Source organism: Bacillus sp. FSL R5-0447, from assembly GCF_038606125.1.
Taxonomy (GTDB): Bacteria; Bacillota; Bacilli; order Bacillales; family Bacillaceae; genus Bacillus; species Bacillus velezensis.
Genome location: NZ_CP152012.1, coordinates 3,210,001 through 3,320,936 on the forward strand (window position 1 = coordinate 3,210,001; position 110,936 = coordinate 3,320,936).

The window sequence follows — 110,936 nt, forward strand, 5'->3', positions numbered from 1 at the left end:
GTCTTGCGACCGTACTCCCCAGGCGGAGTGCTTAATGCGTTAGCTGCAGCACTAAGGGGCGGAAACCCCCTAACACTTAGCACTCATCGTTTACGGCGTGGACTACCAGGGTATCTAATCCTGTTCGCTCCCCACGCTTTCGCTCCTCAGCGTCAGTTACAGACCAGAGAGTCGCCTTCGCCACTGGTGTTCCTCCACATCTCTACGCATTTCACCGCTACACGTGGAATTCCACTCTCCTCTTCTGCACTCAAGTTCCCCAGTTTCCAATGACCCTCCCCGGTTGAGCCGGGGGCTTTCACATCAGACTTAAGAAACCGCCTGCGAGCCCTTTACGCCCAATAATTCCGGACAACGCTTGCCACCTACGTATTACCGCGGCTGCTGGCACGTAGTTAGCCGTGGCTTTCTGGTTAGGTACCGTCAAGGTGCCGCCCTATTTGAACGGCACTTGTTCTTCCCTAACAACAGAGCTTTACGATCCGAAAACCTTCATCACTCACGCGGCGTTGCTCCGTCAGACTTTCGTCCATTGCGGAAGATTCCCTACTGCTGCCTCCCGTAGGAGTCTGGGCCGTGTCTCAGTCCCAGTGTGGCCGATCACCCTCTCAGGTCGGCTACGCATCGTCGCCTTGGTGAGCCGTTACCTCACCAACTAGCTAATGCGCCGCGGGTCCATCTGTAAGTGGTAGCCGAAGCCACCTTTTATGTCTGAACCATGCGGTTCAAACAACCATCCGGTATTAGCCCCGGTTTCCCGGAGTTATCCCAGTCTTACAGGCAGGTTACCCACGTGTTACTCACCCGTCCGCCGCTAACATCAGGGAGCAAGCTCCCATCTGTCCGCTCGACTTGCATGTATTAGGCACGCCGCCAGCGTTCGTCCTGAGCCAGGATCAAACTCTCCGATAAAGTAGTTTGACTGACTACGCACATCGCTGTGCGATTTATTTAAAACTTTGAATTAACAGGTACGTTTTGTCTTGTTTAGTTTTCAAAGATCATTACCGCTTGTTGAAGCAGCTTTATTATCTTACCACTCAGCTTCTTTTATGTCAACAACTTTTTTCAAGTTGTTTCCGAAGCTTTTCGTTGTTGTCTGCTGTTCATCAGCGACGTTTAATAATATAACACCCTTTTGAAAATATGACAATAGTTTTTTTAAAAAAATCATTAATTATTTTCTTTCATACTTATTTCAGTTTCTCTTCTATAGAAAGATAAGCTGTCTTGTGGTTTGGCATATTTTCTTGTATAGTAAGATTGAACTAAATACTTGATGACCACAAGGGGAGCATTAAAGCTGAGAGTGAACGTTTTGTTCTGACCCTTTGAACCTGTTAGTTAACGCTGGCGTAGGGATGTGGCAAAGCCAAATGATTTGCAGTTTATGCAAGCAGCGCGCGGACCTTTTCCCATCCTTCCCCGCGCTGCTTTTTTGTTTATCCTTGTTACGGTTGTCTGACCAGGGGGAAAACTATGAATCATTCAACACAGCTTGTGCGCTTAATTGAAATAGCGATTATGACCGGGGCGGCTGTCATTCTGGACATTGTCTCAGGTATGTTTCTCCGGATGCCCCAAGGCGGTTCGGTCTCTATTATGATGATTCCGATTTTTTTGATTTCATTCCGCTGGGGAGTGAAAGCCGGGCTTACGACAGGCTTTTTGACAGGGATTGTCCAGATCGCCATCGGCAATTTGTTTTTGCAGCACCCGGTGCAGCTATTTCTTGATTACATCGCGGCATTTGCAGTTCTCGGTTTCAGCGGCTTGTTTGCTTCCGGTGTACGAGAATCGGCATTGAATAAAAAAAGAGGCGCTTTAACGATGTATGTTATAGGCGGTGTTTTCATCGGCAGTGTGCTGCGCTATGCGGCACATGTGGTCTCCGGAGCTGTCTTTTTCGGAAGCTATGCTCCGAAAGGCACGCCGGTATGGATTTATTCGTCCGTCTACAACGCGACTTATATGATTCCTTCTTTTATCCTTTCGGCCATTGTCCTTATCTTATTATTCATGACTGCGCCGCGGCTTCTTGAAGCTAAGCGGACAAACTGAAACAGCAGGCGGTTTACGCCTGCTGTTTTTTTATTCCTGGCTGTGCTGTTCGTTTGAATCACTCAGTTCTTTTGTAAGTTCATTTATACTTTGTTTTATGTTTCCTTTGCCTGAAAAATTCTCAATAAGCTCTTTTACATTGATTCCGGAAGATGCTTTTAAGCTTTCCTGAAGACCGGCCATTAAATTGGTTGCGTAGCCTGTGACTTTATTGGCCCCGCCGTTTTCACCGCTTCCTCCCGTATCAACGACGGTTATTTTATCAATGTTGGAAAGAGGCGCTGAGACTTGCTTCGCATATTCAGGCAGCATTTTCACAATCATATCAAGGATTGCAGCCTGCCCGTATTTTTCGAATGCTTCGGCGATTTTTTCTTTAGCTTCCGCTTCTGCGAGACCTTTCAGGCGGATGACTTCCGCTTCGGTTTCTCCTCTCGCCTTTTCAGCCTCCGCTTTAGCAAGACCGTCAATTCTCACGCGTTCCGCTTCCGCCTTGGCCATCGCTTCGATGCTGTACTGCTCGGCATCCGCTTCTGCGAGCTGCTTCGCTTTTGCGGCCGCGGCCGCTTGTTCCACCGAGTAACGGTCAGCATCGGCTTTTTTCTTCACTTCAGAGTCATATTGGCGCTCACGGCGCAGAATTTCTTTTTCTTCCAATTCAATCTGCTTTTGCCTCTCAATAATTTTAATTTGCATTTCCTGCTCTGTCACCTGCTGGCGGGCTTTTGCTGTTTCAAGATCATATGCCTGGTCGGCATTGGCTTTTGCTGTATCCTGCTCTCTTCTGTATTCCGCCATTTTCAGCTGATTGATTTTTTCCGCTTCAGCTATTTCCGTCGCCCGCTCCAGCTCTGATTTTTTTGCGTCTTTATCAGCGGCCGCGCGTTTAATCCTCGTCTCTTTATCCGCTTCTGCCGTGGCAATGTCCGCATCCCGCTTGACTTGGGCGATTCTCGGCTTACCTAATGATTCAAGATAGCCGTTTTTATCGCGGACGTCTTTAATCGTAAAAGAAACGATCACGAGCCCCATTTTAGCAAGATCCTGAGACGCGACCCGCTGGACTTCCTGAGAAAACTTTTCCCTGTTTTTATAAATCTCTTCAACGGTCATGGAGCCGAGGATGGAGCGCAGATGGCCTTCCAGCACCTCCCGCGCCTCCTGCTCACGGTCTTCCTTGGATTTCCCCAAAAATTGTTCAGCTGCTGTGGCGATTTCACCGATGGAGCCTCCGATTTTAATAATGGCGGTTCCGTCGGCCATTACCGGCACGCCTTGCTCTGTATAGACTTCAGGTGTAGAGACATCAAGTTTGCTTGACAGTAAACTGAGAGGTTCTGCCTGCTGGAATACCGGGAGCACGAACGTTCCCCCGCCCCGGACGATTTTCAGACGATTTCCGCCTTCATCAATGTGGACGTTCTTATTTCCCAAATAACTTCCGGTCACGATAAGGGCTTCGTCCGGCCCCGCCGTCCGGTACTTCGTAATAAATACAGCAATAAGTGCGATGAGTAAAAAGAATACGATTCCGATAACGATGATAATCGGCATAGTCATAACAGTTCCCCCTTAGATATCAGATTGGTTCATGCGGCGTCACAAAAAGCACTCCGTCTTTCACGTCAATCACTAATACGGCAGTTCCGTACTTGATCTGTTCTTGATCAAAGCTGACGGCTGATTTAGAAATGGCGCCCCCTATTCCCTCTATGATCACTTCTCCATAGCCGTCTTTCGGGACGGAAGTAATGACCCTGCCGACTCTGCCCTTTAAATCCGTCTCTCGATAAGCGAGCGATTCTTCCGCTGATGAAAGCGGGACAAGGACGAAGAAGTGAAGCAGGCTGACCAAAAGAACCGAAAGAACAAATGAAAGCAACGCAATGACAGAACTTGATAGCGGAGCGGCGATTTCGCCGATATAACCTGAGGCTGAAAAGATTGTTAAAAAAGACAGAATCAATGCAGGGTTTAAAAATGAAACAGGAATGGCTTCCGAGAGGCCGTGAAACACATCTTGAAAAAACAGAATCAAAAGCGTGAGACTTCCCGAAATAATCAATGTGTAAAGATAGACCGTTTCAAGCGGCAGATGAAATATGTCCATCTTCTATCCTCCTTTCAGCCGATGTGTCGGAGTGTTACTTTATATACGGATGTAAAGGTAAATGGTTTCAATTTTCTGATAAGGGAGGCTGATTACATGATTATCCAATCCGGATATGATATGTTTACTCTAAAGGAGGAGATAGGATGAGCATTTTTAATGAAGCCAGACAGCAGATCTGGGAAGAACTGAAAGGACTCTCTGATGAGGAATTCAACCGAAAGCCCGCGGCTGATGAATGGAGCGTGCGGGAAGTCCTTGACCATTTAAAGAAAATTGACGAAACAGCGCAGACCCTTTTATCAAAGCAGGCAAAAGACGCACCGTTAAAAGAAATAGAAGAAAAACCGATGGAGTTTATAGAGGACAGAACAGATAAACGGCCGGCGCCCTCACACCTCGAACCTGAGCAAAACCGATTATCAGTCATTGAAGCAAAACAGGAATTAGATACGGCAAGACAGCAGCTGACCGCAGTTATTTCATCATTAAACGAGGAAGACTTTGAACGTGTGCTTCCCCATCCTGTTTTTCAAGAACTGACGATCCGCCAGTGGATTGATTTTATCGGCCATCATGAAAAGCGTCACATTAATCAAATAAAAGAAATCAAACAAAAAATCGAAAAGGTCTGAGTCAGACCTTCTCGATTTTTTTCTTGGCGCGTTTCGGTTCATAAGAATGGATGGTGACCGCATCGCCCGTGCATATGTCACCCGGGCGTTCAACAATACAGACAATTCCTCTTCTGCCCATCGCGTGCCTCACAAACGCCGCGGCGAGTTTTGGCTGATCCGGATAAAAGGATTGAATGACTTCTCCCGGCTGAATGCACGGATCATTTTCTCCCTCACACAACAGAGACGCACCGCTTGGAAATATCATTCTGCTTCCTTCTTTAAGCGGCGTCAGTGCAGAAAAACCGCTGATTGCGATATTAGCGCCGAGCCATTCGGGAAAGATATGAGAAATCCCCATCTTCTCCGCAATGTCATCACATTCCTCCATAGACACGATTGAAATCTGTCTCCGGTTAAAAATTTCTGTTCCTCTTTCATACATCGGCTCGCGCGCGCCGGCCTTTTTTGTCAGTCCGAAATGCAGGTCACCGGGAAACCCGCCGTATTCCGCACGAAGCTTGTCCATCTTTTTGGTAACAAATTGTTCGGTATCCGCTATATATACGCCTTCCGTCTTTGCTGTTATGCGTTTCCACATTAGCCGCCACCGCCTTTTTCTTGACATTATCCTTAAAAAACCCCGCTCTGTAAAGGAGCGGGGTTCATTTATTATACCGTTTTCGGCGTTAAGTCAAAGCAGCGTTTGTAAATCCAGTTGTATGCTTTCTCATTCAAATCTCTTGGATTTCCGAAAGTTTGCGGATCTTTCATGGCTTCTTTTGATAAACGTTCAATCATGTCCGGAGACACACCTTGTTCTTCTAAACTCGGCACCTCTAAATCTTTTACAAGATCATACATCCAGTTGACGGACACTTTTGCCGCTTCTTCGGTTGTCATGTTGCTTGTATTGATTCCGAATGCTTTGGCGATGCGGGCGAATTTTTCCGGATAGCCTTTCCAGTTGTATTCCATTACCGGCCCCATCATAGCTGCGACGCATTGTCCGTGAGCGACAGGGATGATGCCGCCGAGCGTCTGGCTCATCGCATGCGCCGCGCCTGCTGATTCACTGCCGTATGAAAGGCCGGCAAGCATCGCCGCCTGCGCCATGCCGTATCTTGCTTCCAAATCCTCTCCGTCCGCAAACGCGCGCTTAATATAATGCGCCGCATATTCAATGGCCATTAAAGCAACGGCATCAGTGATCGGCTGCGCGAATTTCATCGTATAGCACTCGATGGCGTGCGCAAGTGCGTCAATACCTGTCATGGCCGTCACATGCGGAGGCATGGACGTGTGCAGCTCAGGGTCAATGACCGTTAAATGCGCGGCGATAAGCGGTCCGCCCGTATTGAATTTAAATTCTCTTTCCTCATCTGTAATGACCGCCCATTGTGTGACCTCTGAACCTGTTCCCGCAGTCGTCGGGATCGTTGTCAGCGGAGGAATACGGTTTTCCAGCGGCTTTTTGCCTTCCGCGGCTTCATAATCAAGCACGCTTCCTTCGTGTGTCGCTTCTACCCCGATCGCTTTCGCTGTATCCATGGAGCTTCCGCCGCCGACAGCCACAAGACCGTTGCAGTTTTCTTTTTTATACAGTTCTGATCCTTCGTTTACAAGACGTACAGGCGGGTTCGGCTCCACTTTGTTAAACAGGACGACTTCGATGCCCGCTTCCTGTAAAGATTCAATGACCGGGTTTGCCACTCCCGCGTTATAAATTCCCGGGTCTGTTACGAGCAGCGCTTTTGTGACGCCAAGCGCTCTGACTTCACTTCCCGCGTGCTGAATCGCACCGATTCCGTGTTTAATGACTGTCGGGATTTCGAATGTATGGAATTTATGCATGCTTTCTACTTTCATATTTAATGTCATATTGTATCTCCTCCTCGTTATGCTTGAAACCAGTTCACTGCCGCAGGTTTCGTGTTGCGGTAAATATGTTTGATTTCCGTGTATTCTTCCAGACCGATTTTGCCGAGTTCGCGGCCGAAGCCCGATTGTTTGTACCCGCCCCATGGCGCTTGCGCGAAATACGGGTGGAAATCATTGATCCATACCGTTCCCATCCGCAGTTTGGCGGCTACGCGTTCGCATTTTTCAATATCCTTTGACCATACCGCTCCGGCCAGCCCGTAAATGGTATCGTTGGCAAGTCTGATCACTTCTTCTTCAGATGAAAATGACTCAACTGTTAAAACGGGGCCGAAAATCTCCTCTTGGACTATCCGCATATCAGACTCGCAGTTTGAGAAAATAGTAGGTTCATAGAAGAAACCGTTTTGAAGGGCGGGATCATCAGGACGTTTGCCGCCTGTTTCCAGTTTTGCCCCTTCTTCGATACCGATTTCTACGTATTTTTCGACTTTGGCCCGATGCTCGGCGGAAATCAGCGGACCGCTTTCCGTATCTTCATGAAAACCATTTCCTAATTTGATGCGTTTCGTGCGCTTGATCAGCTCGGCTAAAAATTCATCATGAATGGCTTCGTCCACCAAAAGACGTGACCCTGCCGAACAAACTTGGCCGGCATGGAAAAACACGGCGTTCAGCGCTTGATCTGCAGCTGTTTCGAGATCTGCATCTCGAAATACGATATTCGGATTTTTGCCGCCAAGCTCCAGGGCAATCTTTTTCACATTGCCGCTTGCCGCCTGCATGATTTTTTTGCCTGTTTCAATTCCGCCCGTAAAAGAGACCAAATCGACGTCGAGGTTTCTCGCCAGCTCGTCGCCGACAGAGGCGCCCGGCCCCAGCACAAGATTGGCGACCCCTTTCGGAATACCGGCTTCTTCTATTAATTGAAAGACTTTAATGGTTGTCAGCGGAGTAATCTCGCTCGGCTTTAAAACGATCGTGTTTCCGGCCGCAAGAGCGGGAGCGATTTTCCAGCTCGCCTGAAGGAGCGGATAGTTCCACGGCGTAATTTGTCCGCATACGCCAATTGGCTCTCTGACGATTTTACTTACGGAATCGGGAATCGGAGATGAAATGACCTCGCCTCCGTCTTTATCCGCCAAACCGGCATAATATTGAAATACATTTGCGATATCATCCATATCGGCTTTACTTTCTTCAATCGTTTTTCCTGTATCGAGCGATTCCAGCTCAGCTAATTCGTTCAGATCGCGTCTGATTAATTCCGCAATTTTCAGAACAAATTGTCCGCGCTCGAGCCCGGAAAGCACCGGCCACTCCCCTTCATCAAATGCTTTTCTGGCTGCGGCGATGGCTTTCACCGCATCGTTCCGGTCTCCTTCGCATACCGTTGCAATTTCTTCTTGATTAAATGGATTAATGATACGGCGGGTCTGTTTTTTTTCTGCACTGATCCATTCGCCGCCGATATAAAGCGTTTTGCTCATAAAAGTCCTCCTTACCGAAAAGTAAGTTTGTTAAATAAAAATTTAATGTTTTTAACAATATTAATTTAACATATGTTTTTTTGCCTGTCAAAACCCGGTCAGTCCGTTTAGATTTTGACATTTTGTCATGATTCGTTAAGATTAAGAACATAAAGAAATGACTTAACAAATTTAAACTTCAAGAGGAAAAGAGGGACAGTATGGATGAGAATCCAGAATTCGCAGCTATAGAACAAGCCAGGGATCTTGTCATTGATTCCATTGCAGAGACGATGGATCTTTACGGAATCACTCGAAGTGTCGGGATTTTATACGGAACAATGTATATGAGGGATGAAATGACGCTTGACGAAATGCGTGAGGAACTGCAGATGAGCAAACCGAGTATGAGCACAGGCGTAAAAAAGCTGCAGGATTTAAATGTGGTCAAAAAAACCTTTCACCGCGGCACACGGAAGCATACGTTTGTAGCGGAAAAAGATTTCTTTACGTTTTTCACGAATTTCTTCCCGCCGAAATGGGATCGTGAAGTTCAGGTGAATTTGTCCGCCATCGAACAGGCCCAGGCGGATTTGCAGTCCGTTTTGCTGGCCGAGGAAGGCAACGCGGAATTACAGGAAGAAGCGCGGCAGTTATATGATCAGCTTGAAAGTTCGAAAGCTTATTATCATTGGCTGAAGCGTCTCGCTGACTCGGTTCAGAGCGGGGAAATTTTTAAATTTATTCCGATAGAAACGGACGAAAAAAACGCCTGAATCAAAATCAGGCGTTTTTTGTCGTGATTTGATTATTTTTGAGAAAATATAGGAACATAAACCCATTTACTTCCATTAAAATTGATGGTAAATTTTTATAGGTATGGTCGTTCTTTTTTAAGAACAATCAGCAAATTTTTTTTAGGGGGATTTATGAAAATGAAACAGAAATTTTTCTCAACTGTCATGGCAAGTTTATTCGGCCTGGTTTTGCTTCTTTCTCTGCCGACAGCGTCATTCGCCGCTGAGTCAGGCTCAACCGTTCACGAGCCGGAAATGTCCACGAAAGCGACTGCTACCTTATTTGCAAAATATACAGGTGCCAGCCAGCAGGAATGGTCATTTTCTGATATCGAATTGACGTACCGTCCGAACACGATCCTGAGCTTAGGCGTTATGGAATTTACCCTTCCTAGCGGATTTGCGGCTACAACAAAAGATACAGTCAACGGACACGCTTTGCGTGAAAGACAGATTCTGAATAACGGCAAAACAGTCAGACTTCCGTTAAACATTGATTTGCTCGGCGCAGCGGAATTTAAACTTTCTCTTAATAATAAAACATTGCCTGCTGCAGGTACATATAAGTTCCGTGCAGAAAATAAATCATTAAGCATCGGCTCTAAATTCTATGCTGAGGACACAATTGTTGTTCAAAAACGCAGCACACCGCCGACACAGCCTTGCAACTGCAAATAATTGCGAAAAACAGACCGGCACAAGCCCATCGCTTGTCAGCCGGTCTTTTTTTGTGCTGTTTTCTTTCTTCCGGCCCTCGCATTGACAAACCCTTTAAACAGGAGTACATTCTTGTTTGTTGTATTTGGAGTGACGAAAACAGTTTCTTAAGGAGTTATGAGGATTGGGAAAAATCAAAAATAAACAATTTGCCGTCATCGGACTCGGCCGTTTCGGCGGAAGCATCTGTAAAGAGCTTTTTAAAATGGGGCATGAGGTGCTTGCGGTCGATATCAGCGAAGAGCGGGTCAACGCATACTCCTCTTATGCCACGCATGCTGTGCGGGCAAATTCAACGGAAGAAAGCGAGCTTCAGTCGCTCGGCATCAGAAATTTTGAATATGTCATCGTAGCAATCGGCGCCAACATTCAGGCTAGCACGCTGACGACGCTGTTATTGAAGGAGCTGAACATTCCCAATATTTGGGTGAAAGCGCAAAACTATTATCATCACAAAGTGCTTGAAAAGATCGGTGCTGATCGTATTATCCATCCCGAAAAGGATATGGGCGTGCGGATTGCGCAAAGCCTTTCGGATGAAAACGTCTTAAATTATATTGATTTGTCAGATGAATACAGCATCGTGGAGCTTTCAGCCACGAAAAAGCTGCATTTAAAATCCATTCTTGATCTCGGCGTCCGGGCCAGATTCGGCTGCACCATTCTCGCCTTGAAACATAACGGCGACATTCAGCTGTCCCCTTCTCCGGAGACTGTCATTCATGAATGTGACTGCCTTGTGCTGATGGGGCATAAACGTGATATTAAAAGGTTTGAAACTGAAGGAATGTAAAAAAGCCGGCGGGCTGCCGGCTTTTTTTGATGCTTATGTTTCTTCACTTAACTGGACGGCGGTTTGGTCAACCCAGCCGATCAGCTCATCTTTCACTTGGATTTGGTACCAGACGGATTCTCCGTTTTGCTTTTCAGATACGACTTTAATATGCTCGCCGGTAAACTTTTGCGCCGATGCCAGTTTAATAGAATGCCGCTCTTTTGACGGCTTGGACCACACGTCTTCAATGGCGTGGTCTTTGATGGCGCCTTTCATATCAACTGCTTTAAGAGAGGCATTGATTTTGTCATATTCATTCAGGTTATAGGTTTCTATGACATCTTTAATTTTTTCAGCATAGCCGGGGTCTGTGGCGTAGCCGGATTTTTGAAGGGCAGCCGCCGCAGTTTTATAATTGTCCGCTTCAATGACAGGCTTGTACTTCTTTTTATTCCAAGACGTTCCGTTGACAAATAATTTGGCATGGTCATCCATTGATTCAAAAAACGTGCTGTATTTACGGAATTTTGCCCGAATCGTTTTTCGTTTTCCTTTTTCAAATTCATCCGTTTTCATCGTGACGTGTTTTCCTTTATAATCACCTTTTACACCGAACAGGTTGCGCGCTTTCCCCGCAAGCTCACTGTTCCCCCAGTCCGATTCGAGAATGGCCTGTGCGAGGGTGATGCTCGGAAGGACATGATATTTCTCATATAAAATTTGAGCATGCCCCGAAAGGCTGTCAATAAAGACCTGCTGCTCGTCCACCTCTTCAGGCGGTTTTTCTTCCGTCACTATGAATTTCGAAAACACCATTGATACCAGAAATAATCCGAATATAAGAGATACAGCAAAAAGGCACCCAAGCACCCTTTTGGTCTTTGCTTTCTTTTTCATATCAACCTTCCTTTAATTCCGGAATCACTAGATTTATAATTTTACTGGTCATTGATGAAAATTTCAATAAAATAGGGAAAAAGACGGAGAAAGAACACATTGCGCAAATAAAAAAGACTCCTCTTTGAGGAGTCTTTTTTGTTATGCCATGCTCAGCTGAGGGCCGAACAATTCATATTGAACGGAATCAGAGTCAAACCCGAGTGCAAGAATCATGTCTTTCATTTGCGTCATAAACTGCGCTGATCCGCACAAGTAAAATTCAGCATCTTGATTCAGATGAAGCTGCTCCAAGAAGGTTTGATCAATCCTGCCGCTGTAAAAAGGCTTGTCTCCTGAGCGGTCTTGTTCTGCCGGTTCACTGTATATATAAATGACGTTAATATTCGGATGATTCTCCGCAGCTTGTTCAGCCTCTTTGCAGAACGCGGCGTACTCTCCGTTTTTCGCGGCATGAATAAAAGTAACGGCACGCTCCGGCTGTTTTTCGGCGGCTGTTTTCAGCATGCTCATCATCGGCGTGATTCCGGAACCGGCACTGATAAGAACAACCGGTTTTTCGGCAGAAGACAGCTTGAAATCCCCGGCGGGTGCGCTGACTTCAAGTTTATCTCCCTCTTGAACTTCATTGTGGAGATGAGAAGAAACCGCTCCGTCCTTTTTCACAGAAATCCGATATGCCCCTTTTTGAGAAGCATCAGACAGGCTGTACTGGCGAATGTGCGTATAAGGAGAATCCGCAATCCGCACTTTAATGCTGATATATTGTCCCGCTTCAAATCCAGGAAGCGATGAGCCGTCACTCGGTTTGATATAAAATGATGTCATATCTTTGCTTTCTTTCGTTTTCTGTATAACCGTAAATTCTTTATACCCCTGCCATCCGGCTTCATTGTACATGTCTTTTTCAATGCCGATGAAAGCCTCCGCAATAACACCGTAAGCTTTTTCCCATGCCTGCATAATCTCAGGAGTTGCGGCATCCTGCAGCACATCCTTAATTGCCAGAAGCAGATACTTTCCGACAATCGGATAATGTTCCGGTTTTACACCGATGCTTGTGTGTTTATGGCCGATCTGTCTGACCGCCGGAATGATTTGTTCTAATTGATCAATATTCGCCGCAGCCGCAATGACTGCATTTGCCAATGCTGCGCGCTGAGTCTGTTTCTTTTGGTTCGTTTGGTTAAACATATTTAACAGTTCGGGATGATCTTGAAACATCAGGTTATAAAAGCGTCCGGTGATGTTTTCTCCATGTGTTTTCAATACGGGTACTGTGCTTTTGATGATGTCTATTGTTCTCTCATCCAGCATGTTAATCCTCAACCCTTCTAAAGATGTATTTTCAATATATCTTTATAGTAAGAGATATTTCGAATAAAAGATATATTAAAAATGAATCTTTAAAAAAGTCGTCACAATATTGTGTTGGATTTGGAATTTATGGATTTCACCTCCTTTTTTTATCACTCGGTGAAACAGGGACACATATATTTGGGAATATACGTTTAAAGATGAAAGCGGGGGAGTGCATGGTTTCCGATATCGATTACACGTCTCCGAATACACAGTTCACTTATGATGTGAATGAGAGCCGTTTTTTTACGAAAGATGCTCGGAACTTTATCAATGTATTGGGGATTAAACAGTTAAACACGCTTGAAAATATTTCATTATTAGATATCTTTCTGAGCAAAACAAATGTGATTGAACCGCATACCCATCAAAACGCCGCTGAATTGGTGTACTGTATTTCGGGTTCCGCGGTGGTGTCGATGCTGAATCCGTTCACCCAGAAAATACGGAATTATCCGATCTCTTCAGGACAAGTGGCGAATGTTCCGCAGGGGTGGTGGCATTATGAAGTCGCCACTTCAGACAAAACCCACCTTTTGGCCATATTTGACGCCCCTTCGCCTGAAGTGATATACGGCTCGGATATTCTCCGTCTGACGCCGCCTGAGATCATGGCGCATACGTACTGTCTGAATGAGCATGAGTGGGAAAAAGCCGTTTCACCGATCCGGCAATCAACTGTGATAGGCCCCGATAAATACTGCGGACAGACTGAAAACACGGGTATTCATGATATGAATAAGCCTTATCAGCCAAATACGCATTATCCGAATGATCCGTATCGGCATTATGATACGCCGTTATATTGGGGATATTAAACGGAGAGCCAGAGCGGCATTGACAGAAAGAGCCCCTCATTGAAGAGGGGCTCTTGATCATCACGGTCCGGTTCCGCAGCTTACTTTGTACTCGCCTTCGGACGATTTTTTTGAATAACATACGTGCGGCGTCTGTCCGGTTTCATCTTTCCAATTGAACCAATTTACATAATAAAGGTTCCCGGCCTCTCCGCCGCCTTCTTCTTTTTGAAGAATCGCAAAGTAGCTTTGATACGGATATCCTTTTTTATAAATGTCATGCCTGATGGCTCCTTTTTCTGAAGCAGACGTGAAGACGACGGGAGAAAGAGCCGGGAGCGCTGTTAAAAGAAGTGCCAGTGCCGCTGACAGAGATAATATAAGATAGATTTTCTTTTTCATTTTCTCTCTTTCCTTTATTTTGAATTGTTAGAAATGAAGCAGAACATAGAGGCTGCCGCAGAAGATGAAAAAAACAAAAAAACCCTTATTTATAGAATAAGGGTTTAAAGGTATGGAGCCAAGGGGGCTCGAACCCCTGACCTCTACGCTGCCAGCTTCACGTAATTGATTTCCGATAAGTCAACCGTTTAGTCACTACGGAAAGTCAAGCGTATCAACGTTTAGTCACCGTTTTGTTCAATCGTCTCTTATTCAATTATACGACGTATGTTCACTACGCCGCAAGTCCGAACTGGGTTACGCTGTTTCAAACGCCTGCCTAAAACGATTCATAAGCGATCCGCCACGATTTAAGCGCGCCTTAACCGTCCAAGCCGCCTTCCTGAACCCTGCGTATAGGTAATCGTCGAAACGTCTAATTTCGTGCGTTTTCGCTTTCAGAATCGTTGCGTGCCACGCTTCAACGAAAGGCGCCGCATGTTCTTCGAGCCTGATCGTTCTGTCTACGCTGGCCTTAGCGCGAAGTAAAATCCCGTAGTATTTATAAATATCCTCTGCGTCAAAGTAGCGAAACATCGCGTTAAATATTTCGTCAGGCAATGCGCCTTTTAACGCTTCAGCCGGTACAGTTGCCGTATCTAATACGTTATTTTGGTTTTTAGAACGCTTAATAGAATCCGATGGTTCGTTTTCCGTTTTCGGTGCCTCAGCCGTTGTCTCCGTTGGCTTTTCGGCTTGTCCGCGATTGGACATTGTCGACTGGTCATCCACCGGCAGGATCACGATTATGTTGGCGCCCTTCCCTCCGTTTATCTTCCGAGTTGTTGCGATTTTCTTAACGATGCCGAGCGCCGCCAATTTATTCAGGGCCCGACGCGCAGTCTTGACGGACTTACCGATGAGTTCCGCCAGCGTTTCCGCCTTCAGGTGCGCCGCCCCGCTGAACTTAACCGCATACCGGGCGATCTTCTTCAGCGCTTGGCGGTCAGTGTCGTTCAGGTCGTATGTATTGCGCTTGATGTGTTCGTAGACTGCCGAGTTTAGAGCAGCCGTTGAGTCAAACGTCTGATGCTCTGCTAAGTAATGCATAACGTTTCCGCCTTTACGTATATTTGTTAATACGTATTTTACGCATATACGTATATAGTCGTCAATATCAAATTACGTTTTTGCGTAAATTTCTTTTTTACGTATTTACGGAAAGCGTTTTGCGCATTATAATAAAATAAAAATGGACGGAGGTTACGTATGAGACGAGTGGTTTTACGTATCGATAAGTTAATGGAGAAGCACGGATTGAATCAGGGTGAGTTTTCGGAAAAGGTCGGAATACGCCCCGCAGCCATCTCTCAATTATCACGTAATCATGTGGTCCGGATTTCAATCGAACACTTGGATCGAATCGTGAATACGTTTGAAATCGACGACATCAGCGAGATCATAGAAATTATTTCCGATTGATAACCGAACACATATTCGCATATAATAAAGCCGGAGGTGTTCGGCATGACTAGCGATAACAAACTGTGGGCTTCGAGTTTTATCTTGCCGGAATTACGCGAAGGCTTTCAGAGACTGGCCGAAGCGAAGCTTAAAGTGGAGAAGCCGCAACTGGACGCGCAGCAGATCGAGGATATGGAAGTGACGGTCGCGCAATCGATGGAGGTTGGCGCAGATTTGTCGTTTGAGCTTTACGACGACGGATACATACGGGAAGTAATCGGCGCAGTTCATTACGTAGATCACATACGGAAGGAATTTCGTGTGAAGGACGCACAAGGCGATACTAATTTCGTGAGGTTTGCGGATATCATAAACGTAAAAAATGCCCCATCCGGTTAAGGACGGGGCTTATCGTTATTGTTTTAGTGTGTAATTTCGCGTGAAGGTAGCTGAGTTTACGGCGTCATCTCCAAGCGTTTTGTAGATATTCCAAGATAGGTTTATGCTTGTCACTTCGTTCGGAGCTGTATTGGACATAGGCCAAGCGTAGAAGAAATCGAGACGATCGCCCTTCTTCTTTAATTTATTCGTGCCGTCATCAACTACTTTTATCACTTCTTCCGGACCTAATTCCTCTCCGGTGTTAAGCTTGATTGTTTCCGCTGCTGGATACGCTTCAAAGGAAGAATGCCCGATGTTTTCTATCGATCCTTTTATCGCAATGTGGGCGCTTGATGGCGATATCAAAATCCGATCGATTTTTATATCTAGCCCATCGTAATTTGCCTTATCATTCATTTCTGCTGAATAAGCCCAAATAGCACTATCTTCACCTAGATTTTCATTTGTGCTCACTTCCTCAGCTTTTGCCGTACTGTCTTTGTTATGAGGCTGCGAATCAGATGAACACCCACCGATTAAAAACGCAGCTATTAACGCAGAAAAAAGTAGCCCAACCCGCTTCAATACGATCACGACCTTTTTCTTCTAATGATAACTTATTTTTCAGTTATGTAAACGGACACCTACGTATTCATACGCAAGCGTCCGCAAAAAGTTCCGTTATTTTATTTCGTAGTTCCCTCTCGTTTTGTTCCGATTTCGAAAAGACCCGTCGCAGCCAGACCCGCAAAGCCGCCGGCCCACAAACGCAGCACCAAATCGAGGTCAGTAAACGGATAAGCAATCGCGCCCAATAAGATACCGATGACGAAACTGAGAGCCGGTACGATATTCGTCGGCAACTTAACCGTTTTCTTAACGAGCTGAACGAGCGCCGTTAAGATAGGCGCGAGGATAGTCGCGAAAATTAATACTTCTTCCATAATTATCGTCTCCCTTATCGTTTATTTTACTGCTGCGCCTGTGGACTTCGCGGCATAGAGGTTTACCTTTCCGAACTGGTCCGTCTTGATCGTGTACACGTCGGTCTGCGGATTACCGAGAACCTCGTATTTCAGGCCGCCGAATTTCTTAGGACGCAATAAGCCGCATTCGTTGCCTTTGACCGGCGCTTTATTCGTAGGGTAGATGCGCCATGAATCGGCAGAAGCAGGAAGGTAAACGTATTTCTTACCGCTGGATGACGGTTTAGAAGAGCCGGCCGCACCCGTCAACTTTAGAACTTGGCCGACCGAAATCTTATTCGCATTCTTAATGCCATTATATGCTTGTAACTTCGCCATACTGACGCCTGTTTTCACCGCAATTTCGGACAAAGTGTCGCCTTTCTTAACGGTGTATGTCGATCCGGATGTTTTGGCCGGCTTACTTGCGGAAGACTTGCCGCCGAGTGCTTTGAGTTCCGCAGCGATTGCCGATTTCACGGATTCCCAACGGCCTTCCGCTAACACGCGATGCGGGCAGTATTTGCCGGACCAGTCTTGGTGTTTGCGCAGACGATCGATTCCCCATCCGCGTTCTTTCAGCAATTGCGCAATAAATTTAATCGCCAGTTTTTCGGCTGCTTCGTACTTAGCGCCGCCCGATTTCGAGTAACAAACCTCGACGCCGATAGACGTGCGGTTTCCGGAATTTGCGCCGCTACCATCTCCGGTATGCCATGCGTTACGATCTGTCGGAATTCCTTGAACGACTTCCTTATCGTCTACTGCGAAATGGTAAGACACTTCGTTGTTGTTTCCGATCATATATCGGATCTCCGCGTCTGCTGAAGCGTCGTTGGCCGTATTATGAAACGTAATATACTGCGCGTCCATTGCATTCGGACACTTAATCGAATACTTACTCGCAGCCACTAAGTTCTTACGTACTGAAATCGCCATTAAATCGTCCCCTTTTCGTTTTTTGAATTAAAAAAGCCCGCCGGGACTCTCACCTGACGGGCGTGTTGCGTTTATTCAGTTATTCTCTTCCGCGGAATTTCTCTTCGAGTCTATCGATCTTGTCGATGATGACGTCATACTTATCGCTAAATTTATCGAGTAAGTCCTGTAGCCGCGATTCGCGCTCCCTATTCGATTTCATTACGTAAATCAGCAGCCACGTAAAAAGGACCGCGAACGGTCCCTGCGTTAAAAAATATTTGAGTACGTCTAATTCGCCGCCGTTCAATAACTACGCCTCCTTTTCGTTATTTACTGAGTTACGATAGGACCGTCAGTCTTATCAGAAGACTCTTCCCCGGGAGTCGGATAGACCTCTCCGGTAATTTCCTTGTATTGTTCCGACGTAATCTTTCCGTACCGAACAGCATCCGCAACCATTTCTTTCGTCCAAAAGCCATCGCCGTTGTTGTACCATCCTTTAATACTCTTGAACCAATCCATATTAAGCTCCTCCTGTCATTACTTCGTAAGCTAATTGAGCATTTTCCTTTTTAAGCTGTTCGCATTTTGCTTGAACAAGCATTAATTCATAAGCTAATCCGGAATCCTGAGATACTAAATCTGACAATTCAATTGTTGTTTCTTCCATATGTCACACTCCTTTATAATACTGGAATTGTTGTATTAACAGATATCTTGCTAATATTAGCCTCACTGTTTACTGTCCCACCAGCTAAATATAGTTCACCATTTGCTCTATAATCCAATCGTAAATAACCGTAAGTCCCAACAGTGGCCACCAGAAACTCAATCGGATTTTTTATCTTCGGCAATCCTGATGCGATGATCGTATTAAACGTAGACTTAAATCCTCCATTAAGCTGAATTTCATCTCCTCCATTTTTAGTTCGGAACCGCAACGGGGATGCAGCGTCAGTGACTGCACCGTTTATTAAAGGAATGACCGTCCACACACCCGTGAGCTGCCCCACTTTTATGTCTGCATAGGCTTTAGCGTCTGTCAGTGCTTTATCTGCCTTTGATTGCGCTCCTTCTACCGATTCGAGCTCGCGCCACGACGTCCAAGAATCCGAACTCGCGACCTTATTGCGCATGAATTTCCGCCGACCCGAAGACGTCGAATCATTGCTACTATAGGAAGTATACTCCTGATACGCGTACGTGCTGTAGTTATGAACGAGAAGATACCCGTTGTTATTTACCGGCGCATTCAATGCCGTCGTTGCGCCGCTCATGTAATAGAAGCCGGTATCTGTCACCGCATTAAAATCGGCGCCAGTCATGTACTGTGCCGCGCCGGTATCCTGCGTCAATTTAAACAACTGCGATCCGTTCCACTTGTCCTTCTCAACTTTTGATGTGTGGCGTTCCCCGTTGTTGTCGTGTTGGCGAAACGCATAATAGTCGGCCTGTCTAACATTTTCAACGTTACTAAGTCCGATCTGATCCTTTGTCACTGAGTGCGGGTTATCAGTCCGACCTGTGTGTTCGTCCGTGTACGCTTTGCTGTCCATCAAGGCCTTGTCAGCTTTTGCCTGCGCACCGTCCGGCGTCTCCTGCTTCACATTCTCAACGTTTCCCAAACCAATTTGCGATTTCGTTACGCTATGCGGATTGTCCGTCCTTTTCGTATGAGTGTCCGTATACGATTTCGCATTCTTTTCCGCAGCATCCGCTTTTGCTTGCGCTCCTTCTTTCGTTTCAATATTTTCGAGGTCTTCGAATTTCTTGCGCAGCTCTTCGACCGTTTCGACCACTTCGTCGTATAAGTCGTTGATTTGTTGGCGCAACGCTTCGAAGTCATCCACGTAGTATTCCGCCAACGGTAAGATATCCGTATCAATCAGCGCCTTGTCGATGGTAAACGAAAACTTATGGATGGAAAGCGCCTGCTTATTCGCGTAATACAAGTAAAGTTCCGCCTGCACATCGCCACTATGTCGGATCTCTTCGGCTGACAGAACGTACTGCGCAATGCCTTCAACTTTATCCGTGATCTCTACGCTTCTTATAAACCGGCTGCCGTCCGCCATGAACATGACAAGCTTCCCGGTAACAGCAGACAACGGCAACGGGACGCCGTCCTTTGTTAACGAGAAGATCAAACGCGCCGTATCGATGTCTTGCGTGCTGAACTGTATTGCGGTTTTTATATTTGTTTTTGTCCGACTCGTCACCTCAAACGCAAGTGATGCGTTATTGTATATCACTACAAAACCTCCTTAGTGCTGCGGCGTAACGATCATTTGAGCTACACCGTATCCTTTTTCCGCATCATACGGGGACTTGATTCTCATAACAGTTCCATAGCCTCCGCTTTCTGCTTTAGTTGCGATGCCGCCGATTGCTGATACGCTATCCCCTACGGTCACTGTTTCGTCAATCCTAACAAAGACTTGACCGATCAGGCCGATGACATGCCATTCGTCACGAGAGTCACGCGGCACATATTCGAGAGAAGGGTCGTAGTCGGGGTTTAATTTTGGAACGCTTAACTCTTCGCCGCCATCGATAACCGTTTCGTAAACCAAGCCGCCGAATTCGTTTCTCTCGTACTGCTCGTTCCAATAGAACGCAGCACCGCCGAGCACCACGCCCGCAGTTTCCGAAACCACTCCGAGAATCTTATCTCCCTCGCCTGCTTTTCGTATCTTTTCGCCTTCTAGCGCGACGAGACAGCTTGAACCAATCTTCTTACCGTCAGCAGATTCGAAATACTCCGCGAAGTCTTTGAAATCTGAGACGCTCTCCACTCGCCCTGTGCCGCGAATATGGCCGCCAGTCGAATCGAGTTCCCATCTCGTATTTCCGACCGAGGCGCTTCCGCTTCCGTAGCCCCCTCTGACGCTGTATCCGTTATCGTTGATAACCCCGTTGGCAGCGAGTACGACCCTCGACGGCCCGTCACCTTTTGTATGTGAATTGTTTGACGCTATAACCGCTTGACGAGAAGCTGTTGTGGATGAGCCACCGCTGGCGCCTAAAACGACGTTTCTAGGTCCTTTCGTTGTACATCCGCCTGTGGTCGCAATGACTGCGCTTGTTTTGTCTACCGGATGTCCTGATGTCGAAGCTGCCCGAAACCCGCCTTTAATGTTATTGGGAACGAATGAATACTTTTGCCCTCCGAGAATTGCCGCATCCTTATAACCATACGACCGGACCATTGAAATATTTGTTTGTGTATTCGGAGACGTAACACCAGCCGTACCTCCCGACGTGTGCAGAATTCCGTTATCCAGATTGACGTTGTACACACCGCCTCCGATCTCGATGCCATTATGAGCCGAATCGTGAATAACGAAGTCCGAGATGAAGACGTCATCCGTCAGTTGATCGCCGCCAGTCACCTTAACATCGCACCCTGCATTTTTAAAGCCCGACACTTGGAGGTTCGTGACGCTGATTTTCCGACTTTTATACTGAAACGCGATTACTGAGTTGCCTCTGTAGTCGTATGTCGGGTCGCCTATAGCCGTAAACCCGATTATCTTAACGCGTTGATAAGCCGATACGACTAGCGCCCTCGGGCCTATTCCTTCGTATAGAGAATTAAATACAGGTTCTCTGGCTGTACAATCGACCAGCGTCACATCACGAGCCGTCTCGCTCCACGGATCTGATACGAGGTGGTGCCCGATGTGACGCAAATCAAATGATCGAACGTCTCGAAAAGATTCGTGACCGCGGATATGGACATTACATGGAGCTGGCCACTTAGCATGCGCTTTGACTTCTACGCCCCGAACATTCCCTTCTGTATAATTATCCACAACCCATACATGCTTGGAGCCATCATCCACTTCAATTCCGTTTGAATTTGAGGCCCCTTTATCGTGGGCTTTTCCGCTTGGATATGTCATTACGTTGTGAGTAATGAAAATATATTCGCTATAATGCGTGGTGATTCCGTCATCCCCATATCCAGACCCGATGCAGCGATCAACCCATACGTATTTACTACCTTTTGCGGTGTAATCATTCGTTGAAATATTGTAGGTAGGTGCCGTTATGTCAAAACAATGAAGACCCGGATTAATCCCCTCTACTTCCCGGACGATACCGAATTTCACTTGCGCAAAAGTTAAGCAGCTCGAATGGATACCTCCCGTCGCGCCTACCCCGCCTTGCCGCTCCGGATTCCAGTCGAGGGACATTCCTTGGACTACGATGTTCCGGTTTCCGGACTCCGGGTCCGCGTTAATAATGACCCACTCACTGGCCGGCGTATCCTCGTGCAGCTTCAGCGTAGTAACGCCCATGCCTTGGCCGATCAAATACGTCCACGACGGCAGCTTGACGCCTTTAACGATATACGTGCCTGCCGACAGATTTAGCCGCACCTTACCGTTCCCGATCGCCTTTTTAAACGCTTCTGTACTATCATTAACGCCTGTCGGATCGGCTCCGTAGTCGTCAACGTTTACATCGCGCTCAATTTTGCGTAAAAGCTTGTTATACTCTTTGTCGAGCCGCTCCTTCAATAAAGGCGCGATGTTCCCTTCCGCATCCACACGAGCATCCACGACCTCTTTTACGTTTGTACCGTCCGCGTTAAGGATCAGATTTCTGATACGGTTATACAGGCCGTCGATATATGTGCGCAAAGAAAAACCGCCATGGTCGATTTGCTCCGACGTGTGGGCGGTTTTCGCGTTCTTATGTGCGGCCAATTCCGTGTATGATCCTTTAATATCGTCCGCAATATCATCGAGGTTTTGGTTGTGGTCGTTACGAAAAACACGGTCCCACGCTGCCCCGGCCTTTCTGTACGGAAATTTCGGCATTGTATTCCTCCTCGTTATTTATTCTCCAGCGCGGTCAGGCGCTTGTTTATAGATTCGAGCTGTTGCGAAAGTGTCGATATATCCACCGTAGCCGTACCGACCTTGATGCGCTTCAGCTTTGCGAAGTCAGATGCGCTCATTAAGCCGTCCGTTGTTTCGGTAGCCAGCGAGACAGAAACTTGACCGTCAGGCCCTAATACGATACTCGCCAGCTTAACGTAGTCCGACGAACTCATAAGACCGTCAGTGGTTGCGTTTGCCCGGCCGTACGTAGGAATCGTCAGCTTTGTCGGATCGTAGCCGTCTTCATAAATCGCGTCTTTTCCGATGGTTATGTTTCCGCTTATGGCGCTGCCTTTCACCTTTCCGGTCGACGTGTCGATAAGTTTGGAGAGCGTGCTCTGCGTACGCCCAAGCTTTGCGACAGTTTTACTGATATTCGGCCGCAATTTTCCGAAAGTAAAAACAGACGGTTTATTCGGATCGGAGTAAGATTCGACACTGACAACGCGAAGTTTGGTGCGTAAATCAAATGGCTCTAATACACACCATACGTAATCACCTTTTCGGATGTCCTGCATTTTCAAAGCTTCGACTTCTACATATGTCAAACTGATAGATATTTCGATCTTATCGGTCAGTTCCTTCTCTAGTCGCTGTTCAAGTTTCCCCTCGTCCTTCGCCGTGTAAGAATCGTCGAATATCGGATTTGCGTGTTTAATTCCGTAGATTGCAGCCAAAGGGCTTTTGTATTCAGCTTCAACCGCATATTTCCCTGTCTTGTCGTCCTTCTTTCCGAAGCCCTTGATAAACGTTTTGATAGAAGAAGTGTCAATCTCTTGCGTTGGATCTTTTACATTTACTCGGTCGCGAATAACATAGTCCGTATCTCTCGCTATCTCCTTCGCGAAATATACTTTCTTTCCAATACACTCATATTCAGCCGTGTATTTTTCCTTTATATCGTTTAACAGACCGAGTGAGTACCCGTTCCCAAAGTCCTCTACTTCAAACGAATCACCGAGCCCATCCGGTACAACCTCGTAGGAATATCCAGAACCTTTTAATGCGATATCCAGCATATCTTCGAGGTAAAGTTTTTTCTTTTTTCCCGAAGTCTCGTACACGTAATTCTCTCCGAGATCTGAAAATGATCGGTGCAAGGCCGTAATGTCGACCTTTAGTCTCTTGCCACCGATCGGTACATAACGCGTCTTTCTGATGATAAATTCCTCGTCTTCATAAAAAAGAGAGCCTTCATTCTGAATCAGCGGAAAGGAGTGCGCGTTCCGATCCGTCTGTATAACTGATACGTCTAAAGATCTACCGTTATCGATTTCATCTTTCTTCGTCACGCTGAAGTCCGTTAGAGCTTCGACCTGATTAGCGAGATTCTTTACAATCAGACTAGACATGGCGCACCTCCCTACGCGTAATAGTGGAATCTGAAATCAAACGCAATTTCAAAATCCCCGCTCGTTCCACTTAATTCGAATTCATTCCATCCAGGCTCTAGCGTAATGAGTCCGAAATTTGTCTGCCCGAAGATACTGACGTTTCCCTTTTTCGCAGTGACACCGGAAATTTGAATCGCTTCCTTCGCTGCGGACGTGCCCGAAAACGTCCACTGGTCGCCCGTCGTTCTATTCTTAATCGCCAGCTTGTTAGACGCACCTTTATACGTAATCTTTAAAGGCATGTATCTCGGGTCTAGCCGGACGGCTCCCGCGTTGAAAATACGAAAAGTCTTCGTCTTGTGTTTGTACGAAGGGATATCGTCCGTCAGCCCTTCGCCTATCTGCCATTTGTTCGCATCAAACGTAAACGCATCAAGTGTGGTGCCGACTGATTCGCAATAAGTCGAGGCGCTTTGGAAAGTCAGCGTAAAGTCGCCAAAGCTACCGATTCTGTCAGGCGTGAATGATGCGCTTAGCTCGACCCGCCACCGTTTTTTCGGCGTCGCTTCCGAAACTAAAAAGAACTCCTCCTCGCGATGAAGCGCGTGAAAGAGTTCCGCTTGTAATAAATGAAAATCAACGTCATCTGCTCCGAGCAAAAGACATTCGGCAGTCAGCGTTCGGGCTCCGAAGGTTTTCCCTACTCGAACTAAGCCGTCCCTTCCCGGAATCGTTTCGTAATCGATATCGGGAGTGGGCGATGCAATTTTGAAGCTCCTTACAAGGACCGATAAATCGCGAGCCATGTCAATTATGCGGCCGTCCTTGTAAAGTATCCGGAAGTTGCTATCCGTAATAGGGACACCGGATGGAGGTGTTGTATAAACGCTTGAAAAAACGTCGATAGATACCTCCGGCTCTTCAACAACAACCGGAGCCGGGTTGTTTGTGTCCGGCGTAGAAGGAGTGGACGGATTCGACGGAGACGGGGCGGTGTCATACTTCGTCAGGTTGTACGTTTCAATAATTCTGTTCAGCTTTGACGCGTAAGACGGGTCCGTTGCATATCCGGCGTCTACCAGCGCAGAAGTCGCTTTCTTGTAGTTTTTCTCGCCTACGACCGCCTTATAGTGATTCGGGTCCCAACTGACGCCGTTTACGTAAAGCTTCGCTAGGTCTTGCATCGACTCATACCACGTCGGATACTTCCGGAACTTGGCGTCCACTTGAACGTTTCTTCCGTTGATTACTTCCCACGTTTTCATGATGACGTATTTTCCGTTGTATTCGCCCTTCACTCCGAAAAGATTCTTTCCGTTTACTGCGAGGCCGCTAGTCCCGTACGCACTTTCGAGACATCCCTGCGCGATTACAAGGCTGGCGAGAATTTTATAATTTACAAATATCTTCTGCGCATCCGGGGCGATTTTCTTAATGAAGTCCGTATTTCCCATTCGAAATCACCTCCCGCTCCTTAGACTTTCTATATCAAGGCCGTCTTGTTGGATCGCGCTGATATGCGGCTCAATTACGTGGCCGAGTTCGTATCCATCCACGATTATAGAAGCGCCACCCTTCGTCTTAATCGCCTGCTCAATCGAACTAAGCGCGCGCAACATATCCGAGGATAAGCCGGAATCTCCTCCGAGTCCCGTCGTGTGCCCCGCGTCTATCATTCGCATAAGATTCGCCTGTTGCGCTTCAGTAAGCACCATTTCGTTTCGTAGGGCCCGGATATCGACTTCGTGGCTCATCGGATTAGCGAATTGAGACGCTAGACCGCCGATGTGAAGTTTATTGATCTGTCCAAGGCCGATGACGCCGCCAGTGTGGTAAGTACCTTCGTTCCCTTTTCCGCGACTTACGGCACGCTCCGTCTTCATAGAAACATCCGAAGTAATTGTCGTGATTCGTTTCGTGATGTCCTTACTTAGAGCAGCGTTCATTCTTTGGGCTTCTGACGTAATATCCGCGACCCGACCTCTTGCGGTACGAAGGTTTGCGATCTCGTCGTCAATCGCTTTAACAGACTTCCGGTACTCATCCGTTTTACGATCGGCCGCTGTCGTGTTGTTTTTCAGATTCGCCTTCGCATCTTGAAGGCGAGCGATCTCCTTATCGATTACTCTCACGCCTTCTCCCTTTTTGGCGTTTAAGCCGACTTGTCGCATCTCTAAATCCACTAGTTTTTGCTTAACAGTATCGAGTTTATTTATCTCTTCATTTACCTTTTGTAGTTCTTCTTTTTTGCTTAGAAGCTTATCACCACTCGCCCCAAGTTGCGCCTGAAGTTCGCTTAGAATCCGCTTTTCTGTACCTAGGATATTCTCCTTTTGTGCAGCGTCTTCTTTGTTTCCGGCCGCTTTCGCTTGTTTTATACTGTCTTCTATCCCCCTTACTTTCTCAAGCTGCTCCTCGGCTTTCACCTGATTTTCGCGATACTCCTCCGCAAGGCTATTTATCTTTTCTTGAAGCCTGCTTCTTTCATTGAGATTCTCAGTCTCTTTAGAGTCAAGTTTGGCTTTTTGAGTATTCAGTTCAATCCTTAATTCTTCGGCTTTTTCCTCAGTCAGCCGCTTTAACGCCTTAGTGTTTTTCGCGAACGCATTACCTTGGTCTGTTATTGCCTTGCTTGTGATAGGAGCCTTTTCTAGTACCTTGTCATTAAGCGAAAGATAGCGATCGAACTCATTATTTGTAAGACCCGACTTTTTGCGTAGCCCCTCCTGCTCCTCCTTCATCAGTTTGATCGCGTGAGAATCAGTTTCCAATTTAATGCGATCGTTCAAGTCGAGGTAGTGCGCCATCTCTTCTGCTGTAAGCTTTGTTTTGTTTTGAAGTTTTTCAAACTCAGTCGCTAAATTATTAATAGAATCTATCTCTTTTTGTTTGGCTTCGGCCGCCTCTAGGCTAACGGTGTTCACCTGATCGTACCCCGCTTTTACCCCGACGAGAGCCCCCGCTAATAAAGAGAGCCCGGTGATCACCCATCCGGCCGGCCCCATCGCAACGAACAAACCGCGTACTGCGATTCCGAGTTTCACCATGGACGATGCTACCAGCGCCACAGCTGCCGCCGCGCCCGCCATTTCAATGCCCGTCGTAATGATCCCCGGATTCAGTTCGCTAAGGAACTCGACTACCTTCGTACCGGTTTCGACAATTTTTCGGAAAGTAGGTAAAAACTCGTTACCGATCGCGATTCCGAGGCCGTCGAGCGCAGACGTAAACTGTTCGAATGACCCTTTGAGGTTATCCATCTGCGTTTTCGCTACTTTGTCCGCGGTCCCGCCGGCTTCCTTCAGCGTCTTCGAATAGTTGCGCAGTCCCTTTTCTCCGACGCCCAAAAGCGTAACGAATCCGGAAGCCGCTTCAACTCCGACGAGCTGTGCCGCCGCGGCCGTTTTCTGCGCCGACGTCATCCCTTCGAATTGTTTCGAAATATGGCCGACGAGCTCTGGAATCGGCTTTAAATTTCCGTGCGCGTCCTTTACTTCGATGCCGTACTTTTTCATCGCCTTTGCCGACTGCCCTACCGGATTCGTAAGGTGCAAGAGTGACGCACGAAGCGCCGTACCCGCCATCGATCCCTGAATACCAGCGTCTGACATTTTCGCAACGGCCGTCGCAGTATCTTCGATGGAGTAACCGAGAGAGTGCGCGACAGGGGCGACGAATTTCATTGCATCCAGTTTGTTATCCTACCGGCTCTTTATCCGGTAGTTCTTACGGTTTCCCGCAAGCTCAGACTATATCTTCACCCGCGCCAAAGACGTTAGGGTGCCACGCGCTCGTGGGTGTTTCATCATAGCTAATACGCCGTAGACTACTTCACCTAGTCGTTACACGTTCCGCAAGTTTCCTATGCGGCTTCGCTCGGTATTCTCATATCACTTAAAAACTCCGAGACTACAACCTCAACCCTATTTAGATCCCAATAGGGAATCCTTAGTAACGGAATGCGCTTCCGTTCACAGTAGTCGTTTTTGATGCCATCTCGAATTTTAGTCAATCTCAGTCCTTCTTTCCCGCCGAAAAAATCAATTGCTTTAAAGTGTTGTCTGCCGTCGAACTCGATTAAGCCTATAACCCTCTCGCCCTCTGTAATTGCGAAATCAAAAAGTAACGGTTTTTTGTATTTACAATCAGAAAATGAATATTGGATTTTAAAAGAGATTTTCCGCTTAACCAGAAAGCGCTCGATTAAATTTTCTCCCCGGGAAATGGAGCACCTCGGACATTCATTCCTTTTTGTTAATAGATTATTAGCCGAGGGCTCAAAGACGTGGCTACAAATGTTGTGCCTAACTCGTACTTTTTCCCTACTTGTTTTGTACGGAGTAAGCAACGCATAGTCATTGCCATACATCTCCTGAAATCGCTTTTCAAATTCGGCAGGACTTAGTCTTTTTGACAGTCCTACACGAGCTTTAGCGCATTCAGGACACTCTGTGTTCTTTCTGATGAAATCTTTAGGGCATAGTAGAAACTCATTGCCGCAAACTGTACACAAGGTCTTAACACGCGTTACATTATTCACGTAAGTTCCAAGAATTCTATATTTTCCTTCCGTGCGTTCATTAACAATTTTCAAAAATTCTTCATGTGTTCTTTTTTTCGGCATAAAAAAATCCCCCTCTTTAACTGCGAAACTTTCTAAAGAAAAGGACTGAGCGTTTACTTATTATTTAAAGTGACTTAGAGTTCACCGAATTCACGTGGTGTTACGCAGCTTGTTCCCAAGCAGCCGGGCAATTTTGTTTACCCAATTGCGGTAGATCTGTGTTGGCCGTCGTCATCGCTTTTACCAGTACGTCAACGGCGTGCCCGGAGTCTTCCGCTTTAATGCCGAAGCCGGTCATGATGTTCGAAACGATATCCGCTGAACGTCCGAGCCCTTCGCCTGAAGCCGCAGCCAAGTTAAGCACGGCCGGCAACGATCCGACTTGCGCTTTTACGCTGAAACCCGCCATCGCGAGGTATTGAAGACCCTCGGCCGCCTCTACCGCTGTATATTTAGTTTCGGCGCCCATCTTAGCCGCAATGTTCTTCAGGTCTTCGAAGTCCTGACCGGTCGCGCCGCTGATCGCTTTAACTCGCGACATGGCCTCCTCGAAGTCAGCCGCCTTTTTGACGGAAACGCCGATGCCGGCCACGACTGCGCCTCCGACCGCAAGCGAAGCCTTTTGGATGAGTCCCATTTGTTTCGAGAGATTCGCAGATGAACGGCCCATTTGATCCATATCGTTTCGAGCCTGCTGAGATCGACGGGACCAGTCCGCCATGTCTAATACGAGCCGCGCCCGGATTTCTCCGACTGTTGTTCCGGCCATCTATTTACCTCCTTTCCGAAAATTCCCCTGTAAAGCCCGTAGTTGTTCGAATTTCTCACGGTCGAATTTCACTTCAGGGCGAAGTCCTGCCGCCCGAATCAACGTATTCATGAGCTGTTTATACTCATCGTCCTCACTCGCCCGGCTATTCGTCGCGAGAAGTACACGAATGTCTTCTATGCGCCTTACCGCGCCTTGTTTCGTCTTAGCGCGTACAAATTTCGGTATGTCCACCATATAAAACTCGTTTTCTATCTGATGCTGCGTGACGCCCAAACTGATAGCCGCTTCGATTAGATAATCGTCAATCGTATACGGATCGCCCTCTTCGTCTACTTTTCGAGTTTCGGAAGAAGGCTCTTCACGTTTTTTGCTTGCGAATCGAGACGATTATTTTTAACAGTGAGCGTGATGTACTCAATAATTTCGTCCGTACCGACTTCTTCACGGATGTACTCGGCATCTACGCCGCTCAATAATGCTGTAATCTCGACGATCTCATCCATACCGACCTCAATAGCGCTTACTAAATACGAGTAGAAATCCGTTTTAGGCGCGCTAAAGACTTCCAGAACGAGAAACGGAATTTTATCGAGTGATGCGAAAAGCTGTTTCCACTTGGCCGGAGTGAGCTTCGCGACCTCGACCGGATACTTACCGAGCTGGATCGAATCTGCCTCCTGTTTCTTTTTGAAAATGTTCATGCGACTCTCCTTTCGTTAATTAAAAAGACACCGCCCCTCGACGATGCCTTTCGTTTGTTATTCGCTACCGGTTCCGGAAGAAGTCCCGGCCGTTTCGTCGCCCATAATAAAAAGATCGCCGTCTCCCATCGTGTCCGGATAACCGGTAAACGTTAGGTTAGCGATCCTCTCATTATCGGAATCATACGTATATTCGATGTCAGTCGACGCACCAGCTAATGGAATCGTGAGCCAATCGTTGGCCGTCGCTTCCGGATCTGTCGGCTTAATTCGTAAAGGCTTCGCATCCTTCAGTAAGTCATATCCGGCTTTGCCGCTGACTACTAGCTTCTTTTTGTCTCCGTCAGACACGTACTTACTGTTCGGCACCGCCTTATGAATCTTTTCTAAATCATAGATCGCAAACGGTACGGTACATTCGCAAGTTCCACCCTTTGTCCGTGAGCCTACGATCGAGTCACCGTATTGGTCGACCGTTGTATCCTGCTTAGACATCTGCGCCTTAAAAACGATGCCGCCCTTCGTGATGTCAAACGTCACCATATCCTTACCCTCGCCGTATTCGACAATTGCGGGGCCGATAGGAACTTGAATCGTTTTAATTCCAGCCATCCGTTTTCCTCCTTTATTTTTACATTAAAAAAGCGCCCGGTCGGGGCGCACTACACAATCGAAATTTAACGAGTATTGGGGACGATCATTGTCGTCGTATCCGATAAATAACGGCACCGAATTGGCCGCGCGGATAACAACGATTGAGCTATTACCGATAAACACTTCACGGAGATTCGTTAACGCTTCCTGAAGCTGATACGCTTTCTCTTCGCAATCCGCGTCGCCCCTTGCCTTTCCTCGTACGATTATTTGAAACGACGGCTGACTCTTTCCGGTCCATTGAGACGGAGGAAATCCGCCTGTAAATCGCACATAAGTACATTCGTCTGCAGCATTCCGCGGGAATCCGTTTGCGTAATAAACGCCGTCAACCCGCGATTGTATGAACGAGATTAATTCGGTTATCTTCAACGATTATCACAACTCCCTTCTCACCGCGTCTGCTACGTGATTAATATATTTCTGCGATTCACCTTTCAGTGGACGTTCCAGATATTTGTTACCGACCGGATAGCCGTTAATGCCTCCTGCACCTGCCGAAACTGGTCCGAGGTTGTAATCCGCTTCGTGCGTCCATAGCGCATAGTTAAAGCCTTTATCAACGGCCCGAAACGATACTTCACCGATTAGACTATCACGCTTTAACGTAACCTTCTTTTTCATGCCGCGACGGAGCGTGGCTTTATCGATCGGGGCGATATTTTGCGCAAGTCTAGCGAGATCATCCGTGTTATCATGCATCGCTGTCTTTGCTGCCTGCTCAACGGCTGCCTCTCGGTTATCCAACAACGATAGAAAATCGCCAGCATCCAACGTAAAACTCATACGATTACCTCGGTCAGAATCGGCTTACCGCTGACATGCCGTTTCACATTTATTTCCTTCGGCTTACGTTCAATAGTTTCGCCCAGCTCGTTCGTGAATGCGAGTGTATCTGTATACCTGATATCGGCTAATTTATCGACCAAGATGCGCGCCGTAGCCACGACTTCCTCGCTCTTCACAACCCCGGAAGAACGTGAATTCGCAATAGTAGATCCTTCGTCGATTCGGCACTTAATTTCGAACGGCTCGACGTTCACGGGGTTTCCCCACACGTCTATATCATCTGAAGCACGAGTAACGGTCACGGTCTGACGCATCGGTATGATCGCCAATTACATCACCGTCGCTTTTACGGTCCGGCCGCTAAGTTTCACGTCGTTCGCTTCTTCGATCAGGTCGATCGTCTTTTTCGGTATGAGAGACTCATCGTCAGCTCGAAGCGTTTCCTTATACGTAAACGACCCGACGCCGGTGATTGAGTAAGACGCGATGCCGTGCTTATTCAGGCGGTTCGTATCGTTATAAGCAGTCGCAAGCACGTTCGTAAACTCGTAAACTGCGTCGTCAGGAATGACGTACTTACGAAATTTTCGAGCCAAGACGTCCTCGGCTACGTTTAGTACCCGCTGCTGCTTTTCGACGTCATAGTCGTTCCAGTCCTCGTTATCGATTGTCATTCGATTAATATATTCGTTTGCAGCTTCTACGCTTAAAGCCATACGCACAGCCCTCCTTATTTTCCGGAGGACTTACGTGCAGGCTTTTTCGGCGCCTTTGCCTCCGCCTTTTCCGTCTCATCGTCTGACACAACACAGCTAATCCATCGCGGACATAATGCATTCAACTGCTTAATTTCGGCCGGAACATCGGTTTCGTAAACGCCTTTGTGGTCGAAAACGATCGTCTGGTCAGTGCCTACGGAATAAAACGGAGAAGCCTTATAGACGGCCATTATTACGAGCCAGCTCCCTCTAACGCTTTAAGCCGCGCGATGATGTCGTCATACTGCGCTTTGGTTCCGAATCCGTCCGCTCCTTTTGGCCCGGGGTCGCCTTTCGGACCGGGATCGCCTTTAGGGCCGGCAGTCCCACCGCTTTCTTGTAATTCCTGAATGATGTCACCGATCTTTAGATCGTTGGCGACTGGCATAGATTCATTTAATCTCCGTTTCTGATCATCTGTAATTGCCATTGTTGGCCTCCTTTCAAATTAAAAGACGGGCCGAAGCCCGTCGATTGTCTTTAAGATACAGTTGTCGAGATATTTTCGAGGATGGCGATTTTTTCGTTCGCGTTTTTGATCTTGATTCCGTATTCGCCACGGATCTGGCGCGCAACAAAGTCAGCTCCCGGAACTGTGGCATCCTCGTCATAGACAGAACGCCCGCTCAATGGATGAAGAGAGAGAATGTTACGGTCGAATAAAGCGATTTTGTTCTTAGGGAAGTTCGGATCTACAACTACAGTCGCAACACCGCCGCCTACCATATCAGAAACGAATGTGCTTACATAGTGCCCTGTAGCCGCGTCCGTTCTCTCTGTGCGGATAGTATCTTTCGCCAATTTTGAAATTTGACGAGCTCCCGCAGTATTGGTGAGAATCGTGTTAGCAGAGCCGCCTCTTAAATACACTTGTTCCATAACATCGTTAATTGCCTTAGCCCCAACCTCTTCTCCTTTTAGGTTAGCTTTAGCAGCGCCTTTTAAGTTCGCAAAGGTCAGTAAGCCGCCAGTCGTACGAGGCTTACCGTCAATTCTGCGGCCATAGATCAACCAGTCGTTAAATTCCCGCGCCATCTCTTTAAGACGTAGCTTTACTTGGTAGTCAAGCTCATTCGTCACATTATGTGTGCGGACCGCTTGTTGGGTTTTTGATACAGCCGCATACCTTTCGATAATTTGCGTGAAGTTGTAATCTACATAACGGTCATGACCCTCATCGATACCGACACCCGCACCTTCATTTTGCGGACGGGAAACAATACGCAGCTCAGAACCGGCTTTGATTTCCTCTTGAACTGTTCCGTCAAATCCGCGAACAACCGTCAGCACATCGCCGGACACGTTTGTGACTTTCAGATACTCTTCGCCAAAAACGACGATGGCATCTTTACGAAACTTCTCTCCGTCATCTTCCGCCACAGTAATTTTTCCGTCTTCCGCTACCGATTTAACAGTCGCGAGGTTTGAGTTCAGTCGGTCAGACATCCACTCGAATTTAGTCTGATAAAGTGCCTCTCCGTTTAAGCCGATCAAACCAAGCAACGTTGGTTCATCCTGAATAATAAGTTCAATCCCCGCGTCAAGCTGGCGTACCTGATCTTTAAAATCGTAACTAGTTAACATTTATTTTCCCCCTACTTCTTCAAAAGTGATTTCAATTTGTTTGAAAGCTCGATTACCTTCGAAAAATTCTTTTCTTTCCTTGCTTCGCTTAGCTGCGCTTCTAACGTCTTGATTTCGCCTCCGTCCGTCTCTCCTCCGCTATTAGAAGGTTGGCCGATCGGCTTCAGCGTTTGCTGTTTCGCAACCAAGTATGGTTTATTGTCAACGAGCCCCTTTACAACGTCCTCCATGCCGATTACTTTTCCGTCCTCAACCTTTACCGCGGATAGGTCAGCCAGACGTAAAGCGTCGTCAATGTAGGCGATGCCGTTGCTCGTAGCAACCTTGATAAATTCGTTCGCCACTTTTTCCTGTTCAGCAGCCGCTTTTAAATCTTCGATCTGCTTTACGAAGGCGGCTTCAGCTTCGGCCTTTTCGTCGAGCTGTTTCGTAAGCTTTTCCAGCTCGGTCATTTCCGCCTCTTCTCGCTCTTTCTGGGCTTTTTCGTAATCGCTTAGTTTCGCCTTCACTTCGTCATAGTCAGCGTACTTGTTCTTAACGCGCCCCTTTTCGCGAGCAATTACAGCGTTAAATTCCTCTTGCGTCATAGTCACCGTCTGCGCTTCAGGTTTATTTTCCGGCACCTCAGCCGTAGTTTGATCGGTAACCTCGTTTGCTTCCGTTGCTTTAATTTCTTCGCTCATACAGTCCCTCCACCGCTTAAAGCCCGTCGGCTATTGAGTGATGCAGCCGTTTCTTTTAACGTCATAACGTTCGGACAAAATAAAAAAGCGCTAAACAGCGCTTGATGGGTTTCTTATTGTAGAAATTACGTGCTTACAACGTGGGTGAAATATCTCCCCGGTCGCTTTGAGTTCGTCATATGTCGGATAATTGCCGGGAGCATCGTCGGTCAGCTTAATGATTTGTCCTTCGTGGAGACGGCATAGATCCTTCGCCCCGTGAGACGAAATTTGCGCATAATATGCGCCGCGACTCACCGCCTCATTCGTATGAGCCTCCCGGTAGGTTTCCATCATCTTTGTACGGACGACCATATCCGCATACACTTCCGGCTTCCATCGATTACCCCGCGCGTCAATAATGCCGGTATTCACCGAAGCCCGAAGAGACTTGCGCACCAGATCCGTTATGCTCCGCCGTCCGTTCGTCCCTTTGGTCATATTAAGACGCATCGAATCCGAAACGGCTTTTCTGACGGCGGCCCGCGTCTTCCTATCGACGTTTTGCGTAATTGCCAATAAATCCGACTGCGTATCCGCTACAGCAGCCGCAACCATGTACTCGTTTACCTCGTTAAAAACAACGATTTTTTCTGCGTCAGCTACTGTCTTTGCTACGTCCAGAGCGACCAGTGCCCGCGCAATACCATCGGTGGCCGCCTTCGGAACATTCTTTTTGACCCATGCGGAAGATTTTTCGTCTAAATCGCTGAGGATCTCGCTAATAGATTTCAAGGTTGCCAACGCGTTAGCCCTTCGAAAATTATCGAGGTCAATTCGTTCAAGCTCCGCCAAGATGTCTCGTACCGCTTCCTGATAATACCCGGCAAGTCGATTCGTCTGATAATCGTATTGAGGCTCAGGAGAGCGAGACATTAACTACCGTCCTCCTCTGCGATTTCCTCTTTATCCTCGTCTGAAGGGCTCTTTTCCGGCTCTTCCTTATTAAAAATTGATCCGTCAACAAAGCCACTTGTCGTTTTTTCGTCTTCTTCAATGCGGCGAATGATTTCGTCAGCTTTTTCGTCGTCCACGTCATCCTGCTGTTTAATGGCTCCGCGAACATCAATCGTAGGCTTGCCGCCTGTACGGATTTGCATAATTTCGGCGAGCTCTTTTTCATTCTTCGGAAGTCCGTCGCTCCAAATAGCCCGCGGATAAACCGCTTTTTCAACATCGATGATCCCGACTGCTTTTTCGAGCAGCATACACGTCCAAAGGGCGTCTCTTACCGCCCGGTCATAGTGCGCTCGTATCCGCTTTACCTTCGAAAGAATCGGCATGAAGCGAGCTTTGATCGCCGCGCCGTCTGTGTGAGACGTGCCTGTGCCGCCTGAATTATCTCCGGAAATCGTCGTGCCGAATAACCACTGCGGCGTCTCGGCCATTTGAAAGACATTACTGAATAGGACGTCAAGCTCTTTGAACGCTGCGTCAAGCTGCGCCTGCCAAACCATATAGCCCGGAGTCGTATCGTCTTTTGTAACCGGAATGTACTTGCCGCCAAACTGAACCGAATCCCCGGACCCTTCTAAGTCCGGTCCATACGCAGTCGGGTCGCTGTGCTTCCATAGGATGTAATCGATCTGCACCAGACGATCGTTAATTGCCGCGAGCGTCGTTTCGATCTTCTCCAATCCGCCAATACCGAAATAGCTGTCATCGATTGACTTGTACGGAATGTGAAAAACCGGAATGTGCGGAAGGAACGTCTCTTCGTGATCTTCTTCGCGGCCCGTCGGCACCTCTTCGCCTATATTGAAAACGCTGATTGGGGCGCCACCTGAAACATCGACGCCATTCTGATATAGTCTGTAGCGCGTATAGAAGATGTGTCCCGGTATATGGCGCTCTACGTTTAGGAAAGGAATTTCCGTCTGCTCCGTCTCTACCCATTCGACTTGGGCTATATTGACCGCTTTGATCTGCTTAACGTTCCCGGCTGAAAACTCAGGGAAAACGCAATTCGCATTAACATGCTCAACAACGGACTCCATTTTCGCATCTTCTGGAATCTCTAAGCCCCTCGCGATAAGTTCGGAATAGTCTTGGCGGTAGCCAAATCGAACCTTAATCCACGCGTCACCGCGATATCCGTTCGACATGGCGCTCTCGTGCAGCAGTTGATTGAGATCGTTTTCTTCTACATATCGGTTGAGCGCCTTTTGCTCTTCGCTAGTGTCGTCCAGTCCGCTCTCAAAGTGAACCGGTTCTCCTACCAACAGATCCGCAGGCTTCGTTACCAAAATATCCGCGAGATTGATAGCGATGTAGAGCTTTTCGAGCTGTTTCGCTTGTGGCGAATCTTTTAAAATGTCCGTAGCCCTTTCGTATACGTCTCGGTGATTTCCTTCGAAGAGCTTACGCATACGTTTATATTTCGCCAACCTCTTGATTGAATCGTCCGGAGGAAATTGCGCGCCTTCCCGAATGATGCTGTACGTCTTTCTAACCGTGTACTCATCCGAAGGCTGGTCGTGTTTCTTTAGTAAATTGAAAAACCCCAACGCTATTCCTCCTCTCCGATAATGTCAGCCAGTTCTTCGAGTTCCTTCTCGATATCTTCGTTACTGCGGGCGCCTCCGTCTGCTTCATTGGTCGTTATCTGACGATCGGTCAGTAAGCCGTGGCGACGCATGAACAAGTCGATAGCTTTAACTGAAGGCTGCGGTCCTTTTATCAGCTTTAGGAGTTGCCCGTATACTTCGGATCGGTGCCCGGAAAGCATGTCGTCCGCTAATAGATTCATGTATTCGATGAATATCGGATTTTGAAACCGCCATCGATAGAGCGTCATACGACTTACACCGATTTCTTCGGCCAATGCGTCCTGACTTCGTTTGTTCCCGTCTTCGGGCGTGACTTCATTACTCGCAACGACTTGCGCTGCCTTGCGTTGCTGAAGCGTTAGTTTTGCTTCCAGCTCTTTCATCCGCGACATTTTATCGCCTCCTTTCTTATAGCCATCCCGGCTTCTTCACCATCCTTGTTTTCGGTCTGAATACGGATTCGAGCGCCTGCTGAAGCGCGTCGAGCGAATCAACGTAATCGCCGAAAGGATACTGCGCCATCTGATCGAGAAGCATCGTGTGCCTATCGTTCAGAATCAGCGTTTTGTTATGCAGCATCGGCTCCATCGATTGAATACGCTCGTCTTTCGAAGACTTATGCGATTTCACATCGTTCACGCGACACGTATAAAGACCTTCCTGCCGGACCCGCTCCTGAAGCTGACGATAATATTCGTGCTGCGCGTTTATAGTTTCAACATTGAATGAACGATGCCGATATTGTTTGATTTTCCGAATAATGACGTCAATGTATACGTGCGCCGGCTCCTTCGACGCGTATTCATCAAGTACGAAAATGTATCCGGTCGGCTCGTGCTTACCAAGCGTAATAACCGAGTTATAGCAAGACCGCGCATTCTTACCCTGTGCGATATCCCACGCCCCAACAATCAGAAGATCGCTGACCGGTATTTTCAATTCGTTGTACACGACGTATGCTGTTCCGTTCTCGTGGTAGTAGTGATAGTAAGCGTAGTTATCCGGGAAGAAGAACTGCTCGTCTTCACTGAAAGCCAAGTTTCGGAATTCCGAATTGTATGCGCGCGTTCCCATGTTTACTTTCTCGTGCATGAGCTCACGATAGGTCCAGCGCCAAGGCCACGCCAGTTCGACGCCGTCCTCCAACGCCTCTTTATGCGCTTCGTAAAATTCGTCAGCCTCTTCGATCGTTTCCGCTCTCGCATAGACCTCGCAGTATTTGTCCCATAATTCCGGATGTGTTGGCTCGCTTATGATCGCTCCGTGAAAGCTGGCCTTGAAATCCTTACGCTTCAGAACGTGGTTAAGAAGCCCGGTCGCTGAAACCATCGTCCCGACTAACACGATCGCGGTCGCCTTGGACCCGATAGGAACAACGACGGAGTTAAACCAGTGAACGAGCTTTTCACGCGCTTCCTTGGTTCCTTCGTTGTTTGTCGATGACGGGTCGTCAATTATTACGAGATCCGGCCGGACAGCTCCGTGCCTTTTACCGCGAAGCTGCTTACCGGAGGATGACGACTCAATAAGGATATTCGTCGTTGTAATGAACGCCTCTTCGTTATCCTTTTCGTTGCGGCTCGCCGACTCGTGCATCATAGGGCCGAAGTCTTCCCGCAGTTTAGCGTTAAACTTCATCTGCTTGTTAACCCATCCGATAAGCTTTTTCGAGAGCGAATCCGTCTCTGATATCACGAGAATGTATTTGCGCTTTCTATAAGCCGCCTGATGTAACGGCAAAGCGTTCGAAAACATACCGGATTTCGAGTGACCCCGCGCAGCCGCGATTGCAAGCCGCGCGTTCCTTTTCTCTTCGTTGACGTAATCGCAAAGCTCAAAAAACTCTTCGTGGATCTTCGCAATATCTTCAATGCCGTCGTGAGGCGTCCCGTCATCTGAATTTCTTACGACGTTATCCTCGTTTTCCGGGTTTAGGCCGTCGCTCAAATACTCGTAGGTGAAATATGCGATATCCACTTCGGCACGATGAACGCGCTTCAGCTTAATTAATTCGGCCTTGTTCTTCCGGAACATATCGATATGGTAATCGGTGGCTTTTTTCGCTTTAATGAGGTCCGCTAATCGGCGCACACTCTCGATCAATAAGTCGATACGCTCCTGCCGCTCTTCACGATCCAACCATTTTCCGTTAATATACGCCAAATTATCGCCCTCCTTTCGCTTGACTTTCGTTATTAATTTCGTTAATATGAATTTAACATATTGAGAACGGAGTGAAATTCGAATGAACGAAGTCCAACCGATTCGAGAAAAACGCCAAATAAACGCAATAAAAAAAGCCCTTCGTGGACGTGATCTGCTTTTATTTACGATCGGCATTAATTCCGGCTTACGTATTTCCGATATACTTGCGCTCAAAGTCGGCGATGTGCGCGGAAAGGACTTCGTTGCAATTACGGAAGGGAAAACGAAGAAATCAAAACGTTTCTTCTTCAATGCCGCAATCAAGAAAGCTGTTGCCGACCTGATTCCGGCCGAAGCAAACGATGACGACTGGCTTTTCCCTTCCCGGAAAGGTTCGAAGGCCATCACCCGTGTTCGTGCCTACGGCATCCTTAACGAAGCTGTTGAGCGCGCCGGCCTTTCGGATAAGCTTGGTACTATCGGTTGCCACTCATTGCGTAAGACTTTCGGCTATCACGCGTACAAGAACGGTACAGATCTTACGCTACTTCAATCGATTTTCAACCACTCGAAGCAGTCAGTCACGTTGAGATATATCGGAATCAATCAGGACCGGATCGACGAAGTATACGCGAATGTTAATCTATAAGACGACGGGCGCCCCAACGTTTGAGCCGTAGCCAGCGTAGGTGTGCTCGTCTTTTTTCGTATAATCCGGTTGCAGATCCGACTTCTTCCTGCCGCTTCCGTATTTCTGCGCCATATCGCAGCAAACACATCGACTTGCAATCGCATACTTCGAAATGGCGCGAACAATTGGATGGGGCGCAGTGGGATTCCGTTTGCTTATTCGTCATAGGCGATCGCCTCCGTTTAACTTTATCCACTGCGTCTTCTTCGTCGGATGCGTGTCTTTATATCCGAGTTTCGCAACTACTTCCCGCTCCCATTCTCTCTCGTGCGCAGTTTTAGGTTCGTCGTAGGCTAATATAACTTTAGTAGGGCGCGTTCCTTTATGTTGCCAGCCTACGGCCGCCTGACCTACCGCTAAGGCTCGGAAATGTAATCGATCATTGTCGAGGTCCTTAAATATGTTCTCGAGAATCCTTGCTTGCTCCGGTGTATCTACGACCATAACTACGAACTCTACTGCGTTCGAGACAGCGTTGAATTGACGGCGCATCTCATCGAATTGCTCCTTATAGCCTTCTCCTGCGGTGAGCTTAACGGTTATCTTTTCTCCCATCAGCGTCCAGCTCCTCTGGTTTAATTGGCGTCTACCTTTTCGTAATTATTTTCGAAAATATCCGATCTACACGGATAAAGTTCGTCTTCAATGCCGCGAATAATATAATCGCCCACTTGCGCAACAACTTCGCTACTCGGCGTTGTGATTTTGAGTCTATTGGATGCCGGATACACAAAGCACCGTTCTTTGTACGCCTCATCCCCGATAAATTTCCGTAGATTATCTATCGAGTCCTGCGTAACCCCGCCCCATTTTAGCGCTTCTATTTCCTCGGCCTTTCTGCGATATTTCGCCACCCTTTCGTCCTCCCTTCGAAATAACACGAAATTAGCGTTTCTAACGCTTACCCTACCGAATACCCTCCGTCTGGATTAAAACGGCTGTGACGCGCTTATTTCGTGGAATAGTCGTTATGTTAAGCCGCCATAATAACAAGCCTCGTAATATTCATCCCAACATCGCTCACACATATGTCGATCGTTTATATCATCGTAGTCTACTTCGCAATCTTTTTCGCAAACGTCGCATTTATGGGGCAACGTCTACACCTCCGTTTATCATTTCGTAATCGATTCGATGATTTCGAAGTTCGTCGTTCTACTTACCGTGTCGTATATGGAGGGTCCCCCGCAATTTACAGTGATCTTTATCGCGCCGTCTCCTTCGAGCATCCCCGCAAAACTTTCCGTTAATAGTGCTTTCTGGTCGTCTGTCAGCCGTTGAACCTGAATGAACAACGCGATCACCTCCGTTTAGTTGACGCCCCGAGTTCGAAAAATTGTGCGCAAGTTCCGGACAGCAGTTGCGCCGGTATTTTCGGGGGCGGTTGGGGGCCCGGCGTTTCCACGATTCTTCGTTTGGGTCATCGTATATTAAATACACATTTATGAATAACGAATTTAACAGAAGTAAATTGAGTTACATTCGAATCAATAGACAAACGTTGATATGATAACATTCGTCATCGTTTACTCATCGCAATTAATCGTATGTTCTTTATGCATTCGAGAACCCGCGCCACGCCTGCACCCTGCCGTATGCCATGTGCCGTATGCCATGTATAGGATCGTGCATATTGCGCTGGTCATTCGGTCTGACCCCCGTGAGTTTCGGAAGGGCTCATCCTCCGGTAGTGGCTCGTTGCTGTTCGCCTCATCACGCATCGCAACCGGACGTCTCCCCGCCGCCTTCCTTCCTATATAACTATACGTATGCCTATACGGTGTTACATATAGCGTATGTATGCCGGCTGTACCCCGCCTGCCTATCGCTAGGTTATACGGTATGTTACGTCCTTCTATTACGTATAGACAGCTAAGCCGGTAAATTATACGGTATTATCGTTGTCCTTCCGTTATTTATTTCGTTAGGTTAGCGCTCTATTAACGGATGTCTTCCGCTTGTATTTAAACATAGCGCTAATTCCGGTCACTTCGTTCCCTACATACGCGCAGATATTAATTAATCAGTACTTGATCGCGATAATACTGGACGAAGGCGTAGCCGAAGTTCCAGAGGCTTGTGATTCACAAGACTAAGAAGTGATTGAGCGCCTAAAACGGCTGTATCCCTTGCGGTTCTAAGCGCGAACCCACTTTTCGGTTGTACGAATAAAGTCGTGTTTTTGCCCGATTTGTACGAATAAAGTCGTGTTCATTATCATTTAGGTTATCGTAGTTGAGAATCGCAGGATAAACGAACCCATGAAAAAAGACGCCAACTATTCGTCAGCGCCTCCGTTTTCTTCGTCTACAAGGTCGATCAGTTCACGTATGTCTTTTATATTCAACGCCGCCGCAATCCGGCTGAGATGGTCGAGCTGGATACGTTCTCTATGTCCGCGGACTAATTCACTTATTGTATTCGGACGGATTCCGGTTAGTTCAGCGAGTTCGCCCTGCGTCTTGCCCGAGCGCTTTAGCGCCTCGCCTACCTTTATCTTTGCGATCATTTCCGCCACCTCCTACGATTATTATAACGTAAAAACGATATTTTTATCAATAACGCATTGACGTTATAACGTTTATGCGATATAATTAAAGTAACGAAAGGAGGTGAACGGTAAATTGATTGACATCATCATAAAGCTTTCAGCGCTCCTAGGCACTTGGTTAGCGATTTTCAAACTATCACTAGAACTTCGCAAGATGCGCAAAGAGGCGAAAGCAAAAGAGCGACGGATTCCGACCAAGAAACACCGTCGCCGCACATAATCCAGCGGGGGCGAAAGCCCCTGTCAATCAATTATACCACGTATGAAACGGATTAATACCACGGAAATTTTGCTAATTATCGTCCTTGTCTCATGGATCGCGAGCATGAATTTCGCCAAGCTTTCCGCGCTCGATTATATCGGAATCGGATCGGCGATCGTGTTTTTTGTCCTTCTGCTCTTACGGCGGAAAGGCGGTGTGGAAAATGACGCTTGATATAAGACGCCTGTGGTCGGATACGCCGCCATTAACGGCGCAACAAAAAGCGCAGATCCTCGACCTATACCAACGACCGATGACGCTATTTCAGGACAGCGGGCGCGCGTATCAGATCGGTTTTAATACGGTGCTTACCTACTTCGGGTACTTAATCGAAAAGGAAACGGAGAGCCATAACGATGATTGAATACACTTGCCATGATTGCAATTACGCTAAGTTAGATATCGAAATCAAGCCGGACGCGTGCTGCCCTACGTGTGGTACGCGGCTGGAAGTTGAGGAGGAAATCGTATGACTTCTACGCGCAACGAGTCGATCATAAAGAAAATTCGCGGCCTATTGGCAATTGCAAACGACAATAAAAGCGATGAGGAATCGCAAAGCGCGTTCCTATTGGCGCAGAAACTCATGATTAAGCACGATATTTCCTCTGGTGAGATAACGGAAAGATATGCCGAACAAGAGATCGTAAAAGGTCAGGCAACGGCTTATAAGCGGCTTTTCTGGTGGGAACGTTCGTTATCACGAATTATCGCGGATAACTTCAAAGTTGAATTTTATTACAATAATAAACGTTTTGACGGTGAGCAAAGAAGGAAGAAAACTGTAATCTTCTTCGGTTATGACAACGATGTGCAGCTTGCGAAAGAAATGTTTGTACTCGCCTATGATGCGATTCAGTTCTACTCAAAGCGTTTCATAAATTCCTACTATGACGAAGAATACGCCACCAGAACCGTAAAAAAGACCAATGACCTAAAAAACTCTTACATGAAGGGCTTCCTTGACGGGCTTAAAGAAAAATTCGCCGAGCAGTTGCGTCAGATGAAAGAAGAATACGGTTTGATGGTTATTAGACCGAAGGAAGTAAGCGACGCCTACAAAGAGCTTTCGAAGTCGTTCGGAACTGCACGCGCAATACAAGTCCCGGATATTGAGGAAATGTTTGCGTATAGTAGCGGTCATCGCGACGGAAATACCATCGATTATACAAAATCGACTATTGACGACGAATTTGTCGGCTTCTAAAGGGGGAAATCGTATGAAACGTTTAGCTAAATCGCTCGTAATCACCGCAACCTTATTAACCGGCACTATTGCGCTGGCTCCGCAAGCTGACGCAGCATGGTCGGGTTGGCAGACGGAGAAGTTCGGACACAAGGCGCGGATATATACGGACGCAACCACGTACAGCAGCAGCGCGACCACAGTCGATTGGAAAGCCGAGAAGAAAGGCGGCACAACGCTGTACTACACAGCCGGCGTATACAAGAAGCGCAGCGGCGGCGGGCTGGTTGATACGAATTTAGTACAGCGGGGCAACTTCAAAACGTCAACGCCGCTGAAGTCGTTTAATGCGAAATCGATCCGCAGCAAGACCGGCAAAGGCACCTACGTTATTCAGATCGACTGCTATTCGGATTCAGGCAAGCGCAAATACGTCGGTACGTTTGAGTCAGCGAAATTCAACGTTAAATAATGAACGAAATGAGCCGTTTCAAGCTTTCGGATACCTATCTACCTGAACGCGTCTGAAGCGGCTCTCTCATTGTAATTTCGTGGTATAATCGTTCTATACAACGATGTAGGACACGGAGGTACAGCGAAAATGGAGGAAAAATACGAGACTAACGGCATTGATACGTCGATCACTTACGAATACAAGGAATTTCCGGATAAGCGCGCAGGACGATGCGACAACTGCGAATATACGCTGTTCAAAAGCTCGGTGAAGAGCGGGAAGTTTCTTCGGGAGTGCCGGCGGTGTGGAATGAAAAAGAATATTTAATAGGAGGCTATTTCTTTGGAAAAGAAAAATTTTGATAAACTCGTTCAGAAACTACATTTAAAACACAGCAAACAAGTAGAAACACTCGAATTATTTGAGGTTATTGGTACTAGCTTTCGAGCGCTTGAGCAAAAACTGAAATACATTCTTATATCAGATGAAGATTCTTACATAGCCGTATCCTCTCACAAAATTTCAGCGCAACTAGTAGGGGTTAAGGCGGATCTTCATGTGTCTGAGGGAGAAAAACCCAAAATAGAAGTATTCAAAAACGGATCACATTTGACTTCAATTGAAACGTTCGGCCCTCAGCAAGCTTCTTTCGAAGACGGCCGCCCAAAAGACAAGCACGAAATAGCTGACCAGCTGCTAGGGCTGCTTTTCCTCTAAGATGTCTGATGGATAAATTTAACGACACCTAATCACTTCGTTCTAGCCGACTCTTACTATATCATTATAGTATTACGAAGCTGAAACGAGGTGATTTTTTGTTTATTTCGCCAATGCTATTAGAGTCCGCAAAAGACCCGTTCGACTCTGACGACTACATTACCGAAATCAAATTCGACGGTATCCGCCTGCTCGCATCCAAAGATGAAGGCCGCATACGCCTCTACACGCGCCACAACAACGAAGTCACCGCTAAATTCCCCGAACTCCACACGCTACAGATACCGGACGGAACCGTACTCGACGGCGAGCTTATCGTACCCGGACCGACAGGCGCCGGAGACTTCGAGGCTATGATGGAGCGGTTTCAATCGCGAAGAAGCTATCATCCGATAGTATTCTGCGTGTTTGATATATTGCGTCTCGAAGGTGTATCGGTTACGTCGAAGCCTTTATATGAGCGAAAGGAATTATTAACCGGCCTTGCCCTCGACCACCCAAACGTTAAGATTGTCGATAGCGTTACCGGTAATGGCCGCGCTGTTTTTGAATTAGCGAAAAGCTCCGGTATTGAAGGCGTCGTTATGAAGCGCGCTAATTCACCCTACGCGGAAAATAGGCGGTCGGACCGTTGGCTGAAGATCGTCAACTACGAATATACTGACGTTTGGATTACGGGTTACCGCAAAGAAGATAATGCGCTTGTTTTAGCGTATGAAGACGGTGCTTACGCGGGACTGATGGAGTTTATGCCGCACGCTGAACGGCGAAGATTTCATTCGGAGCGGGTAGACGTAGGAGAAACGGATAAATACGTGAATATAGAGCCGATAAGATGTCGCGTGAAACATCGATTTAAGACGCGCAAAGGACTGTTGCGTATACCTTCGTTTGATTCGTGGAAGAGCTGATGGTATATTTAAGGCACAAACACCGGAGGAGAATACGAATGGACGATAAACAATACGCTCGCATTGCGCTTACTAACGGGCAGTATGCAGGCTTTGAATTACCTACGAATCTAAACAGCCGCGACATAGCAATCTTAAAATCGCAGATCGAAGTTCTTGAATTACAAACGGAAGATGACGAAGAAAAGACGCCCGTATAAGGCGTCCTTTTTCGTTCTATGCTCCGCGTGACGGGCTCGCGCCCCTGATAATGCTTTCTAACGGACTAGCTCCTCGTGGCATCCCCATTCGTCTCACCTCCGATATAGTAAAATTATACCTTCTTAACGTTGAACAGCGCAATTAACGTTTTGTCCGGCGTCTTAGACTGTCGATAGAATACGTTAGGATTAAACGTATAGCGCTCCGGCTCGCTGCCGACTTTAATGCGCGCAACAACGTACTCACCGTCGAATTTCATTTGCTTCAGGCGCCGGCCAAGCGTATCAGAAGTAACGCCGATCGCCGCCGCAAGCTCCTTCTTATTAAACCAGCGGATGCGCCTCGGATTCTTTTCGAAAGGATTTGCGCACAGAGCGTTTGTTTCGTAGTGAATAAACGGAAGCATACGATAGATCAGGCCAATGTCAGTCGCTTTCACTTCGCTGTACACACGTTTAATCTTCGCGCTGTATAGCTTAACGACTTGCTGACTACCGAAATTACCTTTGAAGTGGTAGCGGTCATTTACGCTGTAACGGCCGCCCTCTTCTCGGATAATGTCGTGCTCGGTACAGGCGGAAAGGAAGTCGTAAAAGGTCATCCGTTTTTTACCGAGCTGCAAAACGTCCATCATGTCAGCAGTGGTCATCGGTGTTTTGTTGCGGCTTGATTTGATTAGTCCACCGTTGTAGTCGACGTAACACTGAAGCAGCATCAGGTAGCCGCACTGTGCCGTCGTAAGAGCATCATAGACTTCGTGAATATTAGACATGTTGGCGTTTGAGAAATCACGCCGATCAGCCGTCTTTTCTTGCTGTTGACGAAAGGCTACGTCTTGGTTGCGGTGCCGCAGCGTGTACATTTCCGACCAGTCTTCGCCTGTCTCCGTATTAATAACTCGTAATCTCTTCATTATAACGTCTCCTTTTTCGCAAAATAAAAGAGCGCTAAACGGGCGCCCTCATAACGTATAGACAACTAACGCGGTAAAATGCGGGTATTAGTGATAAACTTTTTCGCCAGTTGCGATATTTACGGTGAATTGGCCGTTATACTTTCCGTTAACAAACGCCGAATAACGTTTCCTTCGCTCTTCATTCCGTGCCTTGGCGCGCTTATCCAGTAATTTATTTTCGTATGAAGAACGTGGCCTGCGAATCGGTCGCCCTTTATAGGAGCCGGTTTGGTCGTATTCCTCCGCCAATTTATCCGAAGCTTCACGTTTGTATCGCTCTTCGAACTGGGTTTCGCTCATGATCGGGTACTCTTCGCGTGTCACCTTATCCGGATGCGCGTCGGATAGCTCTTCATGGAGTACGAGATTAGCCATTCGCTCAAGCGCTGATAGCTCCGGTTGCTCTCCGGTAGAGTCGTAGTAAGCGTCTGCTAAGGCCGTGATTGCTTCAATACGTTCACGCCGCGTCATCTTGCCGGCCTTGGTAAGTGTGTACATTTCCGTAATCGTTTCGTGCAAAATCGTTTTATCCATCAATCCGTCCCCCTGTCGTGTATCCTTCGCCGTGACCGGCCCAATAGTAATAAATGTCCACAAGCTTTTCGGAGGCTCTGTCGAGGGCTTCATTTACGTTCTTTTGCGCAATACCCATCCGTTCGCCCGCCTCGGCTTGCGTTAGTTCGCCGAAGTAAACGAGCTCGATTGCCTGCCGTTGCCGATCCGTTAAGCCGGCGAGTTCGATCGCCTTGTGAATGTCGATCAGCACTTCCACGGCCGCATAGTCGCCGCATCGCTTCCGGCTGACGAACTTCTGGTAATCGGCGAGGAGCAACTTGACGCCTTCTGCGTTATCTAGCGCATATGCGGCGTTAAACTCGCGATCCTTTCGGTGTAGATCGACTTTGACCGTTCCCATACGTAAAACCTCCTTCGCGCTCTAGTAATCGCGCTATCTATCGAAATAATTGCGAACGATTTCGTCCTGCCAATCGAAATCAAACGAGCTCACCATACGACCATTCCACTCGACCTCATCACCCGCGCCTAACGTTAGTTCATTCCAGCGATAAGGCCCCTCTGGAAAAGTGGCCGCGGCATCCCTTAAGCCGTCACACTGACCGTTGCCATGTGAGAAGAAGAATGCCTCGTTTCCTTTATCGATTCCGTGCCAGCTCGGTAAATGCGGGTATAGATTTTCGCGCATAAGATTATCGTCAGTGAAATCGTCAACAAGTTCGTCAAGTTGCGTTAGACCCTCGCCCGACGCATCTGTTGACTTTCCTTTCGAATCCCATCCAATATCTGTTACTTGCGAAAAATAAGCAGGCGGCTGACCTTCGAGAAATTTTGCGTTATATTCCGATATGTCGATGTCACCGCCTCGTCTGAAATTTGAGCTCCATTTCGTAGTTGCCGGCGATATTAACTCCGTTCTAGGCGGTGCTTTACGCAGTATTAATATCTGCGTAGGAATCGTAGTACCTACGTGTTGGAACGTTTCTCCCGGAAGTAAAATAGTCGCGACCTGCCAACACGTTTCGTGCATGAGCTTCCGAAGCTTAGATGCATAGTTAGCGTAGGATAGGCCTAACGGAAGTACAAACGCAATATAACCGCCGGGCTTAACCGCTTTGATAGCGAGTTCGATAAAAGCAACCTCCGACTTGCCTCCGTATTCTCCCTTCTTTTTAATAATTGACCGCCATTCCTCGCCTTCTTGCGGCTCGAACTTAACGTTCACTCCGTATGGCGGGTTGCCGATTACTAGATCGTAATAATCTCGGCGGCCGTGTACTAGCGCGTTCCCTTCGATAATCTCAGCGTCTGGATATAACAGCGATGTTACTTTTGCACTTGTTTTATCGAGTTCTAACGCTGTAATGTCGGCGGCCTTCGGCGCATGTTCGAGAAATACACCGGCACCCACGGAAGGTTCTAAAACCTTCGGAGCCTCAGGCAGCCGCGGCTTTAATACATCCCATACGAACTTTGCAACGTGAGTAGGTGTGAAAAAGGCCCCACCGCTAAAGGCATTCGGAAGTAACCCGCCTGCCGACGTATAGTTTTGCCGTAAGAATTCAATATCTTCTTCAGTTATTTGGTCGCGTTCCTTCGCGATAATTTCCATGGATTTAACGTTGCCTTCCCATCGTTTGCGATCAGCTTTCCCTATAACAATCGCCCCCTTTCGTTTGACTTTCGTCCCAAAAGCGAATATAATTACCGTATAATGTATAATCGAGGTGAATTGCGTGGTTATTAACTGGATTTCAGCGCAAAGTAATGACGCTTACATAACGCTTGATAAACAGCGAAGAATATACGTTTCGTCCGGCGCACGTAAGATCATCGGCCTGCCCGACAAAGCACCGTTTTACCTGACGATCGGTTACGATGACGAAGCGAATCGCCTTGTTTGCGCAAAGCCTGAAAGCGTAAAGGCCGATGCGACTCCGTTCAAATTCGATAAGCGTTCGTATAATAAAGCCGCAAGTAAAGTAATCAAGGCGGCCGGCTTTAAAGACGAAGACCTTCCGCTACGTTTTCAGATGATCGGCGAAGGGGAAGCCGCAAAGCAGCCGTATATGGCATACCCTTCCGGTGTTTATGCTTTCGATTTAAATCGCAATTGATCCGCCAAGGCACCTCCGATATACCACGCTACACGCGAAGCGATTCCGTTACCCACAATCCGATACTGCGCCGATAAAGAAATATCGTCTGGCAGGATGTATGTGTCTGGCGCAGATTGGATTCGGAGACATTCACGGACGGTGAAGCGTCGTGGTGGTTTCCCGTCCTCTTCCGGATGTAAATGACAAGTAGCTTTCGCCAACACAGACGCAGTAATTGTTAATGCGGGTTCGTCCCTCGACATTCTCCGAAGATAAGTCGTCTGGCCGCCTCCGCTGTAAAACGCTCCTTTCATAAACGCTTTTTGTTCATCTACTGGGAGACTGCGCCAGTTACCGCCGTCCGGTATTTTGTGTGCGTAAGGTTTTTCGTCATTTCGCAGTCCATAACCTTCGTTATTAACTTCCGGTAAATCTCCGATAACATCTCGCAATACTCTCGTCTGATAATCGCCTTCTAACGGCTTCGGAAACTCGAATGTAAAGCCGAGGTCTTTTCGTATTCCGACGATAAACACGCGCTCTCGCTTCTGGGCTACTCCGTAGTCCCACGCGCTCATAACCCGCCAACTAATCTCGTAACCTATTTCGTTAAATTTCTCGATAAGCGCATCGAATGTAGGGCGGTGGCGCTTCGTTATCAACCCTTTTACGTTTTCAAACACAAAAGCTTTCGGCTGCTTTGCCGCGATGATTTCGAGGTAACGCCATACTAATTTACCGCGCTCACCTTCTGCGCCGGCGCCTTTGCCTGCGACCGAGAAATCCTGGCACGGAGGGCCTCCGAAGATAACGTCGGTATCCGGCAAGCTGTCGATATCAATTTTGTTAATATCCGCCTGCTCAACGTAATCACCGAAGTTATGACGGTAAGCTTTAGCGGCATTCTTATCGAAGTCCAATGCTTTTACGATAACGTAGCCGGCCGCCTTGAATCCGATCGCACCGAGTCCACCTCCGCAGAACAATTCGAGCACAGTCATTCCGTTTGTTGGCTTTTGCGGCGTTAAATTAAATTTCGTCATAGCATCGCCTCCATTAGCGCATCCAGTTTCGCATAAAGCTGCTCGTACGTTCCATCGTTAACAATTTCGTAATCAACTTCGAAAGTTTGCAGCGCTTTTTCAGTCGGATGATCAAGCGCTGCTAAATCGAAATCGTCGCCGGCTTTTCGTGCGCGTTCGATCCGTAATTCCTCCGGCGCTGTAATGCGAACGATCGTAAATCCTTCGGCGCGCAGCCGGTCATATTCGTTCTGCTGTCGCACGTCTTCGATCAGTACGCGATTCTTTAAGGACGGAGATAATCCGCAATCACATTTGCGTGAAAAGAGCGCCGTGTATGCGTCTACTTTCGCCATGCATGCGTCTATCCAGACGTTCTCTCCGAATGCCTCACGCGCCCACTGTCCGAACTTCTGATAATGCGCGCGCGGCTTCGGTTTTTCAGGTACGGAAGGGAAAGCGCGATGGAAAGCCGCCTTTAATTCGTCGCTGAAGGCGAACTTTTGGAAATCGTAATACATCGACAGATAGCCGGCGGCCTGCGACTTGCCTGCGCGTAACGGGGCGGTCAGGGCGAGCTTCATGGGCGCTCCTCCTCGGTTGCTCCGGAAACAAATTCGATATCGTGCGTGGTGAATTCCCCCGCCGCGGCGTCAATACGGATATGCCTTACACCACGCAATTTCTTACCGTCTTGATACACGTCAAACGCATCGCCAATTTTCCGTTGAATAAAAACTAATGGCGCATCAATCGGAGCGCACTCTGCAGCCTTCGTCGGCTCCTTCAGCCGCGCTAGCTCTTCGCCGAGCGTCCGGTTGTCTTTGTGCAACGTGTCGATTTCGTCTTTCATACGCTTCATTTCCTCGTATAGATGATCGTATGTCTCCTCGTTCTCAGCGCAATCTTGATCGACCTGCTCCTCTAGCGAAGCGATATCTCGCTTAATATCCGAAACGTCATTTCGTAAATTAGCGATTCGACCCGGACCCATTTCGTGCCATCCGAGGTTGTCAGTGATACGACTGACTGTACGCTTCAATTCCGCAATCTCTTGCGCTAAATTGGCGATAACGTCGATCGGGTCGGCTGGCTTCGGTTCGTCTTCGGTGGCTTCGACCGGGACGAGGACACGGTATGATTCGTTTGCTGGATCGAGAAATTGTTCGGCGTCATACCCTGTGTCTTCGAGCTTTATCAACTCATCGTAACCCTTAACGGTAGATACGAACCCCTTCGGAAAATCATGGCTCTTAGTTACGATAATCCTGTCGCCAACTTTAGCAACCCGGCAAACCATCTCGTAGCGCTGACCATCAATATGAACGATGTCGGTCGGTTCGAGTACGCGGTATTCAAAATCGAAGATATCTCGATAACACGGCGTCTGTATGCCCCTACTGCAACCGAGTAAACTTTCCACCTCAAATATATCTCCGTTATTATACGGATCTTCACATTGAACGTCTGCGTTTACGATGACGAGCTTCTCGCCAACCTCCGCCTTCCGATCGACCTCTACGTATTCGCGCTTGATGCCGCCGAGTGTTTCGTCAGCCAGTACGTGCCTAGTTGCGTTAGTTTCCGTCATTTATTCCGCCTCCCCATTTTCGAATTCTACTACCGCATAATCAAGATGGTTTAGAAAGTCTCCGTACGGACCAGCGTATTCAATCCGTTTCACATCCGCGTTTAGTCCTTTCTTACGAATATAATCGTTTATCGCGTTCTGTATCTCCGTCTGGCTTAACTTTAATTCCATCCGATCCCCCTCCATAAATGACGTCATTTCTAACGTTAATTAATGCCGCCTTACAACACTTCGTTTTATAACTTTGCGGACTGATTCCCACTCTCTTTGTCTCGGTAAAGCTTTCACTTCCGCACTCCATACATTCGAAACGGACGATAGGTCCGAAGCACTCGAGAGTACCTGTAGGGCTGACGTTATGCTTTCGCAACTCATTCTCAAACGTAGGATCTCCATCCCGGTACGGCTTCTCTAGCTCAAAAAGAGCGTAATGTATCAGTTCGTGCCTCAGAGTATCAATAGCGGCCTCTTTACCCCCGTAATCTAGTAAGATACCACTAAGCTCTATACAATCAGCCTTCTTGCTTCTATGAATAAACTGACCTAACGTTCTTTTAAGCCGATTGTTTCTTCGTATGGGGATTCGCAGATCTATACCGTAGTTTACTGAGAGAAATCGGCGAGCTTCTTTGGTCATTTCCTCGATAGTTATCGCCACTACACGGATCACCCTCCCGTTAATTTATTACGCGAACCTGCACCGACTGCCGCCCGAACTGCACCGCGTCGGCTTCATTCGGAACTAATACGTCAATCTTGGCGCCCTTAATTGCGCCTCCAACATCTTGCGCCACTGCTTCGAACGTCGTTCCGTCTGCCTGCCGTACCTCAACCGTTGAGCCTAACGCAATTACTGACGGATCGACCGCTATAATGCGTTTGCCTCCGTGGTAGATCGTATGGCTGACGTCGAGGCCGGTCGCTGTGGTTCCGGCACATCCTTCCGCGCAATAAGCCGTATAAGCAGACGCCTCGAACGTTTGCCAGCCGGAAGGCTCTTCGTTCTCCTGCGGCGGCTTCTCGTGTTTTTCGTTAATCCGCGCCCTAACTTCGTCTTTTACGGAAGCAAATTCGGATTCAAGCGCCTTTATCTTCGCATCCTTGGTCGCCAATTCAGCGTCCTTGCCTTCGATAATGGCTTCCGCCTCTTGGAGCGCATATTCTTCTTCGGTTATGCGTGGCGGGTCAGGCGGGGGAAGTTCCGGTGGCTTGGCGGTTGGATTCGTAAGTAATTGCGTTGACATCGCTAGATTCGTTAGTATACCGATAAAATCAGTCCTTTCTTAGGCGCTCTTTCCGAATATAAAAGAACTCACCTTCGCGATATTGTTTTCGTTTCTCGTTTAGCGCTGATGCTTCCGTATCGTGAACGGAGTGTAACCTCGCTTTTCCATTACTTCCGAAATTATCGGCATCGTCATACAGAAGATAAACGTATTCACTCACGCCTCAAACCTCCTCGAAAAACTGGTCCGTCCACGGTTCCACGTCGACCACTTCGCGTCTTAACGCTTCGGCTAATTCGGTGATTTCCTTTTGCGCGCCTTTTCCGGGCTTACGTTTAGAATAGAACGATAACAACGCGGTCAGGTTCGCAGTCATTACGAGATTCGTTGCGGCGGCATTCGGTAGGACGGCTCTCGCATCTTCTGCGGGCACCCCTGCTTCTCGTAATTTATCGTAGGCTTGTTGCGCTATCTCCATAGCTTCCGCGAATATTTCTGTAGCAGGACGGTCGTTGAGTGGCGTTCCGTATACAAAGTCGTACATATTCGCCGTTTTATCACTCGTAACTTTCTCCGGAACCACATAATCGAACCCGCCCGATCTATCATCGCTCCCCATCCGCACATACCGCTGTGACTGTACGCTGAAGCTAAAACCAACGCGATGCCGTGTAAGTTGCGCCAATAACGCCCGGCTGACGCCCTCAATCGCAAAGGTGAACGAGATATGCTCTAACGTCGACGAATGGCCCGAACGGACGATATGTCGGAACAATCGGTCGGCGTCCGTTCCTGCGCCGCCGTCTGACGCTTTGGAGCCGAAATACTTGGCGCCCTCCTCTGCGACGATTTCGGTCGGTTTGTTGGCGCTGTAACACGTTCTGATTGCGGTTAGGGCTACCGCTTGGCCGTCCGTTTCATCAGCGAACGGAACAAACGTATCTAAGAAGCTACGAGAGACTTGCGTATGCGCGATAAGCTGTACGTTCATTTTGGTTTCCGCCATCTATTCGTCCTCCAATCCGACTTTCGCTAGAAATTGTTTTCCTTTTTTAACTGCCTCAGAACGTGTAGGCGCCTCCATTAGTCCGAAAGGAGCGTCCGTATCTTTAACGGTAAGTTTTTGACCGCAAGTAGTTTCCACAGTCGTGTAGTACGCAGAGTGCAATTCCTTACGCCCTTCTTTCATAAAATTCATATGTTTTGCGCCGACTTTTCCTGTAAATTTAACTTTCGTCATCTATTCTCCTCCTCCGTATCCACTATGAGAACTACTTCCGAATAATCCGATTGAAATCACTAAGGCGGTTATAACAGCCGACGATATAAGAGGAACCAAAAATACTGCCAATCCGGCATAATTACCTGACTCAAACGTTATAAGTTGCGTGATCAAATATGCGAAAACGAAAACGTATGATCCGTACGTAATCCAAAACCTCATTTATTCGTCCTCCAATCGGTTTAGTGCTTCGCCGTTTTCTCGAATAGTTTCGTTAATCAATAATCTGCGAGCTTTCTCCTTCGTAGTTATTCGAAATGTGCAATCATCTTTTCCGTACATCTCGCAGTTAACGACGTAATCGCGAAAAAGATCGTTCATATATTCAATGTCGCCACATCCGTGCAGCTTGCCGTTCATAAAGCACGCATATATTTGCGACATCTAAGCACCCTCCTTAGGTAGGTCATTCAGTCTCGCGTACTCTCCAAAATACTTTATTGCTGCAGCATTATATGCTCGTGCCGCCTTCTCTGCTGAATCATACTGCCCTAAAGAGATAGGCTTTTTGTTTACTCGTATACACGCTCTCCATCTTCCTTGGTCTTTTCGGTACTGTACTCCCTTATAACCCGATGAGTTGGTAGAAGGTTTTATCGAGTTAGCAATATTTTGGCTTGCGGTAGCAATTCTAAGGTTATCCCTTCGATTGTCTAATCTGTCTCGGTTAATGTGATTTACAACAAAGCCCTTCGGAGGGTTCATAATCTCCCGATGCATTCGAACAGTTTTGAATTTCCCATCATTATACACAGTGCGAGCCGCGTATCCATCGGAACTTCTCCTGTGCCATTTATATTTACTCAAACCATCGAAGTCCTCTTCACTCACTAAACAGATTCCACCATTAGATAAACTAATCTCTTTATACGGACGATCCACTGCTGCCAAAACCGCAATCACCTCTATCCGAGTTACTAAGATCATCAACTTCCGCAAACACTGCCTGTTCTATCGGCTTAATTATTCCCTGCCCGATACGATCACCTTTGCGGACGATGTACGTAGATTTCGGATAATAAGTTCCGTCAATATTCTCGACCTTCCCGTTTAGGGTACGTAATCTGGGAGTCGATCCCCATTCTTCTCGCGCAATATTATCGACAATCACTCCGACCTCGCCCCGATAGCCTGCGTCGACCGTACCTAGCTGCACACGCAGATTAGTCCTCAGCGTAATACCCGATCGCGGTCGGATCTGCATTTCGTATCCCTCAGGAATCTCGAACGCCAAGCCCGTCGGCACACACGCAGTTGCGCCCGGTTCGATAATTACGTCCTCTGCCGCCACTAGATCGAAGCCGGCGTCCGTTGCGTGCGCATAAGCCGGAATCTGTGCGTCCGGTGATAACCGTTTAATATTTACGTTCATTTCGTCTCCTCCTTCGTAACGTCCTCATATATAACTGCGTACTAACTTCTCCATAAATAACTGCGAATCTATTCCGGAAAATGGACGCTTATTCGCCGAAATAAAAATCCGAATCTTTTAGCGCCTCGACCGTTGCCTTCTTATAACCGTTTCCTTTTTGCGAGAAGAAGTCGTGCGATTTCGTCTTCGTATTTAGTCCGTTCATGACGATCGGATTCGGCCTTTCCTCTTCGAAATACGGATCGAAGCCGAGGTTTTGTAGCGCCTTATTCGCGTTGTATCGAAGGAAGCGTTTCACATCGTGCGTTAAGCCGACCACATCGTAAAGATCCTCGGTATATGCGACCTCATTATCGTACAGTTCCGTCAGCAGCTCGACGGCAAAGTCGCGCATCTCAAGCTGGACGTCCGGCTCTTGCTTTCCGTATATCTCTTGCGCCAATAAGCCGACGTACACGCCGTGGATCGCCTCATCGCGAATGATAAGGTTAATAATCTCGCCGCTGCTCGTTAGCTTGCCTTGGCCAGCGAAATATAACGGATAATAAAATCCGGAATAAAACAGGAAGCTTTCGAGGTAAACCGAAGCCGCAAGCGCCTTATACAGCGAAAGGGTATCGCCTTCTTTTATGTCGCGATATAGGCCGGTTATCAGCGCCGCCTTCCGCTGCAAATACGGATTCGTCTTAACCCATTCGAACACTTCGTTAATTGTTTCGGTAGGCGCAAGCGTCATGAATATATTCGAATAGGACTTCGCATGGACAGCGTTCTCCATCATCGCCATAAAATTCAGGACGGCTTTGCGTTGGTGGCCGGCTATGTGCTGCGCGATGATCGGCATGCCCGTATTCCCCTGCTCCGTATCTAATAGCGTTAGGCCGGCAAGCCCCCGCATATAGGTCGTCTGCTCGGCCGGGCCCAACGCCTTCCACGAAAGGAGATCGCCATTTAGCGAAATCTCCTCCGGGAGCCAGAATTGCTTAACGTTCTGCGCGTAGAACATTTGCGTGAAGTCGTCTTCGTGGCGCGACCAGTCGGCCGCCGTATGGATTGCATTTGCGTTCGTCAATTATTCGTCCTCCTTTCCCCGTCCCGTTTGCCTTTATGCTTAACTACACCCAACACTTCCGATGTCTTGATCTCGTCCCGGTATCCTAATAAGCAATTCAGTATCGGGGAGTCTTTATGGCGAACTTCGAGGTACCCACCTTCATACGCTTGAATAACTTTCGCACTAATTAATGTACCCCCGAAGTAGTAGATAATTATGTCTCCACGTCGTATACTTTTCTGTCTCTCCTCACTTAAACCGCGCATGACAAACACCCCTCCTGTGTCGTATCTTTAGTCCGTGCATAATAAAGCGTCTTGATTCCCTTATGATGAGCGTATAAGTCAATCCGATTCAGATCGCGCGTCGTCATCGTATCTTTCAAGAACAGCGTAAATGAGATGCCTTGATCGACGTGTTGCTGAATCGTTGCGATCATATCGACGACTTTAAACATATCCATGTCATACGCTTCCTTGTAGAAAAACCAATTCTGCGGCGACAACCCCGGCATCGGATAGTACGTCTTCGAATTACCGTACGTACGCTCCTCGATGCGCTCCATAATCGGCATGACCGACGCAGTGGCCGACTGCACATACGAAATAGATCCCGTCGGTGCGATCGCAAGTCTGTACGAATGATATAGGCCGTGCTCGCGAACACTATCCGCTAACAATTCCCAATCTGCTACAGTCGGTAACCAAACGCCCTCAAATAACGTTTTAACTTTGTTTGAGATCGGATGATACTCGAAGCAAGAATTAGTGTATTTATCGAAGTAACTACCGTCGGCATACGTCGACCCCTCGAATCCCTCGTACGTTCTTCCGGTCTGCTGCGCCAATTCATTCGAACGCACCAGCGACCAATAATTCACCAACGCGAAGAATACGTTAGCAAAATCCCGCGCTTCCTCCGATTCATAAGCGATACCGTTCTGCGCTAGATAGCCGTGCAAATTCATCGCGCCAAGTCCGATCGAACGCATCTCGCGGTTAGCTCGCGCAACAGCTGGCGCGTTCTTGATATTCGAAGTTTCCGAGACTCGCGTGAGGGCATCGACGGACAGCTTAACGATCGTTTCGAAGTCTCCGTTTGCCATAACGTTCGCAACGTTGAGCGATCCGAGGTTGCACGAAATATCAAGGCCGATTTCGTCTTCTTCGCCGTAGTCGGTGTATTCCGATACTTGCGACGCCTGAAGAACCTCCGAGCACAGATTCGAAAATTTAACCTTCGATACGTGGCCGTTCGCGTGCTCAGCGTTAACGTTGCCTTCGAACATGATGTACGGATAGCCCGATTCGGAACGTAGCACAGCGAGCTTTTCGAGGAGCTTGCGCGCGTCGATCTTCTCTTTACGGACGGCCGGATTATCGACGAGCTGATCGTACATCTCTTCGATATCCATTTCGTCTAAGTGCTGGCCATACGCTTTGTAAACGGTGTGCGGATAGAATACGTAAGCCGGCCGATTCTCGCGCGCCAGTTCGATGAATTTATCCGGGATAACGACGCCGATGGAAAGCGTTTTGACCCGGACGTCCTCATCTGCGCTGATTTTCTTCGTATCAAGGAAATCGTGAATATCCGCATGGAATACGTTAAGATAAGCCGCGCCTGATCCTTGTCTTTGCAGACCATTCGGACGTGTTCGCTAGGCACGCCCCGCCTTCCGGCTGCTCCGTGTTACCACGAAGATTAGACTATATCTTCGCCCGCTTGGGGCGCCTCCCGTTTCGACCGCCAATCGCTTGCGGCCTACGCCTTTCGGCTAGTCGTTGCACGTTCAAGACGTTTGGTCCAAATGATTCCACCGTTGCCTACAACAGATTTTATCTACGATAGACTTACTCGCGTATGAGTGCTTAATCCGAACCTCGTTGAGTGAGAGGCCGCTGCGATAATCCGAAAGTATTTCCCGCGCTTGTTCCTCAGTGATTTTTGATGCTGGATGACGCGCTCCTTTCCGCAAAAGACCCGTTCTTGATGCATGTTGCGCATTCTCTTTCGGAGTTACCCATTCTAGGTTTTTGATATCGGCGTTTGCTTTGTTTCCGTCAATATGATTAACCATCGGTAAGTTCTTAGGATTAGGAATAAAATGCAGCGCCACTAACCGATGGACATTCCTTTCGAATCGAACCTTGTTTCGAAAGAGGACTACTTTTAAATAGCCTGATCCATCAATCTTAGGTTTGACCTCGGTCATGGTTCTCAAATTAACCACGCGGCTTAGGTTAGTAATTCCGTATTCAGGTACCCCGTTTATTGGTTTTAGTTCTTCACCATTTTGTAATTCAAAAGGTATCTTTGTCTTCCTGAGCCCCATGCGCATAACTCGATGGTTAATCGCTTCCCTAGACACTCCTAATATCTCACCGATCTCTCTAGCACTCATCTTGTGGTAATTTTCGCGAATAAAATCTTCATCTATCTCCAATTTGTTGTGAGGTTTTCGTCTTGCTTCGCTCATGATTGTCCTCCTTTAGTAGTTTGTGGCCCTACCGCTTCGAGGAGTTCCCATGAATTAAAGAGGTTTTCGATCGCCATTACTGACGAAAGGGGCCAATTTAACCCATCTGATCCGCATATCTGAACGCATGGTCCAGCAACTTCATTACGCCTACGACGCCTTTTGTCGCGTTCTCTACGTCCTTGATCGCTTCACCTTTCGCCCGCAGTTTCGATAAATTAAGCGATACGCCGCCGCCAAGCTTCGAGAGCTGCATCGAAATATCAATCGCGCGACTGATATCGTTAAGGGAATCGTTAACTTCGAGCAAGAAACACGAAACTAATTCGCCCCGACGCTTCCGGCCCGCATTCAAGAACGTCGGCGTTGACGGCTGATATTCTTGCCGCATAATCAGATTTACGTACTCGATCGCCTTGGCTGCGTCGCCTCCCGCAAAGAACAACGCGACAATAGAAGCGCGATCTTCGTAGCGTTCGAGAATCTTCTTACCGTCGTTCGTCTTCAGCGCGTAGTCGTTATAGAATTTGAACGCGCTCATGAACGAAGGGAAACGGAATTTGTGCGCATAGGCCGCCTGATAAACCGCCTTGATTTCATCGAACGTATAGGCGTCGAGGAATTCGGTTTCGTAGTAATCGTTCTCGCGCAGATATTCGAGCTTCTCGCCTAGGTCGTGGAAAAATACGGTGTTTTGATTTACGTAGTCGATAAAATAAGCGCGGACGGCTTCGATATCCTTTTCGAATTGGAACCGGCCGTCCTTCTGTATCATGATTTCGTTATTAAGTTCGATATAGCTTGCGTGTTTATTCGTCAAGCTCATTCACCCTTTCGATAAATTGTCGTACATCTGTGTCCGTGCCCGCTAGTTCAAAGCGCCCGACAACCGGCACGCCGTATTGTGCCGCAATCACATCGGCCGCCTTTGCGTAATTATCGCCCCAGTTACGGTTCCCCGACGCAGCCACGCCCGCAAGATAGTCGCTGTTATCCGCAAGGAAGTCCGAAACTGTGCCGGCGACCTGACCGAAGCCGTACGTACCAGTCACGCATACGAACGGCTCGGCTAGCATCAGGTCCGGCTTAATTTCGACGGTTGCTAGGCCGGTCTTTGCGACAAATCGGCGGACGTTGCCGGTCAGCGAATAGTAGGCGATTAGCATTCGGAATCCTCTTCGTCTTCTAGCGAGTCAAGTTCGTCTTCGATATCGGCGATCTGATCCTCGATATCGTCAATATCGTTCTGAACGTCCTGTATCTCATCGCGCAAATCTTCAAGTTCGCTTTCCCTCGACCGCAGTTCGATTTCCAACGCTGATAACGCGCTCTCAAGTTCTTCACGTTTATGCATCCGATCTACCCCTTCCGTCTCTCAATTTCCGCCTCAACTTCGTCCAAACGCGCCTGTGTCCGTTCACGTTCGATGCGCTCTTCGATCAGTTTCCGGTCGTGGAAGTTGATGGCGGTATCACTTTCGATCAGTTTTTCGTTAAGCCAGCGTTTCATATTCCGCAAACCTTCGTCAGTCGCTCCGTAAATCATTCCGCCGCCCTCGCTTTCTCGCGTTTATGTGCGCGATATGGTTCAACGATCAGCCATAAGATAAAACGGACGATTCCGTAAAGCCCGACGAGAAGCAGGCCGAAAACGGCTGCTACTGTAAGGATCGCCCTTGCCACGGGAAACTCCGTAGGCCATCGGAATATTTCAGCAAATAAAGCTATCAGCGAGCCCAAACATAGTCCCGCAAGTACCATCATCAGCCGCCGCTTAAACACTCGCATCACTCCAAGTCGATTTTATATTCAGTAGTAATCGTATCTTCCGGTATTTTACTTCCCTTTACTTGTTTGTAGTTTAATATCTGGGATGATCTCCTCCGGGCGGAACAGCACTTTGTAATGGTAAGCATCCTCGTACTTAGCATCTGTCTGCTCTACAAAATAACTCACGTTGTCACTCAAGCCGAGGTAATGTTTTTTGTACTGATCTTTCCCTACCTTACAAGTGACGGTTATCTTCTTTGCACTGCCTGTATCAAGCGCACAAAGTCCCTCAACAGTTAGTAAGTACTTGTCAGTAATCCCATTGAAGAATACAACTCTCCTCTGTACTTCGAATGAGTCAGCAGACTTCGACAGGTTTTCTGATACAGTATCTGATTCTGAAGAGCAGCCTACCAGTGAGATAATTGCCGCAAGACCAACAAACATCATTACAAGTCTCTTTTTCATATTATTGTTTCCTCCTAATTTTTATCCCGCACAGTAGGCTACTTCTAATCTTCAATTTAATTACGCCCATCTATTCGTCCTCCCCCGGTTTTATAATCTTCTCGCGAACAAGATACGAAAGCCCAATCGCCACCGCATCCGATTCGTCATCTGTCCGAAATGTAAAGTCGGCCGGGAGCGAAAGCATCCGCCGTACTCCCGCCTCTACTTCGTCTTTTGATGCGCTGCCTTTTCCGGTTACGTCCTTTTTAACCGTTGTCGGCGTGATCTCCACATCCGCCTTATATCCGTACTTACCGAGCGCTAGATCGATAACAGCCCACGCACCAAACACCGTTTGTGTCGATCGTTTATTGCGCCCTTTCGTATAATGCTCCCGGACAACAACGTCGAACGGTCCGTATTCGTGGAGAACCATCGTTGCCGCTGCCTCGATATAGGAATACCGTTGACTGTCCGGCGACTGGCTCGTCGTGCTGACAGACGTTACGTGTACGAGGTTGATGCGCGGCCCGGACTTTAGTCGCTTAACTTCGAGGACTGCGAAGCCTGGATTCGTTGATATGTCTAGCGCAAGGATGCGGATAGGTTTGGCGCTACTCATCGAAGCTCCTTTCTAACCGATAAAATAGGAATTCCGAGAAAACACACTTTATATTTCGGTTCTTTAACAGCGACGTCTTTTTGGACATTCTTACCGCGGAAATAGTCTCCGATATATACATAAGAGTGTCCATAGGCGGAAGGTTCTGTTAAATTCTCACCGATGAAGTCACCGGAAAAATGCCCTTTTCTTACTACCCTAATAAGATCTCCTCTCTTATAACCAACCTCCTTATGAGAATTCTTTGCTTTCACAATGTCTCCAATATTGAAATTGAAACGGTCCATCAAACCGCCTCCCCTTTGCGTACTTTTTCGATAAACTCTAACGCCCCGGCGTACTGCCGCTTAGTAGATTCGTATACATTAGACCGCCTTACCTGCGAAACTATGTCGCGAATAGCCGCTAATTCAGTATCCGTCAACGATTGCGCGATAGCCGTCTTAAAGCCGTTAAACGTCCATCCGTTAAGGTCCAGCGTCATTGGCTTGCGCTCATCCACCGACGTCTGTATTTCTACGAATCTATCGAGCAGCGCGTCAATGTCCGCCTGGCTAATTTCGACGCCAAACGCTCGGATGTCCGGGCTCTTTTCGAACTCGCCTTCCGGGTATTCCCACGCTTTCTTCGCTGCGTTTACGTAGAGGATCACGTACAGGTCAACGCCATACATTTCCGCATAGGCAACGCATTGCTTGACGTGCTTTTCGTCCGGCTTCTTCAGCGAGTAGAAAGACGTGCGGGCCGCGCTCGTTTGCTTCGATTTGATTTCGAGGCCCACACGCAATACCTCGCCATCTTCGGTGACATAGCGCATGATGCCGTCACATGTTCCGAAGAGATGAAACGTCTTGCCGTCACGCTTGATCTTATGGTTCCGCTTGGCGAAGTCCTCGAACATCGGCGTACCGTCCGGATTACGTTCGAAGCTGAACGGGCAGGGCCGGCCGACTTTCTTTTCGAAGTGTTTCTCCATGAAAAGCAGATCGCGCTGGATCACATCGCCGATTGCCGTTCCGATGCGGGTCCAACGTCCTTGATACGGAGGCTTTCGCGTTATGTCTCTCGGATCGCCTAGCGCCTTATGATAAAGTTCGCGCGGGCAGGCATTCGCAGATGACGGCGAAAAATACGGTTTCTTCGGAAATACTTTCGGAGCATCTGCATACCATCGGTGAATCTGCGCGTCCAAGGCGTTATCCCACGTTTCCGGCAGCGAGTGCCATTCGTTTAAATATTCGATGAGTTCATCCGCAATCTGCTGCGCGTATGTGGTCGGTTCGGGCGTCGGCGCTAATTGGGCGCGCAGTGAGTTTGCGGCTGATCGTGCATTTGAGTTCGTCAATTAATCGTCCCCTTTCGTTTTAAACCATTCTTCAACAGGCACACCTTCGCCCCATTTGCGCATCACTTCGATATCCGTTCCGTTCGGCACAACGTCTCCCCAACGGTATGAATTAAGCATAATATCGCGAATGGCTTGCGCTTCTTCCCACGTAAAATCTTCCGGAACTTCAAAAATGAGTTCGTCATGCACCGTTGACCACAACGCCCAGCCCGGTTTGTTAGCGCAATATTCGTGTGCTTTAATCATCGTGACTTTCGTTTGAATAGACGAAGATCCTTGTACGCGGGCATTTGTCGCCTGACGCAAAGCGCGATTAATTCGCGAGTTGTGTTTTCTTGCGTCATCGTATTTCGGATCATTCCATTTTCCGTAGGGAATGTTTTTGCGGGGTAGTTTAGCGTCTGGTAGCCGGCGTTTTCGCGCATTCAGATCAGCCCAAACGTATCCGTTTTTTCGCACAAATTCTTCGTTCTCTTTTAACCACGCCGACAGCTTCGGCATACTTCCGAACAACTCTTCTTTAAACTCGGTCGCCTCTTTCTTACCTACGCCTAGCATATCCGCAAGAGAATAATCACTCATTCCGTATAATGTAGCTAACCATGCGACCTTCATTTTCTTTCGCTCTTTTGTGTCGGAACCATCAGCGTTCTTATAAACTTCCTCGTACGGTCGTTTGTAAAAGTTCGACGCCATCGTTGCGTATGGATCTCGTTCTTCTAAAAACGCATTAATCAGTACTGGTTCGCCTGACAGGTGCGCCACACACCGGATTTCCTGCGCTTTAAAATCGGCGCCTACTAACAACTTTCCGGGAGGAGGACCGAACATCGGACGCGCTTCCGGTGGCTGATTCTGTACGTTAAACCCTTGTTGCGTTTTGTCTTCTTCGTCCTTACCGGAACTGAATCGACCTGTCACGGTTCCCATCGGATTGAAACGCGAATGCCAACGCTTAGTTGTCGGGTTTTGCTTTGTCGGCAGCGTGTCGATATACGTACCGCTTAGCTTAACGATATTCTTATACTCGATAAGTTTCGCAATGATTTCGTAATCGTCTTTCAACGGCTTCAACGTCTTTTTCGCGTCCATATTCGGGAGCTCCTTGCCGATTGCCTTCGAAAGTGCGGGCCGCATCTGATGGGTCGAGTTTAAATTTATCGGTTCGTCTCCGTCATGGAACGGCGTCAACTCTGCGACTAATTCCTTACGCAGCTCTTCCGCGCGCTTATGAAGCTTTTCGCCGTATTCTTTCGCGAAATCCAAGTCGAGAATATATCCGTTAGCTTCTAAATCGACGATTACGTACAATAACGGAACTTCAACGGTTTGATAATAGTCCAAAATCGTCGGTATTTTCGCCATGTGATAACGCTGAAATTCGTACAGCTTCCACGTCAGTTCCGTATCCTTCGCTGCGTAAACTAGCGCAATATCTAATGGGACTTCTTTAAATTGCGCATTCCTTCCGAACAGAGCATCAAAAGTATCTGCCGGCGTTTTTAAATATTTAGGAGCTAAGTCTTTGAGCTTGAACGAACCGGCTCCGCCTAATGTACGATCACTCTCGTTTTCGTTAAGCAGGTGCATCGCGGTCATCGTATCCCAAGCGACGCCTTTCAAATCGAATCCGTGCCGCCGAAGCATCGCAATATCGAATATCGCATTGTGTAGGACTTTCCCGACCGACTCATCGTTAAATATGGGCGCTAGACCTGCGAGTACGTATTCGCGACTTAGTTGCTCGCAATCATCGTGATCTACCGGTATATAAACGTGCCAGTCAGCGTTTGGTAAGGTCAGCGAAAGACCGACGATGACATCCGTATAAACATCTACGCCGGTCGTCTCGGTATCAACTGCGATTATTGTTTCGTTATTTAACGCCTCGATCAGCGCCTGAAATCGTTCTTTAGTCGTAATTAATTCGTAATTATCCGGCGTGTTCTCGACCATCTGCCGCAATGTTTCTTCGCGCTGAGCTTCCTGAAGCGTCTTCCACAACCGAAGCGCTTCCGCCTTGCTGAACGCCTTAGGGTTGCCGGCCTTGTTAACGCAGTCAGCCGGATCGCGCGCTAGTTTGCGCGCATCCATAGCCGCCTTGACTTCCGTTACCCTTTTACGGTCGGCATCCGATAGCTTCATCGCGAATATCTTGCGCCAGCTTTCCTCGATCGGCTCGGCGGTTCTGGCTTTCGCCTTCCGCTTGGCCGTCGCCTCTACTGCGTCCGTTTTCGGTGCCGCCGGCTTCAACGCATTCATATTTAACCGTAAGCCTTCCATCCGTCGTCCTCCTTCCTCGCGAAGTAATTTCGGGTTACTTTTCGATTGTATCTGCTACGGTCAAAATACCGAATGCAATGACAGCGATAGCCGCGATAAGCAACATTACCCAAGGCGATTCATCTGCGCCATGACCCGCTGAGAATGCGATTGATATTCCGAGCGCATATGATAGCGCGCGTTCTTTCTTTCGACTCATAAATCGACCGCCTCCGTCCATCTTCGTTTATATTCCTCGGTATTAGCCGCATACCATTCCGACCAGCAAGACGTCCCGCATGCATAAACCTCGAAGAGCGAATCGTAAATTGCGGATCGCCCTTCGTAAAGGTTAGCGTTACATGCGGCACAGACGGCGGCCGGCTTAGCGGTCAAAGCGCGCCTCGACTGGCGTGATAAGGATTACTCCCTCTGTACCGGGGCGCGCGTAATCTCCGTTCGGTAGCTGAACGCCATAAAAGTGAGTACCGATGAAATCCATTATTCCAAGAACTCCATCACTCTCGCTGAGTTGGACAACATCACCCTTCTTATACTCGCCAACCTCGCGTCCAATCTTCGCCCACTTCGCTTCTTCGGCTTGCTTGCGCTCGATCTTGGCGGCTTCCTCTTCGGATAAAATTTCGAGCTGATCCGGCGTTGCGCATCCGGAGCCGTTAAACGGAATGGCACCGCCTTCGATTCGAATGAGTGTGCCCCTACTCGGATGGTCGAAATTATTATCGGAAACCTCGTAAATCTTACCGTTCTCAAACCCTTTTAAAGGGAAGTCTCCGGCGCCCGAAACCAACCGCACTTTAGCGCCTTTTTTAAATTTAGCGCGTGCTGCTGCGTCTTTAGCTTCGGCAACTTCTTCGTCAGTGGCGCGGACTAGCTCGCGTTTTGGGACGTATTGATTTTTTCCGTCTGTAAGCCTGCGGGAAAGTTCGTTATACGACGATCCAAAACGGTCTCCGATTATTTCAACGATATCTCCATCAGTGAAGCGATGGTAATCGGTAGCCTTAACCACCTTCGCATAATCACCGACCTTCAGGCGCTCAGGCTTCGGCTCAACTTCTACGCTTGTGGCGCTTACTTTGCGGTAAACTTCGAATTCGCAATTGTCCAGAGAGTACGTATCAAAGTCGTCTCCCTCATCGTCAGTGATCCAAGGATCTCCGTGCGAATCAACGTAATCAATTTCGTAATACTTGCCCGCGGTTAGATAACGTCTAGGAGCCTCTTCGAACTTAACATAATCGCCATCCTGCGCTTCGCTTTTGTCAATCCGCTCATATTCCGCCTCACCCTTCAACGCAGCCACGTCGGATTTTAACGTTGCGATTTCGCCTTCCGCCTTTGCTACGCGTTCTTCTAAGGACGGATTGGTTGCGGCGACTTTGCGGAAGATAGCGAACATCCCATCGTAATCCCAAACATGATGTTCATCAGTGTCATCCAAATAGACAAAGGAGTCACGCCGAATCTCTTCAACTTCGTAATAAGCATCAGTTGTCGTATCTAATCCAGGCTTATTCGCCAGCGCGAGGTCTCCCGCTTTCGCCTCGCCTTCCACGCGCTCGTATTCCGCGCCGTCATACGCAACCTTCGTAATTTCACCGTTCACCATATCGAGTGTCTTAACGCCGTTTAATTTCGCCATTTATACCGCCTCCGCTTCCGTTTTTTCTTCGTACATGCTTCGATCGAGTGATAACGGCAGCTCAACCCACCGTTTACTCGCTTGCATCGTGGACTTCGCCCAATATTCGCGTTGATTCGGTTCGTTCTCAAACATCCAGACGCGGGGAGGTTCGCCCGGATCACCCAATACGCCAACAAAATAATCAACGTCGGACCGATCGTAGCACTGCCCCTTTCCGTTAGTCGTATAGAGAACGAGTTCGTTATTGCGGTCGTTTCTGCGCCGGAACGTCTTTACCTGAACTTTATACTCTTCTCCGGTAATAGGATCTTCCGCCTTAAAGTCGTATGGCTGCGCAAGTTGCGGACGGGAAACCGCAAAACCATTCGCGAGTAACGCCAGTTCTGCGACAACCTCCGAATACTTGCCGACAACTTCGGTTAAGTGCGCCATGTGAGCGCCTCCTTTTCGTTTGGTTGGTGCGTGATTAGAACGGTAATTCTTCGGAAGTAGGTTCGTTAGAGTCCGCCGCTTCTTTAGTCGCCGGAACTGGCGGTAACTTAGCGCGATCAATCTTCGCTTCGTCGTCAGCCTCGTGTAATAGCCCGATGATATCCGCTTCTTCACGGAAGTTAGCGAGTTCTTCGTATCCGTAGTCAATTCCGATAAACTTTTTCGCTTCAGCCAACTGTGCTTCTGTCGCGTCTCCCGATTCAATAGAGAACGTTTTGTCTACCTTCTTGATATGAATCGCCTCTCCTACGAGTGAATAATCCGGATTAAATTTGCGACCCATCTTTTCGGCTTTGTCATAGTCGGCTACAAGGTTGTTGATATGGAAATCCTTCGTATCAATTACGCGATACGTTTTGTATTCGAGATCGTAAACTGGAATCATTGCGTAAAGCTTACGCGGTGCTCCGACTAAGCAAGACGGGCAAACTTCCGGGTTTGGCTTTTTATACGCACCATGATCTGGTCGGATTGCTTTCGGCGAGTGCAGACAAGTATGTTTGCGGAAGTGGTAAATATTTCTCTGGCCGTTGTAAGTGCTTTGTTCGTGAACATAATACGCAAACCAATCGTCCGGATCTGCGAGAATAACGAATGTACGACCTTCCTCGTTTACTTCTCCGTGCTTACCCATGCGAACATATCGCGTTACACCTTCCGGAAATTCGCCCCCTGATTGCGCTGCTTCACGTTGTGCCTCACGTTGTTTCAAAGTATCTCTTAAGCCCATTCGTTTTCCCCCTACGTTTTTATTAAGGCTTTTCGCCCTCGCAAAATGCCGGTGTCTGCGCCCGAAACGCCGCCAGCGCTTGGCCGTAGCGACGCGACACGGATTACCTAACGGCCGCCCCGACATTCTCCGAGGACGCGACGCGCCTATCATGCGTCGTCTTCGCCAATTTGCGTCCACATGCCGAAAAGTATTAATCCGATGATGACGGCAGCAATCGGTCCCACCCACGAAAGATCAGACATACGCCGCAACGCCCTTCTCAATCGATTCAATTTCGGATTTAATCGCGGTAGCTTTTTCGTTAATTGATGCGTATTCAGAACGAGCAACGGCGATCTTTGCGTCAATGACTGCGATAATCTTATGTGCGCGAGCTTTTGCGCGGTTTAATTCGAGTTGCGCAATTTCGAGGTTCTTCTCCGCAAGCTGAATCGTTAAGCTTCGTAATTCGCGTTTATGACGGACAATGATAGCACCCGATTTACGTTTGATTACCGTCTTCAGTTCGTCTGGAAGACCGTTAATTGGATTCGGACTTCCGGATGGCGTAGCGTCGATTGGCGCTAATCCTTCGTGCATTTTATACACAGTGACGACTTTATTATCGATTACTACGAGTCTGACACGCGACTTTATGTGGTCGAATATTCGTGACGTCTTTCCGTTATGATCATTCGCGTCTCCGATATAATGAGCCGTTTGCATAAGGTTATTTATACATCCGACAGCAGATCCGCGGTCGTAGCCAAGTCGTTCAACTGCACGATCAACAGCATGCTTGGTTACTCCGTATTTTTTCATCCGACGCGCACCGCCTTAATCGGAGTAGCCGGGAGATAGTCGGCCGGGTCTTCATCGTGCAGCCATGCGCCTTGGTAAATGAAATCGGTTAGTTTGCGCTCATCTAGCGCTAAAAGCGTTTGAGATTCGTTAAATGTGGGTAAATTCGATGTATGCATAGTACGTTAGCCTCCGTTATTTTAAGGATAATCGCACTAGGCCGAGGACTTGTTCGCATAATTGTTCCCTTGAATTTGTTGACAATATGCAATACAATGAGGACGTAGCGAAAGTCCTTCGGGCCTAGCTGCGTATAGCGTGTGTTACACAGATAGAAAAGCGTTAAGTTCGCCGTGGTGAGAAGCGTCGAAATTTTTCGCTAACCCTTTGATTACACGTTCTACTTTTTTGTAATGGACGCCTACCTTACTGCCGATCGAAGCGTATGTAGGTCGTTCGCTTGCAAGATGCTCCTTAACGATTGCAGTCGTTAGTGAGCAGGAATTTTCCGTTAGGGCCTTGATAAGTTGCAGCTTATCTTGGTCCGTTTTTATTTCTCCATCAATCATCGCAATTACGTGATCCTCCATTAGATCATCGGAATCAGATTCGAATGTTGCAGCATTCTCTTCCGCCGAAGCATCTAACAGTACCCGTTTCTTTGCATAAGTCCCATTTTTCATCCGCGTTACATCGATTGCTGCCCGCGAAAGATGGAGCTTAAAATGACCGACTACTTCTCTCGATCGAGTCTTATCGAACTTTTCAACGATCCGCCATATCTTCTCGTTCAGCTCGCTTACAATTTCATCGAACAAGATCGGACATCCTCGACCATATTTTCTAGCGAGATTCCGAACTAGCGGCCGGAAGTATTCAAAAACCTCATTGAACGAGTTTTGATCTCCTTTTTCTCGAAAATCGTCAATCAAGATTATTAAGTTTTCATTATTTTGCAATGTGATTTCCCCTTTCAATATTAACTGCGAATGCACATATCAGAATGGACACATTCAGGAAAGATTTTTTTTATTATTTTCTTCCATGACCATATATTAGCACATATATTTTAAAGTTATTTGAAAAGGAACAAGATTGTAAATTTACAGATATGTTCAAACATGTAAACATAAAAAGAGGCCTGTTTGATACAGGCCCTTAGAAATAATTATCCCCCTATTGCGTTTATTGCTACCTCCTTGCTGCCCTCATTAGCATTAAGCGCAAGCACTCCTGAAACCAAAGCTACACACATTAAAGCAACAAATAAAATCTTCTTCAAAAACAACATCTCCCTTTTCTACAGTTTTTAGGTTTTCTGTAAGGGTCTTGACAAAGTCGCTGTTCTCCCCGGACTGAATCATATCCCTTACAATAATAACTGCGAAGAAAAGATTAGAAGTGGACACCAGCTCGCAAAACTTTTTGTGTCTTTTTTCTTTTCCGCAACACGATTCGAAATATGTAGTCAGATCAGGATCTCCCATTTCTAAAATTACTTCTTGAGCTTTATCCTGACTAATCTCATTATTACGAAACTTTTGAACAGCAAGAAGTGGTCTAGGCGCGTTGTCATCGATGCTGCGGGACATCAGAATTTTCGCGAAATTGTAATTGTAGTATGCATACCCCTCTAATCTAGCTATCCCCGTTTCTTTAGCTGCGGATAAACTACGCTTTAAGTAGTGGAGGCATAGTTCTTCATCGTGCAGTAAATTAGTCATTCCTAATATATAAAGAGCGTCAGAATCAACTCTTTTGTTAATTTTAGCATTTAGTAAGATGTGTGAATAGTGCCTTGCTTCATCTAAATTATTCATAAATAAATGTGTAAATGCTAATACCTCTGAAACTCTGTACAAGTAACATTCCTTTTCGAATAATTGAGTTTTATCGCTCATCTTTCGGATACGTTTTTCAATTTCAGAAGCCTTTGCGAGTACATATGAAAATTCTCGTCTTTGTAGTAAAGAAATACACTCGTATATTTCAATTAGAAGCTTAAGTTTGGGGTTTTTAAGTGTCGTGAGCTTAGCGATCTCATCATCGATCTCATAGAAGCTAATATCTCCTTTCATGTAATCGCGGATGAATGTGTAAACCTTGATGTATTTCTCTACAGTGGATTTCTTTTCATCTTGATATTTTTTTATATGCCTATCCAGCAGTTCTATATTTCTTGTAATAGCCGCGTATTCAAATAAATTACGGATACAGTCGTCGCTATCTAGTAAATCGTACCAATTGGAGATGTGTTCAGAGTATTTCTTGCCATCAACTAATTGTGTAAGAATAAGCAAACTTCTAAAAGTCAATTCGCGATCGCCGTTCCGCAGGTTCCTAACCTGTTTCCCTCCCACTCTCAAATGTCGAGCAAGATCATCGTCTGTAATGTCATCCCTGTCTTCTATACTATTAAACAAAAAATCCCGAACGGAATCCATGTAATTTCACCCCTATTTGAATTAATGAATGACTTTTATCTATTCGTTAAGTATAATTGAAGTATAATAAAAATGTTTAGACGTGTAAACATTTATTTAGGAGGATTTTTAAAATGGTCGATTTTTCCCCATTGTTCAAAACCTTAGAAGAAAAAGAAATGAACCTGAGCGATCTCAGACAGGTCATAAGCTCACGCACCCAGACCAGTATTAAAGAAAACCACATGCAAGCGAATTTAAAAATGTACATAGGCACTTTGGAAAAAATTTGTTTATTCCTTGATGTCCCGGTTGAAAAAGTCATTAGAATTGTTAAAGAATGATCTAATGGAAATTAATACTTAATTAAGATAAAATATTACGGACACCTTTACGAATGGAGGTGTTTATTACGTTTAAGGTCGGCAAATGTCGGATACCCGAACTATGCAAGAAACGCGGAATTAGTCTCAGTCAACTCGCAGCAATGGTCGGAGTATCAAAAACGCAAATGTCCGATTACGTCAGCCTTCGGAATCTGCCGAGCATCGAACGAACCTACAATATCGCGATGATGCTCGGCTGTGCGCCCGAAGATCTGTACGATTGGATTGAGGTATCCGACAGCAACACGGAGGGTTAATACAACCTCCGCCGACCTAAAGTACGGGAATTCCCGAACCTAAACGTAAAGAATGCTTCACGACCTCCGCACGATCATACACGTCTCGCAACGCTTCTGTACCGCGCTTTATAAGTAGTTCATCAGCGTCTTTCACCTCCGTAATATAACCGTGCGCAAGCCGCACCTTTCCGATCAAATAACGCTCAATCTCCCGCCGTAACTTTTCGCCAGCTTTGTCGTTATCTGTAACCACCGTTAAATATTCGATGGGTGACTGCGCAATTATGTCCGCCTTCTGCAAATTAAATGTGCTGCCGCCTGTTCCGATTGCCGTTATGCCCGCAGACCGCCACGCCATAGCATCGATCTCGGCCTCGCATATCACCGCGCTCTTAAGCCGCTTCCCATATACGAGATCCATTCCGTAGACTAAGTACCGGATAGGCATGCCGCCTTTTACGTACCAGAACGCCTTCCCCTTCGTTGCCCTATACTTAACGTTAGCCAGCCGCCCGTTAGGAAGCCGCCAAGGGATCGCGACCGCATTTCCGGCAAGCGCTACGCCGGCCTCTTCTTGTACCGAATCCGTAATGCCCCGGCCCGCCAGATAAGCGTTAGGTCCCGGCGTTGTTTCTGCGAGGACCGATTCCGCTAAAGGCTCCGGATTCGTGACGGGCTTTAATTTCGGAAGTCGCAGCGCCATACGTCCGTCTTCAGCCGCCGGTGCATACGTTTCCAATAAATAATTGATTGCGTCGTCTTCGGTTTCTCCGCGCAGGAAAGCGAGCAGTTTAACGAACCCACCGCGCGCAAACTCTTCGTCGTAGGCACCTGAGTCGCCCCAATAGCCGGCTTTTGCCGACGCTGTGTCTTCGAGGTAGACGTAAAAACTCGGAGTCCGATCGTATCTGAATGGACTGGCGGCCAGCAGGCGCTCATCGCCCCACGTCGGCCGGGTCCAATCGAATTGTTCGAGCTCATACCGAATATCGACGTCCACAAAACGCCCATTCAAAGTTAATATCGGCAATTCGAGACACTTCCTTTCGAGACTTGTAAATTATATTACGACATTGTTACGATATTTACAGTCGCAATTTGTCGAAACTATTCAAAAATTTAGATGTAATTGTTGACAATATCATCCGGTAAATTCCAATCTCATTAAAAATCGAATTGAGCCGCAGCAGCCTCGCCCCTCGGAAATTCCCGCAGTACTCCGTAATCAAACAACGCCAGAAGTTCAAGCACGAAGTCTTCTCCGCCGTTACGCCCTTTCTCGATACCGATTCCGGCTATACCTTCTTTCGCAACTGAGTCGAATCCGATAAGGTTTGTCGCTATATCTAACAATCGTGATGTCGTTTTAACTTTATCGCGTGTAGGAATTCGAAGCTCCCTTACGCCATCCTCACCGACTTCTTTCTTATCTACGGAAGCCTGAACCGTATAGAATCCAACCACGTCATTATCACCGATGATGTTTTCGAAGCGAGTAGCCGCATATTCTGCCGCACCACCGGCCGTTTTATTTACGTTCTTTCCATATACATCAGTAAGCCCGTAGAATGGGTCCAGAAACACAGCGTCAATCTTACCGTCACTTAACTCGCGCTCAAGGTCGGAAAGTGTTCGCGTTAGCTCCCTACCGCTTTTTCCTTGGAAGTAAAGCGTGCCCGGGTAATACGAATCAAGTACATCAAGCACTTCGAAGAACTTTTCGCGAACAACGTCCTCAAGCTTTCCGGAAAGGATCGCTTTATTCGGAAGTCCAACTTTTCGTCCAATCTTATCTAAAAGCAATCCATCTACTGCCGTCGCAATCGAAATCAGACGCGCAATAAATACATACTCTTTGACTTCGAAGGATTTAACGAGACAGTTCGCACCTTGACGCAAAAGTGAGTCAAGAATTAAACAAATAAGATATGTTTTGCCGCGGCCGGATTCTCCCATGATTCCGTAAATGTCACCCGTAAACCATCCCGTGACCTCTTTGTTCAGCGTTTCGAACGGCGTTTTATAAATGCGGAACGAACGTCCTTCTTCGCGTTTCATATACTCATCACGGAACGATTCTTTTATGTCCGCTAATGTACGTCCAATCTCATTTCGAACGTTTGTTCTCATTTTAAGACTTTCGCCTAAACACGTCAACCACTCAGCGAAACTTTGCATATCTCCCGTTTTTTGCGCTTGTTCGAATCTTTCCGTAAACTCAGACGATTTAATTTGTTTCTGCGTCTCGGGATCGACCTTGCCGTTAACCAATTCGATAAAGTCGCGTTCGGCCGCCTGATTCTTTAAATTCTGCGCAAGATAATCGTAGCTCGCCTCGATATTAAAATCCGGCTGGAAGTCCGGCACCTCATTCGCGACCATTTCGGCTGTCGGCGCTTGGCCTCGGTATTTCTCCGCGTAATCCATGACGTACCGGAAGGCCTTGCGTTCGCCCTGCGTTTGGAAGTCGGCTTCCGAAACATTGAAGCGCAGCAGGGCGTTAGGATCGTTCGCTTCGATAGCTTTCGATATTAGTAAAGTTCCGTAGTTCATCGGCGTTCAGCTCCTTACGTAAAATGTGTAATAACGATAAGCTTCGGTTCCGCTTCAACCCCGAATTCAGTGCGGATATGCTCTCGGACTCTTTCGCAAGCATTTTCGTAAATATCTCCGACTTCTATTTCTGAAAGCCTGAATCCCGCATATTCAGATGCTTTGGTCACGACCTCACCGACGACAAAATACTCGCCACCCATTACGTCTATTAAATACGTAATCTCTCCCGAGCTATCCACGCCCTCAAATTTTTCGTATTCTTCGTACTTATATTTATCGAATTGATCGTATCCTATATCCGCGCCAATCAAAACCCAATCCGATCTCCATACGCCCATTACTCGCCCACCTCCCTTTCCCATCGAATATAAATTGTGGTAAAAGAGTCTCGGCGTACTTTATAGCCTAAAGCCCGTAATTCTTTTATGAGAGCCTTTACTTCATCTTTATAAAGATGCGAGGTGTTTTTATAACATTGGTAACGCCCCTTTCCAGATAAACGATTTATTGTTTTATAAATCTCTGCCCGAGTTTCTCGGTTGATTATAGCCCGCTCATTAGCCGCTTTCTCGGAAGCTTCCTCCGCCTTCATTCGCCCACCTCCCGTCTCATTTTCGCCATCACGGCGTCAGCATACGTTTTATAATCCTCATCTCCGATTAATTCATATAACGTCATTAGGTCGATATATTTATCGAGGAGCTCGTCAGTCTCCCGCTTGCGTTTCGCTACCTCCTGCGCACTTACCGCCCGCGCTGTCTTCGGCGTTTCCTTCGGTTCTTTCGCCATCCCAACCGCCTCCTCTTTCGCATAACCTATTCCGAAAGAATAATCATCCGTAAAGTGGAACGCCGCGCCCTTCGGCTCCGGATAATTCGTCACGTCGTAGTCCAGTAAGTAATCTTCCGCGAAATGTTTCCGGCAGACCAGCCTCAGATCCGTTTCGAACGCGTCGAGGAATTCACCGTTAATCGCGTCAGTCAACTCGAACTCGACGTATTCACTTACGCCCCACTCCTCGGTTCTCTTTATTTCGCTCCAAGCATCGACGTAGAATATCCGATTTTCGTACCCGGCAACCGAGACGATATCTCCGAAAGCGAATTCCGTTTTCATCTACGCACCGCCTTCCTCTAATCTTTTTATATCGTTTTCAACAACGGAAAGAATAGCTTCCACGTGCTCTACTCTTCTATTTGCCGACATACACTTTTTCGCCGCGTTCGCTATTTCGATTACAAAACCAATCGGTATAATGTTTCCATAGAAACTTTGGCGGTGGACAGAGGCTGAGTAAAGCGTTCGTGACGCCTCCCTAGCCGCTTCTAAGGCTTCGTTTTGCTTCTCTTTAAAATAATCGCGCCTTTTTTGCAGCCGCACATACTCGTCGGTCTTACCGGCTTCAACGATACTTAACGGAATATTCATCTACGCATCCCCCTTTTTGATTCGCCTACGAATTCAATTTCGCGGCATAAGTCGCCCACCCGATCGGCCAGACGTCGTTCACCGAATACCTGCCAAAGTTGATCGAGTGCAATGTTGCTCGTATAGATCGTCGGTAGCTGATTCGTTACCCTTGCGTTAATAACGGTGTGCAAATCGCCGCGGAAGCCGTCTGTCGCATCGCGTACCCCTATATCGTCCAGCACTGCAAACGGCGCCTTCTTTGCCGCTTCTAATGCGCAATAATAACGGGCGGCCGCCGGCTCTGCGACTGAATCCGGAACACGCGGGCGATTGAATTCGTTATAGTCGTTCTGCCACGCATTCACATCGAGGAAATACGCTGGCCGCTGTAACGGTTCGAGGCCTCGTCGTAAAGAGCCGCTATAATGGACGCGCAGCCACTCGTTAAGAAGTGCGGCGGCCGTCGTCGTCTTACCGGTGCCGGGCGATTCGCTGAACAGGTACAGGTCTTTTATGCGGTCGGCCGGCGCAACTGGTCCGCTCTGTTCGAACTGCCGCGCAAAGGATGTCGCATAAGTTTCGGCGGACTTATAAGCTTCGGGTTGGTCAGCGCGCGCCGGCGAATTCTGAAGCGTCACGAGCCGGTACTCCCTCGGAAGCCCTGCCGCCCCTGACCGCCCTCCTCCGCCTGATGCGCCGTGCATCGCGATAAAATGCGTACAGTGCCGCGTACATGCGTCGGTCCCGGCCGCTTTGCATCCGGCAGCGAGTACGCAAGTATTTTCGTTAGTCATATTCGCGGACCTCCTTTCGTTAGATCAACTCCGCCAGCGTAAGTGTAATCAATTCGACTCTCCTCCGCTGTTCATAAGAACCGATGTAATAATCGCTAGAATTGAGTTCTTCTGTCAAAGCTTCGATCCTGTCGATCAACTCATCCGTATGGCCTTGTCTTTCGGCCAATTTCGTTACTCTTACGTATTCAGGCGTCCCGAACGTTAACTGTCCGATGCTCATTCGCCCACCTCTTCACGTGAGTCGTCGATGATTCTATAGCCGTATTTACGCGCATCTTTCAAGTAAATTACTGAACCACTGGAAAAAGGCGGCCAACTATCGTCTTCAATAACTAGTGCTTTGTGAACCCCGCTATCATCGGATATAAAATCGCCCACACGAACCTCAGTCGGCTGCAGCGCGTTCAGGTATTCGTCAGGCACCGCCAAGCCTAGCGCACGTCTTAGCGCGATCGCACGACCGATATGAACGTTGAAGCAGTCGTCAGGTGCGGCTTTGGCGATTCCTTTTGCGTAGACCTTCCCGGTGCGGACGCCTTTTAATAACGCAACAACCGTTCGCTTATCTCGATTCACTACGAACTCCACGTTACAGGTTGCGAAAGACCCCGTACCCGTTTCATATCGCACGCCATCACCGTAATTAGACAGTTTCTCAACGTCCGCCTTTGCCTGCTCAACGATTTCATCACGGCGGGCTTGTGCGCTTACAATCGGAGCCTGCCCGGACGTAGCGACTTTCTTCATTTCCTCGCTACGGAGAAACGCAGTATATTCAATTGTCTGCGGAATCACGAGGACATCTTTTCGTTCATTTGCGTACGCTTTTACGAATGCTTCCGAATATGAAGACCCGATTAGAATATCGCCGAACCTCGACTTGCTTCCGATATAATCCTCGCCTACCTTTTCGAATACTGTGCTCGCGCTATCAATAGCCGTTTGATTTACGTTTTCCATTCCGTCAGCCTCCTCGTTTTTAACTTCGTTATTGACGATGACTTCGTATTCGTTATAGTCGATAAAATCCGGCATTCCTAAAACTCGTATGTCTTTAGTGAACGGATCATATAGTGATTCTGCTACGAAAATATCTCCTGTCTCATAGGCTTGGTTTCCAATCGGTGCAGCTACCGTAATCAGCACGCGCTCGCCAACTTTGGCCGGACGCTTTTCAGTGACGAATATTTCGACGTCTTCTCTCAGTACGGAGGACAGTCCGCGAATCCCTCGCTTTGTAAGTATCGAAACGCAATTTTCACGATCGACCTCGTATACATTACCGATCTTATCCGCATACCACACTCCGTCTACAGACGCCTTCTTAATCCGTACATACTTTTTCGTTTCTGCCATTTCGCAATCCCTCCCGAATTTTTATAAAAAATCGAACAAACATTCGCATTTATGTGGTACAATATACCTAAGTTACCGAAAGGAGGTTCGATTCATGAAAGTATCAACCGAAGATAAAGTAGTTATCGCCCTCACAGCGGCATTTGTTTTCGCATTCAGAAAGCCTATTTTCGCTCTTCTTGGACGCTAATTCTTGGCGTCCAGCCGCCCGGGCGCGCTAGAACCACGTATCATCCACGCCTTCATTGCGCTCAGCCTGTTTCTGCTCAGCTTCCACAGCGTTCGCCACCCGCTGCAAGTTTCGCCCCATATACGTCTGCATCCACCCGAAGCTTACTCCCGGCCATTCTATGGACGGCTTATAATCCGCGAAGCACATGTCGATGAATCGCTTCGTTATCTCCGGCCCGTATTCGCCCGGCTTTCGTTTTGTACCGACCCAACGTCCGAGCATACCCGCTTCGGCTCGATATCCGTGCATGGGGACGTAAGGGACGCCGTAGAGCCGCTGGTGCTCCGCTTTGAGGTACGCTTGAAAGTCGCGCGTATTCCAATTGGCAACCGGCTTCGTTTCATACGTTGTCATCGCGCGTTCACTCCTTCGATTTTGATTCCGAGAAGATTGAGCGTATTGATAACGCCTTCCCTTTCGCATTCAAGGCTGAACGTAACGCCCCGGGATTGCGCAGTCCGCTGCTTTTCCTGAAGTTCGGCGAAATACTCGCGCACACGATCTTCCGGAGTACCTTCGACTTCGTATCCGTTAATTAACGCAGCCGCTAATGTGGTGACGTCCATATCATCGAAAGTGTGACCGTCATACCAGCGATGAGAGTATCCCGAGACGAATTCCGCATGTGAACGTAATATCCAATCGTCTTCGTGTCCGAACCCTCTTGCCGATTCGATAGCCTCCGCCTGCTCCTTCGTGATTGTCGGCTTCATTTTAACGCCTCCTTTAAGTCATTCAATCGTTCAGCTTCCGCATATAATTCGCTCATGTCATCTACGTGCTTGTAAACCAATCCGACGACACCCTCGATGCCTTCCTCTAACCAATTAATTTTCGTCTTCAACCGCTCATTCTCGCCAATCAAATCCGCCACAGCACAGCGTAATCGTTTAACTTCTTCGGTCATATTTTCGCCGCCTCTCCGCCGTTTTATCGTCTACCCTACCGATTGCCCTCGACCGCCAGTAAAGCCGCTATTTTCTCGCGAAACTCCCGTATTAATCGTGCTAATTCCGCCAGCGATGTCGCATCCGAGTCACGCAGCCGCCGATTCATTACGTCGAGTACCGCGCGTTCGACCGTTGAGTGATACGCTACCTCGCGCCACTTTTCTTGCGGCGTTGGGTCGGCGTTCGGATTTTCGGCGAGGCGCTTCGCCCAGTTCGGCGCTTTTGTCGGGTCGGTGAAATAGCGTTCATTTACGATGATGTTAAGCGTATCGGACGTTAGTTTGTAATCGGGTGAGATCGGGATTTCAATCGCCATGGTTGGCGTCGCCTCCTTCGTTAATTAGCCGCCAAACTTTAGCGCGTAGTTCCGGAACGGAAACCGACAATTCTTCTTTGACCAAAGCGCGAGTTTCCGGCTTGATATCGATTAAGGCTTCGAAAATTGTAGCGAGTTCATATTTCGTAAACATATCGCACATCCTTCCGTTTATTAATAAGACCTAGCAATCGTTCGCTTACGCTCACTCTTGCAGATGTTCCTAACCGCGATAGAATTATTATTTAATAAGTATCTGCGCGAAAAGGTTTTAATTGAGCGCTATTATTTATCTAGTTATTAATGGCTCTAGTTAAAAGATGGTTCTAGTTAGTGTATAGTCGAGCCGTATATGGGTCCGCCGTGTATGGCTCGGCGTCACATGGCTACGTAAGCTCTTCCGTATCTCCATCGAATATCGCGAGCTGGCTGATCGGCATGATCGTATATCTTGCGTTATCCCATCGCTGCGTCTTCGGGTCCCGCGCCTTTTGCTTTACGACTAACGGACGCTCTTGCCATCGATATTCGCATAACGCTTTGATCCGCCTATTTGCCGCAGCTCGGCTGAGATTTAGTGCGCCGGCTATCTGATCCTGCGTCGGGTAGCATTCGCCATTAGCGTTCATGAACGAAGACAGTACGCAAAGAGTCTGCCAACGTTCCGCCCCGATGTCCGCGATAAGGCCTTTCTTGACGGCGTCAACGTACATCTTAACGAAGATCCGCGTTTCGGCCTTGCCGGACGTGACGTTGTATTCCGATTGAGATTCGACGGATACGAGCCGCTGATGTTCGTCGGTCATTCGTTATCACCTCTCTATAACACATTTTCAGGTGCAATGTGCCAATATTACGTTAAGTTTCAAAAATAAAACTTCCCTCACTTTTAACTGCGAGGCAACATTTAATAATGGACACTTTTCACGAGATTTTTCTTATAATAGTCTTTGAAATTAAACAAAAAAAATAACCCGGCCGTATGGCCGAGTCATCGTCTCCGAGTTTTTCGTTTCTTATTTTTATTTTCTTGTATCTGAAGTAACGGCGAGTGCTTGCTATGCTCCTCTGTCAGCGCCTTTTTGGATAGGTGTGTATAGCGCATTACCATCCGGAGATCGCTATGTCCGAGGATCATCTGTAAATGCCGAATGTCTCCACCGTCTTCTAAAAACATCGTCGCGCCCGTATGTCGTATTAAATGGGGATGAACGCGCTTTTTGATGCCGGCCCTATCTGCGTAGTTATTCAGACGCTGCCTAAAATTATTAGTCGTCATCTTCTCGCCGTAGTTTGCCAGAAAAACATATTCACTATCGAATTCTTCGTTTTCTCTTATAAGTTCGCGCAGCAGTCGAAGTGTTTTATCCTCTAACGGTACGAATCTTCCCCTTCGATTCTTTACGTCTTTCCCTTCGAGTATCAACGTTTTGGAGCCGAAATCAATACTCGACTCTTTAATTGACAACACTTCGCCTACCCGCATCATAGAGTCGATTAGGCAAGTCAGCGCAACATAATCTCTAAATTCAACGAAAGATCGCTGATCCATCGCATTAAGAATCGCCCGCATTTCGTCAGGTGAAAGGATGTTTATCGGGCTCTCCGGGTTCGTGATTAACGTAACCTCTTCGAATGGGTTATCGTCCGCATACGCCTCTTTAATCGCGAAACGAAAGAAAGTCCGTATGGTCTTAATATAATCGTTAACTGACCGCGGAGATAGCCCCTGCGTCTTATGCTCGTCCAATTTGAAATTATGGCCGTCGAACTTTATTTTATCGTTAATCAACCACGATACGAAGCCGCGCGCAAAGTCAACGTCAATATGACGTATGTCTGCGGACACTCCGATCTCTTCAGCATAATCCGACAAATACCGACAAGCACGCATGTACTTATCAATCGTTTCCTGAACGACATTCTCAGCGCGTTTGGCATCGCACAGTCTATCGAATATGTATGCGAGATCGTACGTACCTTTTCGCGTTGTCTTTACCGAGGCCCTTCCGGCCTTCACACGCTTACCTTTTCGATTTTCTGAATGCATAAAAAATCGCCTCCCATTTCGTATGGAAGACGATTGAAAAACGGTGCGCCACGCTGTCCGAATCGGAAGCGCTACGCTGTTTTAGTCACCGGGTAAGTCATCGTTTAGTCAACGTTGATATACCGCGGTTTCATTCGGGTATGGAGCCAAGGGGGCTCGAACCCCTGACCTCTACGCTGCCAGCGTAGCGCTCTCCCAGCTGAGCTATGGCCCCGTGCTGTAACGTCATGTTTTATTATAGACGAGTCTTCTTTGAATTTCAAGCAGAAAATTCAGTTTGCTCATATTTTCCTGAGACGCTTTTCGAACATAAAAAGAAGACCCTCCGGGGGGGCCTCTTCGTTTATCGCACGAGCATGATTAAAATGATGCCGAGGATGACACGGTAAATGGCGAACGGGACAAGCTTAATCCGGTTAATGAGCCGAAGAAAAAATTTGACGACTAAGAGGGCGACGACAAAGGCGCAGATAAAGCCGACAAGAAAAAACGGAATCATGTCATAAGAAAGACTGCTCCAGTATTTCACCAGCTTCAGAAGGCTTGCGCCCGCCATAATCGGAATAGCCATAATAAATGTGAAGTCTGCGGCTGCCCGGTGATTCAAGCCGACAATGACACCTCCGGCAATCGTTGAGCCTGAGCGGGAAAATCCGGGCCATAAGGCGAGACACTGGAATAATCCGACACAGAAAGCCTGTTTGTAGGTGATTCTGTCTACCGTATCGATCGTTTCTTTCCTTTTATTGATCCAGTCCGCTATAAGCATAAGCACGGCTCCGGCAATTAATCCGTAAGCGACCGTTCTGACGGAGAATAAATAGCGGTCAATGAAATCCTCAAATAAAAAGCCGAGCACCGCCGCCGGAACAAGACCGACGGCGATTTGCGCGATGGTCAGCCTGTATCCCTTCTGCTGATCGCGCGTGACGTTTTTTTTGAGGCCGAGTAAATGTAATATCCGATCCTTAAACACAATGGCCACCGCCAGAATCGAACCGAGCTGAATCACCACTTTGAAGGAATTGGCGGCTTCCGGGTTCATCAGGCTTCCGGATTTCAGCCAGATGTCATCCGCTATGATCATATGTCCCGTGGAAGAAACCGGCGCGTACTCCGTCAGCCCTTCCACGATTCCCAAAACGGCTGCTGTGAACATCTCCCATAGTGTCATCCCATTCTTCCCTTCATTCATCATTTACAAAAGAGAAGCTCTCCTTTGAAGGAAAGCCTGTCTTATAATAAATATCATGTCCGTTCCGATTTTATGACTTCGATACAGCATCATTTTTTTCTTCTTCATATAAATGCGAACGCATTTTGAACCAATCAAACAGATGGGTCGTGACCACTTTGATGACCGCATACCCCGGGATGGCTAAAATAATGCCGACAACCCCGAACAGCTTTCCGGCGGTTAAAAGAACAAAGATGATGGTAATCGGGTGAATGTGAAGATTTTTCCCCATGATCTGCGGCGAAATTAATTTCCCTTCCACGAGCTGGACAACGGTCCATACAATCGCAAGCTTCAGCAGCATAAGGGGCGAAGTGACCAACGCGATAATAATCGCCGGTGTGATGGCAATGGTCGGCCCTAAATACGGAACAACGCTCGTACAAGCGGCAATGACCGCAAGCAGTGACGCATAATCAAGTCCGATAATCAGATAGCCGATAAATAATAAAAACCCGATGCAGAAGCTGACGATGACCTGTCCTCTGATATAGGAACTTAATCTGTGGTTCATTTCACTAAGCATTGTATACGTTTGTTCTTTCAGACGGGTGGGCACAAACTTTAAGATATAAATCGGCAGTTTTTTGCCGTCTTTCAGCAAATAGAACAGAATAAACGGCACGGTCACAATTGAAATAATCACTTCCGTCAGCGCGCCGATAAAATTCCCGACTCCGGTAAATGTGCTGTTTGCAATTGTCGCCGCCTGCGCCGATACTTTATTAGCAAGATCGGAAATGTTGATATTCATCGTCTTTTGCGCCTGATTTACAAAATCGCTTCCGATCAGGCTTTTCGTCTGATCTTCAACGATGTCCACATATTTCGGCAGATTGTCGATCAGGCTCATGATCTGTTCCTTTAAGAACGGAATAATTGAAACGACCGTAATCGTAATCAGCCCTATAATAATGAGGTAAAGGAGCAGAATGGAATAGACTCTTTTCACTCTTATTTTTTCCAATATATCTACGATCGGATTAAGCAGATAATAAACAATTCCTGTCAAAATGACGGGGAGCGCAATCGTTTTGAGCAGGACGATAATAGGTGTGAAAATAAATGATGTCTTCATAAAGACAAGGATATTGAGACCGATGAGCAGCAATACAAGCAAAAACAAGACAAATTTATTGTCTAAGAAAAACTGTTTAAATCTGCCGCCCCATGTTTGCAATGTTTCCACTATTGTTCCTCCATCATATGTATTTTACTTAAATTGTACACTATCGTTCCTGTAATGAAAAATAATAACCGGTCTCTATGGGAATTTTTCCTATCCCTTTAGTCGGCAGCCTTTTTTCCATTTATGTTTCTCAGAAAAAAAGCTATAATGTAAGCCAATACATAGAAGGAGCGATAGCAATGATTCGATTTGCAACAGTCGGAACGAATTGGATTACAGAACGATTTCTGGAGGCGGCTTCTGCTATTGATGATTTTCAATTAACGGCGGTTTATTCCAGAACTGAGGAACGCGCGGCGGAATTCGCCGGCAAACACGGCGCTGCTCATTATTTCACCAGCCTGAAAGAAATGGCGGAAAGCAAAGCTTATGACGCGGTGTATCTCGCCAGCCCGAATGCATTTCACAAAGAGCAGGCGGTCCTTTTTATGGAACACGGCAAGCATGTACTGTGCGAAAAACCGTTTGCGTCTAACGCAAGGGAAACGGATGAAATGATTCACGCAGCCAAAACGAACGGCGTTCTCTTGATGGAAGCCATGAAAACAACGTTCCTGCCGAACTTCAGCATGCTTCAAAACCACTTACATAAAATCGGACCCGTCAGGAGATTCACGGCAAGCTACTGCCAATATTCATCACGATATGATGCATATAAGAACGGTACGGTGCTAAACGCGTTTAAGCCTGAATTATCGAACGGTTCGTTAATGGACATCGGCGTGTACTGCATTTATCCGGCCGTCGTCCTGTTCGGCAAACCGAAAAACGTCATTGCGACCGGTCATAAACTAGCATCCGGCGTTGACGGCGAAGGCACGGTCATTCTGTCATACGACGGATTTGAAGCGGTGCTGATGCATTCGAAAATCTCAAATTCGTTTGCCCCGGCGGAAATTCAGGGTGAAGACGGCACGATCGTTCTGGACAGCATTCACGGACCGGAACGGGCGGAAATCCGCTATCGTGACGGCCGGACGGAAGACATTTCAGTCCCTGATCTGAAACCGTCGATGTACTACGAAACGGCTGAATTCATCAATCTTCTTCGAAACGGACAGCGGGAGTCATCCGAAAATACATTTGAACGTTCTTTCATTACGGCAAGCATTATGGAAGAAGCGAGAAAGCAAATCGGAATCGTCTTTCCCGCCGATCAAAACTAAAAACATCCGCCCGGATTCGGGCGGATGTTTTTTATTTGGACGCTAACAGGTCAGCAAACGCTTTTGCATACTGCGGAAGGTCGGGCGGGCGGCGGCTTGATACAATGTGGCCGTCAGTTACGACAGCTTCATCCAGCCACTGTGCCCCTGCATTTGTCATGTCGTCTTTGATGCCGGGCGTGCTCGTTACTTTTTTTCCTGCGAGAATTCCGGCAGATATGAGCACCCAGCCCGCATGGCAGATCTGGCCGATCGGCTTTTTCTGCTCGTTCATCGTACGGATGATGTCCAAAACTTCGGGATATCTTCGCAGTTTGTCAGGAGCCCAGCCGCCAGGCACGAGCACGGCATCATACTCCTGGATAATCAGGCTCTTAAAATCGTAATCCGCCGTCGCGGGCACGCCGTATTTTCCTTTGTATGAACGGCCCGCTTCTTCTCCTATTAAATGAACGATCGCGCCTTCCTCTCTCAGCCGGTAGACGGGATACCAAAGCTCTAAGTCTTCAAAATCGTCACTGACAAGCGCTATGACTTTTTTGCCTTCTAATCTCATCACTGCCACTCCCTTCTTTTATATTAGTGTATCGCTTTTTTTAAATGAGGAAAAGAAACAGCTCGCTACAGCTGTTCTTCGTCTTCAGACTGAATCGTAAATTTCCGTGTGACCTGCTGCAGTTCTTCGGCCATATGCGCAAGCGTTTCGGCGGATGAACTGATTTCTTCCATGGAGGCCAGCTGCTCTTCAGCTGAGGCGGCGATGTCTTGAATGCCGGCGGACCCTTCTTTGGCGACTGAGGTAATGTCCTCCACCGCGTTTGTCACATTTTGCGACCCGGCTGCAAGCTTCTCAAGCGTTCCGTTCATATGCTGCAAGGCGCCTGAAATCTGAGTCGTCATTTCTGAGATTTTTTTGAAGCTTTCGGCCGTTTGATCCGTTATATCGAGGCCTTCCTTCACATCTTGATTCACCGCTTGGAATACGGAAAGCGATGTGGCGATTTCTTTGACGATTTCCTGAATCAGCGTTTCGATTTCCTTCGCGGAGCCGGCTGATTGTACGGCAAGCTTTCTCACTTCTTCCGCAACGACGGAGAAGCCCCGCCCGTATTCGCCTGCTCTGGCCGCTTCAATGGCAGCGTTTAAGGCAAGCAGATTTGTTTGATCGGCAATGCCGTTAATGACGTTGAGAATGCTCTTAATGTCGTGCGACTTCGTTTCCAGCCCTTTTACGACCGCTTCCGCCTGCTGTACGGAACGATCAATTGTTTTCATCTGGCCGACCGTTTTCGCCACTAATTCTTCTCCGCTTCCGGCCGTTTCAGAGGTTTGGATGGCGGATTCAGTGATTTCCGCCGATACATTCGCCGTCTCGGCAATGCCCGCATTCATTTGGGAAAGGTGATCAGCACTTTCTTCCAATTTCTCGCTTTGTGATTCGTTTCCGTTTGAGAATTGTTCAATCGCCAGTGTAATATGCTCTGTCGCCTTGCTTGTCTGTCCGGCGGATGCCGTCAGCTCTTCGGATGAAGAAGCGACATGTTCGACGGATGACTGGATGACGCCGATGACAGACCGGAGTGACGCTGACATCTCATTGAAGCTTTGGCTGAGCTGCCCGAATTCATTTTTCGACTTGATGTCAATGACTTCCGTTAAATCGCCGTCACTGATTTTAGCTGATGTCGAAACAAGTTTTTTGAGCGGTTTTGCAATCGAGCGAATGATAAAAACGATTAAAATACCGCCGACGATAAGAGAAACCGCCAGGATGATCAGCGCCATTTTCATGACAGGCGAGGCTGCGTCATGGATCTCACTGACAAAAAATGCGCCGGCGATTTTCCAGCCCGTCAGTTTGTTTGTCGTGAAGGCCATTTTCTTCTGCTGTCCTTCAAACATGTATTCAAACGATCCGCTCGATTTGGAAAACACTTCTTTCGTCCACTCTCCGGAGCCTTCCGTTCCCGCTTTTATAGTCGGATGCGCGATGTATTTTTTATCTCCCGTTGTAATGAAGGCAAAACCTTTATGACCGATCTGGACGCGTTCGGAAGCGTTCAGCAGGTCGCCCAGATTAATATCAAGCGCCACAACGCCTGATCCGTCTTTTGTCTGCTGGGCAATCGTAACAACCGTCTGTCCGGTTGCAGCGTCTTTATAGGGCTCGGTAAACACCGGCTGTCCGCTTTTTTCAAGTGCTTTGGTATACCACTCGCGCGTGAGCGGATTATAATCGGACGGCATATCAACGGACGGATATTTCACGAACGCTTTGTCGCGAGACGCGGCGTAAATTGACGCGACATCGTCATTTACGGTGACATACTGCTTCATTTTGTCGAGCAGTACCGATTTATTTTTTGTGTTCAGTTTTTCCTTAGTGATTGATTCGCTGTAGTAGTCAATCGCTTTCAGCTTGCCTTCGAGCATGTTTTCCAGCACGCTGTTCAGTTCGCTGACATTTCCCTGGGCGCTGTGGGTCAGTTCGCTTTCTAATGTACTCCCCGCCGTTTGGTAGCTGAAGTAGGCGAGTATGCCGACCGGAAGTACCAATACGGCTAAAAATGCCGCGATCAGCGGCTTGCTGATGGATGGCTGTTTGATCCAATGTATCAGTTGTTTCATTTTTTCAGTCTCCTTCTTTGAAAAGCTAAATCTAATATCGTCAGATAGGACAAAAGATTTATTAAAAAAACTAAAAAAAACACCCAAACAGCACATTTGGGTGTTCTATGACCTATTAATCTATTTTAAATCGTTTCGTCATATCACGTAATTCTTCCGCCATTTGGGATAACGTTTCCGAAGACGAACTGATTTCTTCCATTGAAGCCAGCTGTTCTTCGGCGGAGGCCGCAATATCCTGAATGCTGGCGGAGCTTTCTTTTGCGATGGACGCGATTTGCTCAGAAGCTCCTGAAATCTGCTGAGAGCCTGCTGTCAGCTGTTCTACCGTCGCATTCATATTTTGAATTTCTCCGGCGATCTGGTTCGTCATTTCAGAAATCCGTTTGAAGCTCGTTTCGGTCTGATTCGTAATATCCAGTCCGCTCTCCACCTCTTTGTTGACGGATTGGAACATGCCGAGAGATGTATTGATTTCATTGACGATTTCTATAATTAAGCTTTCGATTTCTTTCGCTGAATCGGCAGACTGGACGGCAAGCTTTCTCACTTCTTCGGCGACGACTGAGAAGCCCCGGCCGTATTCACCCGCACGCGCGGCTTCAATTGCCGCGTTCAGCGCAAGAAGGTTTGTCTGATCAGCGATTCCGTTAATGACACGGAGAATGTTTGTAATGTCTTTTGATTTTGTTTCAAGTCCGCGCACCACTTGTTCAGCTTCTTTCACTGACCGGTCAATGACGTTCATTTGGCCGACCGTCTGGTGGACGAGCTTTCCGCCTGAATTGGCGACTTCCGCTGATGTGGCGGAGGATTCGGTAATGACGGCAGATGCTTTCGCCATATCTTTAAGCCCGCTGTTCATTTGGTAAATATGTTCCGCCGCGCTTTCAATGTTTTCACTTTGGCTTTCATTTCCGTTAGAAAATTGTTCGATCGCCAGTGTGATATGTTCGGTTGCCTTGCTTGTCTGCTCCGCTGAAGCCGTCAGCTCCTCTGAGGAAGATGCGACGTTATTCACGGAATCCTGGATGGCATGGATGAGAGACCTGAGCGAAGCGGCCATATTGTTAAAGCTTTTGCCAAGCTCGCCTAATTCATCTTTTGACTGAATCTCGATCGTTTCTGTTAAGTCGCCTTCACTGATCTGTTTCGATGATGTCACAAGCTGCTTGAGCGGTTTTGTGATTGAACGGATAATCAGCACCATGACGATGGTTCCGATCACAATCGCTAATACGAGAACGAGCAGGGACAGATGAAGGATCGGCAGGGCCGCTTCATGAATTTCGTCCAGATACATTGTTCCGGTAATCTTCCAGCCTGTCAGCCCGTTCGTATCATAAGCCATTTTCTTTTCCTGGCCGTCGTATTTGTATTGAAAATCACCTTTTTTGCTGGTGAACAGCTGTTCAGCCCACTCCCCTTTTAATACTGTGCCTGACGTGCGGTTCGGGTGGGCGACCACTTTTTTGTCTTTCGTCAGGATAAAAGCGTAGCCTGATTTTCCGATGTTCACTTTCTTTGTCGTTTTCAGAAGCTCATCGATTTTCATATTGATGGCGACGACTCCTGAGCCGTCTTTCGTCTGCTGAACGACCGTCACGACCATCGTATTGGTGGAAGCCGTGCGGTAAGGATCTGTTACAACAACTTTCCCCTTATTTTCCACGGCCTTTTTATACCAGTCTCTTTCAAGCGGATTATATCCTTTAGGCATCTGCAGATCCGGATACCGTGTGAAATGTCCTTCCGTGTCACTCGTATAAATGGATTCCACGTCTTTATTGATCTTCATGTACTCTGTGAATTTATCGGTAATTTGCGATTGGTTTTTCGGCTTGTACCGATCCTTTGTGAGCCAGTCGCTGAAATATGCCGTTCCGTCTTCCTTTTGGCTGATGCTTGTGTTGATCATATCGTTAATCTGCTGCACATTATCTAGTGCGCTTCCCATCATCTGCCTGTCAAGCGTGCTTACCGCCGATTGATAGGCGATAAAAGCCAGCGTTGAAATAGGAAGAATGAGAACGGCCAAAAAAGAAATGAGCAGTTTTCTTGTAAGCGATCTCTGCTTGATGATTTGCACAATTTTTTTCATCTGCTATATCTCCTCTTGCGTGTTTACCCTTCATATCGGCAATTATGGGTAAATATACACATCCAAAAAGAAGAAATATAACGAAACATACTTTTTACCTATCTTAAAATTAGTCTTTTAGACTTAATTAAGAGTTTATCTTAAAACGCTTTGTCAGTTCGCGTAATTCTTCCGCCATTTTTTCCAGCGTGACGGCGGAGGAACTGATTTCCTCCATGGACGCAAGCTGCTCTTCAGCTGAAGCCGCGATGTCCTGAATGCCGGCCGCGCTTTGTCTGGAGACGGCCGCGATATCCTCTGAAGCGTTTGATACTTCCTGAGACCCGGCAGAAAGCTGTTCCACGGTTGCATTCATATTTTGCAGTTCACCGGCAATCTGATTTGTTTTAACGGAAATGTCCCGGAAGCTTTTTTCCGTTTCGTCCGTTAACTGAAGTCCGCTTTTCACCTCGTGATTGACGGATTCCAGCATTCCGAGCGAAGTATGAATTTCTTTGACGATTTCATGAATTAAGGATTCGATTTCTTTCGCTGAATCGGCGGATTGGACGGCAAGCTTTCTCACTTCTTCGGCAACGACTGAAAAACCGCGTCCGTATTCTCCCGCTCTTGCCGCTTCAATGGCTGCATTTAAAGCAAGGAGATTCGTTTGATCGGCAATGCCGTTAATGACGCGCAAAATGCTGGTGATGTCCTGCGATTTGAGTTCAAGCCCTTGTACGACTTGCTCCGCTTTACTTACGGATTGGTCAATGGCGCCCATCTGGCCGGCTGTTTTCTTGACAAGCCGCTCACCGGCGCCGGATATCTCCGCCGATTCAATTGACGTTTCCGTCACCACGGCTGCCGCTTCCGCCAGATCACTGAGCCCGTCTTTCATCTCATTCACTTGGGCTGTCGCTTTATCAATACTCTCACTTTGGTCTTCCGTTCCATTAGAAAACTGTTCAATCGCAAGGGTGATATGTTCCGTTGCTTTGCTCGTCTGCTCAGCCGAAGCCGTCAGCTCCTCTGAGGAAGAAGCGACATGTTCAACAGAGTCCTGAATTCCCTGAATAAGCGAACGGAGTGAATCTGTCATATGATTAAAACTTTTACCGAGCACGCCCAGCTCATCTTGAGAGCTGACATCAATGGTTTCCGTCAGATCTCCGCTGCTGATTTTTTCAGCTGAAGCTACGAGACGTTTTAACGGTTTTGTAATTGAGCGGATGACAAAATAAATGAAAATCATCCCTGCGGCAATGGCTATCGCCAATATGATAACGGCCAGAGTCAGAACCGGTCTTGCCGCATCCTTGATTTCATCCACGGACATGGTTCCGCTGATCTTCCAGCCTGTCGCTTCATTGGTCACGTACGCCATTTTTTTCGCTTTCCCGTTCAGCGTATATTCAAAGTCGCCTTTTTGCCCGCTGAATAATGTATCAACCCATTTTCCCGATACCGCCGAGCCGGCTTTTTCATCACTGTAGGCAACGGCTTTTTTATTTTTGCTGAGGATAAAGGCGTATCCTTCTTTTCCGATGTTCACTTCTTTTGTCATCGTGATGAGATCGTCGATTTTTATATCAATGGCGACGACGCCTGATCCGTCTTGCGCCGCGCGGGCCATGGTGACGACCATCTTTTTGTTTGAGATGGACTCATAAGGGTCTGTGATGATGGTTTGGCCTTTATTCTCCATGGCTTCCTGATACCAGCTTCTTTCAAGCGGATTGAAATCGGGCGGCATATCGGCATGCGGATAACGGGTAAACGTTCCTTCCTTGCTGCTTGAAAATACGGCGGATGCTTTATCATTGCTTTCAATAAACTGCTTGAACCTTTCTTGCATTTCCGTTTGGTTTTTTTCTTTAAATTTAGCGCTTGTCGCCCATTCGCTGAAATATGCTGAGCTTTTTGTAAACATTCCGATCCGGTCATCAATCATATTGTTTAAGATTTGCACATTTCCTTCGGCGCTTTCCATCATTTGCTTTTCAACGGATGAAGCCGCCGAACGGTAGGCGCCGGCAGCCAATACTGCTACCGGAATGATTAAGATCAGTAAAAATGAAATGATCAGTTTTTTGGCTATTGATTTTCTGGCGATTTTTTTTGCTGTTTTTTTCAATTTTGTAAACCTCTTTCAATCATTTACTGTTTATATCGGCCGACTCCCTTTTTATTACATTGAAAATTAAGTCATAAATGAAAAATAGTTCTATGTACTCCCTTTGCATGCAAGACTTTTTATTTAATTATCCGGCTGTCACTATAAAAAAGGACGCCTTCCCTCCGGAAAGCGTCCTTTTTTACTAGTTGATTTTAAATTGTTTCGTTAATTCCCGCAGTTCTTCGGCCATTTGCGCCAAAGTATCGGCGGATGTGCTGATTTCTTCCATTGATGCAAGCTGTTCTTCTGCGGATGCGGCAATATCCTGAATGCTTGCTGCGCTTTCCCGTGATACGTCCGCAATATCCGTCACCGCGGCTGAAACGTGCTGAGAGCTGTCTGACAGCTGTTCAACCGTGCCGTTCATCGATTGAAGCTTCTCGGCGATATCGTTTGTCATGCCGAAGATATTCTGGAAGCTTTCTTTCGTGCGGTCCGTCACGGCAAGTCCTGATTGAACTTCTTCATTAACGGATGTGAACATGTGAAGTGATGTATTAATCTCAGCCGTGATTTCCTGAATGAGTTTTTCAATCTCTTTGGCAGAACCGGCGGATTGGACGGCAAGCTTGCGCACTTCTTCGGCTACCACTGAGAAGCCCCGCCCGTATTCACCCGCTCTTGCCGCTTCAATGGCTGCATTTAAAGCAAGCAGGTTTGTCTGATCGGCAATGCCGTTGATGACTCTTAAAATATGAGTGATGTCTTTTGATTTGGCCTCAAGGCCTTTTACAACCGCTTCCGCCTGCTGGACCGATTGATTGATGAGATTCATCTGCCCGACGGTTTGCTGCACATATTCTTCCCCGGTGCCGGCAGCTTCCTTCGATTGTTTAGATGCTTCCGTAATGGATGATGATGTGCGGGAAACGGCGGCGAGTCCGTCATTTATATGATTCAGCTTGGCTGAGCTTGAATCGACTTTTTCGCTTTGCTCTTCGTTTCCGTTTGAAAACTGCTCAATGGCCATTGTAATATGTTCCGTCGCTTTGCTTGTCTGCGAAGCTGAAGCGGTCAGCTCCTCCGATGACGCGGCCACATTGTCGACAGAGTTTTGGATCGCGCTGATCAGTCCGCGCAGAGATTCTCCCATTTCATTAAAGCTCGCGCCGAGTTCGCCCAATTCATCTTTCGAGCGGATATCAATGGTTTCAGTCAAGTCTCCGCCGCTGATTTGTTTAGAAGAGCGGACAAGCCGTTTCAGCGGTGACGTAATGGATCTGACAATCAACAGAATTAAAATTCCCCCGATGATAATGGATGCTGCAAGGACAATCATCCCCATCGTCAGCACCGGTTGTGAGGCGTCTTTAATTTCGTTGAGCTCCATGCTCCCTTCTATTTTCCATCCGGTCAGTTTATTTGTCGTAAACGCCATTTTTTTATTTTGATCATCGAGCTTGTATGAAATAATGCCGCTGTCTTTGCTGTATACTTCATTCAGCCACGGGGTTGAAACTTTATCGCCCGGTTTGTGGTCTTTATGCGCGACATAGGTTTTATTTTTGGACGTGATAAACACGAATCCTTTTTGCCCGATTTTGATTCCCTGCATCTGCTTCAGCAGGTGGTCAATCGTAATATCCATGGCCACTACGCCTGTTCCGTCCTGCATCTGCTTTGCCACGGTAATGACCATGCTGCCGTCGCTTGCCGCGGTGTAAGGGTCGGTGACAACGAGCGTGCCGCCGGCCTTCACAGCGTCTTTATACCAAGTGCGTGTTCTCGGATCGTAATCGGCCGGAGTATTCTCCTTCGGCGCCTGTGCGTAGCTGCCGTCTTCCGTACCTCCGTAAATGCGGGCTACGTCCTTATGAATAGACGTGTATTGCCCGAACTTTTCTTCAAGAGCAGACATGTTTTTCTTTGAGAAGGATGACCCTTTTAACGTTTCACTGAAAAATTCAATCGCCTTTGCTTTTGCGCCGATATCATTTGTAATGGTTGTGTTAAAAGATTCGATGTTATTTTTCGCGTTGCCTGAAATCTGATCATCCAGCGAATTGCTCGCCGTATGGTATGAACTGAATTCTAACACGAGAATCGGTATGATTAAGATCACGATAAATGAAATGATTAATTTACGTGAAATCGATGCCTTTGTGCACCAATTAATGAATTTTTTCATATTAAGCTGCTCCCTCAAGTGTGATACCTTATATATCGGCTCAGTCTTCACATTTTGTTAACATTTCCTCATTTTTTATGACTTGATTTTCATTGCCCAAGCTTCCTGCATATCTTATAAAAAAAGAGAAGGGGGCGTGCAGATGATTATCATATCCGGCCAAGTGCTTCGTCCTCATGACATCGCGAACTGGCAGACGGAAGAAAGCCTTGTTCCGTATATAAATGAACTGCTCAATTCTCCCGTACAATTTGATTACGGGTCGATTGCTGAACTGATGTTCGAGGTGCGGCTGCGCCGCCATATTGCGGAAGCCGCAAGAGAACTGCACGGATCAGGTGTGAAATTTGCAACTTTCGCCAAAACATTCGGAAATACGGCTTATTGGAGAGTGACGCCGGAAGGAGCCTTGGAGCTGAAGTACAGAATCCCCGCTTCAAAAGCGATTCGGGACATTATTGAAAACGGGGCGTTTTACGCATTTGAATGCGCTACCGCCATTGTTGTGATTTATTATCTGGCCGTCTTAAAGACAATCGGTGAAGAACGGTTTAACCGGCGTTTCCGGGATATCACTTTGTATGACTGGCACTATGAGCATCTGCCGATCTACACGGAAACCGGCAGCCACTTTTTACGGGGAGATTGTTTATATTTTAAAAATCCTGATTTTAACCCTGCAAAGGCTCAGTGGCGGGGAGAAAATGTCATTGTGATGGGGAATGATCAATATTTCGCCCACGGTCTCGGGATTCTGACCGCTGAACAAATCATCCAGAGATTGAATTCTTTAAGAAAAAAAAATGCCGTGCAGCCGGCTTATCTGCTTAACCAGGCAACAAGGCTTGATGCACCCGCGCTTTATCAGATCATGCATTAAAACAATCCCATCGTCTATCATTGTGACGATGGGATGTGAAATGCTTTTCTTTTCCGGTAAAAAGCCGTCGTGCCGAGCGCTTGGTTTGCAGCCCATTCAAACTTCTCTAAATCATGGCGGGTGACGGCTCTGTCCCGTCTGCTCCATTTAATGGCGCGGACAAAGTAATACCCTTTAATCGGCGCCATGGTGACTTTGGAATGCGGAAAATCTTCAAAGACAAACTCAATAGTTCCTCTTTTTTTATAGGACATTTGAAGAATCTTCATCATCCATCACCTCACGATTTCTGGATTATGATTCGCACAATCCGTCCAAAACGGTTTTCACGTCTGTCGGCCCTTCAAGTTTCGCGGCGGACTGGCCGGCCCATAAAGACATATATTCCGCGTCTCCTGATTGAGCCGCATGCCCGCGCATCGGCTTTGTCAGCGTATTATGCAGCGGATAAGGCAGCGTTTTCCCCTCGTCAGCTTCATATGTTTTCATGAACTGATTCACGATTCCCCGCGCCTGTTTTCCCGAAAACAGGGTGGTCAGCCGCGTATCGGCTCCTTTTGATTCGGCAATGGCTTTTTGATATGCCGGTGAAGCGCTGCTTTCTTCACAAAGGAGAAACGGTGTTCCTACTTGAACGCCGTCCGCACCCAAACATCGGGCCGCCTGCACCCCGCGGCGGTCAAAAATGCCGCCTGCCGCAATCACCGGGATATTCAGCGCGTCTTTAGCCTGCGGAATCAGCGCCATAAGGCCGAGAGCCGGTTCTCCTTTAACCGGCAGAAACGACCCGCGATGTCCGCCGGCTTCTATTCCCTGAAGGATAACGGCGTCCATTCCCCGTTCTTCAAAAGCCTTCGCTTCCTCCGGCGTTGTCGCCGTGCCGAAAAGGAAACAACCGCTTTTCTTCAGCTTTTCCGCCGTTTCTTCCGGCGGCAGGCCGAAGGTGAATGAACACGCTTTGACTCCGTAACGGATCAGAAGCTCCGCTTTTTCCTCGAAATCATTCCATTCTTCTTTCAGATCAGAGAACGGCTTGGCGTCTTTTGCCCTCGGAATGCGGGCTTTCCATTTTTCAACAAGTTCCGCCTCAGGCATCTGTCTTTCTTCCGGGACGAAAAGATTTACTTGAAAGGAGCGGTCCGTCAGCTCTTTCATCTCGATAAGCTGTTTTTCAAGCGCTTGCGGGCTGACGTATCCTGAAGCGAGGCTTCCGAGCGCCCCTTCATTTGATACCGCCGAAGCCAGACGCGGCGTGACCAGCCCGCCGGCCATCGGCGCCTGAATGACGGGCTTTATTAATGATAACGGACTCATCCACTCACTCATTTGTTTTCCTCCGTTTCAGCCTGTATTTTGATATAACATGTTCTGTTTCGCGGACCGTCAAATTCGCAAAAATAAACGCCCTGCCATGTTCCGAGTATCAGGCGGCCGTCTTCTATGATGACATGCTGGGAGGCGCCGGTTGTGCTCGCTTTCATATGTGCCGCCGTATTTCCCTCCATATGCCGGTCCAGTTCGTGCTCCCACGGATACATTTCATCAAACCTTCTGAGCATATCCCTCTTCACATCCGGATCGGCATTTTCATTTATGGTAATGCCGGCGGTTGTATGGGGACAGTATATGAGCGCCAAACCGTTTTTCACGCCTGTTTTGCGGAGAAACGCTTCAGCTTCATGTGTGATGTCGATCATTTCATCCCGTCTGTTTGTTTGAATCTGCATTTTTTTCAGCATATGAATGCCTCCTTTCTTTTTCTCTTCCTTTCCCATATTCGTTTCTGTATTTGTCTTTTCCTGTCGGATCGCGATGATAAACGCAGATCACAAAAAACTTTAGCCTCGGGACTGAAGTTTTTCACCATATATATACGCGGGCCTCATAAGGCTTTAAAAGAAAGGATGTCACATGCCGATGCGGTGGTGTTTCCATGCTTGCGAGCACGAGCGTATCGGAGTCAAGCGGATAACCTGGATGCTTGTATAAAGCGGGGGTCCGGGACAGATTTGTGATGATCAGGGCGGTTTTTGTTCCGTTTTTTCTTAGATAGGCATAAATCTGCCGGTCATTCGGAAGCAGCAATTCATATGTGCCGCTGATCAATACGCCGTGCTCTTTTCTGAGGGCGAGCAGCCGTCTGTAGAAATGGTATACGGATATTTCATCCTGCATTTGTGATGCAGCATTCAGCCATGTGTGGTTCGGATTCACTCCGAGCCACGGAGAAGCATCAGAAAACCCGCCGTTCGCCTCACCGCTCCATTGCATCGGTGTCCGTGAATTATCCCGGCCCTTCTTCCAGATGATCTTCATCACTTTTTCATGCGGAACGCCGCGGGACGTCTCTTTTTCATACAGATATTTCATTGCGGCGTCATCATAATCTTCTATGGATGGAAACGAAACATTGGTCATCCCGAGCTCCTGCCCCTGGTAAATAAACGGCGTGCCTTTCATCAGCATATACATCGCGGCGAGTGCCTTGGCGCTTTCTGTCAAAAACCGTTCGTCACCCCATACCGAGACGGAACGGGGCTGATCGTGGTTCTCCATAAATAACGCGTTCCAGCCCTTTCCTTCAAGACTGTTCTGCCAGCCGGACAAGACGCGCTTAAGCGCCGGAATGGAGATGCTTTGATCATCTTCCGTATCCCAGAGGCCGAGATGTTCAAATTGAAAAATCATTTGAAAGACGCCGTTTTCTTCACCGGCCCAATCAGCCGCCTCCCAAGCCGCCACTCCGTTCGCCTCGCCGACCGTCATGATCGGATAGCGTGAAAATGTTTCCCGTTTCAGCTCTTTTAAGAGATCCATTATGCCTTCCCCATTCATATGGTACGGGAAAGACGGGACGTACGGGAGACCGTCCGGATTCGGCATGTCAGGGAGCCCTTCTTTTTTCTTAATGTGAGAAATGGCATCCACCCGGAAGCCGTCTATGCCTTTATCAAGCCACCAGCGGACCATCTCATAAACGGACTGCCTCATCGCTTCGTTTTCCCAATTTAAATCAGGCTGTTTTTTGTCAAACAGGTGCAGGTAATACTGGCCGGTCTCTTGATCATATTCCCACGCTGATCCGCCGAAAATGCTTTCCCAATTGTTCGGCTCTTTGCCGTTTTTTCCGTCTCTCCAGATGTACCAGTCCCGTTTTTCGGAATCTTTCGCCGAGCGTGATTCGATAAACCAAGGATGCTCATCGCTTGTATGGTTGATGACGAGGTCTATAATCAGCTTCATGCCGAGCGCATGGACATCCGCAAGGAGCCGGTCAAAATCCTCCATCGTCCCGAATTCGCCGGCAATTTGTTTATAATTCCGAACATCGTAGCCGTTGTCCGCGCCCGGCGAGTCAAAAACGGGACAAAGCCAGATCACATCCGCCCCCAACTCTTTTATGTAATGAAGCTTTGCTCTGATGCCGTTCATGTCGCCGATTCCGTCCCCGTTCGAATCCATAAAGCTTCGGGGATAAATTTGATAGACGGCCGCCGTTTTCCACCAATCCGTTTTCATACCGACACTCCTTTCTTTACATCATATGAAGGAGCGGGACGAAGAAGCATTTTTTCCATAAAAAAAGCCTCATTGCAAAAGCAGGAGGCTCAGAAATCAGTTTTTTTAATTTCAACGAAGCGGATATGATGGTCTTCCGCTTCCAGCACCTTAAATTCACACCCTTCGGCATGAAACACATCACCATTTTTCAACTCCATTTTTTGTGTTAAGAGCCAGCCGGCAATCGTGTCAATGTCTTCATTTTCGATGGCGATATCAAGGAGATCATTCACCTCTTCTATGAGCGCCTTGCCGTCCATCACATAATGGTGTTCGCCTTTTTTGACGATGTGGGGCATTTCATCCTGGTCATATTCATCACGGATTTCCCCGACGATTTCCTCCAATATGTCTTCGACGGTCACAAGTCCCGCCGTGCCGCCGTATTCGTCAACGAGAATCGCCATATGAATCCGCTCCTTCTGCATGCGGATCAAAAGCTCCTGAACGGGGATGCTTTCAATGACTCTGATGACCGGACGCATAATTTCTTTTAATTCAATGGAGCGGCCGAGAAAATACGCCTTAAATAAATCCTTATTGTTAATAATGCCGAGAATGTGATCTTTGTCTTCCTTAATAACCGGATATCGCGTATACCGTTCGTTGATGATCAAATGTATGGCTTCATCAACTGACTGTTCAAGCGAGATGGCGGCGATTTCGGTGCGCGGCACCATGATTTCTCTGGCGACCCGGTTATCGAATTCAAATATTTTATTGACGTAACGGAATTCAGATTGATTGATTTGACCTTTTTTATAGCTTTCGGACAAAATCAGCCGCAATTCCTCTTCACTGACCACGACCTCATGTTCTTTCACCGAATGAAAACCGAACAGCTTGACCAAAAATCCGGCTGAGCCGTTTAACAGCTTAATAAACGGATACATCACTTTATAAAACAGAATGAGCGGTTTCGCCGTCCACAGACTGACGGCTTCGGCTTTTTGAATGGATATCGTTTTCGGCGCAAGCTCTCCGATGACGACGTGCAGATACGTGACGGCGATAAACGCCGCAATAAACGTGACGACGTGCGTAATGGATGACGGCATTCCGATCAGGCTGAAAACAGGATGAAGAAGCCGCTGAATCGTCGGTTCACCGAGCCAGCCGAGTCCGAGCGCCGTAATCGTAATGCCGAGCTGGCACGCTGATAAATATTCATCGAGATTTGAAATCACCCTGTGCGCCGCGAGCGCCCGGCTGTCTCCGGTTTCAACCAGCTCCGCGATTTTTGAACCGCGGATTTTGACAATCGCAAATTCCGCAGCGACAAAGATGGCCGTTAATCCGATTAACAGCATAATGAGAATCAGTTTTAATATAAGCAAAAAAACCCCTACCGCAAACGGTAAGGGGCCACCTCCTTCGTGTTAATTCTCATCACGACCATTTAAGAAAATCATCACAAAACGAAGCAGCTCGAATAATGAAACGAGCGCCGCAGCCACATACGTCAGCGCGGCGGCGTTCAGCACTTTATTCACGCCGTGTTCTTCACTGTTGCGAATGAATCCTTCCGACACGATAATCCGCTTCGCCCTCGCGCTGGCATTAAACTCGACAGGCAGTGTGACAAGCTGGAAAAAAACAGCGGCCGAAAACAAAATAATGCCGAGTCCGATTAAGTTCAAGCTGCCCAGGAGCATCCCGCCCAAGAAAAGCAGAGGGGCAACCCCGGAGGCAAAATTGACGACCGGAAAAATTTTGTGCCTCAGCACAAGCGCGCCGTATGATTCCTGATGCTGCAAAGCATGTCCGACTTCATGGGAAGCGACGGAAATGGCGGAAATGGAGCGGCCGTAATATACCGGCTCAGATAAACGCACCACCCGCTCCGTCGGGTCGTAATGGTCTGTTAAAGTGCCTCTTACCGGTTCTACCGGCACATCATATAAACCGTTAATATCAAGAATCCGTCTTGCCGTTTCCGCCCCCGTCCGCTGACTGGAAGCTTCTACGTCTGAGTATTTCTGAAAATTGCTTTTCACTTTAAATTGTGCCCAAAACGACAATCCCAATGCAGCAATTGTTAAAAAGATAAACAGCATATTATCCTCTTCCTTTTTCTCTTATATCGTACGATTTGCTTATATATTATTTTAATGATTGTCCGCTTTCCTGTACAGAAATCCGCTTCTTTTTTCTGACAGGAATCAAACCTCCGAGCATGATGAGGATACACCCGGCCAATCCGATGTAAAACGGAAACGTGCCTGCGGTCTCTTTTGCAAAAACAAGCCATGAAAATCCGCCGGACATATGATTGTATCCATTCAAATCGAAAATAAGCAATACGGCCGCCGAAGCGAGCAGCTGCGCTCCGGCCAGCACCGCCAGCAGTTTTTGAATGACTGTCATTTGACTCACCCTTTTTCGATCCGCTTTCTTTATCATATGAAAAAATGAGGGTGAATATGTTTTCGGCGATTTTTGAAAGACATCAAACGAACTGGGACATACTGTATAAAAAAAGATACAGGTGTGATCGACATGAAAGTGACAAATGGCGAGAAAGAACAGCTGAGCAATGCGATAGACAGAATGAACGAGGGGCTTGACGCCTTCATCCAGCTCTATAATGAAGCGGAAAACGATGAACCTCTCATACAGTTTGAAGATGAGACGGCCGATTTAATCAGACATGCGCGTGACTCATACGGCCAGGAACAGCTGGACGAAAAACTAAACACCATTATTAAGCAGATTTTATCCATCTCTCTGTCGAAAGAAGAGCCGGACGAATGAAATCAAACCGTTTATTTATTTCCTGGCTGAGATGGCCGTTATATGTTCGGATCGGACTGATCATTATCGCCTTGATTTTATTGTTCGGCCAACTCATTTACATGCTTGAACCGAAGCAATTCACGTCTGTGTTTGAAGGGGTTTGGTGGGCGGTTATTACGGTGGCCACGGTCGGCTACGGCGATTACGTTCCCCAGACGCCGCTCGGGCAGATTGCCGGCATGGTGCTTGTATTAAGCGGAGCGAGTTTTGTGACCGCCTATTTCGCCACGCTTTCTTCAGCCGTGTTCAGCAAACAGCACCGCTATGTCGAAGGCAAGGTCGCCTTTAAAGGCAAGGGGCACGTCATCCTTATCGGATGGAATGAGAAGTCGCATATGCTGCTTAAAGAACTGCAGCACATCGCGCCGTCAAAAACTGTCGTCCTGATTGATGATTCATTAAGGGAAGGGCCGCTTATTGAAAACGTCCATTTCATCCGCGGACATGCCGCTGATGACAGTACGCTCAATAAGGCGAATATTACGGAAGCCGATACCGTCATTTTGACAGCGGACCAGCAGAAAAATGAATCCGAAGCTGATATGCTGTCGGTATTAACGCTTCTCGCCATCAAAGGGCTGCATCCGTCCGTTTATTGTATCGTGGAAATTTTAACGGAACGGTATGTCAAAAACGCCGAGCGCGCAGGAGCCAATAAGATTCTGTGCACATCACGCCTGTCGAGCCGGGTGATGTTTGAGCATTACCGGGTCAAGCTGCAGCTTGCCAAACCGCAAACGCTGTCAGATCTGACGCTGGAGAAAAAGGTGCGCATCATTCCCGTCCCCGAGGAATTAAAGGGTTCATCTTATCATGACTGTGCGCTCTATTATCTCAAACGGAATACCACGATCATCGGCATACAAAAAGAAGAGGGGCCGATGCTGACCCCTCCCCTGTCATACCATGTGCTCGATACTGATCTGTTTTTGGCTCTTTAATGCAGCAGGACGTCTTCCAGCTCTTTCACAAGCGAGATGCCGATATCTGTATATGAGCGGTCAATTGCCGCATCCCGCCGTTTCGGCTCGGAGAATTGGTTGAATAATGACTCAAAAACACCGCCGCCTGCATGATCATCCGTTTCCTGCTGATAAACGTGCCTCAGCAAAAAGGGTGTGCCGATTGTAACGGCGGCCCCCCGTTCATCCAGGTGTCCCTTATTTGCTTCAACAGGGATGCGGAGAAATAAATAGCCGTCCTGATCGGAAATTTTGTAATCAAAGAACCCGCGGTCATACTCCCAGCCGCCTCCGATGGTATAACCGATCGGTTTCATCACCTGTTCCAGTTCGCGGAGTAAAAACGATTGCCCTTCAAGTGAAGATGGAATGCTGATCATGTGCATATGCTCCTTTTTGTCTTTAGCGTCCCCGCTCTGCGGCATCTTCATACGGCGCCCGGGAAGAATCGGGAGCGGCAGACAGACGCCGGAAAGAGATAACGGCGCATTCAATCAGAACATACGTCACAATTGCGGAGAGAACGGCTTCCGTTGAAATATAGAAAACGACGGCATAGAGACAGCACTTCGTGATCAGCGACTGCATCCGGCCAATCTTCAGTTTCAGCCGGACCATGTCCGTAAACAAGCCGAGAGGGAAAGCGAAAAACAGGATGGTTTGTAAGAGGGATTCAGGAGACAGTTTTAGTGCCGAATAGACAATAGCGGCGGAACAGACGGAAATGACGGCATGCTTACATAAGAGTCGTATCATTCATCATCACACCTTTCACGGTTTAAAAAAGGCTGACCCGTCATGCTGAGGGCCAGCCCTTTTTTTTATTTTTCAAGGCGTTTTTCAAGCTCTGCTTTTTTCTCTTCAAAGCCCGGTTTGCCGAGAAGCGCGAACATATTCACCTTATAGGCTTCAACACCCGGCTGATCAAACGGGTTGACTCCGAGCAGATAACCGCTCATCGCCACCGCTTTTTCAAAGAAATAGACGAGATATCCAAATGTATATGCATTAAGCTCCGGAATATTGACAATTAAGTTCGGCACTTTTCCGTCTGTATGGGCAAGCATCGTGCCTTCGAACGCTTTTTTGTTGACGAAATCGACCGTTTTGCCGGCTAAGTAATTTAAGCCGTCGAGATCATTTTCCGCCTCTTCAATTGTCAGCTCATGCTTCGGTTTTTCAACGTTTAATACAGTTTCAAACAGATCGCGTCTGCCTTCCTGCACGTATTGACCGAGAGAGTGAAGGTCTGTTGAGAAGTTAGCAGAAGAAGGATAGATGCCTTTTTCATCTTTTCCTTCACTTTCGCCGAAGAGCTGCTTCCACCATTCCGCAAAGTATTGCAGCGCAGGCTCATAGTTGATAAGCATTTCAATGGTTCTGCCTTTATTATACAGAACGTTGCGGACGACGGCGTATTGGTAAGCCGCGTTCTCTTCTAATTCCGAGCTGGAAAAGTCTTTGCTTGCATCAAGAGCGCCTTTCATCATTTCATCGATATCAGCCCCGCTTACCGCAATCGGCAGAAGGCCTACCGCAGTCAGAACGGAGAAACGTCCGCCGACATCATCAGGAATAACGAATGATTCGAAGCCTTCTTCATTAGAAAGCGTTTTTAAAGCGCCGCGCTCTTTATCTGTCGTCGCGTAAATCCGCGCTTTCGCTTCTTCTTTTCCGTATTTTTCTTCAAGAAGTTTGCGGAAAATCCGGAAAGCGATTGCAGGTTCCGTCGTCGTGCCTGATTTAGAAATGACATTGATAGAGAAATCAGCGTCTTCCAAAAGATCCATAACATCTTTCATATAAGTTGAGCTGATATTGTTGCCGATAAAGATAACTTGAGGGTTTTTGCGCTTGTCTTTCGGCAGAACGTTATAGAAAGAATGATTGAGCGCTTCAATCGCCGCGCGGGCGCCTAAGTATGAACCGCCGATACCCACGACGAGAAGCACGTCTGAATCTGATTTGATTTTTTCAGCGCTTTTTTTAATGCGCGCGAATTCTTCTTTATCGTAGTTTTCAGGGAGGTCCACCCATCCTAAAAAGTCGCTTCCGGCGCCTGTTTTTTCATGGATATTATGGTGTGCCGTTTTTACGAAATCACGTGCGTATGTAAGTTCATGTTCATTGAAAAAAGGTAACGCTCTTGAGTAATCAAAGCGTACATGCGTCATTTGCTTGTCCCTCCATCACGGTGAATTGTTTTCTCTTTCACTTTATATGAACTCACCCGCTAAATCAAGTCATGAAGAAGGCCGGATGAATACGGGATTTGCGCTAAAGATGCGTTCATTTTTTATACAATATTCCGGATTCAATATGGTTATATTTGTAATAATCGTGAGAGGGGTAACGAATCGAATGTTGGTTATCCAGGGATGTATCACCTATACTTTGGAACAGGATGACATCCATCGCCAATCATAGCTTCCCATTAAGTTTTGATAACCGGGAAGATGACTGGAGATTAATGCGCCAAAACGCAGCGGGACCTTAGTACACAAAATGCATAAAAGGAGCGCTGATTGAATCAGCGCCCCTTTTTTAAATTCGCGGCTCTTCATGATTTAGATTTTGTGTAAATAGATGATCGGCAATCGCAAAGTTAATTGATCCTTTTCTGCTAAATGTACAGAAACAGGGAGTCAAATCCGCATCATGTGAGATTTCCATAGTTGTCTCATGGCAAGGGGTGTTTCACTTGCTCTTGATGCACTAATGAAGGGACTCCCAAACGGTTGCATCTGCATCTTGAAAATCTATTTCATCTTCACCCCGGCCGGGAATGTATCTTACAGTGACGCCTTTAAGATGGCAAGTACGTCATCTTTGTTCAGTTTTTGGAAATTGCCGAATCCGCCGTATTCCATTTCTTTTGCGGCGATGTCTGCGATCAGCTCAAGCTTGTCTTCACCGATGTCATAATCCGCAAGGCGGGACGGTGCGCCGAGGTTTGTCCAGAACGCGGACAATTTATCGATCCCTTCAAGCGCAATTTCTTTATCCGTTTTGCCTTCAGTATCAATGTCAAACATGTTGAGCATCAGGTTTTTAAAACGGTCTACATTTGTATCCAGCGTGTATCTCATCCAGTTCGGGAACAGAATCGCAAGTCCTCCCGCGTGAGGGATGTCATAAACCGCTGATACGGCGTGCTCCATCGTATGGGAAGCCCAATCGCCGAAATAGCCCATTTGCAGCGTGCCGTTTAATGCGATCGTACCCGCGTATAAAATCGTTTCACGATGCTTATAGTTCTCAAGGTCTTCCAAAAGTTTCGGCGCTGTTTCAATTACCGTCTGAAGGACCGCAAAACACATTCTGTCCTGAAGCGGCGTGTTTTCAACATTGTGGAAGTATTGTTCAAATACGTGGCTCATCATATCCACCATGCCGTATACGGTTTGGTTTTCCGGAACGCTGAAAGTATTCTCAGGATCTAAAATGGAGAAACGCGGATGAGTGACATTGCTGCCCCATACGAATTTTTCGTTTGTTTCCCAATTTGTGATAACGGAATCAGGGTTCATTTCAGAGCCTGTCGCCGCAAGCGTCAGCACCGTGCCGAACGGGAGCGCGTCCTGCGCCGTTACTTTTTTGCTGTAAATGTCCCATGCGTCGCCGTTATATTTCGCACCGGCCGCAATCGCTTTTGTACAGTCGATGACACTTCCGCCGCCGACTGCGAGAAGGAAATCAATCTCATGCTTTCTGCACAGCTCAATTCCTTTATTTACCGTTTCCAGACGCGGGTTCGGTTCAACGCCCGCAAGCTCATGAACGGTTGCGCCTTCTTCTTTTAAGATGCCTGTTACTTGGTCATACAGGCCGTTACGCTTAATGCTGCCGCCTCCGTATACAAGCAGCACGTTTTTCCCGTATTGCTTCAGCTCTTTTTTCAATTGGTCGATTTGACCTTTTCCGAAAATCAGTTTCGTCGGATTGTAGTACGTAAAGTTCTCCATTTATCATAACCTCCAAAAAAATCGTAAGGGAATTACTATAACACAGAAAAAAAGGAGCTGCCAATCCGGCCGCCCCCTTTATGTTATTACAATGATGCTTTCAGTATCGCAAGCACGTCTTCTTTCTGCAGTGACTTGAACTGTCCGAATGCTCCGTTTGCCATCGCTTTATCTGCAATCGTATCCAGCTTCTCATCAGAAATATCATAATCAGCGAGTCTGTTCGGAGCACCGAGGCTCGTCCAGAAATCAGACAGCCTGCTGATTCCTTCAAGTGCGATCTCTTCATCTGATTTGCCTGTCTCGTCAATATCGAAGACACGGACGGCAAGCTGTTTAAAGCGGGCCGGATTTTCTTTGAGCACATGTCTCATCCAGTTCGGGAACAGAATCGCTAAACCTCCGGCGTGCGGTATATCGTAAACCGCTGATACCGCATGCTCGATGTTGTGTGTGGCCCAATCCCCTCTTGCGCCCATTGACAGCATTCCGTTTAATGCGATCGTGCCTGTATATAAAATCGTCTCACGAAGCTCGTAGTTCTCCAGATCATTGATCAGCTTCGGCGCTGTTTCAATCACCGTGCGCAGAAGCGATTCACACATCCGGTCCTGATACGGCGTGTTTGACGTGTGGTGGAAATATTGTTCAAACACATGGCTCATCATATCGACCATGCCGTAAATGGTGTGGTCTTTCGGAACGGTAAATGTGTTTACCGGATCGAGAATAGAGAATTTAGGGTAAACGAGCGGGCTCCCCCATCCGTATTTCTCTTGTGTCTCCCAGTTTGTGATGACTGATCCGGAGTTCATCTCTGAACCGGTTGCCGCAAGTGTCAGCACTGTTCCGAAAGGCAGCGCTTCTTTCGGCTGGTGTTTTTTCGTGACGATATCCCACGCGTCCCCGTCATATTTAGCGCCCGCCGCGATGGCTTTCGTGCAGTCAATGACACTTCCGCCGCCGACGGCCAATAAGAAATCGATGCTGTTTTCTTTACAGAGCGCAACACCTTTGTTCACCGTTGAGACACGCGGATTCGGCTCTACGCCTGCCAATTCATGTACGGTAACTCCCGCTTTTTTCAGAAGTTCGGTTACTTGATCATAAAGACCGCTGCGCTTAATGCTGCCTCCTCCGTATACGAGCAGCACGTTTTTTCCGTACGGTTTGATTTCTTCAGGAAGTTTTTCAACCTCTCCCTTTCCGAAAATCAATTTGGTCGGATTCCAATATGTAAAGTTTTGCATGACATCTCCTCCTTTGGATTTATATTATGCAGAAAGATGACGTTCAATGTAAAGCAATCCGCTTTTTTGACGGCGCATCACATGGTTTACAGACATCGAATTCCAGGGAAAGGCACTTGTACAGCCTGAGACAGTGTGTGATTTTACACGGCGGAGAATGTAGTATGCATAGATTCTTTGCTTTGTCACAATCTATAACTGTTTCACGAATTCATAGAGGAGGTTGTTTACATGAGTGTTATTCAGCGTATCTGTCTCGTATTAACGATTATCGGCGCTATTAACTGGGGACTGATCGGGTTTTTCCAATTTGATTTAGTAGCAGCCATCTTCGGCGGCCAAGGATCAGCTCTGTCGCGGATTATTTACGGCCTTGTCGGCATCGCCGGTCTGATCAATCTCGGCCTGCTGTTTAAGCCGAACGAAGAAACATCCCGCGAGGAAGCGGCAAATCCGGAAGTCAGATAAACATAAAAAAAGCACCGAACATACATATCCGGTGCTTTTTTTAATGATTATTTTTTGATAAGGTCTTTGCGGTTGGACTGTTCAATCCACTCTTCAAGCTTATCTTTCAATGTGTTGAAACCTTGCGGAGCAGATGTTTCTTCAGAAGCTTGAGCCGCTTTCGGTTTTCTTGGTTTGCTTTCTTTTCTTTCAGGCGCCGCTTGAGTCGCACGGATAGAAAGGCTGATTTTGCCTTTTTCTTCGTCAACCGCAAGTACTTTTACTTGTACTTCGTCACCGATAGAAAGGTGTTCGTTAATGTCTTTTACGAAACCGTGAGTGACTTCAGAAATATGAACAAGTCCTTGAGTTTCTTCATCTAATGCAACAAACGCACCATACGCTTGTAATCCTGTTACTTTACCAGTGTAAACACTGCCCACTTCAAATTTTGCTGCCATTCATAACAACTCCTAAGTTAAATTAAATACAGATTATACGCAATTTAAAATTATATCATACAAGTTTGTTTTTCGCAAAGAGAACTTTTTTACATCATCATGTTTAAGCACAGATAAAGAAGGGTATACTATGATTACGAAGGCTTTCTAGTATTCCCCCCTTTTATTTGGATGCGAACCGGGTTCGTATCTTTTTTTATGCCCTTTTTTCAACAAACCGTTTGATTCTGACGAGCGCTTCCTGAATCTGCTCAATGGATGTCGCATAGGAACATCTGATGTAGCCTTCGCCGCTCGGGCCGAATACATTCCCCGGAACGACGGCTACTTTTTCTTCAATGAGCAGCTGTTCCGCGAATTCTTCTGAACTCATGCCGGTCGACTGAATGGAAGGAAAGGCGTAAAATGCTCCGCCGGGGTGGTGGCAGCCGAGTCCGATTTCGTTCAATGTCTCCACAATCAGGTTTCGGCGTCTCCGATAGCTTTTCTTCATTCTTTCGACGTCTTCCTGGCCGTTTTTCAGCCCTTCAAGCGCCGCGTACTGAGCCATGGAAGGCGCGCACATCATCGCGTGCTGATGAATTTTGAGCATCGCATCCCTGATCACGGGAGGCGCCGCCGTAAATCCGAGTCTCCATCCCGTCATGGCAAATGCTTTGGAGAAGCCGGAAATAAGAATCGTGCGTTCCTTCATGCCGCGGATGGCCCCCATGCTCGTGAATGGCTCATCATACGTCAGCTCGGCATAAATTTCATCGGCAAGTACGATCAAGTCGTGTTTTTCAGCGAAAGCAGCGATGGATTCAAGCTCTTCTTTCGAATAGACGGAACCTGTCGGATTTGACGGCGAGCATAGAAGCAGCGCTTTTGTTTTGTCCGTCAGGGCCGCTTCAAAATCGGCGGCTGATGCTTTGAAACCTTTTGCAGCGACAGTCTGAATCGGCACCGGTTTCGCCCCCGTCAAGGTCACGAGTGATTCATATGCGACAAAACACGGTTCGGGAATTAACATTTCCTCTCCAGGATTCATAATGGCGCGGACAGCGAGATCAAGCGCCTGGCTTGCCCCTACCGTAACGATCAGTTCACTGTCAGGCGAATAACTCAGGCCGAACCGCTGATCTAAGTAGCGGCTGATTTCTTCTCTCAGTTCATAAAGACCCGCATTTGCCGTATAAGCCGTATAACCCTGCTCTAAAGAAAGAATACTCGCTTCCCTCACGTTCCAGGCCGTCACGAAGTCAGGCTCTCCCACTCCCAGTGAAATGACGCCTTCCATCGTGGCGGCCAGATCAAAGAACTTGCGGATGCCTGACGGTTTAATCTGCTGCACGTAGTCAGATAAATAAGAAGTCTTCGTTTCCATTTACGGAGACACCACGATTCTTTTGTCATCGTCTCCGCTTTCAAAGACTTTGCCGTCATGCTTATATTTTTTCAGGATGAAGTGCGTTGTCGTGGAAACGACAGACTCAAGGGTGGACAATTTTTCAGACACGAAGCTTGCCACGTCTGACATCGTGTTGCCGCGAATAACGACGG

General features: G+C 47.5%; 134 protein-coding genes, 1 tRNA gene, 1 rRNA gene, 3 pseudogenes and 1 riboswitch (2 of these 140 only partly in view). Of the genes and pseudogenes, 25 read left to right on the plus strand and 114 right to left on the minus strand.

The genetic code is table 11. The features are described 5' to 3' along the window. Nucleotides 1–912, minus strand: a 16S ribosomal RNA gene (locus tag NYE68_RS16110) (it extends 638 nt beyond the left edge of the window). Between the two features lie 366 nt (nucleotides 913–1,278). Continuing rightward, nucleotides 1,279–1,379: riboswitch (TPP riboswitch) on the plus strand. 100 nt (nucleotides 1,380–1,479) lie between these two features. Here NYE68_RS16110 and thiT point away from each other — a divergent pair. Then, entirely contained in the window at nucleotides 1,480–2,061 is a 582-nt protein-coding gene (gene thiT / locus NYE68_RS16115) for an energy-coupled thiamine transporter ThiT (protein ID WP_007410163.1), read from the plus strand. A gap of 30 nt (nucleotides 2,062–2,091) precedes the next feature. Here the strand turns inward: thiT and NYE68_RS16120 are convergent, their stop codons facing one another. Both NYE68_RS16120 and NYE68_RS16125 read right to left on the minus strand, forming a co-directional pair. Further along, nucleotides 2,092–3,621, minus strand: a complete 1,530-nt coding sequence (locus NYE68_RS16120) for a flotillin family protein (protein ID WP_053574149.1) — start codon at nucleotides 3,619–3,621, stop codon at nucleotides 2,092–2,094. Nucleotides 3,622–3,640: 19 nt separating this feature from the next. Continuing rightward, nucleotides 3,641–4,171 (minus strand): NfeD family protein, encoded by a 531-nt coding sequence (locus NYE68_RS16125; protein ID WP_007410165.1) that lies wholly within the window; start codon nucleotides 4,169–4,171, stop codon nucleotides 3,641–3,643. Nucleotides 4,172–4,317: 146 nt separating this feature from the next. Between NYE68_RS16125 and NYE68_RS16130 the strand changes: the two genes are divergently transcribed. Further along, entirely contained in the window at nucleotides 4,318–4,806 is a 489-nt protein-coding gene (locus tag NYE68_RS16130; protein ID WP_047936062.1) for a DinB family protein, read from the plus strand. A 1-nt stretch (nucleotide 4,807) separates the two neighbouring features. Here NYE68_RS16130 and NYE68_RS16135 read toward each other — a convergent pair whose 3' ends face one another. The 3 genes from NYE68_RS16135 to betB form a co-directional block, all read right to left on the minus strand. Then, nucleotides 4,808–5,389, minus strand: a complete 582-nt coding sequence (locus tag NYE68_RS16135; protein WP_003152182.1) for an MOSC domain-containing protein — start codon at nucleotides 5,387–5,389, stop codon at nucleotides 4,808–4,810. 71 nt (nucleotides 5,390–5,460) lie between these two features. Continuing rightward, nucleotides 5,461–6,669 (minus strand): choline dehydrogenase, encoded by a 1,209-nt coding sequence (gene gbsB / locus NYE68_RS16140; RefSeq protein WP_324636466.1) that lies wholly within the window; start codon nucleotides 6,667–6,669, stop codon nucleotides 5,461–5,463. A 17-nt stretch (nucleotides 6,670–6,686) separates the two neighbouring features. Next, nucleotides 6,687–8,159 (minus strand): betaine-aldehyde dehydrogenase, encoded by a 1,473-nt coding sequence (betB, locus tag NYE68_RS16145; protein WP_015418071.1) that lies wholly within the window; start codon nucleotides 8,157–8,159, stop codon nucleotides 6,687–6,689. Nucleotides 8,160–8,359: 200 nt separating this feature from the next. Between betB and NYE68_RS16150 the strand changes: the two genes are divergently transcribed. From NYE68_RS16150 to NYE68_RS16160, 3 genes are all read left to right on the plus strand, one after another. After that, a complete protein-coding gene (locus NYE68_RS16150; protein ID WP_007410170.1) occupies nucleotides 8,360–8,914 on the plus strand; it encodes a GbsR/MarR family transcriptional regulator in 555 nt (184 codons plus the stop codon). Between the two features lie 159 nt (nucleotides 8,915–9,073). After that, nucleotides 9,074–9,613, plus strand: coding sequence for a biofilm surface layer hydrophobin BslA (gene bslA / locus NYE68_RS16155; protein ID WP_015240450.1), 540 nt, complete (start codon nucleotides 9,074–9,076; stop codon nucleotides 9,611–9,613). Between the two features lie 163 nt (nucleotides 9,614–9,776). Continuing rightward, entirely contained in the window at nucleotides 9,777–10,445 is a 669-nt protein-coding gene (locus tag NYE68_RS16160) for a TrkA family potassium uptake protein (protein ID WP_007613331.1), read from the plus strand. A 33-nt stretch (nucleotides 10,446–10,478) separates the two neighbouring features. Here the strand turns inward: NYE68_RS16160 and NYE68_RS16165 are convergent, their stop codons facing one another. Together NYE68_RS16165 and hmpA are read right to left on the minus strand one after the other, a co-directional pair. Next, nucleotides 10,479–11,324: a glucosaminidase domain-containing protein gene (locus NYE68_RS16165; RefSeq protein WP_007613332.1), complete on the minus strand. Its 846-nt coding sequence runs from the start codon at nucleotides 11,322–11,324 to the stop codon at nucleotides 10,479–10,481. Between the two features lie 141 nt (nucleotides 11,325–11,465). Next, on the minus strand, nucleotides 11,466–12,641 hold the full coding sequence (gene hmpA, locus NYE68_RS16170) for an NO-inducible flavohemoprotein (RefSeq protein ID WP_225046377.1): 1,176 nt from the start codon (nucleotides 12,639–12,641) through the stop codon (nucleotides 11,466–11,468). Between the two features lie 218 nt (nucleotides 12,642–12,859). On the opposite strand from hmpA, the pseudogene NYE68_RS16175 reads away from it, so the two are divergent. After that, nucleotides 12,860–13,375: pseudogene (locus tag NYE68_RS16175) on the plus strand (cupin domain-containing protein); the annotation flags it as partial. A gap of 186 nt (nucleotides 13,376–13,561) precedes the next feature. Here NYE68_RS16175 and NYE68_RS16180 read toward each other — a convergent pair. Next, nucleotides 13,562–13,882, minus strand: coding sequence for a hypothetical protein (locus NYE68_RS16180; protein ID WP_204529890.1), 321 nt, complete (start codon nucleotides 13,880–13,882; stop codon nucleotides 13,562–13,564). 297 nt (nucleotides 13,883–14,179) lie between these two features. Next, entirely contained in the window at nucleotides 14,180–14,971 is a 792-nt protein-coding gene (locus tag NYE68_RS16185) for a helix-turn-helix domain-containing protein (protein ID WP_342493923.1), read from the minus strand. 159 nt (nucleotides 14,972–15,130) lie between these two features. Between NYE68_RS16185 and NYE68_RS16190 the strand changes: the two genes are divergently transcribed. Both NYE68_RS16190 and NYE68_RS16195 read left to right on the plus strand, forming a co-directional pair. Then, entirely contained in the window at nucleotides 15,131–15,343 is a 213-nt protein-coding gene (locus NYE68_RS16190; protein ID WP_029973246.1) for a helix-turn-helix transcriptional regulator, read from the plus strand. Between the two features lie 45 nt (nucleotides 15,344–15,388). Next, nucleotides 15,389–15,724, plus strand: coding sequence for a YolD-like family protein (locus NYE68_RS16195; protein ID WP_238810308.1), 336 nt, complete (start codon nucleotides 15,389–15,391; stop codon nucleotides 15,722–15,724). A 15-nt stretch (nucleotides 15,725–15,739) separates the two neighbouring features. Here NYE68_RS16195 and NYE68_RS16200 read toward each other — a convergent pair whose 3' ends face one another. From NYE68_RS16200 to terL, 27 genes are all read right to left on the minus strand, one after another. Beyond that, nucleotides 15,740–16,300, minus strand: coding sequence for a hypothetical protein (locus tag NYE68_RS16200; protein WP_109680505.1), 561 nt, complete (start codon nucleotides 16,298–16,300; stop codon nucleotides 15,740–15,742). Between the two features lie 92 nt (nucleotides 16,301–16,392). Further along, a complete protein-coding gene (locus NYE68_RS16205; protein ID WP_069013261.1) occupies nucleotides 16,393–16,650 on the minus strand; it encodes a holin in 258 nt (85 codons plus the stop codon). 21 nt (nucleotides 16,651–16,671) lie between these two features. Continuing rightward, on the minus strand, nucleotides 16,672–17,610 hold the full coding sequence (locus NYE68_RS16210) for an N-acetylmuramoyl-L-alanine amidase (RefSeq protein WP_342493924.1): 939 nt from the start codon (nucleotides 17,608–17,610) through the stop codon (nucleotides 16,672–16,674). Between the two features lie 79 nt (nucleotides 17,611–17,689). Next, nucleotides 17,690–17,899 (minus strand): BhlA/UviB family holin-like peptide, encoded by a 210-nt coding sequence (locus tag NYE68_RS16215; RefSeq protein WP_013351581.1) that lies wholly within the window; start codon nucleotides 17,897–17,899, stop codon nucleotides 17,690–17,692. Between the two features lie 23 nt (nucleotides 17,900–17,922). Further along, nucleotides 17,923–18,114: an XkdX family protein gene (locus NYE68_RS16220; protein ID WP_340878023.1), complete on the minus strand. Its 192-nt coding sequence runs from the start codon at nucleotides 18,112–18,114 to the stop codon at nucleotides 17,923–17,925. A 1-nt stretch (nucleotide 18,115) separates the two neighbouring features. Then, nucleotides 18,116–18,262 carry a hypothetical protein gene (locus NYE68_RS16225; RefSeq protein ID WP_161985256.1) on the minus strand — a complete coding sequence of 49 codons (147 nt, stop codon included), beginning with the start codon at nucleotides 18,260–18,262 and terminating at the stop codon, nucleotides 18,116–18,118. A gap of 13 nt (nucleotides 18,263–18,275) precedes the next feature. Then, entirely contained in the window at nucleotides 18,276–19,844 is a 1,569-nt protein-coding gene (locus NYE68_RS16230) for a BppU family phage baseplate upper protein (protein WP_340878020.1), read from the minus strand. Between the two features lie 12 nt (nucleotides 19,845–19,856). Further along, complete coding sequence (locus NYE68_RS16235; protein WP_342493925.1) at nucleotides 19,857–22,421, minus strand: peptidase G2 autoproteolytic cleavage domain-containing protein; 2,565 nt, start codon at nucleotides 22,419–22,421, stop codon at nucleotides 19,857–19,859. 14 nt (nucleotides 22,422–22,435) lie between these two features. After that, on the minus strand, nucleotides 22,436–23,836 hold the full coding sequence (locus NYE68_RS16240; RefSeq protein WP_342493926.1) for a phage tail protein: 1,401 nt from the start codon (nucleotides 23,834–23,836) through the stop codon (nucleotides 22,436–22,438). Nucleotides 23,837–23,847: 11 nt separating this feature from the next. Further along, the gene (locus NYE68_RS16245; protein ID WP_342493927.1) at nucleotides 23,848–25,272 is read right to left on the minus strand and encodes a glucosaminidase domain-containing protein; all 1,425 of its coding nucleotides are present in this window, start codon (nucleotides 25,270–25,272) and stop codon (nucleotides 23,848–23,850) included. Between the two features lie 6 nt (nucleotides 25,273–25,278). Continuing rightward, nucleotides 25,279–27,501, minus strand: coding sequence for a phage tail tape measure protein (locus tag NYE68_RS16250; RefSeq protein ID WP_342493928.1), 2,223 nt, complete (start codon nucleotides 27,499–27,501; stop codon nucleotides 25,279–25,281). 179 nt (nucleotides 27,502–27,680) lie between these two features. Then, on the minus strand, nucleotides 27,681–28,442 hold the full coding sequence (locus NYE68_RS16255) for a hypothetical protein (protein ID WP_342493929.1): 762 nt from the start codon (nucleotides 28,440–28,442) through the stop codon (nucleotides 27,681–27,683). A gap of 100 nt (nucleotides 28,443–28,542) precedes the next feature. Beyond that, complete coding sequence (locus tag NYE68_RS16260) at nucleotides 28,543–29,151, minus strand: phage tail tape measure protein (RefSeq protein WP_014470937.1); 609 nt, start codon at nucleotides 29,149–29,151, stop codon at nucleotides 28,543–28,545. Nucleotides 29,152–29,483: 332 nt separating this feature from the next. Next, nucleotides 29,484–29,855, minus strand: coding sequence for a hypothetical protein (locus NYE68_RS16265; protein WP_342493930.1), 372 nt, complete (start codon nucleotides 29,853–29,855; stop codon nucleotides 29,484–29,486). Between the two features lie 57 nt (nucleotides 29,856–29,912). Beyond that, on the minus strand, nucleotides 29,913–30,467 hold the full coding sequence (locus NYE68_RS16270; protein ID WP_029973260.1) for a hypothetical protein: 555 nt from the start codon (nucleotides 30,465–30,467) through the stop codon (nucleotides 29,913–29,915). Between the two features lie 24 nt (nucleotides 30,468–30,491). Next, nucleotides 30,492–30,881, minus strand: a complete 390-nt coding sequence (locus tag NYE68_RS16275; protein WP_033575287.1) for a minor capsid protein — start codon at nucleotides 30,879–30,881, stop codon at nucleotides 30,492–30,494. 6 nt (nucleotides 30,882–30,887) lie between these two features. Beyond that, nucleotides 30,888–31,295, minus strand: a complete 408-nt coding sequence (locus tag NYE68_RS16280) for a hypothetical protein (RefSeq protein ID WP_136803368.1) — start codon at nucleotides 31,293–31,295, stop codon at nucleotides 30,888–30,890. Continuing rightward, nucleotides 31,292–31,627, minus strand: a complete 336-nt coding sequence (locus NYE68_RS16285; RefSeq protein WP_342493931.1) for a hypothetical protein — start codon at nucleotides 31,625–31,627, stop codon at nucleotides 31,292–31,294. The genes NYE68_RS16280 and NYE68_RS16285 overlap by 4 nt, the downstream gene beginning before the upstream one ends. Further along, entirely contained in the window at nucleotides 31,628–32,014 is a 387-nt protein-coding gene (locus tag NYE68_RS16290; protein WP_342493932.1) for a hypothetical protein, read from the minus strand. A 14-nt stretch (nucleotides 32,015–32,028) separates the two neighbouring features. Beyond that, nucleotides 32,029–32,247 carry a hypothetical protein gene (locus tag NYE68_RS16295; protein ID WP_013351566.1) on the minus strand — a complete coding sequence of 73 codons (219 nt, stop codon included), beginning with the start codon at nucleotides 32,245–32,247 and terminating at the stop codon, nucleotides 32,029–32,031. Nucleotides 32,248–32,249: 2 nt separating this feature from the next. Then, on the minus strand, nucleotides 32,250–32,486 hold the full coding sequence (locus NYE68_RS16300; protein WP_342493933.1) for a hypothetical protein: 237 nt from the start codon (nucleotides 32,484–32,486) through the stop codon (nucleotides 32,250–32,252). 50 nt (nucleotides 32,487–32,536) lie between these two features. After that, the gene (locus tag NYE68_RS16305) at nucleotides 32,537–33,640 is read right to left on the minus strand and encodes a DUF5309 family protein (RefSeq protein ID WP_327972817.1); all 1,104 of its coding nucleotides are present in this window, start codon (nucleotides 33,638–33,640) and stop codon (nucleotides 32,537–32,539) included. 11 nt (nucleotides 33,641–33,651) lie between these two features. Then, entirely contained in the window at nucleotides 33,652–34,323 is a 672-nt protein-coding gene (locus tag NYE68_RS16310; protein WP_342493934.1) for a Clp protease ClpB, read from the minus strand. 90 nt (nucleotides 34,324–34,413) lie between these two features. After that, nucleotides 34,414–35,238 (minus strand): phage minor capsid protein, encoded by an 825-nt coding sequence (locus NYE68_RS16315; protein WP_342493935.1) that lies wholly within the window; start codon nucleotides 35,236–35,238, stop codon nucleotides 34,414–34,416. Further along, nucleotides 35,238–36,869, minus strand: a complete 1,632-nt coding sequence (locus NYE68_RS16320) for a phage portal protein (RefSeq protein WP_342493936.1) — start codon at nucleotides 36,867–36,869, stop codon at nucleotides 35,238–35,240. Before NYE68_RS16320 ends, NYE68_RS16315 begins: the two co-directional genes overlap by 1 nt. 2 nt (nucleotides 36,870–36,871) lie before the next feature. Next, nucleotides 36,872–37,303: a phBC6A51 family helix-turn-helix protein gene (locus tag NYE68_RS16325; protein WP_046341194.1), complete on the minus strand. Its 432-nt coding sequence runs from the start codon at nucleotides 37,301–37,303 to the stop codon at nucleotides 36,872–36,874. Between the two features lie 16 nt (nucleotides 37,304–37,319). Beyond that, nucleotides 37,320–39,074, minus strand: a complete 1,755-nt coding sequence (gene terL / locus NYE68_RS16330; protein WP_342493937.1) for a phage terminase large subunit — start codon at nucleotides 39,072–39,074, stop codon at nucleotides 37,320–37,322. Between the two features lie 82 nt (nucleotides 39,075–39,156). Here terL and NYE68_RS16335 point away from each other — a divergent pair, with 82 nt between their 5' ends. Further along, nucleotides 39,157–39,705, plus strand: a complete 549-nt coding sequence (locus NYE68_RS16335) for a site-specific integrase (RefSeq protein ID WP_095352786.1) — start codon at nucleotides 39,157–39,159, stop codon at nucleotides 39,703–39,705. A gap of 204 nt (nucleotides 39,706–39,909) precedes the next feature. Here the strand turns inward: NYE68_RS16335 and NYE68_RS16340 are convergent, their stop codons facing one another. The 4 genes from NYE68_RS16340 to NYE68_RS16355 all read right to left on the minus strand — a co-directional run bounded on the left by NYE68_RS16340 (nucleotide 39,910) and on the right by NYE68_RS16355 (nucleotide 42,256). After that, nucleotides 39,910–40,302 (minus strand): hypothetical protein, encoded by a 393-nt coding sequence (locus NYE68_RS16340; RefSeq protein WP_095352785.1) that lies wholly within the window; start codon nucleotides 40,300–40,302, stop codon nucleotides 39,910–39,912. A gap of 20 nt (nucleotides 40,303–40,322) precedes the next feature. Beyond that, entirely contained in the window at nucleotides 40,323–40,601 is a 279-nt protein-coding gene (locus NYE68_RS16345; protein ID WP_095352784.1) for a hypothetical protein, read from the minus strand. A gap of 261 nt (nucleotides 40,602–40,862) precedes the next feature. Continuing rightward, nucleotides 40,863–41,042, minus strand: coding sequence for a hypothetical protein (locus NYE68_RS16350; RefSeq protein ID WP_342493938.1), 180 nt, complete (start codon nucleotides 41,040–41,042; stop codon nucleotides 40,863–40,865). A 983-nt stretch (nucleotides 41,043–42,025) separates the two neighbouring features. Next, on the minus strand, nucleotides 42,026–42,256 hold the full coding sequence (locus NYE68_RS16355; RefSeq protein WP_025851577.1) for a helix-turn-helix transcriptional regulator: 231 nt from the start codon (nucleotides 42,254–42,256) through the stop codon (nucleotides 42,026–42,028). Between the two features lie 115 nt (nucleotides 42,257–42,371). On the opposite strand from NYE68_RS16355, the gene NYE68_RS16360 reads away from it, so the two are divergent. The 8 genes from NYE68_RS16360 to NYE68_RS16395 all read left to right on the plus strand — a co-directional run bounded on the left by NYE68_RS16360 (nucleotide 42,372) and on the right by NYE68_RS16395 (nucleotide 46,028). Next, a complete protein-coding gene (locus NYE68_RS16360) occupies nucleotides 42,372–42,518 on the plus strand; it encodes a hypothetical protein (protein ID WP_342493939.1) in 147 nt (48 codons plus the stop codon). A gap of 205 nt (nucleotides 42,519–42,723) precedes the next feature. Then, the gene (locus NYE68_RS16365; RefSeq protein WP_340763413.1) at nucleotides 42,724–42,924 is read left to right on the plus strand and encodes a hypothetical protein; all 201 of its coding nucleotides are present in this window, start codon (nucleotides 42,724–42,726) and stop codon (nucleotides 42,922–42,924) included. A 105-nt stretch (nucleotides 42,925–43,029) separates the two neighbouring features. After that, nucleotides 43,030–43,767 (plus strand): DUF2786 domain-containing protein, encoded by a 738-nt coding sequence (locus tag NYE68_RS16370; protein WP_342493940.1) that lies wholly within the window; start codon nucleotides 43,030–43,032, stop codon nucleotides 43,765–43,767. A gap of 13 nt (nucleotides 43,768–43,780) precedes the next feature. Next, nucleotides 43,781–44,218 (plus strand): hypothetical protein, encoded by a 438-nt coding sequence (locus tag NYE68_RS16375; RefSeq protein ID WP_342493941.1) that lies wholly within the window; start codon nucleotides 43,781–43,783, stop codon nucleotides 44,216–44,218. Between the two features lie 129 nt (nucleotides 44,219–44,347). Then, a complete protein-coding gene (locus tag NYE68_RS16380; protein WP_342493942.1) occupies nucleotides 44,348–44,527 on the plus strand; it encodes a hypothetical protein in 180 nt (59 codons plus the stop codon). 15 nt (nucleotides 44,528–44,542) lie between these two features. After that, nucleotides 44,543–44,917: a hypothetical protein gene (locus NYE68_RS16385; RefSeq protein ID WP_342493943.1), complete on the plus strand. Its 375-nt coding sequence runs from the start codon at nucleotides 44,543–44,545 to the stop codon at nucleotides 44,915–44,917. Nucleotides 44,918–45,015: 98 nt separating this feature from the next. Continuing rightward, on the plus strand, nucleotides 45,016–45,828 hold the full coding sequence (locus NYE68_RS16390; RefSeq protein ID WP_342493944.1) for an ATP-dependent DNA ligase: 813 nt from the start codon (nucleotides 45,016–45,018) through the stop codon (nucleotides 45,826–45,828). A gap of 38 nt (nucleotides 45,829–45,866) precedes the next feature. Continuing rightward, nucleotides 45,867–46,028, plus strand: a complete 162-nt coding sequence (locus NYE68_RS16395; RefSeq protein WP_189318614.1) for a hypothetical protein — start codon at nucleotides 45,867–45,869, stop codon at nucleotides 46,026–46,028. A gap of 113 nt (nucleotides 46,029–46,141) precedes the next feature. On the opposite strand, the gene NYE68_RS16400 is transcribed toward NYE68_RS16395, so the two are convergent. The 4 genes from NYE68_RS16400 to NYE68_RS16415 form a co-directional block, all read right to left on the minus strand. Continuing rightward, the gene (locus tag NYE68_RS16400) at nucleotides 46,142–46,942 is read right to left on the minus strand and encodes a hypothetical protein (RefSeq protein WP_233662622.1); all 801 of its coding nucleotides are present in this window, start codon (nucleotides 46,940–46,942) and stop codon (nucleotides 46,142–46,144) included. A gap of 87 nt (nucleotides 46,943–47,029) precedes the next feature. Further along, nucleotides 47,030–47,518 carry a hypothetical protein gene (locus NYE68_RS16405; RefSeq protein WP_342493945.1) on the minus strand — a complete coding sequence of 163 codons (489 nt, stop codon included), beginning with the start codon at nucleotides 47,516–47,518 and terminating at the stop codon, nucleotides 47,030–47,032. Then, nucleotides 47,511–47,900, minus strand: coding sequence for a sigma factor-like helix-turn-helix DNA-binding protein (locus NYE68_RS16410; RefSeq protein WP_342493946.1), 390 nt, complete (start codon nucleotides 47,898–47,900; stop codon nucleotides 47,511–47,513). Before NYE68_RS16410 ends, NYE68_RS16405 begins: the two co-directional genes overlap by 8 nt. Nucleotides 47,901–47,933: 33 nt before the next feature. Beyond that, the gene (locus NYE68_RS16415; protein WP_342493947.1) at nucleotides 47,934–49,112 is read right to left on the minus strand and encodes an N-6 DNA methylase; all 1,179 of its coding nucleotides are present in this window, start codon (nucleotides 49,110–49,112) and stop codon (nucleotides 47,934–47,936) included. Between the two features lie 124 nt (nucleotides 49,113–49,236). On the opposite strand from NYE68_RS16415, the gene NYE68_RS16420 reads away from it, so the two are divergent. Then, nucleotides 49,237–49,617 (plus strand): hypothetical protein, encoded by a 381-nt coding sequence (locus NYE68_RS16420; protein WP_342493948.1) that lies wholly within the window; start codon nucleotides 49,237–49,239, stop codon nucleotides 49,615–49,617. Here the strand turns inward: NYE68_RS16420 and dcm are convergent. The 30 genes and pseudogenes from dcm to NYE68_RS16570 all read right to left on the minus strand — a co-directional run bounded on the left by dcm (nucleotide 49,590) and on the right by NYE68_RS16570 (nucleotide 72,194). Continuing rightward, nucleotides 49,590–50,642 carry a DNA (cytosine-5-)-methyltransferase gene (dcm, locus tag NYE68_RS16425; RefSeq protein WP_342493949.1) on the minus strand — a complete coding sequence of 351 codons (1,053 nt, stop codon included), beginning with the start codon at nucleotides 50,640–50,642 and terminating at the stop codon, nucleotides 49,590–49,592. The genes NYE68_RS16420 and dcm overlap by 28 nt on opposite strands. Further along, the gene (locus NYE68_RS16430; protein WP_342493950.1) at nucleotides 50,639–51,205 is read right to left on the minus strand and encodes a dephospho-CoA kinase; all 567 of its coding nucleotides are present in this window, start codon (nucleotides 51,203–51,205) and stop codon (nucleotides 50,639–50,641) included. The genes dcm and NYE68_RS16430 overlap by 4 nt, the downstream gene beginning before the upstream one ends. Next, a complete protein-coding gene (locus tag NYE68_RS16435) occupies nucleotides 51,202–52,212 on the minus strand; it encodes a hypothetical protein (protein WP_342493951.1) in 1,011 nt (336 codons plus the stop codon). Before NYE68_RS16435 ends, NYE68_RS16430 begins: the two co-directional genes overlap by 4 nt. Then, on the minus strand, nucleotides 52,213–52,383 hold the full coding sequence (locus tag NYE68_RS16440; RefSeq protein ID WP_342493952.1) for a hypothetical protein: 171 nt from the start codon (nucleotides 52,381–52,383) through the stop codon (nucleotides 52,213–52,215). It lies immediately after the preceding gene. A 506-nt stretch (nucleotides 52,384–52,889) separates the two neighbouring features. Beyond that, entirely contained in the window at nucleotides 52,890–53,456 is a 567-nt protein-coding gene (locus tag NYE68_RS16445; RefSeq protein ID WP_342493953.1) for a 3D domain-containing protein, read from the minus strand. A gap of 28 nt (nucleotides 53,457–53,484) precedes the next feature. Then, nucleotides 53,485–53,658: a hypothetical protein gene (locus tag NYE68_RS16450; protein ID WP_342493954.1), complete on the minus strand. Its 174-nt coding sequence runs from the start codon at nucleotides 53,656–53,658 to the stop codon at nucleotides 53,485–53,487. A gap of 3 nt (nucleotides 53,659–53,661) precedes the next feature. Further along, nucleotides 53,662–54,444: an FAD-dependent thymidylate synthase gene (gene thyX / locus NYE68_RS16455; RefSeq protein ID WP_342493955.1), complete on the minus strand. Its 783-nt coding sequence runs from the start codon at nucleotides 54,442–54,444 to the stop codon at nucleotides 53,662–53,664. Continuing rightward, the gene (locus NYE68_RS16460) at nucleotides 54,445–54,678 is read right to left on the minus strand and encodes a hypothetical protein (protein WP_342493956.1); all 234 of its coding nucleotides are present in this window, start codon (nucleotides 54,676–54,678) and stop codon (nucleotides 54,445–54,447) included. 907 nt (nucleotides 54,679–55,585) lie between these two features. After that, on the minus strand, nucleotides 55,586–56,092 hold the full coding sequence (locus tag NYE68_RS16465; RefSeq protein WP_342493957.1) for a deoxyuridine 5'-triphosphate nucleotidohydrolase: 507 nt from the start codon (nucleotides 56,090–56,092) through the stop codon (nucleotides 55,586–55,588). A gap of 88 nt (nucleotides 56,093–56,180) precedes the next feature. Further along, nucleotides 56,181–57,146 carry a class 1b ribonucleoside-diphosphate reductase subunit beta gene (nrdF, locus tag NYE68_RS16470; RefSeq protein WP_342494146.1) on the minus strand — a complete coding sequence of 322 codons (966 nt, stop codon included), beginning with the start codon at nucleotides 57,144–57,146 and terminating at the stop codon, nucleotides 56,181–56,183. A gap of 253 nt (nucleotides 57,147–57,399) precedes the next feature. Further along, a pseudogene (locus NYE68_RS16475) lies at nucleotides 57,400–58,785 on the minus strand (ribonucleoside-diphosphate reductase subunit alpha); the annotation flags it as partial. Nucleotides 58,786–58,938: 153 nt separating this feature from the next. Then, nucleotides 58,939–59,625 carry an HNH endonuclease gene (locus tag NYE68_RS16480; RefSeq protein WP_095352763.1) on the minus strand — a complete coding sequence of 229 codons (687 nt, stop codon included), beginning with the start codon at nucleotides 59,623–59,625 and terminating at the stop codon, nucleotides 58,939–58,941. A 103-nt stretch (nucleotides 59,626–59,728) separates the two neighbouring features. Beyond that, nucleotides 59,729–60,451 (minus strand): annotated as a pseudogene (locus tag NYE68_RS16485) (ribonucleotide reductase N-terminal alpha domain-containing protein); the annotation flags it as partial. Next, nucleotides 60,435–60,791 (minus strand): class Ib ribonucleoside-diphosphate reductase assembly flavoprotein NrdI, encoded by a 357-nt coding sequence (gene nrdI, locus NYE68_RS16490; RefSeq protein WP_342493958.1) that lies wholly within the window; start codon nucleotides 60,789–60,791, stop codon nucleotides 60,435–60,437. The gene nrdI and the pseudogene NYE68_RS16485, both read right to left, overlap by 17 nt. After that, nucleotides 60,785–60,979 carry a hypothetical protein gene (locus NYE68_RS16495; RefSeq protein ID WP_342493959.1) on the minus strand — a complete coding sequence of 65 codons (195 nt, stop codon included), beginning with the start codon at nucleotides 60,977–60,979 and terminating at the stop codon, nucleotides 60,785–60,787. Before NYE68_RS16495 ends, nrdI begins: the two co-directional genes overlap by 7 nt. A 5-nt stretch (nucleotides 60,980–60,984) precedes the next feature. Continuing rightward, a complete protein-coding gene (locus NYE68_RS16500; RefSeq protein WP_045208673.1) occupies nucleotides 60,985–61,170 on the minus strand; it encodes a hypothetical protein in 186 nt (61 codons plus the stop codon). Continuing rightward, entirely contained in the window at nucleotides 61,167–61,307 is a 141-nt protein-coding gene (locus tag NYE68_RS16505) for a hypothetical protein (RefSeq protein ID WP_342493960.1), read from the minus strand. Before NYE68_RS16505 ends, NYE68_RS16500 begins: the two co-directional genes overlap by 4 nt. A 153-nt stretch (nucleotides 61,308–61,460) precedes the next feature. After that, entirely contained in the window at nucleotides 61,461–61,862 is a 402-nt protein-coding gene (locus tag NYE68_RS16510) for a hypothetical protein (RefSeq protein WP_342493961.1), read from the minus strand. A 70-nt stretch (nucleotides 61,863–61,932) separates the two neighbouring features. Beyond that, nucleotides 61,933–62,466 carry a crossover junction endodeoxyribonuclease RuvC gene (locus tag NYE68_RS16515; RefSeq protein ID WP_342493962.1) on the minus strand — a complete coding sequence of 178 codons (534 nt, stop codon included), beginning with the start codon at nucleotides 62,464–62,466 and terminating at the stop codon, nucleotides 61,933–61,935. Next, nucleotides 62,463–62,753: a hypothetical protein gene (locus tag NYE68_RS16520; RefSeq protein ID WP_342493963.1), complete on the minus strand. Its 291-nt coding sequence runs from the start codon at nucleotides 62,751–62,753 to the stop codon at nucleotides 62,463–62,465. The genes NYE68_RS16515 and NYE68_RS16520 overlap by 4 nt, the downstream gene beginning before the upstream one ends. Then, nucleotides 62,753–63,811 (minus strand): hypothetical protein, encoded by a 1,059-nt coding sequence (locus NYE68_RS16525; protein ID WP_342493964.1) that lies wholly within the window; start codon nucleotides 63,809–63,811, stop codon nucleotides 62,753–62,755. The genes NYE68_RS16520 and NYE68_RS16525 overlap by 1 nt, the downstream gene beginning before the upstream one ends. Beyond that, nucleotides 63,812–66,097, minus strand: a complete 2,286-nt coding sequence (locus NYE68_RS16530) for a DNA polymerase (RefSeq protein ID WP_342493965.1) — start codon at nucleotides 66,095–66,097, stop codon at nucleotides 63,812–63,814. A gap of 34 nt (nucleotides 66,098–66,131) precedes the next feature. Then, nucleotides 66,132–66,296 carry a hypothetical protein gene (locus NYE68_RS16535; RefSeq protein ID WP_342493966.1) on the minus strand — a complete coding sequence of 55 codons (165 nt, stop codon included), beginning with the start codon at nucleotides 66,294–66,296 and terminating at the stop codon, nucleotides 66,132–66,134. Nucleotides 66,297–66,461: 165 nt separating this feature from the next. Continuing rightward, nucleotides 66,462–67,742 carry a hypothetical protein gene (locus tag NYE68_RS16540; RefSeq protein ID WP_342493967.1) on the minus strand — a complete coding sequence of 427 codons (1,281 nt, stop codon included), beginning with the start codon at nucleotides 67,740–67,742 and terminating at the stop codon, nucleotides 66,462–66,464. Next, nucleotides 67,743–68,177 carry a hypothetical protein gene (locus tag NYE68_RS16545; protein ID WP_342493968.1) on the minus strand — a complete coding sequence of 145 codons (435 nt, stop codon included), beginning with the start codon at nucleotides 68,175–68,177 and terminating at the stop codon, nucleotides 67,743–67,745. 34 nt (nucleotides 68,178–68,211) lie between these two features. Next, nucleotides 68,212–68,967, minus strand: coding sequence for a single-stranded DNA-binding protein (locus NYE68_RS16550; protein ID WP_342493969.1), 756 nt, complete (start codon nucleotides 68,965–68,967; stop codon nucleotides 68,212–68,214). Nucleotides 68,968–69,204: 237 nt separating this feature from the next. Next, complete coding sequence (locus tag NYE68_RS16555; protein WP_143854245.1) at nucleotides 69,205–69,675, minus strand: hypothetical protein; 471 nt, start codon at nucleotides 69,673–69,675, stop codon at nucleotides 69,205–69,207. Nucleotides 69,676–69,767: 92 nt separating this feature from the next. Continuing rightward, nucleotides 69,768–69,929, minus strand: a complete 162-nt coding sequence (locus NYE68_RS16560; protein WP_172618043.1) for a hypothetical protein — start codon at nucleotides 69,927–69,929, stop codon at nucleotides 69,768–69,770. A gap of 144 nt (nucleotides 69,930–70,073) precedes the next feature. Further along, a complete protein-coding gene (locus NYE68_RS16565) occupies nucleotides 70,074–70,709 on the minus strand; it encodes a sigma factor (RefSeq protein ID WP_029974731.1) in 636 nt (211 codons plus the stop codon). Between the two features lie 258 nt (nucleotides 70,710–70,967). Then, on the minus strand, nucleotides 70,968–72,194 hold the full coding sequence (locus NYE68_RS16570) for an AimR family lysis-lysogeny pheromone receptor (protein WP_029974733.1): 1,227 nt from the start codon (nucleotides 72,192–72,194) through the stop codon (nucleotides 70,968–70,970). 113 nt (nucleotides 72,195–72,307) lie between these two features. Between NYE68_RS16570 and NYE68_RS16575 the strand changes: the two genes are divergently transcribed. After that, nucleotides 72,308–72,517 (plus strand): helix-turn-helix domain-containing protein, encoded by a 210-nt coding sequence (locus NYE68_RS16575; RefSeq protein ID WP_029974735.1) that lies wholly within the window; start codon nucleotides 72,308–72,310, stop codon nucleotides 72,515–72,517. Between the two features lie 53 nt (nucleotides 72,518–72,570). Beyond that, a complete protein-coding gene (locus NYE68_RS16580; RefSeq protein WP_076982979.1) occupies nucleotides 72,571–72,816 on the plus strand; it encodes a helix-turn-helix transcriptional regulator in 246 nt (81 codons plus the stop codon). A gap of 16 nt (nucleotides 72,817–72,832) precedes the next feature. Here NYE68_RS16580 and NYE68_RS16585 read toward each other — a convergent pair whose 3' ends face one another. The 19 genes from NYE68_RS16585 to NYE68_RS16675 form a co-directional block, all read right to left on the minus strand. Continuing rightward, nucleotides 72,833–73,828 (minus strand): toprim domain-containing protein, encoded by a 996-nt coding sequence (locus NYE68_RS16585; RefSeq protein ID WP_342493970.1) that lies wholly within the window; start codon nucleotides 73,826–73,828, stop codon nucleotides 72,833–72,835. 134 nt (nucleotides 73,829–73,962) lie between these two features. Beyond that, nucleotides 73,963–75,351 carry a DNA helicase gene (locus tag NYE68_RS16590; protein WP_342493971.1) on the minus strand — a complete coding sequence of 463 codons (1,389 nt, stop codon included), beginning with the start codon at nucleotides 75,349–75,351 and terminating at the stop codon, nucleotides 73,963–73,965. Between the two features lie 14 nt (nucleotides 75,352–75,365). Beyond that, nucleotides 75,366–75,692: a hypothetical protein gene (locus NYE68_RS16595; RefSeq protein WP_342493972.1), complete on the minus strand. Its 327-nt coding sequence runs from the start codon at nucleotides 75,690–75,692 to the stop codon at nucleotides 75,366–75,368. Then, nucleotides 75,692–75,946, minus strand: a complete 255-nt coding sequence (locus NYE68_RS16600; protein WP_342493973.1) for a hypothetical protein — start codon at nucleotides 75,944–75,946, stop codon at nucleotides 75,692–75,694. Before NYE68_RS16600 ends, NYE68_RS16595 begins: the two co-directional genes overlap by 1 nt. Beyond that, nucleotides 75,943–76,470: a hypothetical protein gene (locus tag NYE68_RS16605; RefSeq protein ID WP_342493974.1), complete on the minus strand. Its 528-nt coding sequence runs from the start codon at nucleotides 76,468–76,470 to the stop codon at nucleotides 75,943–75,945. Before NYE68_RS16605 ends, NYE68_RS16600 begins: the two co-directional genes overlap by 4 nt. Continuing rightward, on the minus strand, nucleotides 76,471–76,782 hold the full coding sequence (locus NYE68_RS16610) for a hypothetical protein (protein WP_342493975.1): 312 nt from the start codon (nucleotides 76,780–76,782) through the stop codon (nucleotides 76,471–76,473). Then, the gene (locus NYE68_RS16615) at nucleotides 76,779–77,558 is read right to left on the minus strand and encodes a DNA replication protein (RefSeq protein ID WP_342493976.1); all 780 of its coding nucleotides are present in this window, start codon (nucleotides 77,556–77,558) and stop codon (nucleotides 76,779–76,781) included. The genes NYE68_RS16610 and NYE68_RS16615 overlap by 4 nt, the downstream gene beginning before the upstream one ends. Nucleotides 77,559–77,577: 19 nt before the next feature. Continuing rightward, the gene (locus NYE68_RS16620) at nucleotides 77,578–77,781 is read right to left on the minus strand and encodes a hypothetical protein (protein ID WP_076424423.1); all 204 of its coding nucleotides are present in this window, start codon (nucleotides 77,779–77,781) and stop codon (nucleotides 77,578–77,580) included. Further along, entirely contained in the window at nucleotides 77,778–78,917 is a 1,140-nt protein-coding gene (locus tag NYE68_RS16625; RefSeq protein ID WP_342493977.1) for a hypothetical protein, read from the minus strand. Before NYE68_RS16625 ends, NYE68_RS16620 begins: the two co-directional genes overlap by 4 nt. A gap of 217 nt (nucleotides 78,918–79,134) precedes the next feature. Next, on the minus strand, nucleotides 79,135–79,503 hold the full coding sequence (locus NYE68_RS16630; protein WP_342493978.1) for a hypothetical protein: 369 nt from the start codon (nucleotides 79,501–79,503) through the stop codon (nucleotides 79,135–79,137). Further along, nucleotides 79,500–79,862: a hypothetical protein gene (locus tag NYE68_RS16635; RefSeq protein ID WP_342493979.1), complete on the minus strand. Its 363-nt coding sequence runs from the start codon at nucleotides 79,860–79,862 to the stop codon at nucleotides 79,500–79,502. Before NYE68_RS16635 ends, NYE68_RS16630 begins: the two co-directional genes overlap by 4 nt. Next, nucleotides 79,859–80,056, minus strand: a complete 198-nt coding sequence (locus NYE68_RS16640; protein ID WP_342493980.1) for a hypothetical protein — start codon at nucleotides 80,054–80,056, stop codon at nucleotides 79,859–79,861. Before NYE68_RS16640 ends, NYE68_RS16635 begins: the two co-directional genes overlap by 4 nt. Nucleotides 80,057–80,091: 35 nt before the next feature. Beyond that, nucleotides 80,092–80,415 (minus strand): hypothetical protein, encoded by a 324-nt coding sequence (locus tag NYE68_RS16645; protein WP_342493981.1) that lies wholly within the window; start codon nucleotides 80,413–80,415, stop codon nucleotides 80,092–80,094. Then, nucleotides 80,405–80,569: a hypothetical protein gene (locus NYE68_RS16650; RefSeq protein WP_172424422.1), complete on the minus strand. Its 165-nt coding sequence runs from the start codon at nucleotides 80,567–80,569 to the stop codon at nucleotides 80,405–80,407. Before NYE68_RS16650 ends, NYE68_RS16645 begins: the two co-directional genes overlap by 11 nt. A gap of 232 nt (nucleotides 80,570–80,801) precedes the next feature. Next, nucleotides 80,802–81,221: a helix-turn-helix domain-containing protein gene (locus NYE68_RS16655; RefSeq protein ID WP_025851674.1), complete on the minus strand. Its 420-nt coding sequence runs from the start codon at nucleotides 81,219–81,221 to the stop codon at nucleotides 80,802–80,804. A 185-nt stretch (nucleotides 81,222–81,406) separates the two neighbouring features. After that, complete coding sequence (locus tag NYE68_RS16660; protein WP_285979790.1) at nucleotides 81,407–82,465, minus strand: tyrosine-type recombinase/integrase; 1,059 nt, start codon at nucleotides 82,463–82,465, stop codon at nucleotides 81,407–81,409. 141 nt (nucleotides 82,466–82,606) lie between these two features. Then, a tRNA-Ala gene (locus NYE68_RS16665) sits at nucleotides 82,607–82,679 on the minus strand. 129 nt (nucleotides 82,680–82,808) lie between these two features. Next, nucleotides 82,809–83,639, minus strand: a complete 831-nt coding sequence (locus NYE68_RS16670; protein WP_007613337.1) for an undecaprenyl-diphosphate phosphatase — start codon at nucleotides 83,637–83,639, stop codon at nucleotides 82,809–82,811. Between the two features lie 91 nt (nucleotides 83,640–83,730). Next, complete coding sequence (locus tag NYE68_RS16675; protein ID WP_007613339.1) at nucleotides 83,731–84,891, minus strand: AI-2E family transporter; 1,161 nt, start codon at nucleotides 84,889–84,891, stop codon at nucleotides 83,731–83,733. Between the two features lie 179 nt (nucleotides 84,892–85,070). Here NYE68_RS16675 and NYE68_RS16680 point away from each other — a divergent pair, with 179 nt between their 5' ends. After that, nucleotides 85,071–86,057, plus strand: a complete 987-nt coding sequence (locus NYE68_RS16680) for a Gfo/Idh/MocA family oxidoreductase (protein ID WP_015240454.1) — start codon at nucleotides 85,071–85,073, stop codon at nucleotides 86,055–86,057. 31 nt (nucleotides 86,058–86,088) lie between these two features. Here NYE68_RS16680 and NYE68_RS16685 read toward each other — a convergent pair whose 3' ends face one another. The 5 genes from NYE68_RS16685 to NYE68_RS16705 all read right to left on the minus strand — a co-directional run bounded on the left by NYE68_RS16685 (nucleotide 86,089) and on the right by NYE68_RS16705 (nucleotide 95,072). Beyond that, a complete protein-coding gene (locus tag NYE68_RS16685) occupies nucleotides 86,089–86,613 on the minus strand; it encodes a type 1 glutamine amidotransferase domain-containing protein (protein WP_003152143.1) in 525 nt (174 codons plus the stop codon). A gap of 65 nt (nucleotides 86,614–86,678) precedes the next feature. After that, on the minus strand, nucleotides 86,679–88,685 hold the full coding sequence (locus tag NYE68_RS16690; RefSeq protein ID WP_324636456.1) for a methyl-accepting chemotaxis protein: 2,007 nt from the start codon (nucleotides 88,683–88,685) through the stop codon (nucleotides 86,679–86,681). Between the two features lie 115 nt (nucleotides 88,686–88,800). After that, nucleotides 88,801–90,786 (minus strand): methyl-accepting chemotaxis protein, encoded by a 1,986-nt coding sequence (locus tag NYE68_RS16695; RefSeq protein WP_324636455.1) that lies wholly within the window; start codon nucleotides 90,784–90,786, stop codon nucleotides 88,801–88,803. 127 nt (nucleotides 90,787–90,913) lie between these two features. Beyond that, entirely contained in the window at nucleotides 90,914–92,902 is a 1,989-nt protein-coding gene (locus tag NYE68_RS16700; RefSeq protein ID WP_156240461.1) for a methyl-accepting chemotaxis protein, read from the minus strand. 184 nt (nucleotides 92,903–93,086) lie between these two features. After that, a complete protein-coding gene (locus tag NYE68_RS16705) occupies nucleotides 93,087–95,072 on the minus strand; it encodes a methyl-accepting chemotaxis protein (protein WP_324636452.1) in 1,986 nt (661 codons plus the stop codon). A 142-nt stretch (nucleotides 95,073–95,214) separates the two neighbouring features. Between NYE68_RS16705 and NYE68_RS16710 the strand changes: the two genes are divergently transcribed. After that, entirely contained in the window at nucleotides 95,215–95,952 is a 738-nt protein-coding gene (locus NYE68_RS16710; RefSeq protein ID WP_064115934.1) for a protein-glutamine gamma-glutamyltransferase, read from the plus strand. 17 nt (nucleotides 95,953–95,969) lie between these two features. On the opposite strand, the gene NYE68_RS16715 is transcribed toward NYE68_RS16710, so the two are convergent. The 7 genes from NYE68_RS16715 to NYE68_RS16745 form a co-directional block, all read right to left on the minus strand. After that, the gene (locus NYE68_RS16715) at nucleotides 95,970–96,221 is read right to left on the minus strand and encodes a hypothetical protein (RefSeq protein WP_014305693.1); all 252 of its coding nucleotides are present in this window, start codon (nucleotides 96,219–96,221) and stop codon (nucleotides 95,970–95,972) included. 25 nt (nucleotides 96,222–96,246) lie between these two features. Beyond that, complete coding sequence (locus tag NYE68_RS16720) at nucleotides 96,247–97,278, minus strand: nitronate monooxygenase (RefSeq protein WP_061860823.1); 1,032 nt, start codon at nucleotides 97,276–97,278, stop codon at nucleotides 96,247–96,249. Next, on the minus strand, nucleotides 97,275–97,691 hold the full coding sequence (locus tag NYE68_RS16725) for a secondary thiamine-phosphate synthase enzyme YjbQ (RefSeq protein WP_061861492.1): 417 nt from the start codon (nucleotides 97,689–97,691) through the stop codon (nucleotides 97,275–97,277). Before NYE68_RS16725 ends, NYE68_RS16720 begins: the two co-directional genes overlap by 4 nt. Before the next feature lie 121 nt (nucleotides 97,692–97,812). Next, on the minus strand, nucleotides 97,813–99,471 hold the full coding sequence (locus NYE68_RS16730; RefSeq protein ID WP_254003369.1) for an alpha-glucosidase: 1,659 nt from the start codon (nucleotides 99,469–99,471) through the stop codon (nucleotides 97,813–97,815). Between the two features lie 89 nt (nucleotides 99,472–99,560). Next, complete coding sequence (locus tag NYE68_RS16735; RefSeq protein WP_007408640.1) at nucleotides 99,561–100,850, minus strand: hemolysin family protein; 1,290 nt, start codon at nucleotides 100,848–100,850, stop codon at nucleotides 99,561–99,563. A gap of 42 nt (nucleotides 100,851–100,892) precedes the next feature. Then, complete coding sequence (locus NYE68_RS16740; RefSeq protein WP_003152125.1) at nucleotides 100,893–101,570, minus strand: zinc metallopeptidase; 678 nt, start codon at nucleotides 101,568–101,570, stop codon at nucleotides 100,893–100,895. 46 nt (nucleotides 101,571–101,616) lie between these two features. Next, entirely contained in the window at nucleotides 101,617–101,880 is a 264-nt protein-coding gene (locus NYE68_RS16745; RefSeq protein ID WP_033574924.1) for a hypothetical protein, read from the minus strand. Between the two features lie 132 nt (nucleotides 101,881–102,012). On the opposite strand from NYE68_RS16745, the gene NYE68_RS16750 reads away from it, so the two are divergent. Next, complete coding sequence (locus NYE68_RS16750) at nucleotides 102,013–102,267, plus strand: Atypical membrane-integrating protein (protein ID WP_015418086.1); 255 nt, start codon at nucleotides 102,013–102,015, stop codon at nucleotides 102,265–102,267. Beyond that, a complete protein-coding gene (locus tag NYE68_RS16755; protein ID WP_015418087.1) occupies nucleotides 102,264–103,250 on the plus strand; it encodes a potassium channel family protein in 987 nt (328 codons plus the stop codon). Before NYE68_RS16750 ends, NYE68_RS16755 begins: the two co-directional genes overlap by 4 nt. Here the strand turns inward: NYE68_RS16755 and NYE68_RS16760 are convergent. The 5 genes from NYE68_RS16760 to NYE68_RS16780 form a co-directional block, all read right to left on the minus strand. Continuing rightward, nucleotides 103,247–103,651 carry a YugN-like family protein gene (locus NYE68_RS16760; RefSeq protein ID WP_029973784.1) on the minus strand — a complete coding sequence of 135 codons (405 nt, stop codon included), beginning with the start codon at nucleotides 103,649–103,651 and terminating at the stop codon, nucleotides 103,247–103,249. The genes NYE68_RS16755 and NYE68_RS16760 overlap by 4 nt on opposite strands. A gap of 22 nt (nucleotides 103,652–103,673) precedes the next feature. Then, complete coding sequence (locus NYE68_RS16765) at nucleotides 103,674–104,027, minus strand: hypothetical protein (protein WP_033574923.1); 354 nt, start codon at nucleotides 104,025–104,027, stop codon at nucleotides 103,674–103,676. A gap of 65 nt (nucleotides 104,028–104,092) precedes the next feature. Next, complete coding sequence (locus NYE68_RS16770) at nucleotides 104,093–105,445, minus strand: glucose-6-phosphate isomerase (protein WP_007408647.1); 1,353 nt, start codon at nucleotides 105,443–105,445, stop codon at nucleotides 104,093–104,095. 618 nt (nucleotides 105,446–106,063) lie between these two features. Continuing rightward, nucleotides 106,064–107,236, minus strand: a complete 1,173-nt coding sequence (locus tag NYE68_RS16775) for an iron-containing alcohol dehydrogenase (RefSeq protein ID WP_324636445.1) — start codon at nucleotides 107,234–107,236, stop codon at nucleotides 106,064–106,066. An 86-nt stretch (nucleotides 107,237–107,322) separates the two neighbouring features. Then, a complete protein-coding gene (locus tag NYE68_RS16780) occupies nucleotides 107,323–108,486 on the minus strand; it encodes an iron-containing alcohol dehydrogenase (protein ID WP_007408652.1) in 1,164 nt (387 codons plus the stop codon). Between the two features lie 231 nt (nucleotides 108,487–108,717). On the opposite strand from NYE68_RS16780, the gene NYE68_RS16785 reads away from it, so the two are divergent. Further along, nucleotides 108,718–108,954 carry a DUF378 domain-containing protein gene (locus NYE68_RS16785; protein ID WP_003152104.1) on the plus strand — a complete coding sequence of 79 codons (237 nt, stop codon included), beginning with the start codon at nucleotides 108,718–108,720 and terminating at the stop codon, nucleotides 108,952–108,954. Between the two features lie 47 nt (nucleotides 108,955–109,001). Here NYE68_RS16785 and yugI read toward each other — a convergent pair whose 3' ends face one another. From yugI to NYE68_RS16800, 3 genes are all read right to left on the minus strand, one after another. Further along, entirely contained in the window at nucleotides 109,002–109,394 is a 393-nt protein-coding gene (gene yugI / locus NYE68_RS16790; RefSeq protein WP_007408653.1) for a S1 domain-containing post-transcriptional regulator GSP13, read from the minus strand. A gap of 196 nt (nucleotides 109,395–109,590) precedes the next feature. Further along, on the minus strand, nucleotides 109,591–110,760 hold the full coding sequence (locus tag NYE68_RS16795) for an aminotransferase (protein WP_003152100.1): 1,170 nt from the start codon (nucleotides 110,758–110,760) through the stop codon (nucleotides 109,591–109,593). After that, on the minus strand, nucleotides 110,761–110,936 hold the 3' end of the coding sequence (locus tag NYE68_RS16800) for an Lrp/AsnC family transcriptional regulator (RefSeq protein ID WP_003152098.1). Its footprint extends 325 nt past the window's final position; only the last 176 of its 501 coding nucleotides appear in the window; its start codon lies beyond the right edge, outside the window — the gene reads right to left on this strand; the stop codon is at nucleotides 110,761–110,763. It abuts the gene before it with no gap.

Bases quoted from the DNA above. Each gene is read 5' to 3' on its own strand.
- thiT (WP_007410163.1), top strand. From the start codon at position 1,480: ATGAATCATTCAACACAGCTTGTGCGCTTAATTGAAATAGCGATTATG.
- NYE68_RS16120 (WP_053574149.1), bottom strand. From the start codon at position 3,621: ATGACTATGCCGATTATCATCGTTATCGGAATCGTATTCTTTTTACTC.
- NYE68_RS16125 (WP_007410165.1), bottom strand. From the start codon at position 4,171: ATGGACATATTTCATCTGCCGCTTGAAACGGTCTATCTTTACACATTG.
- NYE68_RS16130 (WP_047936062.1), top strand. From the start codon at position 4,318: ATGAGCATTTTTAATGAAGCCAGACAGCAGATCTGGGAAGAACTGAAA.
- NYE68_RS16135 (WP_003152182.1), bottom strand. From the start codon at position 5,389: ATGTGGAAACGCATAACAGCAAAGACGGAAGGCGTATATATAGCGGAT.
- gbsB (WP_324636466.1), bottom strand. From the start codon at position 6,669: ATGACATTAAATATGAAAGTAGAAAGCATGCATAAATTCCATACATTC.
- betB (WP_015418071.1), bottom strand. From the start codon at position 8,159: ATGAGCAAAACGCTTTATATCGGCGGCGAATGGATCAGTGCAGAAAAA.
- NYE68_RS16150 (WP_007410170.1), top strand. From the start codon at position 8,360: ATGGATGAGAATCCAGAATTCGCAGCTATAGAACAAGCCAGGGATCTT.
- bslA (WP_015240450.1), top strand. From the start codon at position 9,074: ATGAAACAGAAATTTTTCTCAACTGTCATGGCAAGTTTATTCGGCCTG.
- NYE68_RS16165 (WP_007613332.1), bottom strand. From the start codon at position 11,324: ATGAAAAAGAAAGCAAAGACCAAAAGGGTGCTTGGGTGCCTTTTTGCT.
- hmpA (WP_225046377.1), bottom strand. From the start codon at position 12,641: ATGCTGGATGAGAGAACAATAGACATCATCAAAAGCACAGTACCCGTA.
- NYE68_RS16180 (WP_204529890.1), bottom strand. From the start codon at position 13,882: ATGAAAAAGAAAATCTATCTTATATTATCTCTGTCAGCGGCACTGGCA.
- NYE68_RS16185 (WP_342493923.1), bottom strand. From the start codon at position 14,971: ATGCATTACTTAGCAGAGCATCAGACGTTTGACTCAACGGCTGCTCTA.
- NYE68_RS16190 (WP_029973246.1), top strand. From the start codon at position 15,131: ATGAGACGAGTGGTTTTACGTATCGATAAGTTAATGGAGAAGCACGGA.
- NYE68_RS16195 (WP_238810308.1), top strand. From the start codon at position 15,389: ATGACTAGCGATAACAAACTGTGGGCTTCGAGTTTTATCTTGCCGGAA.
- NYE68_RS16205 (WP_069013261.1), bottom strand. From the start codon at position 16,650: ATGGAAGAAGTATTAATTTTCGCGACTATCCTCGCGCCTATCTTAACG.
- NYE68_RS16210 (WP_342493924.1), bottom strand. From the start codon at position 17,610: ATGGCGATTTCAGTACGTAAGAACTTAGTGGCTGCGAGTAAGTATTCG.
- NYE68_RS16220 (WP_340878023.1), bottom strand. From the start codon at position 18,114: ATGGATTGGTTCAAGAGTATTAAAGGATGGTACAACAACGGCGATGGC.
- NYE68_RS16225 (WP_161985256.1), bottom strand. From the start codon at position 18,262: ATGGAAGAAACAACAATTGAATTGTCAGATTTAGTATCTCAGGATTCC.
- NYE68_RS16235 (WP_342493925.1), bottom strand. From the start codon at position 22,421: ATGCCGAAATTTCCGTACAGAAAGGCCGGGGCAGCGTGGGACCGTGTT.
- NYE68_RS16240 (WP_342493926.1), bottom strand. From the start codon at position 23,836: ATGTCTAGTCTGATTGTAAAGAATCTCGCTAATCAGGTCGAAGCTCTA.
- NYE68_RS16245 (WP_342493927.1), bottom strand. From the start codon at position 25,272: ATGGGAAATACGGACTTCATTAAGAAAATCGCCCCGGATGCGCAGAAG.
- NYE68_RS16250 (WP_342493928.1), bottom strand. From the start codon at position 27,501: ATGAAATTCGTCGCCCCTGTCGCGCACTCTCTCGGTTACTCCATCGAA.
- NYE68_RS16255 (WP_342493929.1), bottom strand. From the start codon at position 28,442: ATGCCGAAAAAAAGAACACATGAAGAATTTTTGAAAATTGTTAATGAA.
- NYE68_RS16260 (WP_014470937.1), bottom strand. From the start codon at position 29,151: ATGGCCGGAACAACAGTCGGAGAAATCCGGGCGCGGCTCGTATTAGAC.
- NYE68_RS16265 (WP_342493930.1), bottom strand. From the start codon at position 29,855: ATGAACATTTTCAAAAAGAAACAGGAGGCAGATTCGATCCAGCTCGGT.
- NYE68_RS16270 (WP_029973260.1), bottom strand. From the start codon at position 30,467: ATGGCTGGAATTAAAACGATTCAAGTTCCTATCGGCCCCGCAATTGTC.
- NYE68_RS16280 (WP_136803368.1), bottom strand. From the start codon at position 31,295: ATGAGTTTTACGTTGGATGCTGGCGATTTTCTATCGTTGTTGGATAAC.
- NYE68_RS16290 (WP_342493932.1), bottom strand. From the start codon at position 32,014: ATGGCTTTAAGCGTAGAAGCTGCAAACGAATATATTAATCGAATGACA.
- NYE68_RS16295 (WP_013351566.1), bottom strand. From the start codon at position 32,247: ATGGCCGTCTATAAGGCTTCTCCGTTTTATTCCGTAGGCACTGACCAG.
- NYE68_RS16300 (WP_342493933.1), bottom strand. From the start codon at position 32,486: ATGGCAATTACAGATGATCAGAAACGGAGATTAAATGAATCTATGCCA.
- NYE68_RS16305 (WP_327972817.1), bottom strand. From the start codon at position 33,640: ATGTTAACTAGTTACGATTTTAAAGATCAGGTACGCCAGCTTGACGCG.
- NYE68_RS16310 (WP_342493934.1), bottom strand. From the start codon at position 34,323: ATGAGCGAAGAAATTAAAGCAACGGAAGCAAACGAGGTTACCGATCAA.
- NYE68_RS16315 (WP_342493935.1), bottom strand. From the start codon at position 35,238: ATGTCTCGCTCTCCTGAGCCTCAATACGATTATCAGACGAATCGACTT.
- NYE68_RS16325 (WP_046341194.1), bottom strand. From the start codon at position 37,303: ATGTCGCGGATGAAAGAGCTGGAAGCAAAACTAACGCTTCAGCAACGC.
- NYE68_RS16335 (WP_095352786.1), top strand. From the start codon at position 39,157: ATGAACGAAGTCCAACCGATTCGAGAAAAACGCCAAATAAACGCAATA.
- NYE68_RS16340 (WP_095352785.1), bottom strand. From the start codon at position 40,302: ATGGGAGAAAAGATAACCGTTAAGCTCACCGCAGGAGAAGGCTATAAG.
- NYE68_RS16355 (WP_025851577.1), bottom strand. From the start codon at position 42,256: ATGATCGCAAAGATAAAGGTAGGCGAGGCGCTAAAGCGCTCGGGCAAG.
- NYE68_RS16365 (WP_340763413.1), top strand. From the start codon at position 42,724: ATGACGCTTGATATAAGACGCCTGTGGTCGGATACGCCGCCATTAACG.
- NYE68_RS16370 (WP_342493940.1), top strand. From the start codon at position 43,030: ATGACTTCTACGCGCAACGAGTCGATCATAAAGAAAATTCGCGGCCTA.
- NYE68_RS16375 (WP_342493941.1), top strand. From the start codon at position 43,781: ATGAAACGTTTAGCTAAATCGCTCGTAATCACCGCAACCTTATTAACC.
- NYE68_RS16380 (WP_342493942.1), top strand. From the start codon at position 44,348: ATGGAGGAAAAATACGAGACTAACGGCATTGATACGTCGATCACTTAC.
- NYE68_RS16395 (WP_189318614.1), top strand. From the start codon at position 45,867: ATGGACGATAAACAATACGCTCGCATTGCGCTTACTAACGGGCAGTAT.
- NYE68_RS16400 (WP_233662622.1), bottom strand. From the start codon at position 46,942: ATGAAGAGATTACGAGTTATTAATACGGAGACAGGCGAAGACTGGTCG.
- NYE68_RS16405 (WP_342493945.1), bottom strand. From the start codon at position 47,518: ATGGATAAAACGATTTTGCACGAAACGATTACGGAAATGTACACACTT.
- NYE68_RS16410 (WP_342493946.1), bottom strand. From the start codon at position 47,900: ATGGGAACGGTCAAAGTCGATCTACACCGAAAGGATCGCGAGTTTAAC.
- NYE68_RS16415 (WP_342493947.1), bottom strand. From the start codon at position 49,112: ATGGAAATTATCGCGAAGGAACGCGACCAAATAACTGAAGAAGATATT.
- dcm (WP_342493949.1), bottom strand. From the start codon at position 50,642: ATGACGAAATTTAATTTAACGCCGCAAAAGCCAACAAACGGAATGACT.
- NYE68_RS16430 (WP_342493950.1), bottom strand. From the start codon at position 51,205: ATGAAGCTCGCCCTGACCGCCCCGTTACGCGCAGGCAAGTCGCAGGCC.
- NYE68_RS16435 (WP_342493951.1), bottom strand. From the start codon at position 52,212: ATGACGGAAACTAACGCAACTAGGCACGTACTGGCTGACGAAACACTC.
- NYE68_RS16440 (WP_342493952.1), bottom strand. From the start codon at position 52,383: ATGGAATTAAAGTTAAGCCAGACGGAGATACAGAACGCGATAAACGAT.
- NYE68_RS16445 (WP_342493953.1), bottom strand. From the start codon at position 53,456: ATGTCAACGCAATTACTTACGAATCCAACCGCCAAGCCACCGGAACTT.
- thyX (WP_342493955.1), bottom strand. From the start codon at position 54,444: ATGGCGGAAACCAAAATGAACGTACAGCTTATCGCGCATACGCAAGTC.
- NYE68_RS16460 (WP_342493956.1), bottom strand. From the start codon at position 54,678: ATGACGAAAGTTAAATTTACAGGAAAAGTCGGCGCAAAACATATGAAT.
- NYE68_RS16465 (WP_342493957.1), bottom strand. From the start codon at position 56,092: ATGAACGTAAATATTAAACGGTTATCACCGGACGCACAGATTCCGGCT.
- NYE68_RS16480 (WP_095352763.1), bottom strand. From the start codon at position 59,625: ATGAGCGAAGCAAGACGAAAACCTCACAACAAATTGGAGATAGATGAA.
- nrdI (WP_342493958.1), bottom strand. From the start codon at position 60,791: ATGCTAATCGCCTACTATTCGCTGACCGGCAACGTCCGCCGATTTGTC.
- NYE68_RS16495 (WP_342493959.1), bottom strand. From the start codon at position 60,979: ATGCATAAACGTGAAGAACTTGAGAGCGCGTTATCAGCGTTGGAAATC.
- NYE68_RS16500 (WP_045208673.1), bottom strand. From the start codon at position 61,170: ATGATTTACGGAGCGACTGACGAAGGTTTGCGGAATATGAAACGCTGG.
- NYE68_RS16510 (WP_342493961.1), bottom strand. From the start codon at position 61,862: ATGAAAAAGAGACTTGTAATGATGTTTGTTGGTCTTGCGGCAATTATC.
- NYE68_RS16515 (WP_342493962.1), bottom strand. From the start codon at position 62,466: ATGAGTAGCGCCAAACCTATCCGCATCCTTGCGCTAGACATATCAACG.
- NYE68_RS16520 (WP_342493963.1), bottom strand. From the start codon at position 62,753: ATGGACCGTTTCAATTTCAATATTGGAGACATTGTGAAAGCAAAGAAT.
- NYE68_RS16530 (WP_342493965.1), bottom strand. From the start codon at position 66,097: ATGGAAGGCTTACGGTTAAATATGAATGCGTTGAAGCCGGCGGCACCG.
- NYE68_RS16535 (WP_342493966.1), bottom strand. From the start codon at position 66,296: ATGAGTCGAAAGAAAGAACGCGCGCTATCATATGCGCTCGGAATATCA.
- NYE68_RS16540 (WP_342493967.1), bottom strand. From the start codon at position 67,742: ATGGCGAAATTAAACGGCGTTAAGACACTCGATATGGTGAACGGTGAA.
- NYE68_RS16545 (WP_342493968.1), bottom strand. From the start codon at position 68,177: ATGGCGCACTTAACCGAAGTTGTCGGCAAGTATTCGGAGGTTGTCGCA.
- NYE68_RS16550 (WP_342493969.1), bottom strand. From the start codon at position 68,967: ATGGGCTTAAGAGATACTTTGAAACAACGTGAGGCACAACGTGAAGCA.
- NYE68_RS16555 (WP_143854245.1), bottom strand. From the start codon at position 69,675: ATGCAAACGGCTCATTATATCGGAGACGCGAATGATCATAACGGAAAG.
- NYE68_RS16560 (WP_172618043.1), bottom strand. From the start codon at position 69,929: ATGCATACATCGAATTTACCCACATTTAACGAATCTCAAACGCTTTTA.
- NYE68_RS16570 (WP_029974733.1), bottom strand. From the start codon at position 72,194: ATGGATTCCGTTCGGGATTTTTTGTTTAATAGTATAGAAGACAGGGAT.
- NYE68_RS16575 (WP_029974735.1), top strand. From the start codon at position 72,308: ATGGTCGATTTTTCCCCATTGTTCAAAACCTTAGAAGAAAAAGAAATG.
- NYE68_RS16580 (WP_076982979.1), top strand. From the start codon at position 72,571: ATGGAGGTGTTTATTACGTTTAAGGTCGGCAAATGTCGGATACCCGAA.
- NYE68_RS16590 (WP_342493971.1), bottom strand. From the start codon at position 75,351: ATGAACTACGGAACTTTACTAATATCGAAAGCTATCGAAGCGAACGAT.
- NYE68_RS16595 (WP_342493972.1), bottom strand. From the start codon at position 75,692: ATGGGCGTATGGAGATCGGATTGGGTTTTGATTGGCGCGGATATAGGA.
- NYE68_RS16600 (WP_342493973.1), bottom strand. From the start codon at position 75,946: ATGAAGGCGGAGGAAGCTTCCGAGAAAGCGGCTAATGAGCGGGCTATA.
- NYE68_RS16605 (WP_342493974.1), bottom strand. From the start codon at position 76,470: ATGAAAACGGAATTCGCTTTCGGAGATATCGTCTCGGTTGCCGGGTAC.
- NYE68_RS16610 (WP_342493975.1), bottom strand. From the start codon at position 76,782: ATGAATATTCCGTTAAGTATCGTTGAAGCCGGTAAGACCGACGAGTAT.
- NYE68_RS16615 (WP_342493976.1), bottom strand. From the start codon at position 77,558: ATGACTAACGAAAATACTTGCGTACTCGCTGCCGGATGCAAAGCGGCC.
- NYE68_RS16620 (WP_076424423.1), bottom strand. From the start codon at position 77,781: ATGAGCATCGGACAGTTAACGTTCGGGACGCCTGAATACGTAAGAGTA.
- NYE68_RS16625 (WP_342493977.1), bottom strand. From the start codon at position 78,917: ATGGCAGAAACGAAAAAGTATGTACGGATTAAGAAGGCGTCTGTAGAC.
- NYE68_RS16630 (WP_342493978.1), bottom strand. From the start codon at position 79,503: ATGACAACGTATGAAACGAAGCCGGTTGCCAATTGGAATACGCGCGAC.
- NYE68_RS16635 (WP_342493979.1), bottom strand. From the start codon at position 79,862: ATGAAGCCGACAATCACGAAGGAGCAGGCGGAGGCTATCGAATCGGCA.
- NYE68_RS16640 (WP_342493980.1), bottom strand. From the start codon at position 80,056: ATGACCGAAGAAGTTAAACGATTACGCTGTGCTGTGGCGGATTTGATT.
- NYE68_RS16645 (WP_342493981.1), bottom strand. From the start codon at position 80,415: ATGGCGATTGAAATCCCGATCTCACCCGATTACAAACTAACGTCCGAT.
- NYE68_RS16650 (WP_172424422.1), bottom strand. From the start codon at position 80,569: ATGTTTACGAAATATGAACTCGCTACAATTTTCGAAGCCTTAATCGAT.
- NYE68_RS16655 (WP_025851674.1), bottom strand. From the start codon at position 81,221: ATGACCGACGAACATCAGCGGCTCGTATCCGTCGAATCTCAATCGGAA.
- NYE68_RS16660 (WP_285979790.1), bottom strand. From the start codon at position 82,465: ATGCATTCAGAAAATCGAAAAGGTAAGCGTGTGAAGGCCGGAAGGGCC.
- NYE68_RS16670 (WP_007613337.1), bottom strand. From the start codon at position 83,639: ATGACACTATGGGAGATGTTCACAGCAGCCGTTTTGGGAATCGTGGAA.
- NYE68_RS16680 (WP_015240454.1), top strand. From the start codon at position 85,071: ATGATTCGATTTGCAACAGTCGGAACGAATTGGATTACAGAACGATTT.
- NYE68_RS16685 (WP_003152143.1), bottom strand. From the start codon at position 86,613: ATGAGATTAGAAGGCAAAAAAGTCATAGCGCTTGTCAGTGACGATTTT.
- NYE68_RS16690 (WP_324636456.1), bottom strand. From the start codon at position 88,685: ATGAAACAACTGATACATTGGATCAAACAGCCATCCATCAGCAAGCCG.
- NYE68_RS16695 (WP_324636455.1), bottom strand. From the start codon at position 90,786: ATGAAAAAAATTGTGCAAATCATCAAGCAGAGATCGCTTACAAGAAAA.
- NYE68_RS16705 (WP_324636452.1), bottom strand. From the start codon at position 95,072: ATGAAAAAATTCATTAATTGGTGCACAAAGGCATCGATTTCACGTAAA.
- NYE68_RS16710 (WP_064115934.1), top strand. From the start codon at position 95,215: ATGATTATCATATCCGGCCAAGTGCTTCGTCCTCATGACATCGCGAAC.
- NYE68_RS16715 (WP_014305693.1), bottom strand. From the start codon at position 96,221: ATGAAGATTCTTCAAATGTCCTATAAAAAAAGAGGAACTATTGAGTTT.
- NYE68_RS16720 (WP_061860823.1), bottom strand. From the start codon at position 97,278: ATGAGTGAGTGGATGAGTCCGTTATCATTAATAAAGCCCGTCATTCAG.
- NYE68_RS16725 (WP_061861492.1), bottom strand. From the start codon at position 97,691: ATGCTGAAAAAAATGCAGATTCAAACAAACAGACGGGATGAAATGATC.
- NYE68_RS16730 (WP_254003369.1), bottom strand. From the start codon at position 99,471: ATGAAAACGGATTGGTGGAAAACGGCGGCCGTCTATCAAATTTATCCC.
- NYE68_RS16740 (WP_003152125.1), bottom strand. From the start codon at position 101,570: ATGCTGTTTATCTTTTTAACAATTGCTGCATTGGGATTGTCGTTTTGG.
- NYE68_RS16745 (WP_033574924.1), bottom strand. From the start codon at position 101,880: ATGACAGTCATTCAAAAACTGCTGGCGGTGCTGGCCGGAGCGCAGCTG.
- NYE68_RS16750 (WP_015418086.1), top strand. From the start codon at position 102,013: ATGAAAGTGACAAATGGCGAGAAAGAACAGCTGAGCAATGCGATAGAC.
- NYE68_RS16755 (WP_015418087.1), top strand. From the start codon at position 102,264: ATGAAATCAAACCGTTTATTTATTTCCTGGCTGAGATGGCCGTTATAT.
- NYE68_RS16760 (WP_029973784.1), bottom strand. From the start codon at position 103,651: ATGATCAGCATTCCATCTTCACTTGAAGGGCAATCGTTTTTACTCCGC.
- NYE68_RS16765 (WP_033574923.1), bottom strand. From the start codon at position 104,027: ATGATACGACTCTTATGTAAGCATGCCGTCATTTCCGTCTGTTCCGCC.
- NYE68_RS16770 (WP_007408647.1), bottom strand. From the start codon at position 105,445: ATGACGCATGTACGCTTTGATTACTCAAGAGCGTTACCTTTTTTCAAT.
- NYE68_RS16775 (WP_324636445.1), bottom strand. From the start codon at position 107,236: ATGGAGAACTTTACGTACTACAATCCGACGAAACTGATTTTCGGAAAA.
- NYE68_RS16780 (WP_007408652.1), bottom strand. From the start codon at position 108,486: ATGCAAAACTTTACATATTGGAATCCGACCAAATTGATTTTCGGAAAG.
- NYE68_RS16785 (WP_003152104.1), top strand. From the start codon at position 108,718: ATGAGTGTTATTCAGCGTATCTGTCTCGTATTAACGATTATCGGCGCT.
- yugI (WP_007408653.1), bottom strand. From the start codon at position 109,394: ATGGCAGCAAAATTTGAAGTGGGCAGTGTTTACACTGGTAAAGTAACA.
- NYE68_RS16795 (WP_003152100.1), bottom strand. From the start codon at position 110,760: ATGGAAACGAAGACTTCTTATTTATCTGACTACGTGCAGCAGATTAAA.